This is a genomic window from Trinickia dabaoshanensis (genome assembly GCF_002879885.1).
In the GTDB taxonomy this organism is placed as follows: domain Bacteria; phylum Pseudomonadota; class Gammaproteobacteria; order Burkholderiales; family Burkholderiaceae; genus Trinickia; species Trinickia dabaoshanensis.
Genome location: NZ_PNYA01000020.1, coordinates 1 through 115,343, shown reverse-complemented (window position 1 = coordinate 115,343; position 115,343 = coordinate 1). Strand labels below are relative to the sequence as shown.

The following is a 115,343-nucleotide window of genomic DNA, read 5'->3' as shown; positions in this document are numbered from 1 at the left end:
ACGGTAGGCGCCGCAGCAATAGAGCGCAATATCCACGTTCGCCGTTTTCAATTCGTCGGTCGTGAAAAGCGGCGTCGAGCCGAACTCGGTCAAGTTCGCGAGGATCGGCACCTTCACGGCCGCCTTGAACTTGCGGTAGTCGTCGAGCGTGCGCATCGCCTCGGGGAAGATCATATCGGCGCCCGCTTCCACATAGGCCACGGCGCGCTCGATGGCCGCATCGATGCCTTCGGAGGCGGCTGCATCGGTGCGCGCCATGATGACGAATTGATCGTCGGTGCGCGCATCGACGGCCGCCTTCACGCGATCGACCATCTCTTCCTTCGGCACGCACTCCTTGCCGGGGCGATGGCCGCAACGCTTTTGTCCGACCTGATCCTCGATGTGCACGGCGGCGACGCCGGCCTTGATGAACGAGCGGATCGTGCGCGCGATGTTGAAGGCGCCGCCCCAGCCCGTGTCGATATCGACGAGCAGCGGCAGCGAGCAGGCGTCGGTGATGCGGCGCGCGTCGATGAGCACGTCTTCCATCGTGCTGATGCCCAGATCGGGGATGCCGAGCGAGTTGGCGGCCACGCCGCCGCCCGACAGATAGACGGCCTTGAAGCCGGTGGCCTGCGCCATCTTGGCGGCATAGGCGGTGATCGCGCCGACGACTTGCAGCGGCTGCTCGTTCGCGACGGCCGCGCGGAATGCCGCGCCGGCGCGCATGGGTTGCTGATGACCTGTTTCCACGTTAGCTCCCAGAAAGGTGCTCCCTTAAAGCAAGGTACGGACCAGGCGGCCAGAGCTGCCGTAACTCTTTGATTTCTATAGTTCCAGCTCGGGACGTGACATCCATTTCATTTCTAAAATGAAATCGTGTGTTTCATTATGGAAACGAACGTCGCATAATGCGACGATGCGCGCGAGCGAGGTCCCACGACGGAGTGTGCTCTGTGAGCCGCCTTCCTTTCGATCAATCATTCGATGTTTCGCCGCGTCCGCGGATTTGGGCTTTCGGCATCAGCCGGTTGCGCGACTTGCTGTTCGAGATCGCGGGCGAATACGACGAGCGCGCCGATCTGCGCGTCGTGTCGCGCGCCTATGACGATGCGGTGCGCGAAGTCGAGGCGGCCGGCGCGCGGCGGCCCGATGTCATCGTCGCGGGCGGCTCGAACGCCGCGTACCTGAAAACGCGGCTTTCCGTGCCTGTCGTGCAGATCGGGCCGACCGGTTTCGACGTAATGCATTCGCTCGCGCGTGCCCGGCGTCAAGGCGAGCGGCAGGTCGCGCTCGTGATGCCTGGGGAGACGCCGCCGGAAGTGCGCGATTTCGTCATGGCGTACGGCCTCGATATCGTCTTTGCATCGTATCGCTCGGCCGAGGACGCCGAGGCATGCGTCCATGCGTTGCGAGAGCAGGGGGTGGGGGCGATCGTCGGCCCCGGTCTCATCGCCGACTTGGCGGCCGCGGCCGGCATCGATGCGGTATTCCTTTACTCGCATGCATCGATACGGCGCGGCTTCGAGACGGCATTGGACCTGGCCGAAGCCACGCGCGTCGAAGTCAAGCGTCGCCGCCACATCGACAATCTGCTGCAGCATTTGCGTGACGGCGTCGTCGCGCTCGATGCGAGCGGACGCGTCGAGGCGATCAATCGCCGGCTCGCGCAAGCGCTCGATATCGATGCGGGCCATGCGGTGGGCCGCGCGCTGGCCGAGCTTGCGCCGGATCTGTCCCGGGCATTGCCCGACACCGACGGCGATGTGCTCGCATCGATTCGCGGCGTGAGCTACCTCGTGCATCGCGGGCCGCTGGTGGGCGACAGCGGCGAAGATGGCGTGGTGCTGACGTTTCAAGAGTCGCGTGCGGTGGAGCGGCTCGATCGCACGTTGCGTTCGAAGCAATTGACGCATCAATTCTCGGCGCGGTACCGGCTCGACGATTTGATCGGGGAAAGCGCGTCGATGCAACGCGTCAAGACGCTCGTGAAGCGCTACGCGAAATCCGACGCAACCGTGCTCGTACTCGGCGAGAGCGGGACCGGCAAGGAGATGGTGGCGCAAAGCATTCATCGGCTCAGCGCGCGGCGCGAGTTTCCGTTCGTTGCCATCAACTGCGGTGCGTTTCCCGAGGCGCTGCTCGAAAGCGAGTTGTTCGGCTACGAGGAGGGGGCGTTTACGGGCGCGCGCAAAGGCGGGAAGGCGGGGCTCATCGAGGCGGCGCATCGCGGCACGCTGTTTCTCGACGAAATCGGCGAAATGCCGCTGCCGCTGCAAAGCCGGTTATTGCGCGTCTTGCAAGAGCGCGAGGTGGTGCGGCTCGGTTCGACGGAGCCGACACGCGTCGATATCCGCGTGATCGCCGCGACGCACGGAGCGTTGACCGAACGAATCGCAGGGGGCTCGTTCCGAGCGGATCTCTATTACCGCTTGAACATCTTGAGCATGGCATTGCCGCCGCTGCGCGAGCGGGTGGACGACATGATGCCGCTCGCCGAAGCGCTGTTGCTGCAAGCCGCGCGGCGCGAGCCTCGCTTGGCGGCGCGCGTTCGCAACGACGAGGCCGTTGCTCGGGTGCTCGCCGGTGTGGAGGAGACGTTGTGCGGTTATGCGTGGCCCGGCAATGTCCGCGAATTGCAAAACGTCATCGAACGAATCGTCGTGGAGTTGGCCGATATGGACTCCGCGAGCGGCACGATCGCGCCGCTCGACGTCGAGACGATGCGCACGATTGCCCCGGAATTATTCGCGGGCCGGGGCGAGATGCAAGCCGATTCCAAGGCTGCGAAGACGCTGCGCGAACGCAGCCGTCATGTCGAAGCCGATCAGATTCGCGCAGCGCTCGCGGCTTGCAATGGCGATCGCGATCAAGCGTGCCGGGTGCTAGGAATCAGCAAAACGACGCTCTGGCGCAAGCTCAATGCGGTGCGCTGACCGGTCAAGCGGCCAAGGCAAATGTAGCGGGCGCGAACCGCTTACGCGTGGAGATCGCCTGTCTTCAGCGCAATGCGTTGACCCGCGTACTCGGCGCACATCGGCGCCACCGCACCGGCGATACGCTGCCGGCCCAACTCGAAAGCGAGCGTGAGCTGACGAGCGCTCGAATCGAGCGCGCCGAGTTCGCGTTGGGCGACATCGGCGGGCAATTTGAACGCTTTATACCCCCATCCGAATTCATAGGCGGCAAACCACAGTGCATCGCCATGAACCATGGGGCGGGTCAACTTGACGGCGGGGGTAGACATCGCTGCTCCTGGTGAAACCGAAACCAATACTACTAATTCTGACAGTGTGTTCGCGAATTGGGTGACTAAAATCGTTTTCAGCGATTGAGGCCGGCGCTCTATTGACAGACTGTTTGGCTGTGGAGACGGATCGGGGGCTCCTGCTGCGCTCTGCGCGCACCGCCCCGGTGCAGTGGGTTTTCATGGCATCATTGCGCGCGTTCATAGCCGGACGCCGACGCCGGCGCGGGCGCGCGCGGCGCCGTTACCGATATCCGAGTGGAGGTGCGCACGATGCTCTATCTTTGGCTCAAAGCGTTGCATGTCGGTGCGGTACTCGTCTTTCTGGCGGGGCTGGCTCCCATGGCCCTGACCGTCGCGATTCTGTCCAAGCCCGGGACGACCGTGCAAGCACAAGCGCTGGCGCATGCCGAACTGATCGATGCCACGCGACGTTGGGATCGGCGCGTGACCTCGCCCGCGCTCAGCTTCGTTTGGGTGCTCGGCCTCGCGCTAGGGTGGATGGGGGGATGGTTCAGCGCGCCCTGGCTCATGGTCAAGCTGTTCTTCGTCGTAGTCTTGTCGGCGTTGCATGGGATGATGTCGGCCAGGCTTCGACGAGTCGCAACCGGGCGTGCGGCGACGATACCGGGTTTCTCCCGGCACTTTCCCGCTGTGATCGTCGTCAGCGCGATCGCGATCGGCCTTTTGGTCATCCTCAAGCCCTTTGCCCCATAAAAATCCCGATTAATGGCTACCGCCGATCCAAGCGCCCGCGGCGACGCATGGCCGCTATGGTTTGCACTAGCTTGAATTCGGAATTCATGCCCCAATGTTTGCGCGACCGAACATGGAGGATCCGACGATGCAACGAAACCGCAAGAACGTTTTTCTGCTGTCCGCGCTAGCCGCGGTGGTAGCCCTGGCAACAGCGGGCACCGCGAACGCCGCCGGCTGTATCAAGGGTGCCGTCGTGGGCGGCGTGGCCGGCCACTATGCGGGGCATCACGCGGTGGCCGGTGCCGTCGGCGGATGTATCGTCGGGCATCACCTCGCGAAGAAGCACGCCCAAGAGAAGAAAGAGGCGGAACTCAGAGGGGCGCAAGCTCAGTAAGCAGAATGTGAAGACTTGAAGCAGGCGGCGCATCGGCCGTGCGCCGTGCACCGCTTGCCAACTGGGCCGCGGGCATCAACCCCGGCTGGGGATGTCGAGCCCGCGCATGACGGCCGGCCGGGCGAGAAATACGTCCAGCGCGCGCTTCACGTGCGGGAAATCGGCAAAGCCGACGAGTTCTCCCGCTTCGTAAAACCCAACCAGATTGCGAACCCACGGGAACGTGGCGATATCGGCGATCGAGTAGTGCTCGCCCATGATCCACTGCCGCTCGTGCAGCCGGTCGTTCAACACGCCGAGTAGCCGTCGCGCTTCGGCGACGTAGCGGTCGCGAGGACGTTTGTCTTCATAGTCCTTGCCCGCGAACTTATTGAAGAAACCCACCTGCCCGAACATCGGGCCGATGCCGCCCATCTGGAACATCAGCCACTGAATCGTTTCATAGCGGCCCGCTTCGTCGGCTGCGATGAACTTGCGGCTTTTGTCGGCGAGGTAAATCAGAATCGCGCCCGATTCGAACAAGCCGAACGGTTTGCCGCCGGGACCGTTCGGGTCGATGATCGCCGGAATCTTATTGTTCGGATTCAACGATCGAAATTCCGGCGACATTTGATCGTTCGTGTCGAAACGCACGAGATGCGGCTCATAGGCCAGCCCGGTCTCCTCGAGCATGATCGATACCTTGACGCCATTGGGCGTGGGCAGCGAATAAAGCTGGATACGCTCGGGGTGCTGCGCCGGCCATTTGCGTGTGATCGGAAAGGCGGAAAGGTCGTTCATGCGTTGTCCTCGGTCACTAAGGCGGCGTCGATGATATACCAGCTCGTTCGCAAGGGTCGGCTCCGCCGCCGGGGCGAGGCGTCGCACGGGCGCTTCATCCCCGTGCACCGGCTACCGTGAGTGCGGGGAGCACGATGGCGGCCGGCTTACTGCTGTCTAACGCATGGTTGTCTGCGTCCGCAGGCGCGATGGGCATCAGCATGAGGACCGCCATGACCAGCAGCGGCGGCCTGGCCCAAGGGCGCGGTGGGCGCGTTTCAGCTTGCGCGCGCCGCGCCAGCGGTCCTGCTCCGCCATGTGCCGCGGGGCGCTTCATCCCGAACACCGGCTACCATGGGCCGCTCATCGCGCCGCCGTACGAGGTGCCCGCGCTGCCCCGAGTCGAGCACGCCCCGCGCGCGCCGTTGCTGCCGTTGCTGCCGGTGCTTCAGGCTGTGCCGTCCGGTAACGGTTCTTGCTCATCGTGTCCTCTTCTCGAATGTCTTATGCGTGACCTGCCGCCCCCGAGTGCGCGGCGCGACCTTTGTTCGATGACCGACGCTTGCCGGTCGGTGTTTCGAGCGGATGCGCGGTCTTATCGACGTCCGAGCGGATTGTGGTGATGCGACGCCCGTCTCTGGTTTTGATGGAGCGGCGAATCCGTTTGATGGAGGGAATTAAGTTCGGCGGCCACCGAATCGGGGGCACGAGATCGGAGGCGGGCTGTCGCGCACTCGTGCTTGGGCTGGGCGCGGTCACGCCCGCACGCGATTAGACGATATAAAAGCAACGGTCAATCGGGATGACACTTATTTTGTCGTTGATTTTCCGTTAAGCTGGCAAAATGTCGCACTCGATTTGCGTAAATCCCACATGTTGCACAATCGATCCATTCTTAGCGATGCGCATATCCTGGTCGTCGACGATCAGCCGGACCAGCTTCGCCTTTTGATCGACATTTTGCGCAGCGCCGGATGCCGAATTAGCGTCGCTTTCGATGGATCTCAGGCGTACCAGCGCGCATTGGCGATTTCGCCGGATCTGATCTTGATGGACGTGCGCATGCCCCGCATGGATGGGTTCACGGCGTGCCGCCTGCTGGCTCAGACGCCCGAAACCAGCGCGATACCGATCCTTTTCTTGACCGCCGCGGGCAGTTTGGACGAGCGTCTGGAAGGACTCGACATCGGCGGCGTCGATTACATATCGAAGCCGTTCGAGCCGGCCGAGGTCTTGGCTCGAGTCCGTGTTCACCTGACCCGGGAGAGCCGGCATCGCAATGAGCCGCCGCCCGCGCCGGTGGCCGAGACCGCCGGGAACAACGTCATCGTGCGGGCGGCCATCCGGCATCTCTCCGAGCGGCTGAGCGCCCCGCCCACGGTGGAGCAATTGGCCCGTTTGGTCGGCACCAATGAAAAGCGGTTGTCCCGCGCATTTCGGGAAGACCTGGGGCTGACCGTTTTCGAATATGTGCGCGCCGAGCGCTTGAGCATCGCGCAGCGCTTGCTGACCACCACATCGTTGAGCGTCGCCAACATCGCCGAGGAAATCGGCTTTTCGAGCGCGGCCAATTTCGCGACCGCGTTTCGCGAGCGATTCGGCGTCACGCCTTCGGCTTATCGCGACGAGCGGCAGATACGCGAACCGGCGCGGACCCAGGAGCCGTGCCTTGACCCGACGTGATGGCGCCGCGCGCGCGATCGCTTGGCTGCGTCTGATTTGCCTGCTGCTGGTGGGCGCGTGGGCGACGTGCGCGTTCGCCGGCGATGCCGATTCGGTCGTGCCGCCGGAGGGCGCGCCGCCACAGGGCGCGACGCCGACGCTGACCCGGATGCAGGTATTCGAAGACATCTCGGGACGCATGGGACTCGATGACGTCGTCGCGTTGCCGGCCGGCAAGCCGGCAGGCTTCACCCCGGTAGGACCGGACGGAATCAAGCCAGGGTTTTCTCGCTCCGCGTGGTGGTTGCGGGCCTTCGTTCGCAACGAAGGCGCGGCGCCGATGCCGCTGGTTTTGACGCTGCGCGAGCCGCGGCTCCAAAGCGTGACTTTCTACGTGCAGCGGGGCGGACAGTGGCAACGTGAGCGCCCCGATTCCTCATTCGAACCGGTACCGCGCTACCCGTCGCTGCGATTCACGCTTGGCCCGGGCGAACAGGTGGGCGTGTTGATTCGAGAAGCGGGCGATACGGCGCTCTCGCTGGAGCCGAAACTTTATTCGCCCGCCGAAAACGAAGCATTGGACCGGCGCGAGACGCTTTGGGGCGGTGCCTTGATCGGCGGCATCGTGGCGCTTGCGTGGAGCGCGTTGCTGATCGCGTATTTCTCCCGCAGCACGGCATTTTTACTGCTCGCGGCTTTGTGTACGAGCACGGCGTTGTACGAGGCCGCCATTCGTGGATACACGAAAGTTTATCTGTGGCCGCATGCGGCGCAATGGAATGCCCGCAGCGTGCCGATATTCGGCTGCACCGCGGTACTGTTTTTTCTCGCGTTCATTCTGAATATCGCCCGCGGCGAGAAAACGAATGTCCCGGCGCGGCGGATCTTGCTTGTGTTCGCGGCGTTGGAAGTAGTCTGTAGCGCCGGTGCCGCGTTCGGGGATCTTCGCTTTTTCGACCAAGCCGCGCTGCTCGTCAATGGCTTGCTCGGCATCGCGCAGGTGGGCATCGCCTTCGTGCTCTCGCGGCGGCGCACGCCTACCGCGCGCTTGATGCTCGTGACCGTCGCGTTCGGCATTTTCGACTTCGGTTTGCATCTGGCGGAATCGCTCGGCTTGTTCGCGCACGACCTGGCGTGGCTCAATTCCGATATTCACCCGAACCCGATCGTCGCCGTCATCGGCCTGGCGACGCACCTCGTGGTGCTGGCGGCATGGGTCGACCACGTCGGACGGCAACGGCGGGCTGCCCGCGACGAGCTCGTGCAGTGGCAAACGAGCGAGCAAGAACGGTTGCGCTATGAGGTGGCACAGCGCACGCTCGCGTTGAACGAAGCGTTGCTCGATGCGCAGGAAAAGAATCGTCAAAAGATCGAAACGCTCGGCTACGTCAGCCACGATCTTCGCGCGCCGCTCGCTACGATCACGAGCTACGCCAAACTATTGCAATACGAAGCCGATTCTCGCCAAAGCGCGCTGATTCTTTCGATCGAGCGTAGCGTGAATTATCAACTGGGCCTGATCGACGAGTTGATCGGCTATGCGAAGACCGAGCTTCGGCCATTGGAAATCGCGCCGGTGCAAACCGATCTGCCCGCGTTGCTGAACGATATCGCCGACTATTCGATCGCCTTGTGCGCGCAGTTGAACAACCGGTTCTGTTGCCAGGCGCTGACCTCGGTGCCGCGCTGGCTCACGATCGACGGAAGGCGATTGCAGCAGGTCTTGCTCAATTTGCTGTCGAACGCATCGAAATTCACGCGCGACGGCATGGTCATGATGACGATACGGGCGCGCGCGCAGGGCGGACAATGGTTGATCGGCTTCGAAGTGGCCGATACGGGCATCGGCATGGAACTCGGCCATGACTCGCATCCGTTTTCGGCGTTTAGGCGGATCGAAGCGGCAAACGGCACCACGGGCCTTGGTTTGATCATTGCCCAGCGCATCGTCGATACGATGGGTGGCGAGTTGCGTGTCTCAAGCGCGTTGGGAGAGGGCACCTCGTTCTCATTCGAGATCGTCGCGCCCGTAGCGAGTGCCGAAACCGCGGGGGCGGACGAGAGGGTGCCTTACTCGTCCTTGATGGCGGAACAAGGGCCGAGACGACGGGCGAGCCGGCGCACCGCCGATGCGCCCCCCGCGGACGATCGTAAAACGCTGGCCGCGCTCGCAAGGGACGGACGCATGACCGATATCGAGCGGTGGATGGACAGCGTCGGTGAAGCTCGGCCGGCCTGCGCGGCGTTCTTGGCCGAGCTGCGCTCGTGCCTCGACGCGCTCGACTTCGCCGCGATCGAGGCCCTTGCCCGCGTGGACGACGAGGATCTCGCGATAAGCGCTTGATGGCAGCGCGCTCTAGTGCGTTGCCGCGGCCGATCGGATTTCAACCGTTTCCCGAATCGTGCGCTCGCCGGCTGTCGGCGGGCGCTTGCTCGCGCTCGTTCATGCCATAGTCGCGCACCACGGCTGCGATGCGCAGCCGGTAATCGGCGAACACCGAAGCGCGGCCTTTGGCCTGCGCATGGCGATGCGCTTCGATGTTGCGCCATTGCGCGACGGCTTGCTCGTCGGCCCAGAACGACAATGAAAGCAGCTTGTTCGGGTCGCTCAGGCTTTGAAAGCGCTCGATCGAAATGAAACCCGGAATCTCGGCGAGCAACGGCTTCAATTGCGCGGCGATATCGAGGTATTCATCACGGTGGCCCGGCTTGGGAATCACTTCAAAGATGACGGCGATCATGATGCGTGGCTCCCGATGAAATTGAATCGCGGTATGCGTCCGTTGGACGAAGGCTGATAGGACCAACGCAGCGCGGGATCGGCGAAGTCGAATCCGCCTGTTACGAGCGCGGCCAGCACGCCCGAGGCAATCGTCCGCGCGATGGCTTCGCCCGGGCAGGCATGCCGTCCGGCGCCGAAGCCCGGCAACGCATGCTCCGGGCGATCGAGCATGAAGCGCTCCGGCGCATGGAACGACGCTTCGTCCCGGCTGGCCGCGGCCAGCACGACCAGTACGGCATCGCCGGGTTGCAACGTTGCTCCGTCCATGCAAATAAGCTCCCGTGCAAAACGGCGCGTGTTGTGCACGGCCGGATCGAACCGTGCCACTTCCCGGACGAATGCATCGATATCCGCGGGCGATGCTTGCAGACGAGCGATGAGCTCGGGATGCGTCGCGAGCGTCACGATACCGTTACCGATGAGGCCCGCGGTGGCTTCGAACGTCTGCGAAAACAAGCCGAGCAGATTGGACACCAATGCATTCGGCAGTTCCTCGCTCGCTTCGAGCCCACCCGACACGATACGTTCGATCAGCGGCGATGTGCTCGCTTCGGCCCGCGTCAGCGCGTGCAGTTTCGCTTGTAGCGCCGTTGCGGCCGTGTGCGCATTATCGAGCGCTTCGGGCGGCGATAGGGGAGAAAGGCAGGCTACGAATTGTCGTACGGTCGCGGCCAACGCATCGTTCGGCGGCAGGCCGGCCAATTCGGCGACGATGCGCACGGGGATCGCGAACGCCAACGTATCGAGCAGTGCCGCGTCACACGTCTCGTAGCGCGCCATGACGGCGGCGGCTTCGCGGCTCGACGACTCGCGCACCTTGACGATATCCACGCCGCCGAGCCCCTTGACGAGCGCTTGCCGCGCCACCCGGTGCGTGTCTCCCTCGGTCATGCGAGCCAAGCGGGCATAGATTTCCCCCGCCGGGCCGCCGGCAATCGTGCGCGGCACGGGCTCGCCCACGGGGCGGACCGTCAAACGCGCGTCGTCGAGGATGGCCCGAACCGTATCGGCGCGGGCCGCGACCCAGAGCTTGAGCGTTTCATCGCGTATCAGCGGCGCGCCGTTGCGCAACTGCGCGTAGTAGGGATAGGGGTTGGGGTGCGTGACGGCTGCAATAGGATCGGCCGGAAAGGGATGCGTCATCGATGCCTCGGTAGCAAGTAGTGCAGGCAGTGTAGGCCGCATGGCCGACGCCATGCTTCAGCGCGTGGTGAAACATGGCGTGCAGATGCCGCACTCGGCTAGCCGGCGCGTTTGAGCCGCGCGCCGTTCGGCTTGAGGACATCGATTAGACGCGCGAGCGCCGGGTTGTCGTTGCTGGCCATATATGCGAACGAAAGCGGCAACCGAACCGGAAACGACGCGAGCGCGACGAACTTGACGCGCACCGGGGCGCGCGAGCGGTTCGCGGAATTGACGAGCGCCGCGCCGATGCCGGCCGAAACGAGCGAGAGGATCGCCGACTCCGTCGCTTCCTCTTGCGTTACGCGCAGTGTCAGTCCGCCTTCCCGGCAAGCGGCGATCAACGTGTCATAGTAAGCGGGATAGACGTGCCGGGGGAAGCAGACGATCGGCACGTCGCGCAGCGCCTCGAGGGAAACCGAGCGGCGCTTGGCCAGCGGCCAATCGTTCGGGACGGCCAGCACGACCTCGTGCTTGGCGAGCACGATCGTGCGGATGCCGGGCGGCGTGTCGCCGAACGCGTAGACGAAGCCCGCGTCGAGCGAGCCCGATACCAATCCTTCGTATTGCTGCGGCGTATTCAGAGACGATACTTGGATCGCCAAATGCGGATGATTGCGTTGGAGCGACCGTAAGGCATCGGGCACGGGCCCGTCCCAACTGGCATTGTCGTTGACGCCGAGCCTGAGCGTACCCGATTCGCCGCTCGTGAAGCGTTTGACCGCGGTGGTTGCCGCTTGGAAAGCCGTGATCGCTTTGCGCGCCTCGCGGAGATAGACTTCGCCGACCGGTGTCAGTTCGACGCCCCGCGCCGTGCGCTTGAGCAGCGTGGCGCCGAGAATCGACTCCAAGTCGTGGATCTGTCTCGTGATGGCCGGTTGTGTGATGTTGATCCGTTCGGATGCCAAACGGAAACTGCCCGACTCGGCTACCGCGATGAAGTAGCGCACATGGCGCAGTTCGATGCGGCTGTTGCCCGGTAGGGCTCCGGCTTCGGCTTCGGCTTCGAGCGAGCCGTCGATCGGTCCTTGCATGGCGGCATTCCCGGTGGGCGGTGACGTTGACGGCATTGTAAGCGGCGTCTACGCCCGGGAAGGGGCGATCAAGCGAAACGCCAAACGAAGCCGCCTTGCGCGTCGCGCGTGATCCGGCCGGTGGACGACCCCGCGAAATGCGACGTGAACACCTGGGCTTCGTGGTCGGCGGCGTACTCGAAGATGCGGCGTCGCGAGAGCGCCGCTTGGCTTCGATCGGCGCAGAACGACGAGCTCCAATCGGGGCGATCGACCTGTATCGGATGATGCACGACGTCGCCCCAAAACAGCGCACGCTGGCCCTCCGATTCGATCTCGATCGACATATGTCCGACGCAATGACCCGGTGTCGGCATGAAGCGAATGCCGGGCAAATACGTGGCGCCTTCATCGGCGATTTCGTCCGCTAGGCCCGCGCGTATCACGGGCAACACGCTGTCTTCGAACACCATCATGCGATTGGCCGCCGCCGGCGTGCCGTAGTAGGCGCGCTCCGCCGCCGCGAAGACATAGCGGGCGTTCGGGAACGTGGGGACCCACTCGCCGTCGACGAGGCGCGTGTTCCAACCCACGTGATCGACGTGCAAATGCGTGATGAGCACGAGGTCCACGTCCTCGGGCTGCACGCCGGCCGCGGCCAAGCGTTCGAGATACGGCGTGTCGAGTCGATGAAAGATGGCGCCGAACGGGCGGTCCTTGCCATTGCCGCAAGCGGTATCGACCAGGATGATGCGGCCGCCCAATCGAACGACCCAGGTATGCACGCTCAGTTGAGCCGAGGCCAACGGCGCGTCGGCGTGCTCCGGCACGAGCCAAGATGCGTTCGCCTGCCAGAAAGATCGGTCCAGGTCGGGGAGGAGGCGGGCGGCGTCGATGGCGAACGTCTGTTCGGTCACGCGCGTGATCGTCGCTGCGCCGACTCGGTAGGTCGTGGATTGGATCGACATGTCTTGCTCCCAGGATGTTTGGCGCGCCTATCGATTTCGATGAGGCAGCCTACGTGGTACTTTGCCCGACTTCGTATGATGCCGTCCAATGCCTTTTGTTACTCGGAGCGATGCTTTGTAGGCATCGACTCAACCGATGCCTTCGAGGCATCGATGGGGTCATCATTCGGCATTGGAAATATCGGGCGGCGTCTCCGATAGTCGAGTTCCGACAGGGCATCGTTTCCGGTGCCCGGATTCTCAGGAGACGCTTGATGGCCGCGAACCCACGCAGCTTAATCCAATGCACCGTCGATTTCGACGCGCCGGGCTTTCAGACGGGCACGTTGAAGGTACCGTACTCGCACGATAGATCGGCCTATGGACACATCCCGATTCCGATCGCCGTGCTCAATGGGGCTCCCGGGCCCACCGTGCTGCTCACGGGCGGCAATCACGGCGACGAGTTCGAAGGGCCTATCGCCTTGATGAAGCTGCTTCAAACGTTGCCGCGTCAAGCGATCCGTGGGCGCTTGATCGTGATTCCCGCGCTGAACTTCCCGGCGTTTTTGAAGGGCAGGCGCACGTCGCCGATCGACGGTTGCAACCTGAACCGGATCTTCCCGGGCAAGCGAAACGGTACGGTGTCGGAGATGATCGCGCACTACGTCGATACCGAACTTTTTCCGCTGGCCGATATCGTGATCGATCTGCATGCGGGAGGCGCGTCGTTCAATCATTTGCCCATGGTCCTTGCGTCGTTGCCGGCCGATGCGCGACGGCATGACGAATACGTTCGGCTGATCGAGGCCTTCGGGGCGCCGCATACGATGTTGATGGACTTGCTCGGCGAAGACCGCACGTACGGCGCGGCCGTCGAGCGGCACGGGAAGCTATTTATCTGCGGTGAGTTCGGTGGTTTTGGCACGTGCAGTATCGATGGATTGTCCATCGTCGAGCACGGCTTGGCCCGGCTGCTTCATGCCGCGGATCTGATCGATGCTCCCGACGTTCCCGTTAGCGGTGGCACCCGCCTGATGCGCGTCGAGGGTGCGCGGCACTACGTGTTCGCCCCCGAGCATGGCGTTTTCGAACCGATGTTCAAGCTGGGTGATCGCGTTAAAGCGGGGCAAGCGGCGGGGCGGATTTTCAATCCTCATGCGCCGTGGCAGGCGCCCCGCGTGCTGCGCTTCGAATCGGACGGCATGGTCGTTTGCATCCGCTCGTTCACGGGCGTGGAGCCGGGCGATTGCATCGCGCTTTCGGCCAGCGATGCCGAGTGGGCTTGAATCCTTTCGCATAACAAAATAATCACGGAGACAATACGATGGCTCGCGTTCCCTTGCTCGCGGACATATCGCTGAAGACGGAGGCGCCGTTAGCGGCGCCACGCAGCGCCTATGTCGTTCTTATCTTTTTCCTGTGTTTCGTCTTCTCCTACATCGATCGACAGATCGTCAGCATTCTCGTGCAGCCGCTAAAAGCCGCGTTGCACTTATCCGATGTGCAGATCGGATTGCTGCAAGGGTTGGCGTTTACCGTTTGCTATGCGACGGCCGGCGTGTTCGTTGCAAGGCGCGTCGATACATCGAACCGAGTGCGGTTGATTGCCGTTTGCGTGGCGATATGGGCGGTTTCCACCGCCATGTGCGCTACGGCGCATAGCTTCGCCGAACTGCTCGTCTGGCGTGCCGGTACCGCGATCGCCGAGGCCGGGCTGAGCCCCGCGGCGTTGTCGATCTTCAGCGATCTCTTCGTGCCGCGCAAAGTCTCGCGTGCAACGAGCGTGTTCATGCTGGGGCCGTACATCGGCGGCGGCGTCGCGCTCGTCGGCGGCGGTGCGTTGCTGGATTGGACCGCTCGGTCCGGTCCCATGCACGCGCTTGCGAGCTATGCATTGGCGCCATGGCAACTGGCTTTCATCGTCGTCGGCTTGCCGGGGCTCGTGCTCGCGGCCCTCGTGGCGGCGACGATTCGTGAGCCCGCGCGCCGGCGCGATGCCGGCGATATGAACGGCGCAGGTACGAGTGCCGGCCATGACGATACGCCGGACATGAGTGCCGTGCTGCGGGAAATCACGGTGACGCATCGATTTTGCATTCCGTATTTCCTCGGCTATACGGCGCTGATATTGCTTTTTTACGCCTACTCCGCATGGTTTCCGACGCTGTTGATTCGCCAATTCGGATTGGCGCCGGGCGAGGTGGGACGGATGGCCGGCCCGGCATATATGCTGGGCGGCATAACCGGGGTAGTCTGTGCCGGCTTCTTGGTGCGCCGCGCGACGGACGCCGGCGCACTCGAGAAAGCCCTTCGTATTGCGATGTTCGCCGCGTTCGCGTTGATCCCGGCGGCCGTGGCGGCGCCGTTGTCGAAGGCGCTGAGCGGCGCGCTGATCGCCTACGGATTGTGCGCCTTCACCGCGAGCATCGTCATGGCCCTGGCCCCCGTGCCCGTGCAGGTGGCGCTCCCCAATCGGATGCGGGGGCGGGCCATTGCGATTCTGGTATTTCTGACCAATACGGTCGCGGGCGGGCTCGGGCCGTTGGCGGTGGGTATCGTGGCGGACCGGCTCGCGCTGGGCGCGCACGGCCTTGCGATCGCGTTGGCGTCGGTTGGCGGGACGGCGGCGGTCGCAAGTGCGCTGTTATATCTGGCGGCGACGCGAACGGCATCGCTTAGCCGTTTAAAGAATTCCTAATATTCACGACTTAGCCATTGCGGCTAGCGGGAGTTGACGCGCAACTCGGTTAAAATCGCCCCCAATTGTAAAGAACAAATTAAATCTGGGAGCGTGGGTCATGCAACGCGGCACGATCGAACGAACAAGCAAATGGATTGCCGCCGCGGTCGCGGCCATGGGGTTCTTGGCCGCCACGACGCTACGCGTCGACGCCGCGCGCATTACACAAGTTTCGCCGCAGGGCACGGTAACGAAGGTCCGCCAGGTGCTCGTCAAGTTCGACGAGTCGATGGTGGCCTTCGGTGCGCCGAACCTTCCGGCGCCCGCGTCGATCAAGTGCAACGACCCGACGGCGAGCGCGGGCCAATCCCGGTGGATCGACGATAAAACCTGGGCCTGGGATTTCACGGCCGACCTTCCCCCGGGTGTGGCGTGCTCCGTCGATTTGAAAGACGGATTGAAATCGGCGGCCGGCGCCGCCGTGACCGGCCCCAAACACTACGCATTCCAAACCGGTGGCCCGTTCGTCCAAAGCATCGAGCCGAGCGGCGGGACGATCGAAGAGACCCAAACGTTCGTTTTGCGCCTGAACGGGCCCGCCACCGATGCCTCCGCCCTGAGCAACATTTGGTGTGAATCGAGCGGGCTCGGCAACCGCATCCCGGTGAAGGATGTCGATGCCGCGACGCGCACGGCGCTGCTCAAGCATTTCGGGCTGCAAAAGGAAGCGTCGCACGTGTTGACGCTGCAATGCCAGCAGGCATTGCCCTCGGGTAAGAAGGCCCAACTCGTCTATGGCAAGGGCGTCGCGAGTCCGAGCGGAATCGCAAACGACGTCGAACGCCGCTACGATTTTTCCGTGCGCAATCCGTTCGCGGCCGATTTCTCGTGCGAACGCGAAAACGCCAAGGCGCCGTGCACGCCGCTGCGTCCGCTGCGCCTTCAATTCAACGCGTCGATCACGCGCGCCGATGCCGAGAAAATCCGCATCAAAGGCCCCGATGGCGAGATCAAGCCGACGTTTTCCGACGACGACCAGGGGCCCGAGACCGACAAGGTAGAGTTCGCGGCACCGTTGCCCGAGCGTGCCGATTTGACGATCGTGCTGCCGTCGAACCTAAAAGACGTCAGCGGCCGCGCGCTGTCGAATGCCGACATGTTCCCATTGAAGACGACGACGGCGCCGTTGCCGCCGCTCGCAAAGTTTTCCTCGGGTACGTTCGGCATCATCGAGCGCTTCGCCGAACCCGGCATGCCGGCGCTCGTGCCCGTCACGCTTCGCAACGTCGAGGCGGACCTGCATATTCAAGGGCTGAACGCGGGCACGGCCCGGTTCACGACGCTCGACGTCAAGTCCGATGCGGACATCGTGCGTTGGATGCACCGCGTCGATCAATTCGACTCCTATTGGATGACGCGCGGCGAGATCGACAAGCAGATGCCGCAACTGCTGCGGCACAATCCGCATCCGGTTGTCGTGCATCAGGGCGGCGACGCGGACGCCGAAGACACCGCCGGCTCGAAAGATCCTAAGAACACGTTGATCGACGTGCGTTCGTTGTCGTTGCTCGCGGGCTTGCCCGGTGTGCAGACGTTGACGCTGCCGAAGGCCGATCCCGCGAAGCTGCGTCCCTTCGAAGTGGTCGGCGTGCCGATCGCGAAGCCGGGCTTTTACGTCATCGAACTGTCGTCGCCCGCGCTCGGCGCTTCGCTGCTCGGCAAGCAAGCCCCGATGTATGTGCGCACGGCGGTGCTTGTCACGAATCTCGGCGTCCATCTGAAGATGGGCCGCGAAAATAACCTCGTGTGGGTGACGACGCTGGACAAGGGGGAGCCGGTGGCGAACGCGGCGGTGCGGGTGACCGATTGCAATGGCACGCAAGTCGCATCCGGAAAGACCGATGCGCACGGCTTGCTGAACATCGACGGCCGCTTGACGCAGGCTGCCTTGTGCAAAGGCAGCTTCGACGGCTTCTTCGTCTCGGCGCGCATCGACGATCCGAAGACGGGGCCCGACATGGCGTTCGTGCGCTCCGACTGGAATCGCGGCATCGAATCGTGGCGCTTCAACGTGCCGACCGATACGAGCTTGGAGAAGACGGTTCGCGCGCACACGGTGTTCGATCGCACCTTGCTGCGCGCGGGCGAGACCGTCTCGATGAAGCACTTCATCCGCGCCGAAACGATGCGCGGGTTTGCGTTTCCGAAGAGTTACCCCACTCGTTTGACGATCCGCCACCTCGGCAGCGGCCAAACCTGGCATTTCCCGCTGAAGTGGGCCGCCGATCATACGGCCGATTCGACGTTCACGATCCCCGTCTCAGCCAAGCTAGGCGAATACGACGTGTCGCTCGACGACGGCAAGAACGGCGCCACCGCATCGGGCGAGGACACTTCCGACTCCGAGGACTCGCCCGGGACGAGCTATGACACGGGCAGCTTCCGCGTGGAGGAGTTTCGGTTGCCGGTGTTCAAAGGCACGATCGGCGTGCGCGACGAGAAGGCACACCCGCTCGTCGCGGCGCAGCAGGCGCCGCTCACGTTGCAATTGGACTACATGTCGGGCGGCGCGGCAGCGGGCTTGCCGGTTCAGGTTTCGGCGTTGATGACGACGATGTCGCCGTCGTTCGACGATGCCTTCGCCGACTTCAGCTTCGAGCCGTACGTCAAACCGAAGGACGATGCGTCGTCGTCGCCTTCGGACGACGAGGCTCAGACCGAGCAACAAACGAACGACGACTCGTCCAAGCTGATCGCCGACAAAGAGCCCGTGACGCTCGATCGGAACGGGGCCGGCTCGTTCGTGCTGAAGAATCTGCCGCATGTGGACGCGCCGAAGCATCTGCAACTCGAGGCGACCTTCGCCGATCCGAACGGCGAAGTGCAAACGATCAGCGGCGCCGCGACGCTGTGGCCGGCCGCGGTCGTAGCGGGCGTGAAATCGGGGCAGTGGGTATCGGTGGGTAACAAGGTGCCCGTCCAAGCGCTTGCCCTCGACTTGCAAGGCAAGCCGCGCGCGGGCGTGCCGCTCGAAGTGCGCGCGATCGCGCGCATCACGATTTCCACGCGCAAGCGGATGGTCGGCGGCTTTTACGCGTACGACAACCGCACCGAAACGAAAGACCTCGGCACGCTGTGCAGCGGCAAGAGCGACGACCATGGCCTGTTGCATTGCGACGCTAAGCTGAAAGAAGCGGGCAACGTCGATCTGATCGTGACGGCGAAAGACGGCGACGGCCACGCATCCACGGCGACGACGTCGGTGTGGGTCACGCGTGAGGACGAACTCTGGTTCGGCGGCGAAAACACCGACCGCATCGACGTGCTCCCCGAGAAAACCGCGTACCAGCCGGGCGACACCGCGCGTTTTCAAGTGCGCATGCCGTTCCGCTTCGCCACGGCGCTCGTGGCCGTGGAGCGCGAAGGGGTGATCGAAACGCACGTCGTCAAGCTCGACGGCAAGGACCCGACGGTATCGCTGAAGGTTCAGCCGGACTGGGGGCCGAACGTCTATGTGTCCGTCTTGGCATTGCGAGGCCGCATTCATGAAGTCCCGTGGTACTCGTTTTTCACATGGGGTTGGAAGGCGCCGCTCGAATGGGTGCGTGCTTTCTGGTACGAGGGCAGGCAATACGAGCCGCCGACCCCGCTCGTCGATCTTTCGAGACCGGCGTTCCGTTACGGTCTGGCCGAGATCAAGGTGGGCGCGGCCGATCACAAGCTCGGCGTGACCGTGGTGCCCGATGCGAAGACCTACACGGTGCGCGGTCATGCGCACGTGAAGCTGCGCGTGCAAATGCCGGGCGGCAAGCCGGCGCCTGCCGGCACGCAAATCGCCGTGGCCGCCGTCGACGAAGCCCTGCTCGAACTGATGCCGAACAATAGCTGGGATCTGCTCGATGCGATGCTGCAACGGCGGGCCTACGGTATCGAAACCGCCACGGCGCAAATGGAAATCGTGGGGCGGCGGCATTTCGGGCGCAAGGCGGTGCCGGCCGGCGGCGGGGGCGGGCATAGCCCGACGCGCGAGTTGTTCGACACGCTGCTGTTGTGGAATCCGCGTGTGACGCTCGATGCGAACGGCGAAGCGTCGATCGACGTGCCGTTGAACGATTCGCTGACGAGCTTCCGCATCGTCGCGATCGCCGCCGTCGGCGAGGGCATGTTCGGCACCGGCAGTACTTCGATTCGCAGCACGCAAGACCTGCAATTGATCTCGGGGTTGCCGCCGCTCGTGCGCGAGGGCGACCGCTTCCGAGCCCAATTCACGGTGCGCAACACGACGTCGCGCGCGATGAAGGTCGTCGTGACCCCCGATGTGGCCGGCCTCTCGTTGCAGCCGCAAACGGTCGATCTTCCGGCCGACTCGGCGCGCGAAGTGGCATGGACGGTGACGCCGCCCGACGGCCTGGCCGAATCGACGCCAGCGGCGCTCGGTTGGCAGGTGGCGGCGGCCGAACAAGGCGGCCCGCACGCGAGCGATGCCCTGAAGGTGACGCAGCGCGTGACGGAGGCGATACCGGTGACGGTTCAGCAGGCCACGCTCACGCAAGTGGACGGTACGTTCACACTGCCGGTCTCGGCGCCGGCGCAAGCCGCCGCCACGCAAGCGGGCGCGCTGCGCGGCGGCATCGCCGTCTCGTTGCAGCCGAAGCTGTCGGAAGGTTTGCCGGGCGTGCGCCGCTGGTTCGAGCGCTATCCGTACGGCTGCCTCGAACAGTTGACTTCGCGCGCGTTGGGCTTGGCCGATGCGGCTCAGTGGCAAGCGGTGCTGGCGCGGATGCCCGTCTACCTCGATCGCGACGGTTTGGCGAACTACTTCCCGCCGAGCGACGACAGCGGCAACACGGGCAGCACGGCGCTGAGCGCTTATCTGCTCGCGGTCACCGACGAGGCGGCGAAGGGCGATCCGCGCTTTGCGTTGCCCGACGATATCCGCGCGAAGCTCGAGAGCGGCCTGGTGAATTTCGTCGAGGGCAAGATCAAGCGCGACGTCTGGGCGCCGCGGCAGGATCACGATTTGCGTAAGCTCGCGGCGATCGAGGCGCTATCGCGTTACGGCGCAGCGCGCCCGAGCATGCTCGAGTCGATCGAAATCGCGCCGAATCAATGGCCGACCTCGGCCGTGCTCGACTATTACGCGGCGCTCTCGCGTATGAAAGACGTGCCGCAGCGCGACGCGAAGCTGGCGCAGGCCGAGCAGATCATCCGTGCTCGTTTGACGTATCAAGGCACGCGATTGACGTTCTCGACGGCCGATAGCGACGACCTGTGGTGGTTGATGACGGGCTCGGAGACGAATGCGGCCCGCACGGCGCTGACGTTCGTCGATGTGCCGGGATGGAAGGACGAGATGCCGCGTCTGGTGGCGGGGCTGTTGGCGTTGCAAAACGGCGGCGCCTGGTCGACGACGACGGCCAACCTGTGGGGCGAACTCGCGGTCCAAGCGTTCTCGCGCACGTTCGAAAGCACGCCCGTGACGGGGCAGACGAAGCTCGAGTTCGGCGCGACGTCGAAAACGGTAGCGTGGAATCAGCCCGCCGCGGCCAGCGCGAATCCGGCATCGGCCACCCCGGTGACGAAGACGGCGAACGTGCGCGGCGAATTGTTGCCGTGGCCGGCCCAGGCGAGCGCGGGCCCCGTTGCATTGACGTTGACGCAGCAGGGCACCGGCAAACCATGGGCGACGATCGAGAGTCTGGCCGCCGTGGCCGTGAAGGCGCCGTTCTCCGCCGGGTATCGGATCAGGAAGACGGTCACCGCCGTCGATCCGGCCGTGAAAGGCGTCTATACGCGCGGCGACATCGTGCGTGTGCATTTGGATATCGACGCGCAGTCCGACATGACATGGGTGGTCGTGAACGATCCGGTGCCGGCGGGCGCCACGATTCTCGGCTCCGGGCTGGGCCGCGATTCGCAAGCCGCGACATCGGGCGAGAAGTCGCAAGAAGACGGCCCATGGCCCGCGTTCGTCGAACGCGGGTTCGATGGCTATCGCGCGTACTACGACTATTTGCCGAAGGGCAAACTGTCGATCGAATACACGATCCGGTTGAACAATGCGGGTACGTTCGGTTTGCCGCCGACGCGCGTCGAGGCACTCTACGCACCCTCGACGTTCGGCGTGCTGCCGAACGCGAACATCGTCGTGCAAATGCCGGCGGTCAAGCAATAAGACATAGAGGTAGGCAAGGCGTGTCGATCCAATCGAAGCGAGGCGCGGCGCAGGTGCGCGCCGTGCTCTGTACGCTGCTCATCATGGCGGCGCCGTGTGCTCAGGCGCTGCCGAGCTTCGCGCAAGTGCGCGCGCAATGGCGCAGTTCCGATTGGCTGCTCCTCGCGCGCGATGGCGAGCCGCTCGAGCGAACGCGTATCGATAAGAAGGAACGCCGCGGCGATTGGGTGGCGCTCGCCGATGTTTCGCCCGCGCTGCGAGAGGCGATCGTCGTCTCGGAAGACAAGCGTTTCTACGAGCATAGCGGCGTCGATTGGCACGGCGCGGCGGCAGCGGCCTGGGCCAATCTATGGAATACTCGCACGCGCGGCGCCTCGACCGTCACGATGCAATTGACAGGACTCCTAAGCGATGTGCCCGAGCATTCCGGGCGTCGCTCGATCGTGCAGAAAGCGGGGCAGGCGGTCGGCGCGCTGTGGCTCGAACGATCGTGGCGTAAGGATCAGATCCTCGAAGCGTATTTGAATCTCGTGCCGTTTCGCGGTGAAACGATCGGCTTGTCCGCGCTCTCGTTGACGCTGTTCGGGAAGGCACCGTCGGGGCTCGACGAGCGCGAGGCGGCGATCGCCGCGGCGTTGATTCGTGCGCCGAACGCACCCTACGCGAAGGTCAGCGACCGCGCGTGCCGCATCTTGCGCGAGATGAAGGCGCCTGAGCGTTGCGAGAATTTGGAGAGCTACGTGCAGCTCGCGTTCGCGCGTCCGGCTCCCGCGATGCTGACGGTGTCGCCCAACGCCGAATCGTTGGCACCGCATTTCGCTCGTCGCATCGCGGGTGAAGTGCAGGTTGCCCCGGGCGCGCGCGTGGTAACGACCCTCGATGCGAAGCTGCAACGTTTCGCAATCGATACGCTCAGGCGTACTCTGGCCGAGCTCAATGCGCCGGCCCATGCGCGCAACGTTCACGACGGCGCGGTGGTCGTGCTCGACAATGCGACGGGCGACGTGCTGGCATGGGTCGGATCGTCGGGCGGACTATCGGTCGCTCGCGACGTGGACGCCGTGTTGGCGCGCCGCCAACCGGGCTCGACACTCAAGCCGTTTCTCTACGCGGAGGCGATCGACGAACACCGCTTGACGACGGCTTCGCTGTTGAACGATGCGCCGCTCGACCTCGATGCGGGCGGCGGCCTGTACATACCGCAGAATTACGACAAAGACTTCAAGGGGTGGGTCAGTGTGCGCACGGCGCTCGGCTCTTCGCTGAACGTTCCGGCGGTGCGCACGGTCGTCATGGTGACGCCGCACCGCTTCGCGAAAACGCTGACGGCGCTGGGCATGCCCCTCGCTCAGAACGGCGACTACTATGGGTACTCGCTCGCGCTCGGCAGCCCCGACATCACGTTGCTGTCGCTGACGAACGCGTATCGGGCGCTGGCCAACGCGGGCGTGGCGACGCCGACGCACGATCTGCCCGCGCCGCCGGCCACGCATGGCGGGCGCAACGCCGATACGCCGCGCCGTGTGTTCAGCGCCGACACGGCGTACATCATCACGACGGTGCTCTCCGATAACAACGCCAGGACGCGGACGTTCGGCTTCGACAATCCGCTCGCGACGCGGGTCTTTTCGGCGGTGAAGACCGGCACGAGCAAGGACATGCGCGACAACTGGACGATCGGGTACACGTCGCGTTATACGGTCGGCGTGTGGGTGGGCAACGCGGAAGGCGACGCGATGTGGGACGTTTCGGGGGTGACGGGCGCATCGCCGATCTGGGCGGCCATCGTCGAGTATTTGCATCGGCGTGTGCCGAGCACGCCGCCGGCGGCGCCGCCCGGTGTCGTGCAAACGCGTGTGTCGTTCGAGCACGACGTGGAGCCGGCCCGCACCGAATGGTTTCTCAAAGGCACCGAAATGTCGAGGGTCGATTTGGCGGCCGATGCGACCGGGGCGTCGGCGCGTTCGACGAGCTATGCCCCGGCGCGTGCCGACAACGTGCAAAGCGCCGCGCCCGGTATCGGCTCGCCCACGAACGGAACGGTGTTCGCGCTCGACCCCGATATTCCGGCGGCTCGGCAACGCATCGTGTTCGAGCGCCTGAACGGGGCATCGACGCGCAGCGCATGGCGCTTGGACGGCAAGATGCTCGGGCACGCCGAGCGGGTCCTATGGCTGCCCTGGCCTGGCCGCCACGTGCTCGAACTCGTCGATGCCCACGGCGCGAGTCTCGACCAAGTGCGCTTCGAAGTGCGCGGCGCGAGCGCGCGCACCCCCGCGCCGCCAACGGCCGGCCACGAGCGGCCGGCCAAAGCGCCGGTTCATGCCCACGGCCCCCTGACGAGTCAATGACCGGTTCGAAGCTTGTCGCCGGCGTTGCTGGCTAGGCCCAGGTAGCCCCAAATCGACACGAGCGTGAGCAACCCGGCACTGAGAAACGCCAGGCGAAAGTCGCTCAGCGTGAAGGCATGGTGCGCGCCTTCCCCATTGAGCGCGGACGCGGCGCGCAAGGCTAGCGCGCCGAACGCGATACCCAAGCCCGTGGCCATTTGCGCCGAAGCATTCCAAAGCGTGTTGGCCGCGCTCATTTGCGGCGAGGGCACGTCGGCGTAAGCGAGGGTGGCCATGTTGGAAAACTGCATCGAACGCGTGATGCCGTAGATCAACACGACGAACAGCGTCCACGCCAACGGCACGGCTGGCGTCAGCAGACCGCATGCGATCGTGAATATTCCGCAAATGGCGCAGTCGATGATGGCGACGCGTTTGAAGCCGTAGCGTTGGAGAATCGATGTCGTCATCGCCTTCATGCCGAGGTTGCCTACCGCGCTCGCGAGCAGCAGCAAACCGGAATGAAAGGCCGATAGACCGAAGCCGATTTGAAACAGTAAAGGCATCAGGTAGGGCACCGCGCCGATGCCGATGCGCGTGATCGAGCCCGTGACGACCGTGACGGAAAACGTCGGGATCTTTAGCGTGGCGATATCGATGAGCGGGTGGGCATGCCCGCGCGCGTGCCGGAACGCGACGACGCCGATCGCGATCCCGAGTGCCACGAGCGATAGGCCCACGAGCGGATTCGTGCCGGGCTGACTGGCCAGATCGGCGCCGTACAAGATGGACGTGAGCGTGAGGCCGCTCAGCGCGAGCCCGGCGAGATCGAGCGGGCGGCGTTGCTCGCCGCGCAGATTCGGTACCCACGCGCAGACCGCGCACAGCACGACTAGACAAACCGGTACGTTCAACAAAAAGATCCAGCGCCACGAGGCATAGGTGGTGATGAAGCCGCCGAGCGGCGGCCCCACGACCGGTGCGACGATACCGGGCCAGGTGATCGTCGATATGGCTTGCATGAGGCGGCTTTTATCTGCGCTGCGTACGACGATCAAGCGTCCCACCGGGACCATGAGCGCGCCGCCCATGCCTTGCAGCACCCGTGCGGCCGTGAATTCGACGACGTTGTTCGATAGACCGCACAGCACCGAAGCGACCGTAAACATGACGATCGCGGAGAAAAAGACGGTGCGCGACCCGAACCGGTCGGCCACCCAGCCGCTCGCGGGAATGAAGATCGCGAGCGCGATCATATAGGCGCTCATCCCCAGGCTCAGTGCGTTCGGACTGGTGGCGAAGACACGCGCCATTTGCGGCAGCGCCGTCGCGATGATCGTGGTGTCGAGGTATTCCATGAAGAACGTCGCCGCGACGACGTAGGGCAGTGGGCCGAGGGCATGTCCCCCGGTAGGGCCGCCGTGCTTCGGGGAGGTTTCGACGCCGTGCTGCAGGGCCGTTGTTCGAGGCGCATCGCGCCTTATTTCGGTCTCTACTTGTTGGGTCATCGTGACGGTTCGCGTTGCGCCATTTTCTAAAAAGCGGACGAGGGTCCATTTAATAGAATTGTTGCGTCTTATGCAACCTAATTGGTCAATATTGTTTTAAATGCAATATGCCGGTCTTCTGATCTCCAGCGGGTTATTATCGCGCGATCCGCCCGCGACGGCGGTAGTCATCAACCGGGCCGCGGCATGCGCTTCTTTGTCGATACGCGCAATGCGCGTAGGACATCGTGCGATCGAGAGGGGAAGAGACGTTGACTTGCATCAACGATGCGAGGCGAGGGAAGCGGCTTGGCGCTCCGGGGCCATCGGCCGATAGCCCCGGAGTGTGCGATGACGATCTAAGCGACGATCGAGAGCGGCGAATCGTCAGACCTGAGCCGGCCGCGAACTTATTGCGGCTCGTACCAGGAATAGGTTGCGAGCGTGCTGACCGCCGGCGTACCGATTTGCAGCGTGATGTCGCGGTGCGAAATCAACGGGATGGCACGCAGGTCGCCCATATAGCGGCGCGCTTCGCCGTTGTCGTTGATATACGCCACGACATCGCCCGAGAGGCCGGCCACGTTCGAATTCGTCAGCGGCTCGCCCCAGATGTCGAAGAACTGGCCGAGCGTGAACGTCTTCAAGCTGAACGCCTCGATATGGATGATGCCGGTATGGTCGTGCGTGTGCATCTCGTAGTAGCACGACTGCGGGATACCGATATTCTGCGGCAACTGCATCCACTGGCCGTTGTAGACGATGGCCAAATGCGCGTGCACGTGGAAGGTGTTGGACATCCCGCTCGCGCAGATCAAGCCGTCCACGTCCGCGCCCGTGCCGCCCGTCGACGTGTTGCCGTCGGGCCAATGCGCTGTCGTGCCTACGGTGCCGCCGTACGAGAGGGTGATCGGGGTCGGGTCGAACGCGGGCGGATCGGACCACGTGTAAGTGGGGATCTGCGTGAGCGGCGTGCCGATCATGATCGTCACCTCGCCCTTGGGCGGCAGCACGAGAGAGCCGAGGTCGCCCGTGTACTGCGTCAGCGCGCCGCCGTTGTTGACGTAGACGGTGACGGGCGAGCCTTGCAGGCCGGCCACGTTCGTCGCGCTGAGCGGTTCGCCCCAAACGGCGAAGAATTGGCCGAGCGTATACGTCGCATTGCTCGTCACGTCCATGCGGATCTTGCCGCTCTCGTCCACCGTGTTGAGCGGATACACACACCCCTTGGGCGCGGCGAGCGTGGGCTGTACCGTGCCGATGTTCGCCGGCAGCGCCAACAAGGTGCCGTTCTCGTAGATCGATAGATGGGTGTAGGTGTAGGTATTGCCCGCCGCCGCGCAATTGAGACCACTCACCGCTTGTCCGGTGCCGCCCGTCGATGTCGAGCCCGCTTGCCAGTTTTCGGTCCCGAGCGTGGCGCCGTCCGCAGCCGTGGTGGCCGCCGCAAGCGTGGGCGCCGGGCTGCCGCCGGCGCTGCTGCCCGAGCCCGCTGCCGGAGTCCCTCCGCCGCCGCCGCCACCGCCGCCGCAGCCCGCGATCGTCAACGCTACGCCGATCGCCAGAAAACGTGAACTGAGTTTGTGCAACATATCGCCCCTGATTTGTTAGTCGATGGTTCGATCGAACGAATACAACCGTAAAAAGCGGATTCCGCTTCGCCGTGCCCGAGTCGATTGCCCGCCGGGCGTGGGAAGTGGCGCTCGTTTTTGCCGATAACGTCGCGATGAGTGCCGCACGTTCCGCCATGCCGATCCATGGCGGAACGTGCCTGGTATCCAGCCGGTTCGCGCCCGAGCCGTGCGCGTGCCGACCGCATCGCTCGCAGCCCCGCCGCCCAGGCGCCGGGAGCATTGGTCTCGCCGCACGAATACGTGCCGGTGGATAAGGGAAAGGGATTTATTGGTATCTCTTGCGCGCTAAAGGCTATCCGCGAGGTTTTTATGCGGCAAGAGAAATAAATGCGTTGGAAAGCGAGGGCGCGCGTAGCAGCGCCCTGCGCGTTTGAAAAAAATAGAAAGAAATTGCGATGTCCGAAAATGCCGCGTACTGCGTGGCGATCGACGATGTCACACAGTACGCGCTGACCCACGGCAATCGATTCAGACCCGCGCCGGCTTACTGCGGCTCATACCACGAGTAGGTTGCGAGCGTGCTGACCGCCGGCGTGCCCACTTGCAGCGTGACGTCGCGAAGCGAGACGAGCGGCAGCGCGCGCAAGTCGCCCATATAGCGGCGCGCTTCGCCGTTATCGTTGACATATGCCACGACGTCGCCCGTGAGACCGGCTACGTTGGTACTCGTGAGCGGCTGGCCCCAGATGTCGAAGAAATCGCCGAGCGTGTAATTGTTCACGTCGGGCGCTTCGATATGGATGATCCCCGTATGGTCGTGCGTGTGCATTTCGTACGTGCACTGCGAGAGCAGGCCGATGTGTTCCGGCAATTGCAGCCACTGTCCGTTATAGACGATGGCCAGATGCGCGTGCACATGGTAATTGCTGGCCGTGCTAGGCGTACAGGCCAAGCCGTCGATGCTCGCGCCGGCGCCGCCCGTGGCGGTATCGCCGTCGGGCCAATACGGCGTCGTGCCGACCGTGCCGCCGTAGGAAAGCGTGATCGGATTCGGATCGAAGGGCGGCGGATCGGTCCACGTATAGGTCGGGATTTGCGTCAAAGGCGTGCCGACCATGATCGTGATTTCGCCATGGATCGGTAAGGTGAGCGTGCACAAGCAGCCGGTGTATTGCGTGAGCGTGCCGCCGTCGTTGACATAGACGGTGACGGGCGAGCCCTGCAGGCCCGCCACGTTCGTGCTGGTGAGCGGCTGGCCCCAAATGGCGAAGAATTGGCCCAACGTATACGGTGCGTTGCTCGGCTCGAGCATGCGAATCTTGCCGGACTCGTCCACCGTATTGAGCGGATACATACAGCCCTTCGGCGCGGCGAGCGTAGGTTGTACGACGCCGATGTTCGCGGGTACGGCCAACTGTTTTCCATTCATATAGATGGAAAGATGCGTGTACGTGTAATTCTTCCCGGCCGTGGCGCAAACGGTTCCATCGATGTTTTTCCCTTGCCCGCCGGTGGAGGTCGAGCCGGCGGCCCAGTACTCGCTGCCTAGCGTTGCGCCGTCCACGACCGAAGTCGCGGCGGCAAGTGTCGGTGCCGCGCTTGCGCTGCCGCCCGCATTGCTCGTTGCGCCCGCTGCCGGCGAACTGCCGCCGCCGCCGCCACCGCCGCAGCCGGCAAGCGCAAGCGCCGCGCCGATTGCTAGGAATCCAGACATTATTTTGCGCAAAGTATCACCCCATTTTTGGTAAATGATGATTTGATCGAACCGAGTCGATTCGATTGGTCTCGCCGCCCGAATACTTGCAGATGGACACTGCAATTGAGTTTCGCTAAGTCGCTTTCGCGGCCAGGGCGTAGGTTCGATTTTTTCGCGTTGAAAATAAAGTCTCGATTTGCAAAACAAACGTTAAGCGAGGTGGCGCATTGATTCTAAAAATTAGGAAGAAAATGCGTCGATGTGCACGCAAACGTGTGCGCCTATTTGGATTGCGCAGGCGTTAATAGGGAGGAGGGGTGAATTGGCGGACAAGGCCGGAAAATCGGCCGATAAATGGTCGTGAATTAAAACAACAGCACGTCGAGCGTATGCAACACGAGCCCGACAAAACCGCCGATCACCGTGCCGTTGATTCGCACGAATTGCAGATCGCGGCCTACCTCGAGTTCGATCTTCTGCGTAATCGTAGCGGCGTCCCAATGATGGACGGTGTCGGAAATGAGGCGGGCAATGGCGTGACGCTGTCCTTCGATGAGCGCGAGCATCGTTTCTCGCAGCCATGCGTTGAGCCGGTCGCGCATCGCCTGATCGTCGAGCAGCCCTTCGGCGATGCCTGCGATCGCTTCTTCGATTCGGGCGCGGATATAAGAGTCCGGCGCCGCGGCGTCGCTCTCGATCCAAGCTTTAATTTCTCGCCAGACGTTCGCTAAATAATCGCTGAGCGCCGGATGTTCGACCAGCCGCTCTTTGAGCGCCTCCCATTTGGCGAGGTAATCGGGCGACGAGCGAAGCTGACTCACGAAATTTCGAATGGCGTCGTCGAAGCCGCGGCGCCACGCGTGGTCCGGGTTCGCGCTGAGTTCCTGGAGCGTCTCGTCGACGACGGCGATCAAATTGTCCGACACCTTTTCGTCGATCGACAGCTTCTTCCAAATCCATGCGGTGCTTTCGCGCACGCGTTGTCGAATGAGGGGTTTGTGCTCCTCGAACAATTGAGCGAGCTGTTCGAGCAGTTCGGTGACGACGGCCTGATGACGGTCGCCTTCGAGCAGCGTATCGGCGATCGTTCCGACGACGAGCGGCGTATCGACGTTGCGCACGCGCTCGGCGACGTGCTCGTGCAGAAAGCGGCGAATGTCTTCGTCGTCGATCGCGGCGAGCAGGCTCGGGACGAAGTCGAGCGTCCATCGAGCGATCTGGCGGCCGCGTTCGGGCACGGCGAGCCAATGCGCGAACTGTATTGTGAAGTCGATGCGAGCGAGTTTGCCCGCGATGATCTCCGGCGCGAGGAAGTTCGTCTCGACGAACGTGGCCAGGTTCTCGCCGATACGATCCTTGTTACGCGGGATGATCGCCGTGTGCGGGAGCGGCAGGCCGAGCGGATGCCGAAAGAGTGCGGTGACGGCGAACCAATCGGCGATCCCGCCCACCATCGCGGCTTCGGCCAGCGCCCGGACGAAACCGAGCACCGGGTATTTCGCCTCGAAGGTGCGCGAAACCAAATAGGTGCAAGCCATCGCCGCCAGCAGCGACGTGGCGAGCCACTTCATGCGGCGGTAGGCGCCGAGCTTGGCCGGTGCGGGCTCCGCGAAGCGGCGCGGCGATCGAAGCATGAGGGCGTACCGCGCCTACGCGGTCACGGCGTCTCGCCGCTGCCGCGTTTGCTTGCCGGCCGGCTGCTCGGCCACGCGAGAAACGTCTTCCAGCGCCGGCATCGAATCGAATAGCTCCGCGACCCATTCGGCAAAGGCTCGGACCTTCGCCGAAAGATGCCGATTGTGCGGGTAGACGATCGAAATCGGCTTCGGCTTCGGATTCGATCCCGCCAAGACTTCCTTGAGCGAGCCGTCGAGCAGATGCGGCAGTGCCATGAACAGCGTCGGCTGAATCATGCCGAAGCCTTCCATCGCGCAGGTCATGTAGGCATCCGCATCGTTGACGGTAATGAGGCTGTTCATTTTGACCTCGACCGGCTCGGAATCGACCATGAACACCCACGGAATCGGGCGCGCGCCGTGTGCCGCGCGGAAATTCACCGCATAGTGCCCCGCGAGTTCATCGAGCGTTTTCGGTTCGCCGTGCTTGGCGAGATAGCCGGGCGAAGCGCACGTCACGCGCTTGAGCATTCCGATGCGGCGCGCCACCATCGACGAATCCGCGAGCGGACCGACTCGAATCATGCAATCCACGCCTTCCTCGATCGGATCGACCGGGCGATCCGATAAGCCGAGATCGAGCAGCACATCGGGATAGCGCTGATGGAACGTGGAGAGCGCCGGAATGACGATGCGCCGCCCGAGCGCGCTCGGCATATGAACGCGCAGCAAACCATTGGGCTTGCGGTTGCCCGCTTGAAAGCTGGCATCGGCCTCCGCTATTTCGCCGATGATCTTGATGCAATGCTCGTAGTACGCGGCGCCGTCGGGCGTCAGCGACAACCGGCGCGTCGTGCGATTCATGAGCCGCACGCCGAGAAACGCTTCGAGGTTTTGGATGATCGTCGTCACCGATGCGCGCGGCATGCCCAGCGTTTCGGCCGCGCGGGTAAAACTGTTCGCGTCGACGACCCGTGTAAAGACTTCCATTGCTTGAATGCGATCCATGCTCGCCCCCTCGGATGACCAACGGGAAAGCATAGTCTGCTTGGCACGGCGGATTCAAGCCCTTTCAAGAAAAGGGGGCGATCAAACGGCGGGATTGATGAGTGCGGTCAAGACGTGGTCGGCCCACGCGCCGTTGATTTTCAAGTAAGCGCGCGCGTATCCCTCGCGCTCGAAGCCCAGCGAATGCAGCAGACGCGCGCTACGCGCGTTTTCCGGCCGGTAGCTGGCCATGATTCGATGCAATCCGATGCGCTCGAAGACGTAATCGATCGATACCGTCAATGCTTCGCGCATCAGCCCCTTGCCCTGGCGCCGGTGATCGATCGAGTAGCCGAGATGGCACGCCAAGAACGGCCCGCGGACGATGTTCGTGAAATTGCATTCGCCGACGACCGTGTCGCCCTCGAGCAGCAGCCAATGCAGCGCGTTTCCCGCCGCCATGCTGTCGGCCATCGCGCGTGCCCGCGCGGTCAACGTGTCGAGCGTGAAAAAGTCGCCGCGGCGCGCGGGCTCCCAAGGCTGCAAGTGAAGGCGGTTGTCGAGCTGGTACTCGAGCAGTTGATAGGTGAACTCGACACTGACCGGCTCGAGCGTCAGGCGTTGAGTGACGAGACGGTGATCGAGCCGCGGCGAAAGCATCGACGTCATGGTGCAAGCCGGTGGTGGAGGGGCGGCCAGAGCCTATCTCGCCGCAAATTCGGCGTCAACGGCGGCTTATATCGACGGCGGCTTATCGGCGGCTCCCTATCGCGCGGCTTATCGTGCCCTCAATCGCGCCATCGTATTCAGTAGCGCATCGAGCGTCACGGGCTTGGTCAAATGCGCGTCGAATCCGGCGCGCAGCGCCGCTTGCACGTCGCTGTCGCGGCCGAACCCGCTCAGCGCGATGGCCTTGACGCCGGTGAGGCCGTTACGTTTGCGCACGGCTTCGATCAATTCCACGCCGCTCATGCCGGGCATCCCGAGATCCGACAGGATGAACGATGGACAGCGTTGATCGAGGATGCGTAGGGCCTCGTCTCCCGCGGTGGCAACGACCACGCTCGCGCCCTCGGTCTCCAGCAGCAGCTTGAATGCCTCGACCGTTTCGCGGTCGTCGTCCACGAGCACGACCTCGGTGTCGCGTAAAAGGGCGGGGGGCGCCGCGCCCGGTGCGATCGCCTCGGCTTGCTCGTGCGCGCGCGGCAATACGACGGTAAAGGTCGCGCCCCGGCCGAGCCCATCGGAATGCGCAGCCACGCGCCCGCCATGCAAAGCGACGAGCTCTTTCACGAGCGAGAGGCCGATACCCAAGCCGCCCGAGCGCGCGGCGCCCGCATTCTGTCCGCGCTGAAACATCTCGAAGATGTACGGTAAGACGGCGGGGTCGATTCCCATTCCGCTGTCGCTGACCGCGAGCTTCGCCATCGTACCGGTGTCGTGCAGCGTGACCTTGACGCGGCCTCCGCGCTCGGTGTACTTCAGCGCGTTGCTGATGAGGTTCCACAACACCTGTTCGATGCGGGTCAGATCGGCCGCGACGGTGACCGGGTGATTCGGCACTGAATACGCGAATGCAATACCGCCGGTTCGGGCCTCCTGGTGAACGGTGTCGCAGATGCGTCGAACGGTCTCGGATAGGTCCACGATGGCGCAGGCGAGCGAGAGCTTGCCCGTTCTCACGCGCGATATGTCGAGCAAATCGTCGATGATCTGCGCCTGACCCGTCACGGTGCGGGTGATCGTATGCGCCGCCCGCGCGAGATCCGGCTCGCTGCTCGCCATGCGCGACCGTGCGATCAACTCGGCATTGGCGCTGATCAAGTTCAGCGGATGCTTCAGTTCGTGCGAAACGACGGCCAGGAATTCATCCTGGCGCCGTTCCACTTCCTCGAGCGCGCTTTGACTGGCGCTATGAAGGCGTTCCTCCGCGATGCGTCGCGAGGTGATGTCGATGAACGAGAGCACCGCGCCGTCGATCAAATTCCCCGTTGTCATATAGGGCTGGAAGCGCGCGGAGAACCAGCGTCCGTCGCCGCTTCTCACTTCGCGTTCGATCAGGCGCAGCGAATCGAACGCTTGCGCGGCGTCGGCCTCGAGGCTGTCGTATTGCAGCCGGTGCCGAATCTCGAGCAATGAGCGGCCGATGTCCGGCTCGGCGATGTCGAAGATATCCTTTGCGCGCGGCGTGAAGCGCATGATGCGCAGGTTGCGGTCGACGAAGATGGTTCCGATATCGTTGGCGACGATGAGGTTTTGCAAATCGTCGTTGATCTTGTCGGTTCGACCCATTCGGGACTGCAATTGCATGTTGACGGTTTCCAACGCCGAATTGGCCGCTTGCAGATCGCCCCGGTTCGTTTCCAAACTTTCCGCGGCCACCCGAAGTTCGGCGTTCGTCGCCTGCAGTTCCTCGTTCGATGCGCGCAATTCCTCGTTGGACGTTTCGTAGTCTTGGACCGTCTCCTGTAATCGGGCCTTGACGCTTTGCAACTCTTGTTCGAGCTGCGCGATGATCGGCGCGCTTGCATCCTGTACGCGCGCTTCGTACTCGGTCGCGCTGTCGGGAACTTCGTCGAACAAGATCAAAATGAATTCGTCGTTCGCCTCTTCGTCGTGCACCGCGCGAGCGATCATGCGAACCGCGAATGGAGCCCCCTCGTGCGAGAAACGGATCGATGGCGTATCGATTCGATGCCGGCTTTGCAGCGCCATGTAGATCGCCCTTCGCAATGCGCTTCGGAGTTCGGGACGGATCGCCGCGAGTACGTTGTGCGAGGGTTCCCCGCCGGCGAATTGCAGAAAGCGGCCGGCCCGATCGGAGACATGGACGATCTCGGAATTGCGATTGACGAGCACGCTCGGCAACGCGTGCTCCTCGAGCAATCGTCCATGCAGGTCGCCGAACGAGAACGGGCGTTTGTAGGTCGATGCGTCGAGCGCACGCGCGAGCGCAGCGCCGTGCTCGGCATGCGTCGCGGTGTCCATTCGAGCCGTCCGTGGCAGCGAGATGTCGACGCAGAAGATTCGGGCTTGCTTGTCGATGCACGTAAAGAGCCGAGCGGCCGAGTCGGCCGTTTCGGACGGGCCTAGGAATAAATAGCCGCCTGCGCCGAGCGCGAAACGGAAGGCCTGCAAGGTCTCCGATTGGGCTGCGCGATCGAGGTAGACCAATAGATTCCGGCAGCAGATCAGATCGAGCCGCGAGAACGGCGGGTCGCGCAGCACGTTGTGGACGGCGAACAGCACGCGTTCGCGCAATTCTTTCTTGATGCGATACCCCGCATCGCTTTTGACGAAATACTTTTTGACCCGGGCAGCATCGACGTCCGCAAGTGCCGCTTGCGCATAGACGCCTTGCCGCGCCACCTCGATCGCGCGGTCGTCGATATCCGTGGCGAACACTTGGAACGGGACGCGGGACGCGGGACGCGGTTTTGACGGACGCCTCGTGCAGCAGCATCACGAGCGAGTAGGCCTCCTCTCCGGTCGCGCACCCGGCAGCCCACACACGTACGGGGTCGTCGGCGCTGCGCTGCGCGAATATCGCGGGGAGCACGTCGACGCGCAACGCTTCGAACGCGTCGCGGTCGCGGAAAAAATGCGTCGTGCCGACAAGCAGATCCTGCAATAGCGCCTGCGTCTCGTCTGGATGAAGGTGGAGAAAGTCGCGGTATTGCTGCAGGTCGCACAGCCCATTGATCGTCAGACGGCGTTCGATTCGTCTGAGCAACATCGCCCGCTTGTAGTGCCTGAAATCGTGTCCCGTACGTGCGCGCAATACGATCGTGATTTCCCGCAAGGCGCGCTGATTGCGCTCGGAAAGCGGATCGCCGTCCTGGGCCGCGTCCTCGCTCGGACTGTCGCATTGCGCAATGCGAATACGCCCCTCATGAGTCCATAAGTCGAGCAGCCGCTGGGGCATCTCGCTGGCGCCGAGTGTGAGATCGACCATGCCCGTCGCGATGGCGGCGCGCGGCATGCCGTCGTACTGCGCGTCGTCGGGGCTCTGAACCATCGTAATGCCGCCGAGCTCCTTGATTCGCTTGATGCCGACGGAGCCGTCCGATCCCGTTCCGGACAGCACGACGGCGACGGCACGTTCCTGCGCCGTTTCAGCCAGCGATCGGAACAGCAGGTCGATCGAGCCGGCGGCGGCGCGCGCACTCGCAATCGGAGCGGCGGCAAGCCGGCCATCCGAAATCGTCACCGCGCAAGCGGGCGGAACGACGTATACGTGATTGCGCTCGATGGTCGTGCCGGGTGCGATTTGCGCGACGGGCATCGACGTTGCCGTCTGCAAGATGGTGTCCAGATTGCTCGCGTGCTCGGACGGGAGATGCAACAGCACCACGTACGCTGCCCCGGTCGTGGCGGGCAGTGTTTCGAAGAATTGATGCAGAGCGGTGACGCCGCCTGCTGAGGCACCGAGACCTACGACAGGGAACTCGACGTGGGCGGGCGCCGATAGGCCATCGCTGAGCTTTGGCATCGTCTCGGGTCAAATGAGAATTTTGGGCCCCGGGTTACGACGATTGGTCTTTCTTATAAAGAAGCTGCTCCAATGCGCGCGCAGCTTCATCGGCATCGCGTGCCTGCGCCGCAAAGCGTTGCGCGGCTTTTTGCTCACCGATGCTCATATAATACTCGGCACGTTCGGTGCTGAGGGCTTTCTTCTCGTGTAGCGCTCGCACGGCTTGCCAGAGGGAGCGCTCGATGACATGATCGCCGGCCGCTCCGAGCGTTTCCGATCCGAACGCGTGGCCGGTATGGCACCGGTACCGCGTGGGCGGCGGGGCTTCGAGCCGCCAGAGCGCGCCGCCGCACTCGGGGCAGGATATGCCGGTAGGCACGCCTACCGCAGCCATGTGCGCGATCGAATCCGGTCTCAGCATCAGTTCGTTTTCGCTCAAGAGGGCTGGGGAGGGCGCGCTCGGCGTCTCGTTCGTCGCGCTCCCGGCGAGTGCGGCGATCGTCGACGCGAGTTTGTCGATCGGCAAGACGTACGTCGGGGCGGTGCCGCGCATGGCACTGCGCGGCATATCGGGTGCGTGCGCCTCGTCCGGGTCCTGGACCATCGTGATTCCTCCGCAGGCTTGAACCGCCGCAAGACCGGCCGTGCCATCGTCGAGATGTCCCGTCAGCACGGCGCCGATCACACGTGGGCCTCGGGCCACGGCCGCGCTGCGAAACAGCGGGTCGATCGCGGGGCGCGAGAAGTTTTGTTTAGGCCCCCGAATCGTTCGGACGATATCGTTCTCGATGACCAGGTGCAGATCGGGCGGCGCGACGTAAATGTTCCCTTGGACGATACGCTCGCCGTCGCGCGCATGATGGGCGGGCAATCGCCCGGCCTTTTGCAGCATTTCGGGCAGGATGCTCGGGTGCGGCCCGATATGGAGAACGATCAGGACGGCCGCCGGCAAGCGCTCGGGGAGGGCGGCCGCGATAGCAGTCAGCGCGTCGACACCTCCCGCGGAAGCGCCTAGGACGATCGTGTCACGGGTTTTCAATGTGCGGTTCCTTTGCCGTCGTATGCGCAAGAACCGGTCCCGAATCGACTCCGCCTACTCGGCGCCCGCTTTGTCTCGAATGCGCATCACCGTTTGTCTCGACGTTTGAAACTGGCGCGCCACTTCGCTCACCGCGATGCCCCGCGCGAGGCGATCGAGAATGCGCGAGCGCTGTTGCCGCGTCAGCGACGGCGGGCGGCCAAGCGGGCGGCCTTCGTCCTTCGCTTGGTTCAGGAATTCGCGCGTTCTCGCGCTCGCGCTTAGGCGTTCCAGTTCGACTACGGCTTCCAGTGTCTTGACGGCGATGGGTGCGGTGGTGCTCGCGAGATTGGCGGGGCCGGTTTCCTCGCAATGCACTTTCAGCCCGGCATCGCGGCATCGCGCGAGGGTCGAGAGCACATCGCGTGCACTGCTGCCGAGAAATGCGAGCTTGGTGACGACCAGGGTGTCGCGCGCTTGCATACGACGCAGCACGTTGGCAAGCGCGCCGCGCTCCATGGCCGGCCGCGAGTGCGGCGTGCGCTCCACTACGACGCGGCGTAGGTCGATCGTGTAGCCCGCGGCGTCGAGCCTAGCCAGATCGGGCTCCGGCAAACCCTGGCTCTCAGGCAGGTTGAAGTAAAAGTACATCTTCGACAATCGATTGCCTCCAGGACGGAAGACGCTCGCTTCGTGCTCGCATTATGCACAGCGTGTTTGAAACGTGTGTCCGTAAGTAGCCAAATACGGACACTCGGCGTGCCTACCCATTACATTTCTTCTGTCTTACGCTTTCTCCGTGGGATGTTGCCACGACTTGCGTTTCGACAGTCATAACAAGGGCAACCGAAATGAACGTTCAACGACCCTCGATTCGTGCCCCCGCCGGCCGGCTGAGAATCATTTCCCTGTGGCGAAGCCTCGCGAACAGCGGCGCGCGCGTCTATGGATGGACGGTGAAGGTCGATGCGGCGACCGGCAGCGAATGTATGACGATCGATGTGGCGGGCTGTGACGAGCAAAGCTTGGCCAATCTCGCCACCGTGCTGGGCGGCACGCCGACGGAGGCGACGGTCACGGCCTGCTCGCTGTTGACCTTGGACGGCGGGGTCGAGCAAGAGTGAAGCGCTTGGCGGGCGATCTTCGCCGCCGCAAGCGCATTACCAGCCGCGGAACCGATGCCACACGGCCAGCGCCCCGTCGGCGCGAACAGCATGGTATTCGGCGAACTGTGCGCCCGTGGCGCAAGCATGATTCGGAAGGATTCGAAGCTTCGTGCCGAGCGGGAAGCGGGCGACGACGTCGGCTGGGTTGCATGGGACGGCATCGCCGGCCGCGGCCATGATCCCGTGTTCCTGATTCGCCGAGACCAGTAAATATCCATCGATCGGGGTGCCGTCGACGGTGCACGGCAGACCGTACTGGAAGTCGCGAGACTGCTTCGACGTGCCGCGATCGCGACTGAGCGCCATCCACCCTGCATCGACGATGATCCAACCTTTGTCCGGCTGATGGCCGATGACGGTGGTGAGAACCGAGAGCGCAAGGTCGTCGAGCGCGCAGACGCCCACGTTGTGCATCACCAGATCGAAGAAGACGTACACACCGGCCCGAACCTCGGTCACGCCGTCCAAACGCGCCGCGGCCAGCGCTGTCGGGGTGGAGCCCACGCTGACGCCGGGGCAATCGATACCTGCCTCGCGCAGTCGCCGTGCCGCGAGCGCGCAGCCCGCTCGTTCTTGTTCGGCGAGCGCGCGCAGCGCTGCCTCGGTGTGTAACTCGTAGCTCGAGCCCGCATGCGCCATCACGCCGCCGATGGGTATCGCACCATCGCGCAGGGCGCGGCCGACCGCGAGCAAGGTGTCGCTATCGGGAGCGATGCCCGAGCGATGCCCGTCGGTATCCACCTCTAGCCACACTTCGAACCGGTCTTCCTCGGCCCGGCAAGCGGCGACGATCGCATCGGCCGCCGCGAGATTGTCGACGACGAGCTTCAGCCGGCAGCCGCGCCGTTTCAGCGCCATCGCGCGCGCGAGCTTCGCGGGCGCGATGCCGACGGCGTAGAGAATGTCGTCGATACCCGCCTCGAAACAGGCTTCCGCTTCCTTCAGGGTCGAAACGGTGACGCCGTGCGCGCCCGCGCGAAGCTGCGCGCCGATGACCTCCAAGCACTTGCTCGTCTTGACGTGCGGCCGGAAGCGAACGCCGTGCGCGTCTATCCTCGCCTGCATGGCGGCGATGTTGCGCTCCATCCGATCGATGTCGAGGACGGCCGCCGGTGTATCGAGCGTGTCGAGGGCGGAGGCCGTCATTGCTGCGCTCCCGAGCGGGCTTGTTCCGACGTGGCGCCGAATCGGGCTGCCCAAGCGGGAAGGGCGGCGAGCGTCGGCGATTCGATTTCGGGCGCCGGCGCGCCCGGCACCGGTGCGAGACCCACTCGGTTGTGCCAGTAGGTGCGCAGGCCGCACCGCGCGGTGCCGAACAAGTCGTAACCCGATCCCGCGACGAAACCGGCATCGGCTGCGTCGACACCGAGTTCGGCCAACGCCAATCTATAAGGACGCGAATCGGGCTTATACGCGCCGGCACGCTCGGCGGTGACGACGACGTCCCAGTCGACCGGAAGCAGCGCGGCCGCGAGGCGCCCGAGCCGCTCGGATGAGTTGGTCACGACGGCGAGTTTGCAATGCGGGCGCAACGCGCCGAGGCTCGCTTGCGCGCCGCTCCACGGCGCGAGCTCGAGCCAGGCCGCTTCTAGGGCGGCGGGTGCCGAGGCGGGCAGCCCGGCTTCCACGGCGGCCTGTTCGACGAGCGTCTCGTACGCGACGTAATCGCCGCATCCATAGGTCAGGCGCAAATAGGCGGCGCGCCACGCCCGCCCCATTGCTTCCGAGCCGGCCGCTCGATTCCATACAGACCATGAATCGAGTAACGCCGTCAGTAGGTCGAACAGAACGGCCTTGGGATAGGAAGACGGCAACGCAAGATCGGCCATCGCAGTGAGCCTCCCGGGGCTGGCTTTATGATGGCTCGATTCTAGGCGCGGCATGCCGATGCGTGGTTAAGCGCAACTTACGATGAGGTTTAACGAAATTTAATAGGCCCGCCCGCAGCCCGAGCAGGTGAATCGATGCGAACGCAACGGCGCACCGGCGCTCGCGAGCCGGCATATACTGGCGCCTCGCACACGACGCTTCGAGCGCGCTTCGCCCGTATCCCCTATGTCTGATCGCGTCCACTACCGACATATCGCCGATATGCCCGGCCTCGTGCTAGGTGCCGCGCAGTTTTCGACGTTCAGTTTCGATCGCCATTTCCACCTCGATTACCACATCGGTTTGGTGACCGAGGGTGTCCAGCGGCAGCGCTTCGGCGGGAAGACGGTACTCGTCGGGCCCGGCTGCGTTTCGCTGATGCCGCCGGGCGAGATACACGACGGCGTAAGCGACGAAGCCGGCGGCTATACCCTCAAAACGTTTCGGTTATCGCCCGAGTTGCTCGGCAGCGTCGCCGAGGATGTCGGCGATGGGCCGCGCGTGCCCGAATTGCCGGGTGCCTTGTTGGAAGACGCCGAGCTTGCGGCGCAACTCGCGCGCTTGTTCGACGTGATGCGGATGAGCGGGCAGGGCGGGTCGCTCGCGGTGCAATCGGAGTGGCTGCGCTTGCTCGATATGCTGCTGACTCGCGCGCGTGCGATCGTGCCGCAGCAGGCGAGCGGAGCGCTCTCGCCCCTGCAATGGCAGCGCGTTCGCGATTATTGCTTCGCGCACCTGAGCGAAAAGATCACGCTCGATGCGCTCGCCGGGATTTGCGAACTCGGCCGCTTCCAATTCCTTCGGCAATTCAAGCAAACGGTCGGGATGACGCCGCACGCCTGGCTGCTGCGGCTGCGCCTGGAGCATGCGTGCGTGCTGCTTTCGCGCAGTTCGCAAACGATCGCCGAAGTGGCGCAAGGCGTCGGCTTTTACGACCAAAGCCATTTCAATCGCGCCTTCCGGCAAGCCTTCGGCGTGGCGCCGTCCGGCTATTGAGCGCAACGCTTCCCGCGTGTTTCCGCCGCCGGCAGGCCTCGAACGCCCTCGTCAATTTTTTACAATGCCGTCCGCCCTTGCCCCGCTACGATACGCGAGCGATTGGGGCGAGAAGCCCCGTTTAATTGGGGAGTCGAGGAAAGCGATGGCGAATCGGGAGCAGACATCGCCGGCGGCCGCCAGGGCCGAGCCGGAATTGGGATTTTCAAGCGACAACATCGCGGGGGCGTCGCCGGAGGTCATCGACGCGTTGATCGCCTGCAACGCCGGGCAAGCGCGGCCGTATGGCGCCGATGAACTCACTGCCCGCGTGGAGCGCAGGTTCAGCGAGTTGTTCGAACGAGAGGTCAGCGTGTTGCTCGTGCCGACGGGCACGGCCGCGAACGCGCTCGCGCTGGCCGCGCTCACGCCGCCATGGGGCAGCGTGCTGTGCCATCGCGACAGTCACGTCAATAACGACGAATGCGGCGCGCCCGAGTTTTTCACGGGTGGGGCGAAGCTCGTCACCGTAGAGGGCGCAGCGGCCAAGATCGACGCCTCGGCGCTGCGCATCGCGGCGCGCGCGAAAGTAGGCGACGTGCATTCGACGCAACCGGCTTGCGTGACGATCACGCAGGCGACGGAAGTGGGCAGTCTCTATTCGGTGGACGAAATCGCGGCGATCGGCGAGGTGTGCCGCGCCTCGAAGCTGAAGGTGCATATGGACGGTTCGCGCTTCGCGAACGCACTCGTGGCGCTCGGCTGCACGCCCGCGGAGATGACGTGGAAAGCCGGTGTCGACGTGCTGTCGTTCGGCGCCACGAAAAACGGCGTGCCCGCGGCCGAGGCGATCGTTTCGTTCGATCCCGCCGTCACGCGCGAATTGGCGTTTCGACGCAAGCGGGCCGGCCACCTATTCTCGAAGATGCGTTTTCTCTCGGCGCAAATCGATGCGTATCTCGCGGGCGATCTATGGTTGCGCAACGCCCGCCAGGCGAACGCCATGGCGCTGCGGCTCGTGCAAGGCTTGCGAGGCCACGCCGGTATCGAAGTGATGGGCGAGCCGCGGGCGAACATCGTGTTTTGCCGGTTGCAGCAGACGCTGATCGAAACGCTGCTCGCGCAAGGATTCGGCTTCTACCACGATCGTTGGGGACCCGGTGTCGTGCGGCTCGTGACTTCGTTCGCCACGACGGCGCTCGACGTCGATCATCTGCTCGAAGCCGTGCGGCTGGCGCTCGGCGCAGCGGACCAAGGAGGGCATGCGGCATGACCGAGCGGCGTTATATGACCGAGGATAGCCTCGCGATGGAGACGATTGTCTTGCGCTCTTCTCCACGCGACGATGGGCTTTTCGACGTCCTCTTGGAGGCCACGCTGTTTCACCCGCAGGGCGGGGGCCAGCTCTCGGATCGAGGCACGATCGCCGGGGTGCGGGCGGTGCGCGTCTCGTCGGTCGAGAACGAGGTCGTGCATGTCTGCGAGCAGGCGGTACCGCTCGGCGCCGCCCATATCGAGGTATGCGCTCGGTCGCGCGCGCTGCACGCCCGGCTGCATTCCGCCGGCCACCTGATCGGCTATTGCGGCGAGGCGCTGGGCTGGCGTCCCGTCAAAGGCCATCACTGGCCCGGCGAGGCAAAGGTGGTATTCGAGGGCGAAAGCGCGATGCGCGTGTTCGATGCGCAAGAGATCGAAGCGCTCGCCAATGCGCACGTCGAGGCGGGGTTGCCGCGCCGGACCGTGCTCGAAGGCGAGACGCGCAAAATCGGCTTCGGCGAGTTACCGCTGCATGGATGCGGCGGCACACACGTCGTTTCGTCGTCCGACATCGGGCACATTCGCATTTCGAAGGTGAAGGAAAAGAAAGGCCAGGTTTCCGTTCACTACGAACTCGTGGGCGAGTGATCGAGCAGGCGATCGCCGGTCGAGTTCCGTACGGCTTCGAACGAAGCGCCATCGATCGACGACGCCCGCAACTGACGTATATTCGGGGTCGTTGCCCTGCGGGGCAGGGCTCGGATAGGGCGCGTCCTTACCCGGTCACCGAACGAAACGGGTCACTCCTCAATGAACCACGTTGTCGATAGCGCCGCACCCGCCTGGTTTCCCGATGCCGATCTCATCGAGTCGTCGCGCATCATGCATTTCATGCGCTGGCTGCGGGCCGAGCGCAGCCTGGCCTTCGACGACTACGACGCGCTGTGGCGATGGTCGGTCGACGATGTGGACGCGTTTTGGTGCGCGTTTTGGGACTGGTCCGGCATTCGTTCCGACGCGCCGCGCGGGCGGGCGCTCGTGGACGCGGCGATGCCGGGGGCGGCTTGGTTTCCCGGCGTGCGTTTGAATTACGTGGAGCAGGTGTTCCGGCACGCGACGAGCGCGTGGCCCGCCATCGTCTATCGCAACGAAGCGGGCGAGCAGGGCGAGATGAGTTGGGCCGAGTTGCAGCGGCAAGTGGCGGCACTCGCGGCGTCGCTGCGGCGGATGGGCGTCGCGCGCGGCGATCGCGTCGCGGCGTTCATGGCGAACACGCCGCAGACGGTCGTTGCCTTTCTCGCCGTCGCGAGTATCGGTGCGATCTGGTCGGTCTGCTCGCCCGACATGGGGCAATTGGCCGTGCTCGATCGTTTTCGGCAGATCGAACCGAAAGTGATGATCGCAGGAGACGGTTATCGATATGGCGGCAACGGCTACGACCGCATCGAGTTGATCCGAGCGTTGCTGCGGCAATTGCCGACGGTCGAACACCTCGTGCTGGTGCCGAATCTCGATCGCGAAAGGACGGTTTCGGCATTGGGACGTCCCGCCGATGCCAACGTTGCGGCCGGGGGCGCGCGGTGGGTCGATTGGGTCGATGCGATCGCAGGCAATGCCGATGTCCCGCTCGACGTGGAGTCGCTGCCGTTCGATCATCCGCTATGGATCGTCTATTCGTCGGGGACGACGGGCTTGCCCAAGCCGATCGTCCATTCGCACGGCGGCGTCGTGCTCGAGCACGTGAAGACGGCCGCGCTCCATCTCGACCTGCACCCGGGCGATCGCTTCAACTGGTATGCGAGCACGGGTTGGATCATGTGGAACTGCCAAGTCGCGGGGCTGCTCGTCGGGGCCACGCTCTGTCTATACGACGGCAACCCGAGCTACCCGGATTTCAGCGCGCTCTGGCGCTTCGTCGGCGAAGAGAAGGTGACGTTTTTCGGCGCCGGCGCCGCGTATTTTCAGGGATGCTTGAAAAGCGGTGTCGAGCCGCGCGAGGCCGCCGATCTTTCGGCCTTGCGCGTAATCGGATCGACGGGCTCTCCGCTGCCGCCCGAAGCGTATCGCTGGATCCTCGATCACGTGGGCCCCGTCTGGATCGACGTCATCTCCGGCGGCACCGATTTCGCGGGCTGTTTTCTGGCTGGGGTGCCGACGCTGCCGGTCTATCTGGGCGAGATGCAATGCCGTTGCCTCGGGGCGCGCGTGGAGGCATTGAACGAAGCGGGCCAGCCGCTGATCGACGAAGTGGGCGAATTGGTGTGCACGGCGCCCATGCCGTCGATGCCGCTGTATTTCTGGAACGACGAGGACAATCGGCGATATCGCGAGAGCTACTTCGATATGTACCCCGGCATCTGGCGGCACGGCGACTGGATACGCATTACGCCGCGCGGCGGCGCCGTGATCTACGGCCGTTCCGATGCGACGATCAATCGGCACGGTATACGGATGGGCACGAGCGAGCTTTACCGCGCCGTCGAGGACCTGCCCGAGGTGCTCGATAGCTTGGTGGTCGATCTCGAGTACTTGGGGCGCGACTCGTATATGCCGCTCTTCGTGGTGCTGCGGCCCGACACGCCATTGAGCGCCGAGCTCGTCGACGAGATCCGTGCACGCATTCGCCAGGCGCTATCGGCGCGCCATGTGCCGAACGATATTTTTCAGGTGGGGGCGATACCGCGCACGCTGTCGGGCAAAAAGATGGAGCTTCCCATCAAGAAGTTGCTGCTCGGCCAACCGCTCGAGAAAGTGGCGAATCCCGATACGATGGCCAACCCCGAAAGCCTTGCTTGGTTTGCCCGATTCGCACGGGAGCGTGGCGTCGAGCAGGGTTGACCGCTGCGTGGCGGCTGGCTCGCTGGCTCGGTTAGGGCACCGCCCACCAAGCCGGTAACAACCGCCGAACCTCGGCGCGCCGATAGCGGTCGTCGATCAAATGCAGCACGCCGACGTCCGTTTCGGTGCGGATCACGCGTCCCGCCGCTTGCACGATCTTTTGCAGTCCGGGATACAAGTAAGCGTAGTCGTACCCGCTGCCGAATTTGGCGTCCATCTTGCGGCGCATTTCCTCATTGACGTCGTTGACCTGCGGCAAACCGAGCGTGGCGACGAACGCGCCGATCAGTTGCTTGCCGACGAGATCGACGCCTTCGGAAAATGCACCGCCGAGCACCGCTAGCCCGATGCCGCGATCGGCCGCGCGAAAACGCGCCAAAAATGCGTCGCGCTCCGCCTCGCCCATGCCCGGCGCTTGCGTCCAGACCGGCACGTGCGGATGCCGCGCTTGCATCAAGTCGGCCACGCGCCGTAAATAGTCGAAGCTACTTAGGAAACCCAAGTAATTACCCGGGAGTTCGGCGTATTGGCTCGCCATCAGATCGACGATCGGTATCAGCGATCGTTCGCGATCCTTGAAGCGCGTGGAGACATGGGCCGCCACGCGGATGGTGAGCTGCTGCGCGCGGAACGGTCCCTGCACGTCGAGGGCGGCGGTGTCGTCGGGCAAGCCGAGCATGTCGCGATAGAAGCGCTCGGGCGCGAACGTGCCCGAGAACATGACGGTGGCATGCGCGGCGGCATGCCTCGCCGCCAGAAAGTGAGCGGGCACGACGTTGCGCACGCACAGCGTGGATAGACGCCGGTCCTGATCGCCCGCGCGAGGCGCATGTAGCTGGATATCGAACACGGAGTGCTCGCCGAATTGTTCGCACAACGAAACGAAATGCATCGCGTCGAAAAATACGCGCAGCAAGGCGTCGTCGAGCGAAAGCGGCGCGTCGGCGAGATGATCGGTCACGGCGCCGATCAAATTTTGCGCGGCGCCGACGAGGCGTGCCGGCACTTCGCCATATGCCTGGTACCGGTTCGTCTGCGCGCGGTTCAGCACGTTCCACTCGCGCTGCAACCGTTGCAAGGCTTTCTTCAGCACGGCGGGCGCGATCTTACCCGCGGCCTTGAACGCGGGTTGCTCGATCTCGGCCGAATACATCTTGCGGCCCCGTTCGAGCATGTTGTGGGCCTCGTCGACGAGCACGGCGACGCGCCATTGGTTGATCCGCGTGAGCGCGTAAAGCAAGGCGCTGCTGTCGTAGTAGTAGTTGTAGTCGCCGACGACGATATCGCACCAGCGCGTCAGTTCTTGCGCCAAGTAATAAGGGCAAACGTCGTGCGCGAGCGCGGCCTGCTTCACGGTGTCGCGATCGAGGCGACGGCTCGAAAGCGCGTGTTCGCGAGCGGCCGGTAGGCGGTCGTAAAAGCCGCGCGCCAGCGGGCACGACTCGCCGTGGCATGACTTGTCCGGGTGTTCGCATGCCTTGTCGCGGGCTACGAGTTCCAGCGTGCGCAGCGGCAAGTCGTGCCCGCCCGCATGGAGGGTGTCGATGGCGTCGAGCGCCAGGGCGCGTCCCGGTGTCTTCGCCGTCAGAAAGAACACGCGGTCGACGTGTCCCTGTGCGCACGCTTTGAGCGCGGGAAACAGCGTGGCCAGGGTTTTGCCGATGCCGGTCGGAGCTTGGGCCATGAGGGCGCGCCCGTCTCTAGCCGCGCGGAACACCGCCACGGCGAGTTCGCGCTGCCCGCTTCGAAACGCGCCGTGCGGAAACTGCAAGTGCCCGAGCGCGGCGTCGCGCGCGGCGCGATGCGCGCTTTCGCGTGTCGCCCAAGAAAGAAAGCGCTCGCATTGCGCCTCGAACAAGCTGCGCAATGCGGCAGCGTCGTGGGTTTGCGTGAGCACGGTCTCCTTGCGCGAGCCGATGTCGAAATACACCAGCGCGACGGTCAACCGCTCGAGGCCGCGCGTTTGACACAGCAAATGGCCATAGACGAGCGCCTGCGCCCAATGCAGCGCGCGATGGTTTTCCGGCATCGACTCGAGTTGCCCGCGATAGGTCTTGATTTCTTCCAGGCGATTGAGCGCCGGGTCGTAACCGTCGGCGCGGCCGCGAACGGTCAGCTCGCCGTAGGTGCCCGCAAGCGTCACTTCCGCTTCGTACCGGGCATCGCGCCGGGCGGTGACCACGGCATGGCCTTCGATGCCCTCGAGCGACGTGGGAGACGGAGTAAAGCGCAGATCGAGATCGCCGCGCTTCGCGGTGAATTCGCACAACGTGCGCACGGCGACGACGTAGCTCATGCCGCGACCTGCTCGGCATGCTCGCCGGGCGCTTGCTCCCAGCGAACGTCGATTACGCGGACCGGTATGCCATGGCTCACGCAATAGCGCAGCCAGCGTGTTTGGTTGTCTTGCAGTTTGTCGCCGGGGCCCTTGATCTCGATGAGTTCGTAACGTCTGTCCGCCGGCCAAAACCGCACGAGATCGGGCAGGCCCGAGCGGTTTTCGCGGATATCGGCGAGCAGGCGCGAAAACCACAGCGTCATGTGCGCGGCCGGCAAGCAATCGAGCGCGAGTGACAGGAGTTCCGGCGTCAGCATCGCCCAAAACACGAAAGGCGATTGCAGGCCGTTCTTATCCGCGTAGTTGCGCAGTATCGTCGAGCGGTAGGCGCCGCTCTCCAACTGCGCCAGGCAACCGGCGAATATCTCGGCGCGCTTCGCTTGAAAATCGGGCGCGTGCAAGTCGGCCGGGCCGCGCTGAAACGGGTGAAAGAACGCGCCGGGCACGGGAGCGAATATGGCTTCCCAACACAACAGGCCGAAGAGTGAGTTGATGAGACCGTTTTCGACGTAAAAGACAGGGGCCGTATCGGTCCCGAGATGGTCGCGCGCGACGTACTCCACGGCGAATGGCGCCTCGGGGTGGGGCAAGACGAGTGTTTCGCGTTCGATCGCATGATCTTTGCGCGCTGCCTTCCCCGGCTGTCCTACCGCTTTGCTCAGCCTCGGCATCATCCGCTCGACGCGCTGCGTTTCCGCTTCGCTTTCGGGTTCGCGCAGCGCATGCAACGCCAACGCGTGGGCGCGTTCGGTTTGGCCGTCGCGCTCCAGCACTCGGATGGTCCGGTGTCTCGCACCGGGCCACGTGCTCCGGGTATACGCGTCATGCGCCGCTTGCCAAAGACCCAGACGCTCCGCATGGTTGCCGGCGCGGAAAAAAAACTTCGCGCGGCGCGTTTCGAGCCACGGGTTATCGATGCCGATCGCCGAAGCGTCAGCCAAGAGGGCGGCGATGCCCTGCGCATCGGCAAGCGTTTCGAGCGTCGCGCGGCACGTATGCAACGACAGATAGGCATCGATATCGGCCCGCGTGCGAAAGGCGCGCGCCGAGTGCGGGAACGGCACGGACTCGTATTGATAGACGCCGAGATCGGCGAGCACGAACTCCGACCAATCTTGATGAAGGTTGCCGAAAAACATCAGGCGCAAGCGCTCGCAAAGCGGATCGATACCCGTGCGTATCACCTGATCGGCCACACCGGCGGCCCACTCGCCGTAACGCCGGGGCGCCGGGTATCGAGGGCGAATCGCCTCGAGCCATGCTGCCTTGCGCGCGTATTTCGGGCCGCCCTCGGGCGCTAAGATGCGCGACAACTCGGGGAGCGTCGCCACGGCGAACAATTCGTCGATCGTCACGGCGCAATCCGCATCGATCCACCCGAGTGCCGCCAGCGGAGCCGCCGCCGCGAGCGGGCAGCCGATTTCCTCATAGACGAGCCGGCTGGCGCGGAAAAGCGGACCGCGGCGCATCAGCATTCGGACGAGCAGCGCGCGGGCCGGTTGCGGTAGACGGGGAAAAGCGTCGAGAAATTCGCGCTCTTGCGTGTCGAGCAAGCCGTCATAGCGCTCGCCGACCCACGCCAACGCGCGCTCGAAGTTCAGCAGGTAGTACGGCGAGGGGGCGGGGGACGACACGACGGCTCTAAAAAAGGGCTGTATAAACGTACAGGGATGATAGCAAATTCGGCCGGGGCGTTCTCGGCAACGCCGTACCGGCGCGATAGCGCCGCTACGAGGGCGTTCGCCGCGGCGATAATAGCGTCCGCGCTCCGCCGAGGGTATGGCGGCACCTCTTCGATCCAAGTCACCGGGGTTTTATGGACGCATCCGCACGTATCGTTCGCTTCTTGAGTAATCGCCCGCGCATCTTTATCGGCGTCGCGATCGGCCTGATCGCCTTCTTTCTGGAGCCGTGGCATTTCCGGCCGATTCAGCGCGCGCTCTTCGCATGGGACGTCGGCATGTGGTCGTACCTCGTCCTGATCTGGATTCGTATGGTGCGGGCGAGCCCCGAAGACGTGCAGCGGGTGGCGGAGCGTGAGGACGAGGGCGCGACCACGGTGCTCGCGATCATCACGGCCGCGGCGATCGCGAGTTTGGTCGCGATCGTCGTCGAATTATCCGCGGCCAAGGGGCTAGGTCCGAAGCTGGCGAGCCTGAACTATGCACTGACCGCCGTCACGATGATCGGAGGCTGGCTGCTGATTCCGACCGTGTTTACGCTGGAATATGCGCGCTATTACCATCAGGCGGGCGAGGGCGAAGCGTCGCTCAAGTTTCCCGATCCGCAGGAGCCGCTGGACTATTGGGATTTTATGTATTTCGCATTTACGATCGCGGTGGCATCACAGACGTCCGACGTGTCTGTCTGCTCGCGGCGCGCAAGACGGACTGCGTTGGCGCAGTCGATTTTGTCTTTTTTCTTCAATGCCGCGGTACTTGGCTTGTGCGTTAATATCGCGGCGGGATTGTTGGGGTCCTGAGCCGGCGCAATTCCCATTGCAGGCGGCTCGCAGCCGTTATTGCGCGGGTGTGGCGGTTGGCCGCCGAGCGTTGTCCGCCGGGGCGGCGCGGGTGGGTGGTTAGGTGTTTTCGGTCATTTTGTCCGCCATCGTTGTCACACATGCAGCAACGAGGCATATTCTCGACGAATAACCCTATCGGCGCGCAACGCCTTCCCATTCGCCAAACTATGCGCATTCCATATTTACTAATTGCCGCAGCAATGAGTTGGCCGGCTCCATGAAACCGCGTGCGCTCGTTATCGAGCCGGATCTGTCCGGCTATCGTTGGCGATATGTCCAATGGACCATCGAAGCCCTGGTGGAAGCGGGCTACGAGTGCATGTTATGGACGCAGCCGCGCCATCGCGACCATCCGCTCGTTTTAGCGTATCAAGTGTCCCGTGCCGCGGTGAGCGTCGTGGTCGATCGGAGGCGAGACCGTCGCCTGGCCCGCGACTCGGCATGGCTCAATGCCGCGAATATCGGCTTCGGCTTTTATGCCGCTTTCGCATCCGTGTACCGCCACGTCGTTCGGACGGGTGGGGTCGATCTCGTGGTCGTGCCCGACGGCGACGACATCTTGAACGCGGTCGGCATCCTCGGCTCGCCGTTCGGCTCGACGCGTTGGATGTGCATCGCCATGCGTCAGTCGTTTCACTTGCGCGATATGGGCGTGCAAGCGCCACGCCGCCCGCTGACGCAACCGATCTATAAACGGCTCTTTTATCGCGCGTTGCGTGGCGGAAATTTATCGGCCGTGCTGACCATCGACCCCACGTTGCCCGTCTGGCATACGAAGTTCGCGACAAGCGGCCCATGTCCTCCCGTGCACTTTCTGGAAGGCCCGCATCCCGACGCCGATCATGTCGAACAGCACGAGGCGAGAGAGCGCTTGGGAATAGGCAACGAACGTTGCATTCTCGTGTACGGGACTATTTCGGACTCGAAAGGCATCAAGGAACTTTTATACGCGTGCATGCGGCGGGACGAGCATCCGCTCGTGCTCATCGCCGGCGAGCAGACGAAAGACGTGCGCGCCTTCATCGATTCCATCGGCGGCGCTCTGTTTAGCCGCGTCATCGTCTTCGACCAATTCATTTCGCCGGAGCGGGAGGCGGATTTGTTTTGCGCATGCGACGCCGTCTGGGTTGGCTACAAGCGGCATTACGGCATGAGCGGTGCGCTCGCGCAGGCACATCGATACGGCAAGACGGTGATCGCCACGGATTCGGGCTTGATCGGATGGGTGACGAAACGCGACGGGCTCGGTCCTTTACTGCGTAATCTATCGGCTCGATCGGTCAATGCCGCGCTCGACGAGGCGTTCACGCACGGCGCCGCGCGCCGCGCGGTTTCCCATTGGAACGGCGCGGACGCGGTCGCGGGCGATACGGTCAATCATTTCAAGAAAATCGTGCAGACCACACTGACGAGCGGTTGACCTGGCGTTGGTCCGCAGTTCGACGCGCGCCGAATGGCGGCGCGCCGGTCAGCAGGCGTTAGACGGTTGCCCTTGCATTGCGAAGACGGTATTCAGTCGGAGACACGGTCAGCCGCTTGCGGAACATCTTGGCTAAATTGTCGCCGTTGCGCATGCCGCTATGGCGCGCGATCACGTCGACCGGCAACTTGGTCTCGACAAGCAGACGCCGCGTCAATTCAAGGCGTGCCTGCAATAGGAATTCCGACGGCGTGGTGCCCATTTCGCGTTTGAAATGTCGCAGGTAATTGCGTTGACTCATGGCCGCGACGCTTGCCGCGTCAACGATCGTGATGTCTTGTTCGCAATTGGCGAGCAGCCATCGAGCCGATTCGCGCACTTGCTCGCTCGTGCTCCGGTGGCTGGTGCGGCTCAGCTTCGGCAGCAATACGCGGCTCGTGCCCGGCATCAAACGCTCGGCGATCTTCATGGCGACGTCGAGGCCCAGGTCGCGCTTGACTTGAAACAGGGCGAGGCACAGCAACCGGTGCTGGTCGTCGCTGGCGCTCGGCACGTACCCGGACGTCCCGCGCGGCTCGAGCACGGCGTTCCAACTGTCGGCGCCGCCGAATTTGCGCTGACGATGAGCGTCGATCGAAGCCAACGCGGCCTGACTGACGATCGGTTCGATCCGGTCCGTTCTTTGGTAAATCACGCGTAACCAACGGACGAAAGGATTATCGCGTGCGGCCAAGGCGGCGCCTGCGTCGCCGACGATAATCACATTATGCAAATCGCCCAAATGACGCGCTTCCAACCGATCGGTCGAGACACGCGCGGACGACGAACAGACGACGTCGCCGCCGTCGATGGAAAGCAAGCGGACACTATAGAGATTCGACTTTTCGCCCCCGGTCCCGCCCAACTCGTTTGCAACGTCGAAGACTTCCGCGACCATACCGGCCGTCATGAAAGAGAAGCCTTTGAACAGTAGTAGCCCAATTTGCTTGCAGCGTGGGTTGGTGTCATCCCCGTTTACGCCCGTCGGCCCGACGTGTTGGCGTATGCCGCAATTTTTTTCAATTTTTTCCATCATCATGGCTGGCTCCTTGGTTTCCTTATGCGCGTGATTTCCTTCGATAACTAACTCTTAAGGCTAATTTGCGAGTTTTGATTAATTTTTTTTGTTTATTTTCGTGCACGGGCTTTCATCGATGCTAAATGGTTTTTAAGGATCGTTCCGTCCGGGGCCTCGTTCTACGCGGTTCGGTTCGGTCGTACCGTTCCGTGCGCACGCAACTACCGGCGACGCGCGGCTAGTACCGGGCGAATCGAATACTTCTTTGATGGCGCGTTTTTCGATGCTGCCGACGAGGATCTGTCCACGACGTCGATAATAAAAGGGAGTGGTTTAAATTTCCACATAAAAACTATTGCGTCGAAATGTAACCCGATCCGAGTTTATTGGCGGTTCCCTATCAACTGTGTCGGGTTTTTATGGCGGTAATTTCGCAAGACCAGGTTGTATCCCGGATTTCCCGGGACTTTGAACTAAGTGCTTGCGAACAACCGCGGAAACTGCTACCGCCCCGAGTTATCCGTTGATGCGCTTTGCCAGTCGAGGAAATACGTCGGCAGGTCGGAAACGATGGGTGCGTTGTCGGTTTCTACGGAGCTACTTGCGCGAAAATATGCCCTGCCCGTTTTTACTGCGCAACATCGCCCTTGAAATTGGCGGATAAACGCTACCCGGGCGCGAAAGTCGAACTATTCGACCATGATTAAACTGCCATTTCCGACGTGACGATGGATGGCCGCGTTGTCGTGGCGAAAAAATAGAATTCGATTCGCGTGACTCGGTAGGCACGTTCAAATACGAAGCCGGGCGCGTCCCATGAGAACGCGGCCCGGCTCGGTAGGCAATCGGCGGATCCGCGCCGCCGGTTGCGTTTGCGCTAATTGAACGATTTAGCGCATCGGCGGCGTTTCGCCCGCACGCAAATCGAATACGAGCACGTGGGCGTCGCGCCCCTGCGTCAATGTCAACGCTTGCTCGTTGCGCAGTTTGGCTCCGTCGCCTGCCTTAAGCGCAATCCCGTTGAGCGTGACTTCGCCTTCGGCGACGTGCACATACGCGTACCGTTCGCTCGGCAGGGTCAGCGATGCGGTTTCGTCGCCGGTCAGTTGCGCGGCATAGACGCGAGCGTCTTGCCGCACGGCGAGCGCGCCGTCGCCGCCTTCCGGCGAGAGCATCAAGCGCAACTTGCCGCGCTTCTCCTCGGCGTCGACATGCATTTGCTGGTACCGGGGCGGCGCGCCGAGCGATGCGGCGGACGGCAGGATCCAGATTTGCAGGAAGTGCACGGGGTCCTTCGGCGACGGGTTGTACTCGCTATGAGCGACGCCGCTTCCGGCACTCATCAACTGAACGTCGCCCGGCACGATCGTCGAACCGTTGCCCATCGAATCGCGATGCTCGAGCGCACCTTCGAGCACATAGGAAAAAATCTCCATGTCGCGGTGGGGATGGCGGCCGAAGCCGCGTCCGGCGGCGACGCGGTCGTCGTTGATCACGAGCAGGTCGGAAAAACCGGCTTGCTCGGGGTCGAAGTACTGCGCGAACGAGAAGGTATGGCGCGAGCTGAGCCAGCCGTGTTCGGCCACTCCGCGATCGGCTGCCCGTCTGATTTCGATCATTATCGTTCTCCGAAACGTTAGGACACCAAACGAATGCATCACAGCAGGTGTCGATGGCTAGGCAGTCTATGCCAACGTCCCGGCCGCCAGAAGACGCACGGCGCCGACTCACCGTCTCAGGAATGGGACAATCGCGGGGCACCCTTGGCGGCAATGGCGCCCGCGGGCATTCGTCAGGATGGGACGCGGATGGCCTCGACCGGCAGACGCACGACGATCGTGAAGCCGGCGCCCTCGTCGCTCCGCACGGAAAGCGTGCCCCCGAACTGCGCGGCACGTTCCGCCATGCCCGATAGTCCGAGCGACGCCGGCCGGCGGCTGTCGCCGGCGGGTGCTTTGCCGACACCGTCGTCGACGATCCGTAGCGTGCACGCGTCCCCGTCGCGGTAAAAATCTATCGTGACGGTACGCGCGCGGGCGTGACGCGCAACGTTGGTCAGGGCTTCCTGGACGATACGAAACAGCGCGGTGGCGGCTGCCTCGGAAACCGTGATGTCGTCGGCCCGGAATCGGCACGCCAGCCGGACGTTGGCGCGGTTCGCGAATTCGGCGGCGAGCCATTCGATGGCAGCCGGAAAGCCGAGTGTCTCGAGTGCGAGCGGCCGCAGTTGCCGGGTCATTCGCTGAACGGAGTTCACCGCCATTTCGATCTGCCCATGCAAATCGCGAATGGCCGTGCCCAGAGGGCGGCGGTGCTGTCCCGCGCCGGCAAGGCGCTCGACGCGCCGCGCCGTCAATTCCAACGTGTTCAACTGTTGGCCAAGGTCGTCGTGCAATTCCTGTGCGATGCGCTTGCGTTCATGTTCGCGGACGGCTTGGGCGGCAAGCGCCGCAGCGGGTGCGGCATGATCGTCGGAGCCTCGGCGTACGCGAACCGGCTCGGCCTGCGTCGCGAACCGGAAGCGGTCGCATAGCGTCAAGCTGGTGCGCAAGGCGGCGAGCAGGTCGTCGGCGGCTTGCCGCTCGGCGGAACCGGGCGCGAAGCGCTCTACACGTTGCGCTTGTTCCTCGACCAGACGGGCCGCGACCCCGATTGCGCGGTCGATGGCCGGCTCGACCGGAAGCAAGGGCGAATGAGCGGGCGGGGAAGAGAGCCGCTTGTCGTGGAAAGCGTTCACACGATGTCGTGATCGTCGATCAACTGATTGCGCACCGCGTAGCGCACGAGCGCTGCGTCACTGGCAAAGTGCATGGCCTGGCAGATGCGCGCCTTGTAGTTGCCCACGGTTTTCGCGCTGAGACTCAGCGCGCGGCCGATCTCGGTCGCGTTTTGCCCGCGCGCGAGCCGCATGAAGATATCGAATTCGCGGTCGCTGAGTTGCTGGTGCGGTGCCGTTTCGGGCGGCGCGACGAGGTTTTGCGCGATGTAGTCGGCCATCCACGCGCCGACGTAGGTGCCGCCCGCCGAGACCTTGCCGATGGCGCACGAGAGTTCCTGCGCCGCCGCGTGCTTGGTCAGATAGCCTTGCGCGCCGGCCATGAAGGCGCGCAACGCGTAATGACGCTCCTCGTGCATCGTCAAGACGAGTACTTTCAAGTGCGGGGCTTCGTCGCGGATTTTCCTGATCAATTCGATTCCGCTGCGCCCGGGCATCGAAAGATCGAGCAATAAGACGTCCGCGCGCGTACGGCGAACCAAGTCAAGCGTGGACGCGGCATCCGATGCCTCGCCTACAACGCTCACGTTCGGCAGGCCGTCGAGGACTTCTCGCAGGCCTTCGCGAAACACGGGATGATCGTCCGCCAGCAGGATTCTCGCGGTGTGCAATTGGCGGCCGTCGAGGGTGCCGTCGGCCGTCACGCGCCTGCGATCGGAAATAGCGGTACTCATTGAATGTGCGAGAGATGCGGGTGCGATGATCGAGCGTGCCGCCATCATAATCCCCCGCATTGGTCTTATTGATTCAGGTTTTCCCTGCGGTATGCCCGCTCGGTTATTCATTGCATCGTACAGTGAGATTCGTCCCGGCAACAAGTTGCTTTCGCATCCAAATACGCATAGCCGCGCACGGCTAGCGCGATCGTTTCGGTTTAACGTCGGCGAGCACACTCGGAGCATGCTCGCTCAAATAGCGCCATAACCGCTCGGCGACAGGGCCGTGAGGCCGATCGCCGCGGCGGGCGGCCACGATTTTCTCGCGCGCACCCGGTAAGTGCCGGCCGGCCAGCGAGCGCAAACGATCTTTGCGTAAATCGTCTTCGATCATATGGCGCGGTAAATGTCCCCACCCCAAGCCATACAATATGATTTCTCGCTTCATCGATTGATCGCTCACCGTGCATTGCGCCGCGCCCTCTACAACGAAATAGTCGCGTGCGGGCGTGTGCCGCGCGGTATCGCGCATGACGCATTGCGTGAGTTCGCGCAAGTGCTCCGGTTTGACTGATTTCGGCAATTTATCGGGCAGCAATGACGGCGCAATGACCGGCACGAGTTCGACCTCGCCGATGGCGATCCACTCGATGCGAGGATCGGCCTTGTCGATCCGATGCAAGATGAGATCGGCATCGCCGTCGAGCAGGCGTTCCTGCGGTCCGGCCACGGCTTCCACGTGCAAGTGCAAACGCGTGCCGGGACAGGTGCCGAAGAATCCCGAAAGTAAGGCGAGCGTGCGCTCGCGCGGGCAAAGGTCGCCGATGACGACGTGCAATTCGGACTCTTCCCCCATGGCGAGTTGCGCCGCGTAGGTGCGCAGCCCGGCGAATTCGTTCAGCAGCGCTTGCGCTTTGCTATGGAAGGTGCGCCCTTCGGCCGTCATACGCACGCGATAGCCGCTGCGATCGAGTAACGCGAGTCCCAATTGCCGCTCGAGGCGCGCGACGGCCGCGAACACCGCGGGGTGCGAGCGATGCAATGCCGCCGCCGCTGCCTGAAAGCCGCCGGCGCGCACCACCGCATCGAAGCAGTGTAGATCGTGGAGAGTGAATTCGTTCATGGAATAGGCGCGGAGAACCGGGCGTGCCGGTGACGTTACAAAGAATATCCGAACTTTGTAATGTCTTTCCCTGGGCCGTCAAATTACGATGCTTGCGTCGAACCGAATTCCCTCAACCCCTATCGAGGAACAGATTCCATGGAAGCGCTCTCGCATTTCACCGCGGGCGACGGTGCCCGCATTGCCTATCGATTCGATGGGCGCAAAGACGCACCCGTGCTCGTGCTGTCCAATTCGATCGCCACTTCGCTCGCGATGTGGGACTCGGTGATGCCCGATCTCGTCGAGCATTTCCGGGTGTTGCGTTACGACACGCGAGGTCACGGCGCATCGGATGCACCGGCGGGAGCCTATTCGATCGACCGGCTCGGCCGCGATGTCGTCGAATTGCTCGACGCGCTCGAACTCGAGCGCGTGCATTTTCTGGGCTTGTCGCTGGGCGGCATGATTGGACAGTGGCTCGGCATCCGCGCGCCGGAACGTATCGAGCGGCTCGTGTTGAGCAATACGTCGGCGTATCTTGGGCCGGCGCACTATTTCGACGAACGAATCGCACAGCTCGCGCATATCGACGATATGCGCGAGACGGCCGAGGGTTTTATCCGGAATTGGTTCTCGCAAGCGACGATCGACGCACGCGTGCCCGCGGTGGATGCGTTTCGGCGGATGGTCCTCGACACGCCGCCGCAAGGACTGGCCGGTGCCTTTGCCGCGGTGCGCGACCTCGATTTTCGACGGACGGTGGCGCTGATCGATCGACCGTCACTCGTTATCGCGGGCAAGGACGATACGGTGACCTTGCCCGCACATGGAGAAGCGATCGCGGCTGCGATCGCGGGGGCACGCTATCTGTCGCTGCCTTGCGTGCATTTACCGAATGTCGAGTCGCGGCAAGCATTCGTCGATGCGGTAGCCGCGTTCTTACTCGAGAGGCGCGTGAATTAACGGCCGAAGTACAACGCGTCGACCGCGCCGGGGGACACGGGCGCGCCCGAAGCCGACGAACCGACGCGTACGCCGCCGATCGCTTGATCCTTGCCGTTTTGGGCATCGACGCGCGCTTGAGCGAGTTGTGCGTCGGCCGGGTAGTACGGATCGTTGCCGAGGCTGCGCGGGCCGCCCGCCTGTTCGAATTGCACGAGTTGAGCCTTGACGTCGGCGCGCGTCAACGGGGCGTTCGATTGTGCGAAAACTGCGACGGGAGCGGTCATCGCGGCGGCGATGAGCACGGATTGAATGAGCGATTTCATGACAACTACCTCCAAAAGTTTGTTTTGCTGCCTGTTTGCATCGGGTTCGTTTCGTGAACCGATGACTGCAGTCTAGCGATTGGAGGAGCTAGGGTTAACGCCTAATTTTCAAAATCATTTTTGCACTTTCGTTCGCAATCAGTGCTTACTCATGGCCGGCGCGATCGGATTGGTACATGTTTTTTCGACCGCTTGCGGCTGCAAGATCGTGACCGCGCGGCCCGCCTCGCGCCATGCATCGATACCGCCCTTGAGCGGCAGCACGTCCAGAAAGCCGGCTTCGTTCAATTTCTTGGCCATCCAGGCCGCCGATACTTCGTTCGGGCAAGAGCAGTAGACGACGATCTTTTGATTGGGCAGATAGGCCGAAATGACTTCATCGAGTTTGCGGTCGTCGGCGAAACGCGTGCCGGGGATGACGTAGGGGTCTAGTAGGCGCTTCTCGTCCGATCGAATGTCGAGGATGACCGGCGCGGGTTCGCGCAGCATGAGTTCATAGAGTTCGTCCACGTTGATACGAGCGTCGGACAACTTATTCATCAGCGCGTGCCGCCGTATCCAGCGGTAGGCCGCGTACGCGGCGAGCAGCGCTGCGATCACGAAAATGCTCGCATGTCCCAATTGGCCCATGGCGGCGAAGAACCAATCGATCTGATGCGAGACGAGGGCGCCCATGCCCAAGCCGAGAGAGGCCCAAATCAGGGCGCCGATTCCATCGTGCGCGACGAACGCGCGATACGGCGTGCCGAGCGCGCCTGCCATCGGCACGGAAAGCAGCGACAGCCCCGGCACGAGTTTCGACACGGTCAGCACGCGCACGCCCCAGCGCCCGAAAAAGCGCTCGGTCTTCTTCACGCAGGTATCGCGCGACAGCGACAAGCGGCACAGGGTTTTAAGCGTGGCGCCGCCATAGCGCCGCCCGGCGAAGAACCAGACGCTGTCGCCGATAACCGAGGCAATGACGGCCAGCGCGAGGACGGGTACGAACTGGACGCCGATCGACGTGGGGTGCAACGTCGCCATCGCGCCGAATAGGACGAGCGTGGGCATGGCGGGCACGGGCATGCCGAGTGCCGCCGCAAGCGCATTGACGAAGACGAGTGCCGGGCCGTAACGCGCGACCAGGTCGTGAAGCATCGAGGTACCTCGTTGGAACGTGCCGCGCGAAATGGGCGGCATGCGCGGATTATGCCGCGTTCGATGCTTTACTGCTTCAGGCGCGCAATAGAAAAAGCGCCTAGCCGATTAAAAGGCTAGGGGCTAGAGGTTAGGGGGCTAGGCGAAGCCGCCGATGACCGGCGACGGAGGTATCGATCCGAACCGGCATGCGCGCGTCGCGTGGCGACGGCGGGCCGCAACCGGTTCGGTGCAGCGAATGTTCTTTAACGCGGCCGGCGTGCTCACTGCGGCGCCGTCGGCTCGTTTCATCGTGCTATCTATCTTGCGGGATTCAACGGCAGCTTCAACGGCCGAAATAGATCGCGTCGGTCGTGCCCGCGTTAATGGGCGCACCCGAGGCGAACGTGCCGGCGCGTACGCCGCCCACGGCTTGGTCGTTCGCGTTTTGCGCGAGCGTGCGCACTTGCGCGGCTTGCGTGTCGTTCGGATAGTACGGGTCGTGGCCGAGGGCGCTCTTGCCGGCGACTTGTTCGAATTGAACGAGTTCGGCTTTCACTTGAGCGCGCGTGACCGGCGCATTGGACTGTGCGAACACGGCGACCGGGGCAGTCAAAGCGGCGGCGATCACGACGGATTGAATCAGCGATTTCATGACGATTACCTCCAAAAGTTATGTGTCTTGCTGTTGCAGCCGGTTCGTTGTGTGAACCGATGCACGCAGTCTAGCGATCGGAGGTGCTAGGGTTAACGCCCATTTTGATAAATCATCGTTACGGTTTTGCTCATAATCGGCACGACGCGGGTTCGATATGGCGGTTTTTTGCGGAGCGGGTATGCAATTTTTCTTACGAAAAGCTTTCGTTTTTATCGGCTTATCGTGTGCGCAGGCAGTGGCGTTCGCGCAAGTGCCGAATACGGTTCAACTGGAGGATTTGACCTGGACGGAGGTGCGTGCCGAACTCGCCGCCGGCAAGACGACGATCATCGTCCCCATCGGCGGTACGGAGCAAAGCGGCCCGTACGTCGCGCTGGGCAAGCACAACGCACGTGTGCAGATTCTGGCGGCACGCATCGCCCGCGGGCTCGGCAACGCACTCGTCGCGCCCGTCGTTGCCTATGTGCCGGAGGGCGGCTATTCGCCGCAGAGCGCGCATATGCGTTTTCCGGGCACCATTACGGTTTCGGACGACGTCTTCGAAAAAATGCTGGAATCCGCTGCCAATAGCTTCGAAGTGCATGGCTTTAGAAACGTGGTGTTTCTCGGCGACCACGGCGGGTATCAGGACGATATCAAGCACGTCGTCGCGCGGTTGAACAAGGCGTGGGCCGACGGCAAAGCGCGAGCGTTCGTGCCGCCCGAGTATTACGGCGAAAGCTCGACCGGTTATGCCCGGATGTTGCGCGAGAAAGGCTATCGCGACGATGAGATCGGCACCCATGCGGGGCTCGCCGATACCTCGTTGCTGTTGGCCGTGGCGCCGCGAATGGTGCGGTTGGATGCGCTGCGAACGGCGCCGAAGCCCACGGCCGCGGACGGCGTCTACGGCGGCGATCCGCGGCGCTCGAGTGCCGAACTCGGGCAAATGGGCGTGGAGGCGATCGTCGCGCATACGGTCGAAGCCATTCGCAAGGACACGGCGGGCCGTTGAGGCGCAACTCCGCCACGCACATCGGGAGGGGCTATGGGTTCAAGAAGACAGAGCAAGGCCGGGTTCGCCGCATGGCTGGGCGCCGCGCTCGCGAGCGGCTGTTTGGCGTTGGCGCCGGTCGCGACGAGTGCCGCCGCCTCGGCGGTGCAAACCGTACCCGGTATGCCGAGCGTTGCGGATCCATCGAATCTGTACGGCGAGGCGGGCGTGAATCGTTTGAGCCCGGCCGTGAGCGGCGCGCTCTCGCGTGTGTACGTACCGAACTTGCGCTCGAACGATGTCTACGTCATCGATCCGGCGACGCTGAAAGTGGTCGACAAATTTCCGGTCGGACGCAGCCCGCAGCACATCGTGCCGTCATGGGATTTGAAAACGCTCTGGGTGACGAACAACGCCGAAGGGCGCACCGATGGCAGCCTGACGCCGATCGATCCGATGACGGGCAAGCCCGGGCCGGCGATCGCCGTGGACGATCCCTACAACATGTATTTCACGCCTGACGGCCGCGAAGCCATCGTCGTGGCCGAGGCGCATGCGCGGCTCGATTTTCGCGATCCGCATACCATGCGGTTGATTTCGAGCCTCGACGTGCCCGAATGCAAGGGCATCAATCACGCCGATTTCTCGATCGACGGCAAATACGCGATCTTCACATGCGAGTTCGGCGGCAAGCTCGCGAAGATCGATATGGTCGATCGCAAGGTGCTCGGTTACTTGGTTCTTCAAGCGAAGGGAATGCCGCAAGATATCCGCGTTGCGCCCGACGGCAAAGTGTTCTACGTGGCGGACATGATGGCCGACGGTGTCTACGTGATCGACGGCGACACCTTTACGAAGGTCGGCTTCATCAAAACAGGTGTAGGCACGCACGGACTCTATCCGAGCCGCGACGGCAGCAAGCTTTATATCGCCAATCGCGGATCGAACCTCGTACATGGTCCGCGCCACGGCAAGGGCAGCGTCTCCGTGCTCGATTTCGCGACGCGCAAGGTCGTCGCGAATTGGCCGATTCCGGGAGGCGGCAGCCCCGACATGGGTAACGTGAGTGCCGACGGCAAAACGTTGTGGTTATCGGGGCGCTTCGACGACGTGGTGTATGCCATCGATACGAGCACCGGCGCCGTGAAGTCGATCGCGGTCGGCATGGAGCCGCATGGGCTAACCGTCTGGCCGCAGCCCGGGCGTTACTCGCTTGGGCATACGGGCAACATGCGTTAGTTGCGCGGCGGCCGCGCGCCGCCGTTGCCTCGTTTATGCGCTGCGCTTGGCCGGGCGCAGCGCATAGGCGCCGTCGCCGAGCAAGAACAGCGCGACGAGCGCGACCGCCCAGAACGCCGGATACTCCCAGCCGCCGCCTTTGTTCGTGAAGAGCCAGCCGTTGGCGCCATGCACGAGCACGACTGTCCCCAGCATTTCGACTGCCAGCGGCAGGGCCACCCATGAGGCGTAGACGCCGAGTATCAGCGCGATACCGCCGATGAGTTCGAGGGCGATCGTGAGGTAGGCGGCCACGGCCGGCAGACCGAGCGATGCGAAGTAGCCGACGAAACCGGGCACGCTGAAGACGAACAGCTTCAGGCCGACGTGTGCGAGAAACAGAATGCCGAGGCTGACACGCAGCAGCAAGGCGGCGAGCGGGGCGGTTTTTTCGTTGATCATGATGGTCATCGTTGACGATTAGGAACGATTGCGGCGATCGAGAGGTCATTGCCCAACCCCTCGCGCCGCAGCTCGAGTGTGGCGCCACGATACGACGGCCGGGGGGCGGCATCAACTCGGCTATGATTCATCCATCATTTACTGCTGGTTGACGATCGGATGGATACGCTTACGAGCATGCGCGTTTTTCGCCTCGCGGTGGAAGCCAAGAGTTTCGCGGCGGCCGCGCGCCGGTTGGACATGTCCCCGGCGATGGCGAGCAAACATGTCATGCACCTGGAGCGCCGGCTGGGCACTTTGCTGCTCAATCGAACGAGCCGCCATTTGAGCTTGACCGAACCGGGGGCGACGTATTTCGAACACGTTCGTCAACTGCTCGACGAACTCGACGACGTCGAATCGGCTGTCGGCCAATCGACGGCGGCGCCGCACGGCACGCTTAAACTCAGCGCGCCGGTGTGGATGGCGAATCCCGATTTCGTAGCCGTCCTGAACGATTACCGGACGCGATATCTCGAGGTTCGTCTAGACGTCGATTTATCGGGCCGTTTCGTCAATCTCGTCGAGGAAGGTTTCGATCTTGCGTTGCGGGTGACGAACCCGCTGTCGCTCGGCCCGGCGCTGATCGCGCGGCCCATTGCGCCGGTGACGTTTCAATTGGTGGCCTCGCCGCGCTACTTGCGCAAAGTCGGCGTGCCCGCCGATGCGCAAGCGCTATCGGCGCATACGATGCTCGGCTATTCGATGTTTCCGGCAAACAATGCACTCGAAGTGGAGGGACCGCGCGGCGTCGAGGTGCTCAAATTCGAGTCTGCCTTGCAGACCAACAACGAATCGCTGCTGCGCTTGGCGGCGCTCGAGGCAATGGGGCTCGCATTCTTGCCCAATGCGCTCATCGCCCGAGATATCGAGGCGGGCCAGCTCGAGGCCGTCCTCACGGATTACCGCTTTTTCGGCACGAAGTTGTACGGCGTTTATCGCCATCGGAAATACCTCTCGCCGAAAGTGCGCACGTTTCTCGATTTCCTTTGCGACGATGCGCGGCTGCGCTGACGTGCGAGTAGGTTAGGATCTCGCCTTCGGCTCAATCCAATAACTATTTCTCTCATGTCGAATTGGTTGCTTCAATTGGCCGTCGTGATCCTCGTGACATCGGCTTGCGGCGTGCTCGCGCGGCGAATCGGGCAGGGCAAGGTCGTCGGCGAACTCATTGCGGGTTTGTTGCTCGGGCCCTCCGTGCTCGGCGCCATCGGCGGAGCCGGCTATCGACTTCTATTCAATCCCGCGTCCGCGACGCTGCTGTCGAAGCTCGGCGAACTCGGCCTCGTCTTTTTGATGTTTCAAACCGGGGCCCATATCGTCGGCGATATGCCGAAGACGCGCACCGCCGCGTGGCCGCCTTTCGTCATCGCGGCGTTCGGTATGGCAGTGCCGTTCGGCATGGGATGCGCGCTCGCGAGCTTCGGCGACGGTGCGTTCGTGCCGCCGCACGTTCCGCGTATCGCCTACGTGCTCTTTTGCGGTATTGCGCTATCGGTGTCGGCATTACCGGTGATGGCACGTATCGTTACGGAAGCAGGCATTGCGCAGCATCATGCCGCCCGCTTGTCGATTCTCGCGGCCACCGTGACGGATGCGGTGGGGTGGCTTTTGCTCGCCGGCGTCGGAGCGCTGGCGAAGTCGGGGTTTTCGACGCAATCGGCGCTTTACGGCCTGCTGCAACTGGCGGGATTTTTTGCGGTATCGGTCACGATCGTGCGGTTGGCAATGCAAGGGCTGCTCGAAGTGGCAAAGCGTTCGGGCGGCCATTCCGCCATGCTCGTGTGCGCGCTGTGCTACGTGTTGCTTTCGGCCTGGGCAGCGACGGCATTCGGGCTGCATAGTGCCTTCGGCGCGCTGATCGCGGCCGTGAATATGTCGCGCCGGCGCGATCTGCTTCAGTTCTGGCAACGCCGTTTCAGCGGCCTAGCCGATGTCGTGCTCACGCCGCTGTTCTTTGTCAGCGCAGGTATGCAGGCGTCGGTGTCGGCCCTGCATTCACCGATGCTACTGGCGTGGCTTGCGCTGTTTTTCGCCGCGGGCGTGGCTGGCAAATACGCGGGATGTTATATCGGCGCGCGGCTCTGCAAAATCGCGCCCGAGGATTCGTATCTGATCGGCGTGCTGATGAATAGCCGCGGTACGGTCGAACTCATGGTGCTCAGCATCGGGCTGCAATTGCAGTTGATTTCCGCATCCCTCTACACCGTACTGCTGATCGCGACGCTGGCGACGACGGCGGCAAGCGCGCAACTCGCGCATCGCTGGGCGCGCAAGCGCGATCCGGTGCGACACGCCGTACCGGCGGCGGCAGGGTAGCGCCATCCCGCTCCGGGCATTCTTGCGCTTCGCCTGTCAGTTCTGGCAGTAGGTTTTGCCTTGTTTCAATGTTGCAATGACGCGGGCACCACGGCCCTTGCCCGGCGGCTCGGCTCTCATGAGCGCCGATACGTGTCGTTTCGGCCGCTACGAAGCAGCGGAGGCGCGATGAGCACGGCATATCGTTGGGATAGGCGGCTGGTGGAGATAACGGGCGGGGCTTTGCTGGCGAGCGCCGTGACGATCGCGACGATCTCGAACGCGCGGGCGCAGGCCACGGTGCAGTTCTATGGAATCGTCGACGATGCGCTGACCTTCACGACGAACCAGGGTGGTGCGCACGCATGGGCCCAAACGAGCGGCGTGGGCCAATCCGATCGCTGGGGACTGAGCGGCGTCGAGCCTCTCGGAAACGGCCTGCGGGCCGTCTTCCGCCTCGAAAACGGTTTTACGCTAACCGATGGCCGGCTCTCGCAGGGCGGGCTGGAATTCGGGCGCCTAGCGTTCGTCGGCCTCGTCAGCGACCGGTTCGGATCGCTGACGCTCGGCCGGCAGTACGACTTCATGTCGACGAACCTCACCCAATTCGCCGCCGGTACGTTGACGCCCTCGGTATTCGCTTTTCATCTCGGCGATCTGGACCGGCTAGGCGCCGAGCGTCTCGACAATTCCGTTCGTTATGTGACACCCGAATGGGGCGGCTTCCAATTCGGCGCGCTCTATTCGTTCGGCGGACAGCCGGGCAACTTCGTTGCCAACAGCGCGGTGGCGTTCGGCGCAAAGTACGCGCGCGGTCCGTTCCGCGCGGGCGCCGCCTATATCGGTATTCATAACTACACGGCGGCATTCGGTATCGGCACGTCGGTGGCCGGCGTACCCCTCGTCGGCACGCGCGCGCAAGGGCTGCTGCCGCAGTTTCAGGTGTTCGACAAACTGACCGTCGAGGGTGTCGGCGCCGGTTATCAATGGGGGCCCGCGTTTTTGCACGGTTTGTTTACGCTGGTCGGTTTCCGCCAAAACGGTGCAAGCGCCTGGCTGCGAACCGCCGAAGGCGGAGCGAAGTATTCGATGACCGACGCGCTCTCATTGGCCGGTAGCTATGCGTACTCGAAGCTTGGCCCCGCGCATTGGAATCAATTCGTGGCTGGTATCGATTACGCTCTGTCCAAACGAACCGATGTCTACGGGAACGCTGTCGTTTTACGCTCGAATCAAGGCGTGCGCGCGCAATTATTTTCACTCCCCGCCTCGAGTTCCAATTCGCAAACGGTCGTTTCAATCGGTCTTCGTCATCTTTTTTAACGCGCAAAGCGTCCGATCGTTTCGGTAATTTCGATCGATAAATTCGGTAATGGCTCAATTGCTTGTCAGCATTAACTGACACGGCCCTTAGAGGGTTTGCGTCGATAGGGTTTGTTTGACTTGAATCAACCTTCTCGACCGTTATCCTTCGTACAAATGAGTCTACAAAAACGACTTTCTTTGCGGCTTCCAACGCCTATTCGGTAGCCGCTTCACTTTGACGCCCGCATGAAGTCGGGCGCGCGTGCCGGAGCCAATGAGTCGGATTACCGACCGGACCGGCAATCGATTGACTAACGTTTGCAGCATTCGGCGCGGCCGGCGGGCGGCCTCGCTGGAGGCATGCGCGCATTCGCTTCGCACCTGCCGCGTTCCGGCTACGGTGCGCGGCGCTGGGGAAACGAAGTGCGCGAGGTGTTGAAACTGATGCGACGGGTGAGTCGCGACGGGTACGCCATGGGTTTTGCCGTGGGCGTACTCGTACTCGCGCTGTCGATTACGCTAACCGTTTACTCGATCTGCGTGCAATTCGTCGAGCGCGAGGCGAAGCTGCGTTTCGATAACGACTCGAGTAGCGTCGAGCAGCAAATCGCGGTGCGCGTGCGGCTTTATACCGACGTGCTCGTGACGATGCGTGCGTTGTTCGGAGAGGACGCCCATATTACCCGTGCGGAATTTGGCGATTTCGTCGCGGGTCTAGATTTGCCCGGCCGTTATCCGGGATTTCAAACGCTCAATTACGCCGCCTATGTGCGCGCGGCCGGTGTTCGCGCTTTCGAGGCGGAGCAGCGGCACGACGCGATTCTGCAAGCGGCCGGGATCGACTTTGCGATTCATCCGCCGGGCTTGCGCGACAACTACGACGTTCTGACCTACCTCGAACCGCTCGCCGCCAACCGCGAGGCGGTGGGCCTGGACCTGGACGCGGTCGCGAATCGGCGCGCGGCCATGGAAACGCTGCGCGACACTGGTGAGCCGATCAGTAGCGGACGGTTGATTCTGGACGATCGCGGCGCGCGATTCGTCGGTCTCGCGATGCGCATGCCTGTTTATCGCAAAGGGATGCCGATCAAGACGGTCGAGCAACGCCGCCTCGCTTACGTCGGTTCGGTCGGCGCCGGCATTCGCGTCAACGACATGATGAACGGGCTGCTCGGTGCCGAAACACTGCGCGTCATCAAATTCAAGATTTACGACGCCGGCAAGGTCAACGCATCGCCTGCGCCTCTCTCGAGCGCATCGTTGCTTTACGACAGCGTGAACGGCGTCGCCATGGATGTCCCAGCCCGCAAGGGCGCACTGGCACGCGGTGCCGCGCGCGCCGCCACCGCGATCGCGCCGCAGGCGCCGCGCGGCGTCCGCGCGGCCAAGCTCGCGATGCTGAGCCGACAGGTGGAGCAGCCGTTCGCGGGACGCCGGTGGGTGATCGCATTTTCGGCCAATGTGGCCGAGTTGAGCGGCACGCAACGCGTTCTGCCCGATGTCGTATTCGTGGCCGGCGTCGTGATCAGCCTGTTGCTGGCGGGGCTGGCTTACGCGCTGTCGAGCTCGCGCTCGCGGGCGGTCAGACTTGCCGACAAGATGACCTACGACCTGCGCGAAAGCGAGGCGGCGCGCGCCGAGGCGCAAAGGATCGCGCATCTGGGCGATTGGCGCGTGCTGGTGGACGACGCGCGCGTGCATTTATCGAGGGAGATGGCTCGCTTGATCGGCTCGCGGGTCCCTACGCTCGAGCTGCGCGCCTTACTGCGCGCGATCGATCCGCGCGATCGGGGCGCGCTGTTCGAACAGGCGAGAGGGGCGATGAAGACGCGCGATGCGTTCGAGCTCGAGTGCCGCTATCGTTCGCGGCGCGGACGATACGGATGGCTGCGCGTGATCGGACATGCGTACGGCCCGGCGGATGCGCCGATGCTGCGCGGTACCGCGCTCGAAATCACAAAACAAAAATCGATCGAGCTGACACGCGATTTGGAACATGCGTTCACGTTGTATCTCGCGACGGCGGGCAACGAGTTCGACGTTTGCCGGCATCTGATCGAATCGATCGTGCACGGCATGGACTGGGATGGGGGGGCGTTCCGTCCGACGGCGGCCGGCACGAAGCAATTGCTCTGCGCAACGTCGACGGCGATCGATAGTGCCTTCGAAGCCTGGCTTCTCGTGCATGGGCCCCATGTGATCGCCGAAGACGATGCGCCCGCCGCGCCTCGGTGGAGCGTGGTGGGCGGCGGCGCGCCGCGCGTGCGCTCCGAAGGTTGGCTCGCCGATGCCGGCATCGTCACGACGTTTTCGTTCCCGCTGCGTTTGGGTTCGGTCGTGGTGGGAGTGGCGGAGTTTTATGCCCGCGAAAGGCGCCATGTCCACCCGCAAGCCCTCGTCATGGCGCGCTCGATCGTGAGCCAGGTGAGCCACTTCCTGCAACGCCGGCAGGCCGAGGACAACCTGCATTTTCTCGCGACGCACGATGCGCTCACCGGTTTGCCCAATCGCTTGATGTTCCGCGAGCATCTGGACGAGTTGCTGGCGCGCGCTCGAGCCGATGCCACGGCGCTGCACGTTCTGTTCATCGATTTGGACCGGTTCAAGGATGTCAACGATTCGCTCGGGCACAACGTGGGCGATTTGCTGCTGCGCGCGGTGGTGGCGCGCTTGCACGATGCGTTGACGCAGGTCGAGATGATTGCCCGTCTTGGCGGCGACGAGTTCGTCGTCCTCATCAAGCATCCAAGCGATGGCGGGGGCATCGTCATCGAAACGATCGATGCGATCCAAGCGGCGCTTGCGCATCCGATCCAGATCGGCGGCTCGCAACTGCAGGTGAGCGCGAGCATCGGCGTGAGTTCGTTCCCCGGCGACGGCGAAGATGCGCAGACGCTGCTCAAGCATGCCGATATGGCGATGTACGGCGCGAAGCAGCGCGGCAAGAACACGTATCAGATGTACGTGCGTCAAATGAGCATGTCGTTGCATCGGCGCGTGGAGATGGAGACGCAGCTTCGCCATGCCGTGGAGAACGGCGAGTTCACGCTCGTTTATCAGCCGCGCATCGACCTGCGCACGAATCATTGCACGGGCGTCGAGGCGCTTCTGCGCTGGCACAACCCGGCGCTCGGTGCGGTGCCGCCCTCCGAATTCATTCCGGTGGCGGAGGAGACCGGGGCCATCGTGCCCATTGGGGCTTGGGTTCTGCGGGAAGCTTGCCGGCAAGCGGCCGAGTGGTGCGCATTGGGATTGGCGCCCATCCATGTCGCCGTCAATTTGTCCGCGCGGCAGTTCGCCGACCCGCATTTGCACGAAAGCATTCTCGATGCGCTCGCCGATGCCCGGCTCTCGGGCGAGTACCTGGAACTCGAACTGACCGAGAGCATGGTCATGCGGCATCCGGAACAAGCCGTGCGCTGGCTGTCGGCGATCAAGCGCACGGGCGTGCGCCTCTCGATCGACGATTTCGGCACCGGGTATTCGTCGCTCGCGTATCTGAACCGCTTCCCGATCGATACGGTCAAGATCGACCGGTCGTTCATCCGCAACGTCCCGGATAGCCATAGCGACACGCAAATCACGAGTGCCGTCATCGCACTGGGGCACAGCCTCGGGCTGACCGTCATCGCGGAAGGCGCCGAAACGCAAACGCAAATCGATTTTCTCCGTAAGGAAGGCTGCGACGAAGTGCAGGGGTACTTCTTCAGCCGCCCGATCCCCGCTGCCGATGTCGAGGGTTTTCTCGGCAAAGCAGCGGACCCCGGTCTCGCGTCTTCGACGAGACCGTCAGCCAATGGCGCTGGAGTCAGCCGACCAGAGCGCTTTCATCAGTCTTGAAGGAATAGCATCATGCAGACCATCAAACGGGGCATCGCCGACATGTATCAAGCCATCGATGAGTTGGATTTCAGCCGGATCAAGGCCAAGCTCATGCATCGGCGCGACGGTGTGATCGCGCTGCGTCAGATCGAGCGCGCGGAGGCGGGGTATCGACGGTTTTTGAAGCTCGCGGCGAAGTTCCCGAATGCACCTATCGTGCCCAGCCAGGAAGTGGATGAGTTCTGGCATATGCATATCCTCGACACGCAGCGCTACAGCGCCGATTGCGAGCGGATTTTCGGCTATATGATCCATCACGATCCGTACAGCGGGATAGACGGGGCATTGGAAGAGGCGCAGCATCGGGCGCTCGCCGCGGCGAGCGACGAGTTGGCGGCGCGCGAATTCGGCACGCCGGGGCAAGCGCAAGCCGGCTACTGCGTGAAGCCGGAAGCGAAGGGCGACGCGCAAGCCGCTTACTGCGTGAAGCCGGAAGCGAAGGGCGACGCGCAAGCCGCTTACTGCGTGAAGCCGGAGGCGAAGGGTGATGCGCAAGCCGCTTACTGCGTGAAGCCGGAGGCGAAGGGCGACGCGCAAGCCGCTTACTGCGTGAAGCCGGAGGCGAAGGGCGGCGCGCAAGCCGCTTACTGCGTGAAGCCGGAGGCGAAGGGCGACGCGCAAGCCGCTTACTGCGTGAAGCCGGAGGCGAAGGGCGATGCGCAAGCCGCTTACTGCGTGAAGCCCGAAGCGAAAGCCTATTGCGTCAAGCCTGCCGCACAAAACGATGCCGGAGGATACTGCGTTCGCCCCGTGGCAACGGGAGCGGCGTATTGCGTTCGGCCCGTCGCCGCGCCGGCGGCGCGGCGTAGCGCCTGATCGGTATCGGCGATCGGCGGGGCGCCTCGAACCGAGCCGCCCCGCGCGGGTTGCGATGCCCGCGTTTTCCCACATCCGAGCATCACCGGCCCACCTTAGAGGTGAGGCGCGGCGGCCCTCCTATTGCGCGTTCGCGCTACGTTGACCCAAATCAAGTCGATCCGAGCCTGCTCCGCGAAGATGAGGTCAGGCGCGACACGGTGGCGTGAAGCCGCCTCGGCCTGCGGTAGATGACTCGGTGTGGGAGACGGTAAATGGGAATCGGCATGCACATCGTGTATCTGGGGTTTCCCGGGGAAGCACGAATCGAGGCCGAGGCTGGCGTTCAACTGTTGCGGCTCATGCGTTTCGCGTCGCGGGTAGGCGCTTGCCATTTGGCGATCGAACTCCTGCACGGCCCGGGCGGCAAGTACTACGACGCGCGGCTCGACATCATCACGCCCGACAAAGAACTGATCGCCCTTCCGCACTGCTCGGAGACGCAACCCGAAGCCGCGGTGCGCGCCGCCTTCGATTATGCGGAGCGCGAGCTCACGCATCGAGGCGCCGATTTTTCCCGGCTGAACAAGTGAGATAGGACCGCGCGTCGGAACGAATCGCCGGTCTACTTAAGCGCCGTCGAATTTTTCGCGTGCCAGGCGCGCGATCGTCTCCATCGCCAGATCGAATTCGGTCGTTTTGTCGAAGAAATAATCGGCGCCGGCGATGACGCTCGCCTCGCGAAACACGGGTGACGCGTAGTTCGTCAGCACGATCGTCACGATCGGATCCGTACGATCTCGCAACGCGTGGAGCAGGTCCATCCCGTTGCTGTCGATCAAGCGCAGATCGAGGATGACGGCTTCGGCGTCGGTGTCCTCGATGCCTTTTAGCGCGGTTTCGACGTCCTCGGCCTCCCCTACGATGCGCGCGGCGCCATTGGGCCCGATATGCATGGCCAAACGATCGCGCACGAGGGTCGACTCGTCGACGACGAATACTTTTAGCGGTGACCGGTTGTTCGATTCCATGCGAACAGTATCGTCAGCGCTTTATGAAATAAAAATCGGTTCGGTAGGAATTGGTTGTAGGTGACGGCGAACTCGCTTGTAGGGCGGCGCCTACAAGCGAGGCCGCCGCCCCGCGCGACGGCCTTTCGATGCACTCCGGGCCTGTTGCGACGTTACCTTTCGTTACAAGTCTTCGCTGTCCTCGAACAGCTTGTGCTGAATCGCGTAGCGCACCAAGGCCGCTTCGTGCGGCATCTGCATTTTTTCGAGAATGCGCGTTTTATAGGTGCTGACCGTTTTCGCGCTGACGCACAATTCGTTGGCGATCTCGCTGATCGTCTGGCCCGATGCGATGCGGCGGAAAACGTCGAATTCACGGTCGGACAGCCGCTGGTGCGGCAGCATGTCGGTCGGTTCGTTCAGGCTTTGCGCGAGCCGCTCGGCCATCGATAGGCTCACGTAGACGCCGCCCGCCGAAATCTTGGTCAACGCCGAAACGAGTTCTTTACTGGCGCTTTCTTTCGTGAGATATCCCGATGCCCCCGCCTTGAACGCGCGCACGGCGTATTGCTGTTCCGCGTGCATCGTCAGCACCAGTACGCGCAGCGCGGGCAGCTCTTCCTTGATCTGCTTGACGAGTTCGATGCCGTTGCGTCCCGGCATCGACAGGTCGAGCACGAGAACGTCCGCCGGCGTGTTGCGTACGAGGGAAATCGTGGTCGGTCCGTCGTAGGCTTCTCCCACGACTTCGAACCCGCTCGTGCCTTCGAGAATGTGACGCAAGCCGTCACGCACCAGCGTGTGGTCGTCTGCTAATAGTACTTTGGTCATGGCAGCGCCTCTTCCTGTTGTATTGCGGCGAGCGGGATTCGCACCTTCAACGTGAAGCCTTTTTTCACGGCGGTATCGATGGAAACCGAACCGCCCAGGATGTGCACGCGCTCGCGAATACCCAGCAGGCCAAACGATTTGTCCCCGGGTCGCTCGTTGCGGACCGCGCCCGATGCGCCGCGGCCGTTATCGGCGACGGATACGACGCAATGGTCGTCTTCGACGACGAGCGTAATGCGAACTTGTGTCGCCTCCGCGTGTCTTGCCACGTTCGTGAGCGCTTCCTGAATGATTCGAAAGACGGTCGTCGCGCCGTTGCGCGAGAACTGCACGCCGCCCGGCTCGACCCGTCGCTCGATTTCGATCCCGTAGCGGGTCGTGAAATCGGTCAGCAGCCAGTCGATGGCGGGCATGAGGCCGAGATCGTCGAGCATGACCGGACGCAAGTCGGCGGCGATGCGGCGCACCGAGCCGACCGTGGAATCGATGAGGCGGCGCATCCCGTGCAATTGGGCGAGCACGGGCGGCGGGGCGCTCGGCATTTCTCCGAGCGACTGCTCGACCGCGGACAGATCCATCTTCAAGGCCGTGAGTTGCTGGCCGAGGTCGTCGTGCAACTCGCGCGCGATACGGGTTTTCTCGTCCTCGCGCACGCTCTGCAAGTTCGCCGAGAGGGCGCGCAACTCTTGGCGCGAGGCCTTCAGGGCATCTTCGGCGCGCATGCGTTCGGTCACATCGCGCAGCATCACGGTGTAGAGCTTGCCTTGCGCGTCGTGAATCTGCGCAATCGACGCTTCGATCGGAAACTCCTCGCCGTCGGCGCGCAGGCCGACGAGAACGGGTTGCTGCCTTCCCATCCTGCGCTCGGTCACACCCGTCTCGCCGAATCGCTCGACGTATTTACGATGCGCCTCGCGGAAGCGCTCCGGAATGAAACGGTCGATCGGAGCGCCGATCGCTTCCATCGCCGAACAGCGAAACACTTGCTCGGCGGCGGGATTGAACATGACGATGCGCTGTTGTTCGTCGGTGGTGACGATCGCTTCGCCCGAGGAGCGAATGATGGCCATCAACCTGGCTTCGTCCTGCGAGGCGCGCGATCGCGCCATGCCTGCTTCCGCAAGCGTCATGCCCCGTTTGCGCACGAAGACGAACACCGCGGCGCCAGCCGCGAGCGCGGCGCCGAAGCCCGCGGCGGCAATGGCGCTGCCGCTGAATTCGGCCGACGCCACGAGGGCGGGATCGCTCGTGGCAAACGTGACCGAGAGCGCTTCGCCGCCGAAGTGCAGCGTATCGGTGCGCTGGAATCGGGGCCGGCCGGCGTATTGGGCGCCGACGGGGATGCCTGGCGGATAAAGCAGCATCGACGGCTCTCCGCCCGCGACATGCAGCCCCATGCGCGGCTCATGCGCGGCGACGCTTGCGAACAAGTACTCCGTGTCCAGGCGTGCGACGGTGAAGCCCATGAGCGAAGCGCGCCGAGCCGCGACGAGCGCCGGCGGCGGCGCGCTGCGGTACACCGGTAAGAGCAGGTCCACCCGTGCGCGTGTCTGGCTTTCGGTCGATTCCGTTTCGAGCGTGCTTTCGTGCGGTAGCGGCCGGATCGACATGGCGACCTGGCCGCTGTTGGCCGCGCGGATCAGCGCGGCGCGCGTCTCGTCGCTCACGCCGATATCGTTGCCTTCCAATCCGTCGCCGCGCGGCGGCCACATCAGCGTCGTATGCGCGAGCGCGCCGCTTGCCGCTGCAGCCGGCGAGGGTGCGATCGCGGTGGCCTCGGCATAGCCGAGGGAGCGCACGCATGGCGGCGCGTCGTCGAGATCGAGGCGCGAGACGTAGCGATCCCAAGCGTCGGGCGAGGGCGCGCCGTCCCCCGACGATTGCGCTTGCGCGACGACGAAGCCGCTCGCGCCGCGCAGCAATTGCGTGCAAAGCAGCAATTCGCGCCGGATATCGGAATCGACGTGCGAGGCGCGCGCATTGAACGTCGACTCCGCGACGTGGAGCAAGTGGTCGCGCACGATCCATGCGGCCACGAGCGACGAGGCGAATACGATGAACGCCGTGACTGCGGCCGCGAGCAGAGGGCCGCGCAGTGGCGCGCCAGGCTTGCCGTGCTTGCCGGCCGGCTTGGCGGAGGGGGACGGAGTTCCGGCTACGGGCATGCGCATCCTGCGGGTCATCGCGTTCCCGCACCGTGCGGGCGACGGGCGGGGCCAAAAAACGAATCTGCGAGCGCACGGCGCGCCAACCCGCAGACTTCTGACAAATTGTCCTCGATTCGTGCTCGGATGCCAATGGCGCGGGTATTCACGTACTTCGGTGCCCTGTAGCGAGCGGCGGGCCCGATTGCTTTGCGTGTTTTAACAGAATAGATCAGAGAAAAAAAAGACGCCCGCACGATGGCGGGCGCAAACGATCGCGCAGGGAGCCCGAGCCGCGGGCAAGCGATTGACCGGCTCGCGGTGGGCTTGGCCTGCGCGTTCCCGGAATGGGACGAAGCGTGGCGAATGTGCAAAAGCGGCTAATGCGACATGAAGACCGGTACCGTCATCGTTTCAAAGAGCGTGTGCGTCACGCCGCCCAACACGCGCTCGCGTGCGCGGGCATGCCCATAGGCGCCCATCACGAGCAGATCGGCATGACGATCGCTGAGCTGATTGAGCAAGGTCGCACCCGTCCCCATGCCGCTCTGGCGGGGAACGCTAGCAAAGCTCGCGCGAACGCCGTGCCGCTCCAAATAGGCGGCGACGTCGATTTCCTCGGCCGTCGAATCCTCGGGCCGTTTGCTGACCGATACGACGGTCACGAACCGTGCCCGTTTCAGTATCGGCACCGCGTCGGCGAGGGCGCGCGCGGCTTCGCGTCCGCCGTCCCAAGCGACGAGCACGCTTTCGCCGAACGTGGCCACACGTCCCGCGTGCGGCATCACGATCGCGGGGCGCCCTGCGCTCATGATCACGTCCTCGACGAAATAGCGCGCGATATGCGTGGCGGAATCTTCGGGGTCTTCTTGCCCGAAGACGAGCAGATCCGCATGCCGCGCGTGCAGCACGGCCGTTTCGACCGACGGCCCGCTCGGCGCGCGCCATTCGAACGGGCAGCCGGCGCGTTGGGCCTGCGCCGTGAATCTAGCTTGCGCGTCGTTCATGCGCTGCGCGTGGCGCGCTTCGTTCGCGCCGAGGTCGAGGCTTTCCTGGCCCGTTACGAGCGGACGCAGTACCTCCTGGCAAACGACGTAAAGGCCGATCAGATGCGCGCCGTATTTCAGCGCGAGGTCGCAGGCGAATGCGGTGCGCGCTTCGCTGCGGGCGCTGTCGTCGACATGGACGAGCAAGGTTTTGTAGCTCATGGCGGTTTCCTATTCCTTTTCGATGCGTGTGGCCTAGCGTGTGGCGGTCCGGTCAGTGCGACATCAGCACCGGTATCGTCATCGACCTCAATACGGTGCGCGACGCACCGCCCAGCACCAGTTCGCGCCAGCGCGCATGGCCGTAGCAGCCCATGACGAGCAAATCCGCGCTCAGGTCGGCCGCGTGCGAGAGCAGCGCCTCCCCGACCGCGCCGGCCGACGTTGCCGCCATCTCGTCCACCGCGACCGCGGCGCCGTGCCGGGCGATCACCGCGGCGATGTCGGCGCCGGGCAGCCGGCTGCCGGGCGGCTCGCCGCCTGGCGCGCCGAGCGTGACGATCGTGGTTTGCTTCGCGGTCCTAACGATCGGCAGGGCATCCGCGACGGCGCGTGCGGCTTCCCGGCTTTGATCCCAGGCGAGCACCACATGCGTGCCGAACGATGCGAACGTGCCGACATAGGGCACGACGAGCACGGGCCGGCCGGAATCGAGAATGAGGTGCTCGAGAAATTGATTGGCCACGAGCGACTCGGGGTCGTTCGGATCGAATTGGCCTGCGATGACCAAATCGGCGAAGCGGGCGGCCGCGGGTACGACTTCGTTGGCGTACGCCGTCGTGACGCGCCAGTCGCCTTGCACGCCCGTGCGGGCCGCCTCGGCCTTGAACGCGCGTTCGAGCAGTTCGCGTTGCTCCTGGCTCACGCGCTCGTGTTCGGCAAGAAACTCGGCGGAGCCGGCCATGACGTAAAACGAGCCGATTTCCGGCCGGGTGAGCGTGAGGATCGCGCTCAAGCGGGCGTCGAACCGCTGCGCGAGGCGAAACGCGAACTCCAGTCGCCGCTGCGCGGCTTGGCTCGTATCGAGGTGGACGAGAAGACTTTTGTAGCTCATTGCGCTCGCTCCGAAGAATGGCCGCGACGCTCGGCGCGTTCACGCGCGGCGTCATGACGAGTGACTTCGAGTGTAGGCATGGCGATCGATGGCGGCTTGACGCAAGTCAATCGATCGAGCGGGGCGCTCGCGCTCGCCTTGCATCCATCGCGCCGAAACTTGACCCAAGTCAGAGGCGAATGCGCCCGGCGCGGCAGTATCGATCTCATGCGATCGCACGAGTATCGAGGCGATCTTTTTTCGAAACGCAAGGAGCGCGTGATGAAAACGGATAGGCAATTGAAGCAGGAAGTCGAAGAGGAACTCGATTACGATCCCGCGGTGAATGCGGCCGACATCGGCGTCGAGGTCAAGGAGCGCGTGGTGACGCTGCTCGGGCATCCGTCGAGCTATGCCGAGAAAATCGCCGCCGAAAAAGCGGCTCAGCGCGTGGCCGGCGTCAAGGCCGTGGTAGTGGAAATGGTGGTGCGGTTGCCCAGCGGCGATCAGCGCACCGACGAAGATACGGCGAGCGCGGTACGCGCGATGTTGCGCTGGACCGTGGGTCTGTCTGAAGAGGCCGTCAAAGTGCAAGTGGAGAAGGGCTGGGTGACGCTGAGCGGCGAAGTGGCGAGCCCGCACTTGAGCCACCTGGCGACGCGCACGGTGAGTCATATGCGCGGCGTCACGGGCGTATCGAACTTGATTTCGGTGGCCGGCGGCAAAGCCGCGCAGGATATCGCCGAAAAAATCGAACGTGCGTTGCAGCGCCATGCGGAGCGCGAGGCGAAGCACATCCGAATCGACGTACGCGACGGGACGGTGACGCTCAAGGGGAAGGTGGGCTCGTATGCCGAACGTTCGGCGGCGCGCGGCGCCGCTTGGTCTGCCCCGGGCGTGCACGCGGTGATCGACGATTTGGATATCGGCTGAGGGCGCCGCGGCAGTTCAACGACCCCCGGGTCTGCGACACTTTATCGAGGAGCCGATGCCATGGCGCTTTCCGGATCAATCGAAGGGCCGGGCTGGCATGTGTCCGCGCATACCGCGTCCGCGCCCGACGGCTATGCCTGCACCGTACGCGTCGCGCATAGCGGCGCGTGCGGCGAATTCGAACACGAGTTCAAACATGCCGTCCGGCATCGGGTCGAACGCGAGGCGCTGCTGGCCGCCCTGCGCGAAGGCATGATGTGGATCGACCATAAGATGGCGCAAGGCTTCGATTTTTGAAGCCCGCGTGGCACGGGCGCGTGCCCCTAGGCGGCGGATGCGCGGTGCTCGTCGAGGGGTGGGAGCGGCGCTTCGTCGAGTTCGACCGTTTCGAGGTAGGTCGGCACCTCGCAGCGCCAATGCAGTTGCTCGGCGATGCGCCGGCGCAGCGCATCGGCTGCCGCGGGTTCGCCGTGCGTAATGAAGGTGCGCTTCGGCGCGCCCGGCATCTTGCCGAGCCATTCGAGCAATTCGGCGTAATCCGCGTGGGCCGAGAGCGACGAAATGGATTCGACCGCCGCGCGTACGGGCACGTATTCGCCATGCAGCTTGATCGTCGGCGAATGCTCGGCGAGCGCGGCGCCCCGCGTGCCCGCCGCTTGGTAGCCCACGAGCGCGATGGCGTTGCGCGAGTCGGGGGCGAACGCTTTCAGGTGGTGCAGGACGCGGCCGCCGGTAGCCATGCCGCTGCCGGCGATGATGACCATCGGCCCGCGCCGGCCGGATATCTCCTTGGATTGATCCACCGTGCGGACCATGACGGCTGCCCGGCCGATCGCATCCGCCTCGGAGATCGTCAAGCGATGCTCGCTGAGACGGCGACGATACAGTTCGGTCACGCTGACCGCCATCGGACTGTCGAGGAACACCGGGACGTTGGCCATCCGTCCGGTGGACTTCAGGATCGAGATGTAACGCAAAATCGACTGCGCCCGCCCGACGGCAAAGCTCGGGATGACGACGACGCCGCCGTGCTTGAACGTGCGGATGAACAGCGCCTCGAGTTCGTCGAGCGGATCGGCCGTGTCGTGCAACCGGTCGCCGTAGGTCGATTCCACGACCAGATAATCGGCCGACGCGAGCGGCGCGGGCGGCCGCATGATCGGATCGTTCGGCCGGCCGATGTCGCCGGTGAACACGATGACCTTGCCGCACATGTGGAAGACGACGCTCGCGGCGCCGAGGATATGTCCTGCGGGGAGCAAGCGGAAACCCGCGTGATCGCCGAGCAGCATGGGCGTGTCGAACGGATGCGGGACGATCAGCTCGAGCGCGCGCTCGGCATCCTCGAGCGTATAGAGCGGCAGGGCGGGACGGTGTTTCGAAAAGCCGTGCCGGTTAGCGTACTCGGCTTCTTCCTCTTGCAGCTTTGCGGCATCGCGCAACATGATGCCGCACAGGTCGCGCGTGCCCGGTGTCGCGTAGATCGGTCCTTTGTAGCCCATGCGCACGAGCACGGGCAGATAGCCGCTGTGGTCGATGTGGGCGTGGGTGAGGATGACGGCGTCGAGCGAGGCCGGGTCCAGCGGGGGCGGCGCCCAGTTGCGCAACCGCAAGTTCTTCGTGCCTTGAAACAGGCCGCAATCGATCAAGATCCGCTGGCCTGCGCCTTCGAGCAAGTATCTGGAGCCGGTCACTGTCTCGGTTGCGCCGAGAAAGGTCAGTCGCATAGGGGGGCGGCTCCTTCCGATAAAAGCGATTAGATAGGCACGTCGGCAACGAGCGTTTCACGCAGCGCGTCGACGAACCGCATGAACGAGGTCAGCGAGCCGGCGACGCTCTGGTACTTCTCCCGCCCGATCTGGCCGTCGAGCGTCACGAGCAAGCCCGCATTGCGCGCGAGTTCGAGCACGTCGTCGACGGCGTCCGTGGTTTGTTTCGTAGCTTGGCTCGACATGGCGGTTCTCCGTATGGCGTTTCGTCGCGAGCCGGGCGGTATTCGGTTGGGGCCCGGCTGAACGGATGCGGTATCCGATGTCTGCAGTATTGGTCGAGCGCCGGGCCTTGCAAATAAGTTCCTGCCGAACTTCGCGTAGGCGGGCGGGTGTCGTTGTCGGCATTTGCCTACAAAGGGGCGGCATGTCGGGTATCTCGAGCTTGGGCGCGCGGCCGATGGTTGCCATCTTCACCCGCCGCCGGCGCGCTGAGCTTGATCGGAATCAATGCGCCCGCGCGCCGCTGAGCGATGCTATGGAGGTGGCCAAGCGCTTGCCGACGTTCGATCGTTTCGATAGCGGCGATTGGCCGACCCAATCCCCCACTGTGACGGAGCATGTCGATGAAGTCCGACGATGAACTGCGGCAAGACATAGTCGAAGAGTTGCAATGGGACCCCGCCGTCGACGAGCGCGGCATCGAGGTCGCCGTCCACGATCGCTTGGCGACGCTGACCGGCACGGTGCCGAGCTATGCGCACAAGATCGCCGTGGAAAAAGCGGTGCAGCGCGTGGATGGCGTGCGGGCATTCGCCGTTCGGCTCGATATCTCGCCCCCGGCCGAGCAAACGCGTGCCGACGAGGCGATCGCCGCCTCGGCCACGGCCGTGCTCGACGCCACCGACGGCTTGCCGCCCGGGGCGATCAGCGTCAAAGCCGATCGCGGCTGTCTCACGCTGAGCGGCACGCTCGAGTGGGGCTATCAACGCCGCGCGGCGGAAATCGCGGTGGGGCGTCTGCGCGGCGTCTTGGGGATCGTCAACCGGATCGAGGTTCGCTCCGATGCGGATGCGGCCGACGTCGAGGCGAAGATCGCGGGCGCACTCAAGCGCCGGGCCCGCGCGGACGCGCAACGCATGAACATCGAGGTGCGCGACGGCGTCGTGACGCTCTCCGGCGCCGTCCATTCGCTCGCCGAGAAGCGGGCCGCCGAAGGCGTCGCATGGGCAACGCGCGGCGTGCGCGAAGTGGTCGACCGGTTGACGGTCGAGTAAGGCAGTGCTGCACAACGGAGCGTATAGATTATGTCGAAGCGATATCGAATGGCGGCGGCGGGCCTGGGCGCGGCAGCGGCGCTGCTCTGCGCCACGGGCGTGATGGCGCAAACGGACGCGACGCCGACGGAGCCGTCGGTCTTGATGCAGCACGGCATCGCGTATGTGAGCGGCGGCATCGGCGAAGACGAGGTCGCGGCCATGAACAAGATGGCCGCGCAATACAGTTTGCGCGTGATGGTGGCCGGAGCGGGCGGCGAATATCTGTCGGACGTCGACGTGGCGATCGCCTCCGCGGCCGGAAAGCCCGTGTTTTCGGCGCGCACGGACGGGCCGATCTTGCTCGTGCGCTTGTCGGCCGGGCATTACCGCGTGAGCGCGACGAGCGGCCAGGCGAGCGTGACGCATACGGTCGTCGTGCCTGCGCATGGAACGGCCCGGCTCGATCTACACCTGAAAGCGCAATGAATTGCAGCAACCCTGGAGCCGTCACGCGCTGCGTCCCGGAGCGCGACGTGCAACGTATCTAAGTCGACGACAAGGAGAAACACCATGTATCGCAATATCATGCTCGCCGTGGACGGCAGCTCATCGTCCAAACGCGCGATCGAGGAAGCGCTGCGACTCGCGGCGCTCGCGCACGCGAAGATTCATGCGGTCTATGTCGTCGACAAATCGGCGCTATTCAACTACGGCGGATACTACGACCCGCAAGCGTTGCTCGACGCCTTACGCGGCGACGGCCGCTCGGCGCTCGGCCAGGTGCACGCCGCGCTCGTGGCGGGCGGCGTCCAAGGCGAAGAGGAAATGGTCGAGACGGAAAGCATGGCCGACGACGTCGCCACCTGCCTGCAACGCCACGCGGAGCATATCGGTGCCGATCTCGTCGTCATGGGCACGCACGGCCGGCGCGGCGTGCCTAGGCTCGTGCTCGGCAGCGTGTCCGAGCGATTCCTGCGGTTTTCGACGTGCCCGGTGATGCTCGTGCGCGCCGAGCCCGAGGCGGAGCAGCCGGCATAGCCGGCTTCGATCACCGCTTCGATTCACGCCTTCAATTCAACGACGTGGCTGCGCTTCGAAATGCGGTTTGCAGTCCGTAATCGAAGCCCAGCACGATCAGCGAGCAGAGCAAGCCCATCGCCAGATTCGTGAGCCGGTGCTCGAGATCGGGATGCCGGCCGAGCCACGCGACGGCGAGAAACGCCGCCTCGGCCACGACTTGCACGACGAATATCGCGATCATCAGCAGATACTCGTAACCCATCGAGTGGTAATTGGAAAAATCGACGCCGTGCATGGCGATCCAATAGCCGACGCGATAAACCTCATACACGACGAACAGCAGGGGAAACACGTAGCTGGCGACGTAGGTGGGCTTCGTCGCGTGCCGCAATTCCGGATGGAAATGATGAACCTGTTGCATCGTGACCTCCTTCGGTGACGATTTCACTCTAGATTAGCGCTCTTTTCGCGCATTTGATATGTGTCAATCCACGCGTTGCGGTGCCGCGTACAGTGAAAATTTGGCTTTGCCCTAATCGCCGCCATGGACCGCAAGAACGATTTGGTCAGCACATTGCTTACGGTCAGCTTGCTCGTGCTGATCGCTTTTCAATTGCTCACCCTGCGCGCGCCGGCCCAGCCGGTGGACTACAGCGACTTCCGCCGTTTGGTCGCCGCGCGTCAAGTCGACGACCTCGAGATCACGCCGACGCAGATCACCGGTACCGTGCGCATGCCCGGCGCGAGCGCCTTGCTGCCGGCCTCGGCCGCGAAGGCGCTGCAAGCGCAAGGATCGCCTTGGCGCTTTACGACCACGCGGGTAGCCGACGATCGTCTGACCGATGAGTTGGCCCAGGCGGGTATCCGCTATCGAGGCGCGAGCGATAGCACGTGGATGGGAACGCTGCTTTCTTGGATCGTGCCCGTGATGGCGTTCTTCTTCGTCTGGAGTTTGCTGATGCGGCGCGGGGGAGGCGGGGCGATGCAGGACTTCATGGGTGTCGGCAAGAGTAAGCCGCGCGTCTACGTGCAAAAGGAGACGGGCGTGACGTTCGACGACATTGCCGGCATCGACGAGGCGAAAGCCGAATTGCGGCAGATCGTCGAATTCTTGCGCAACTCGGAGCGTTACCGCCGGCTCGGCGGCAAGATTCCGAAAGGCGTGCTGATCGTCGGCGCGCCGGGGACCGGCAAGACGTTGCTGGCCAAGGCCGTGGCCGGCGAGGCGTCGGTGCCGTTCTTCTCGATCAGCGGCTCGGCGTTCGTCGAAATGTTCGTAGGCGTCGGCGCCGCGCGGGTGCGCGATCTATTCGAGCAAGCGCAGCAAAAGGCGCCTTGCATCGTGTTCATCGACGAGCTCGATGCGCTCGGCAAGGTGCGCGGCGCGGGCGTCAGTTCGGGCAACGACGAGCGCGAACAAACGCTCAATCAACTGCTCGTCGAAATGGACGGCTTTCAGCCGAACTCGGGCGTCATCATCATGGCGGCGACCAACCGCCCGGAAATCCTCGATCCCGCGCTGCTTCGGCCCGGGCGTTTCGATCGCCATATCGCGATCGACCGCCCCGACCTTGTCGGGCGGCGGCAAATCTTGTCGGTCCATGTGAAGCACGTCAAGCTCGCGCCCGACGTCGATTTGGCCGAGCTTGCTTCGCGCACGCCCGGGTTCGTCGGCGCCGATTTGGCGAACGTCGTCAATGAAGCCGCGTTGCATGCGGCCGAACTCGAGAAGCCGGCCGTGGAGATGTCCGACTTCGACGAGGCGATCGACCGCGCGATGGCCGGCATGGAGCGCAAGAGCCGGGTCATGAACGCACAAGAGAAGGTCATCATCGCGCACCACGAAGCCGGCCATGCCTTGGTCGCCCAAAGCCGGGCGCATTGCGATCCCGTGAAGAAGGTGTCGATCATTCCGCGCGGCGTGGCCGCGCTCGGCTACACGCAGCAAGTGCCGACCGAAGACCGCTATGTGCTGCGCAAGAGCGAGCTGCTCGACCGGCTCGACGCACTGCTCGGCGGCCGGGTGGCCGAAGAAATCATGTTCGGCGACGTATCGACGGGCGCCGAGAACGATCTCGATCGCGCGACCGCCATGGCGCGCCATATGGTGGAGCGTTACGGCATGAGCGAACGGTTGGGGCTGACCACGCTCGGTTCGACGACGTATCCCGTCCCGGGCGACGGCACGCGCTACAGCGAGAGCACGGCCCGGCTCGTGGACGAGGAGGTCAGGCGGCTGTTGCGCGAGGCGCACGAGCGCGTCGAACGTACGCTGCGCGAGCGGCGCGCGCCGCTCGAGAGGATCGCCCGGCGGCTGCTCGAATGCGAGGTCCTGGACCACGAGACGCTCTTGCAGTTGATCGAGGGCGAACTGCCGGGCGCGTGCGCGACGAGTTCAGCCGCGGTGCCGCCGAGCGACCGGCCTGCGCCGCCGGTCGGGCGAGCCGATCCCGAGCCCGGCGCGGCGCACGAAAAAGCGCCCGATACCGCGCCGCATACCGCGGCGCATTGAGGCTATTGGGGACGAAGGCAAATCGATAGCAGACGGAAAGCTATGCGAAATGCACCGTGCCCGGTGCCTCCCACTTCAAGATAACGGCGGCGGGGCGAAGCGCTCTGCCAACTCGATCAGCGCGCCACGCAATTGGGCGAACTCGCTTGCTTTGTCCAAGAAGAGCCGGGCACCGAGCTCCAAGCACAACTTGCGCATTTGCGCGTACGCCGAATTGCTCAGGACGATGACTTCGATACCGGGCCGATGCTGCCGCACCCATTTCAATATCGTCAGGCCGCTCGTGCCGGCTTTCAATTGCAAATCGATAATGACCACCGCGGGATCGCTCGCCTGGATGGCGGCGAGCGCCAACGACGGCTCATCGGCTTCGGCCACGATATGGGCGCCGGGAACGGTCCGAACGAGGTCGCATAAGCGTTCGCGGATCGGCGCGTAGTCCTCTACAAGTAATACCTTCATGATCACAACCAACTCTTCCGGTTCACGCTTGCAGTGTCCGGGAAACGGTAACCCGTGAAAATCAGCCATGGATTTGATTCTTGTGCGTTTTTGTAAGGGCTTGTCGGACATGCCTTACACGGCGTTCGGAGCAAACGTTTGCATCGCCGGATGGCGGCAATCGGTCGCGAGCGCTAGACTGACGTATCGTTCGTGCATTCCTCAAATCAGGGGCGGTCCGTGACTAGTGAGCCGATACCATCGAATGGGCATGGCGACGTTCCTTCCCTCGCCCGCATCTCGCCCGAGGACCGCTACCGCGTGATGGTCAATGCCATCAAGGACTACGCGATCTTTCTGCTCGATGCGAAGGGCCGGATCGCGACGTGGAACGCGGGCGCCGAGCGGATCAAGGGCTACCGCGCCGAGGAAATCATCGGGCGTCATTTCTCGGTGTTTTACCCGGAGGAAGTCGCGGCGCGAGGCTATCCGGCCGAGGAGCTGCGCCGCGCGGCGGAGCTAGGGCGGTGGGAGGACGAGGGCTGGCGCGTGCGCAAGGACGGCTCGCGCTTTTGGGCCAACGTCGTCATTACCGCGCTGCGCGATAAGGACGGCGAACTGCTCGGGTTCGCCAAGATCACGCGCGATTTGACCGAGCGCAGGCGCACGGAGGAGCAACTGCGGCAAAGCGAGGAGCGCATGCGGCGGCTCATGGATGCGGTCGAGGATGCGATCTTCATGCTCAATCCGCAGGGCCAGGTGACGAGTTGGAACGGCGGCGCGACACGTGTGCTCGGCTTTCATGCCGCGGAAATCATCGGCCGGCATTTCTCCCGCTTTTATCCGATCGAAGGGATCTCGGCGCGGGAGCCCGAGCGCGAATTGGCGGATGCCGCCGCGTACGGACGTATCGAACGGGAGGGGTGGCGCCTGCGTAAAGACGGGTCGCGCTTTTGCGCGAACGTCGTCGTGACGGCCGTATACGGCCTGTCGGGCGAATTGGTGGGATTCGCCAAAGTCGTGCGCGACATCACCGAGCGCAATCAGTTGCGTCAACTCGAATACGCGAGCGAATTGGCCGCGCGTATCGAAGCAACCCGCGAAGAAGAAAAGAAACGCATTGCGCGCGAATTGCACGACGATCTCGGGCAGCAACTCACCGCATTGAAGATGGACTTGACCGCGTTTAGTTCGGCCCAAGCGCCGCACGGTGAGGACGAGCAAAACGCGTTGCGTATTCGTGCCCAGGCGATGCGCGAAGCGGTCGATCACGCCATTGCGTCGGTGCGGCGGCTCGCGGCCGGTCTGCGGCCCGCGGTGCTCGACGACCTCGGCTTGTTGCCCGCGCTCGAATGGCTCGTGGATGACTTCCGTCAGCGCTCGCGCCTGAGCATCGACATCGTAAGCAATGCCGAGGACGTCGTCTTCAACGATGCCGCGTCCACGGCGATCTTCCGCATCGTGCAAGAGGCTCTGACGAACGTCGTGCGGCACGCGCACGGTGCAACGACGGTCGAGATCGAGTTGATTTGCACCTCCACCATGTGCGATGTGGCGATCTCGGACAACGGCTCGGGCATCGATACCACCGATCCTCACGTAGGGCGTCCGAGCCCCTCGGGATTGGCCGGCATCCGCGATCGCGTACGAAGGCTGGGCGGCACGGTCGTGATCGGAAGCGTGGCCGGCGGCGGCTTCGCGATACGGTTATCGGTGCCCCGGGAAGCGGTCGAGGTGCCCGGCACGCGCTGATGCCCGGGCCGGCCGGCGGTGTGCTCGATACTCAATACCGCGTGCTCGATTGCGTCACTTCGGGTTCTCCGCAGTGGGCAAGGATGACGTCGTGTACTTGCGAGCGCAACAGCGCCATGGCACTGAAGTCGCTCCCCGCCGGCGCGATCGCGGGCAAGATGGCGACCCGCACCTCACCCGCGCGCACGAACCAATCGCCGTCGCGTAGTGTCGCGCGTGCGCCGTTCAGTGCGACGGGCACGATCGAACGCCCGGCCACGCACGCCGCGCGAAAGGCGCCGAAACGGAACGGCCGCAGTCCGGCTGCGCGCACGAACGTACCCTCGGGAAAGAACAGCAGCGTTTCGTCGGCGGCCGCCCGCTCGACGAGCCGCGCTTCGTCGTCGAGGCTCGTCCGGTAATCGGTGCGTTCGACGAACCGCACGCCGAGCGCGCGCAGCAAGCGTCCGACGAACGGCCGCGATGCCAATTCTCGCTTGGCGACGAAATGCACGGGGCGCGGTAACGTCGCGATCAATATCACGGCATCGACATAGCTCGCGTGATTCGCCGCGATGATGACGCTCGTATTCGGTAGCGTGCCGGGATCGAGCTCGACGCGGATGCCCGCCGCGCGAAGCACGATGCGCGAGGCATGAGCGGCGACGCGCCAATTGCGCTCGAAATCCGCGCGCCAAGCAATGCGCAACCAAACGATGGGCGCCAGCGCCGCGACCACCGCCCAGCACCAGAGCCCGCGCGCGAGGGTTGAGCCGTGGCCCAAGGAACGGCGAGCAAACGGAACGATGCTGCCCGCGAGCGTCGTGGCCGCTTGCCGCCAAGCCTGCCGTTCCCCGGCCAGCGCTCGGCCGGTTTTCTCGCCTTGCGCATGGCGCTCGAGCAGGACGGCGTGCCGGATCTTGCCGCTCGGCGTCTTCGGAATCGTATGAGGCAGGGCGAGTACGATGCGCTCCGGCGGGGCGCCGAAACAGCGAATCGCGGTTGCGTTGACTTCGGCGATGAGGCGCGAACGGGCCGCTTGCTCCGCTTCGCTCGTTTCGACGAACACGATCAAACGTTGCGTGCCGCTGACCGGGTCGGTTTCTCCGCAGGCGGCGACTCCACCCGGCGTGACGCCGGATAGTCGCCCCACGGCATCTTCGAGTTCGTAAGGGAAGAAGTGCCGGCCGCCGCGGATGATGAGGTCTTTCTTGCGGCCGGTAACGTATAGCTCGCCGTCGGCCAAATAGCCGAGGTCGCCGCTATCGAGCCAATCGCCGTCGAAGAGTTCCGTCGTGCGTTCGGGATTGCGGTAATAGCCTTGCGTGGCGGCCGGCCCGCGAAATTCGATTCGGCCGACGCGGCGATCGGGCTGTAAGCCGCCGTTTTCATCGACGATGCGGATTTGCGCATTCGACAACGCAAAGCCGCAGCCCACGATCTCGAGCGATTCGTCGCCGTTCAGCGCGCGCACGGCTTCACCCGATTGCGCGAACGCGGTGCGCAGGATACGGTCGGTTACGATGCCGCGCGACGCGGGCGGAAACGTCAGCGCCAACGTGTTTTCGGCCAAACCGTAGACGGGCGCGAGCGCGCGGGCATCGAATCGCGCAGCGCGCATGCGCTCGGCGAACGCGCGCAACGTCGGCGCGCTGACGGGCTCCGCGCCGCAGAACGAGAACCGCAACGACGATAGATCGAGCGCTGCCGATTCGGCTTCGCTCAGATGCGCCGCGCATCGCGCGTAAGCGAAGTTCGGCGCGGCCGTCAGCGTGCCTCGGTAGCGCGTCACGAGTTGCAGCCACAGCGCGGGGCGCGCGAGGAACGCGAGCGGCGAAGTGACGACGAGTGTGATGCCGAAGTACAGCGGCGCGAGCCATGCGCCGATGAGTCCCATGTCGTGATACAGCGGCAGCCAACTGACGAGAACGTCGTCGGCGCGCACGTCGATCCGCTCGCCCATTGCCCGGATATTCGCGAGCAGATTGCCGTGCGTAAGGATGACCCCCTTCGGCGCCCCCGTGCTGCCCGATGTGTATTGCAGCATGGCGATGTCGCCGGCATGCCGTGCGACGATCGTATCGAGTTCGCGCGCTTCGATACGCTCCGGCGTGAGCACGTGACGGATCGTCGAGACGCGCGCCTTCAGCAAACGGCCGACGGTTTCCGCGCGATCGAACGTCACGAGTACTTTCGCCTGCGCGTTTTCGAGCAGCGCGGCGTGCCGCTCGATGTGCTCTTCGAGTTGCGTTGCCTGCGCCGGCGGATAGATGGGTACCGCGATCGCGCCGCACAGCAAGATCGCGGTGAATGTCACGAAATACTCGAGGCTCGTCGGCAGCATCAATGCCACGGTGTCGCCCGGATCGACGCCCAGCGCGCGCAAACCGCCCGCCTTTCGCATGGCGCTTGCTCTCAGGGCACCGTAATCGAGCGGAGACTGCGTCTGCCCGTCGGGCTCGACGAGGATGACGTGGGTCCGCTCCGGGTGAAGATCGGCATGCCAATGCAGCGCCTCGGTCAACGTTTGGGCATGTGCCGGGCTATCGAGTCCATCCGATGTCGATCGTTCCCGCGTTTGCGCCGCCGCTATCTTGACGGCCTCACCGCCTTGCGGCGAGGAGCCCGGCAGTGTTGCGGCCGGCGATGACCCTTGTGCGATCAGTGCGTCGAGCAAATCGCGCAAGCTCGTCGCGCGTGCAAACGTATCGACGGAAAGACGCACGCCGAATGCCGCTTCGAGACGTATGAACAATTCGGAGCGCGCGAGACTATCGAAGCCGAGATCGCGCTCGAGTTGCGCGTCCAACGCCGGCTCCGGGCTGGCTCGTCCATCGCCGCGCATCTCGCCGGTCAGCGATCGCACGAGCGCGAGCAGGCGAGGCGCGGTGGCCGCGCGCCGGGCTTCGCGAATATCCGAGCCGAGCCGCTCGTCTTTCATGGCCGACCTGTCAGCGATGCGAGCGCGAAGCGCGCTCGCCTTCGAGTATTCGACCGGAGCGAGGACAAGGTGCGTTGACCTGCGTCAAGCAAGCGCATGGTGACTCGGCGCAATCTTCCGTTACGGGCCGATGCGGCGAACAGCCGGCACCCGCTTAAGGAGAGCGTCGATGAAAGTCGAGGAATTCCGCAGTCCCCATACCGTTCACGTACCGATGACCTGCACGGTCAAGGAAGCGGCTAAACAAATGCGCGAGCAGCATGTCGGTGCGCTGATCGTGACCGAGGACGGGCCGCCCAGGGGCCGAGTCGTGGGCATCGTCACCGACCGCGATATCGTCGTGAAGGCGGTGGTGTTCGACGGCGACCCGGAAAACCTGCTCGTCGCCGACATCATGCATACGCACGTGCTATCGGTCGAAGCGAGCGCCGATATCGGCGACGCGCTGCAAACGATGGCGAGTCACGGCGTGCGGCGCCTTGCCGTGACGGGGCAAGCGGGCACGCTCGTCGGAATCTTATCGCTCGACGACGTGCTCGATGCCATGGCACGCGACTGGGCGTTGCTCGCGGCCGTCGTGCGCTCGGAACGTCAGCGCGAGCGCACCGGCAGCGTGCAATCGCCGTTGCCGACGGCATGAGAGGCTCGCGCGCCGGCGTGCGCTTGCGCCGGCGCCGTCGGCCTCGCTGTCAAAACTCGTAGTTCACGGCTAGGTCGAACACGCCCGATGCGCGCGTTTGCGTAATGGGACTGTGCGCGGCCGAGCCGACGAGTTGCTGGAATGCGCCGTCGGCGCTGACGATCCAATGCTTGCTTATCGTCAACGATGCCGACACGCCGAACCCGATCGAGCGAATGCCGGGCGACGCGTCGTATTGCCGATAGCCGGAGCGTGCCGACTGGCCCGCGTTCACGCCGAACCAGCTATTCATATAGCGCGAATCGGCGATGGTCATCGTCGGCCCCGCGAACCAAGCGAACTTCTCCGAGCTGCCGGGCATCGGCATATAGGCGCCGAGATCGCCTATCCAGCCGTTGTCGCCGCCGAAATTGCGGCGCAAGTCGGCTCGGAGCACGAGCGGAAACGATTTCGATATCGCGTATTCGCCGAGCAGCCGGAGACTAGGCGCGGGGTTGATGTTGCCCATGCCCTGCAAGTGGCCGAGATCGTCCGCCTCGCGCCGGCCCAAATCGTAAGCGGCCCCGATCCCCACGCGCCAGTTCGGCCCCGTGAGTACGTTCATGCCGAGCCCTTCCCCGGTCGATAGAAAGAAGCGGTCGCGATAGCGGATATCGACGCTGGGCCCGGCCATCCAGTGGTAACGATCCGAGCCGTCGTAACGCGGTTGAAAACTCGCGGACGGGCCGACGCGAATGCGCCACGTGGGCAGCTTCGGTTCGAACATCTGCTCGAGCAAGATGCCCGAGGAGTACTGCCATTCGGCGAGCGGCGAAGGCGTTTGCGCGTGCGCCGGCGCAGGGCCGAGAACCGCGAAAAGCGCGCCTGCGGCGGCAAGGCGCGAAGCATGCGAAGTCGACATAGGTTTTTTTTCCTCGTTCGATATTGCTATCGATGCCGGTACGCGTACCGAGACCGTTAGAGGAGGTCTAGCAAATCGTGCCAGACCTGGGAGCAAATTGCATGCCCTTTTTTTGTCGCGGAATGCTCGTGCGGGAGCGCATTTTGCATCGTTTCGCGTTTGCGTCGAGACCAACCGGGGAGAGGGAACGTGACCGAGCGCGACAATGCCCAGCCGAGCGACGATGTCGTGCTCTGGCGCACGATTCGCCCGGCGATGGCCGACCATCGCCGCGTGCTCGTCGTGGACGACTACCGCGACGCGGCCGAAGCGTTGCAACTTTTGCTCGACGCCGACGGCTTCGAATGCCGTGCGACGAGCGACCCGCATGAAGCGTGCGCGATCGCGCGCGATTGGCAACCGTTCGCGGTGCTTCTGGATATCGCCATGCCGGGCCTCGACGGGCTCGAGGTTGCGCGCCGGCTACGCGCCGATTCCGCCACGATGCACATGCTGCTCATTGCCTGCACGGGCTATGCGTCGTCGCAGGACCGCGCCAGCGCGCGGGCGGCCGGCTTCGACGCGCACTGCGCGAAGCCGTTGACGCCGCAACTGATCCTGCGCGTGCTCGAATTCGCGAGCGAAGGCTCGCATCGCGTCGCCGACGATCTCGGCGATGCCTACGGCGGCGCGCCATGCGCCGGGCTCTGAACCGATGACGCCCCGAATGCCTACGCGTTTGCGGGTGCGCTGACGGACCGGCATCGGGACCTTGTCAGCGCAATTAGGGCGTGCTCCAATCGCGGCGATCGTCGAACAAGGAGAGGAGACCGTGAGGCATTCGTTGCGTGCATGTGCTGTCGTTGCTGCCTGCGCAGTTCAAGCGGGTTCGGCCTGGGCCGGAGCGCCGCGCGCGAATCACGGCAACGACCCGTTCTTTCAAGTGTCTACCGCGATTCCGGGTTGCCCGGTACCGCTCGGTCCGTTGCAAACAGACGAGGAGTGGCTGGCCGATTCGCATTACAGAATCGAACGCGGCAACAGTTGTTGGTGGGAGGGGCGGTGCCGATTGTCGAATAGCTATCTCTACGACAAGGGCATCGAAGAGGCGGTCAACCGCCGTCTCTCCAACATCGAGCGGGCAACCCACTGGCGCGAGCACACCACGCTCTGGCTGATGCTGCAGCGCCGGTTCATCTATGTGCAGGGCTGTGTGGCGCCCGATTTCGATAAGCAGGCTTTCTTGGCGGAGCTTCGGAAAACGGCCGATGTGGAGCGCGTCATCGACGATACCACCGCCGATCCCGCGAGCGACGCGCTGCCTTATCGCACGCTTGCGGCGCCCGATAAGCCGGCCTATCCGCACGACGACGATTGAAATCGATCGAAGTCAATCGAAGTCGATCGACGGCGCATGCGCGCTAGCCTTTGCGCGAGGCGCTAGCGCGCACTCGCTTGTAACGTTTCATGAGCGGCGTCGCCGACATCCCATGCACGAAGACCGATGCCGCCACCACGGCGAGCGCATAGGGCGCGAGCGGAGCGAGGTCGCGCTTGGGGCCATGCTCGATGGCGTACGCCAAATAGTAGACCGTGCCGATACCGCGGATACCGAACCAACTCATCATGCGCCGTTGAACCGCTCGCGCGCGTGAACCGAGCAGCGAAAGCTCGACCGCGATCGGGCGCACGACGACGAACAGCGCGAGCACGAGCGCCACGCTGCGCCAGGTGACGAGCGGCGCGGGCAACGTACTGATCAGATTGCCGACGATGATCATCATCGCCATTTCGGCAATGCGTTCGAGTTCGATCGTAAAGCCGAGGACCGATTCGGCCATGTATGCGTGCGCCTTGGCGGGGTGGGCCGCTGTCGCGGCGACGTCGGAGGAGTCGATGGAGCCGATCGCGTCTTGCGGGGAGCGTTCTCCCGTCGCTCGATGCTCGACGCGGCGCATCGCCACGCCGGCCGCGAACACGGCGAGAAAGCCGAAGGTGTGCAGTAACTGCGCGATGCCGTAGGACAGTTCGATGAGGCCCAGCGCGAAGAAGCCTTCGAGCCCGAGCGCTTGACCGTGGCGCGTACGCAGCCACGCGACGGCATGCGTCGTGGCGAAGCCGAGCAGTGCGCCGATACCGATGGCCCCCGCGAGTCCCCACACCGTGCCGATCGCCAGGCGCAGCGTCGGCAAGGCCGGGGCATCGGTGTTTCCGTTCGCGCACAACGCAAGCGCGATCAACATGAACGGCAATGCCACGCCGTCGTTCAGTCCACCCTCGCCGGATAAAGAAAAGCGAACGGTATCGAGATCGTTGGCGTCGCGCACTTGAACGTCGTGAGCGAGTACGGGATCGGTCGGGGAGAGCATCGCGGCCAGCACCCACGCCGGGCCCCACGCGAGCGCAAGCCCCCAACTGCAGACGAGCGCGAGAAGCGGAACGGTCACGATCATCGCGACGAGGCCGAGGCGCACGGGCAGCGTCCAAAGCGAGGCAAAGATCGGAGCGCGCAAGCGCAAGCCGATCGCGAACAACGAGGCGAGCAACGCAACTTCGCTCAAGAGCCGAACGCGTGCGGCGTCGCTCACGATATCGAGCGAGAGGATGCCGGCTCCGGGCGGGCCGAGCGCATAACCGGCCGCGAGATAGAGCATCGCGCCGGTCAGCGGCAGTCGCTTGAATAGCGAACTGGCGATGCCCATGCCGACGAGCATGCCGCCGACGATAAGAAACCAGACTGTCTCTGTCATCGCGTCCTAACGCGCGGCGGCGTCAGCGAGCGGACCACCGGCTATTCGCCGCGTCGAGGCATGAGTCGAGGAAGAGGGCATTGATCGTCCGTGTCGGTATCGGCCGTGACGAGGGCGTCGCGGCTGCGTTCGAACAACGCAATGCGCATGCCAATGCAATGCGCCGTGAATTGCGCTGGCATGAATGATGCGTCCGTTGCGACGCGTCACGAGCGCAGCGCGCTATCGGCTCGCTCGTGCGAGAAGTCGTGTTTCGTAAATACAAATCGATGGAGAAAACCCATGGCGAACCAACCGTTTTTGTCGGACGTCCAGGCCATTCGTAAGCGCGCGCGCGAGCATATCGAGCAAGGGGCCGTGACCGCCGGCTATCAGGCCGATCGCGCAACGGTTTTGAAGTTGCTCAACGATGCGCTCGCTACCGAGATCGTCTGTACCTTGCGCTACCGTCGCCACTATTTCATGGCGAAGGGCATTCACTCCAAGGGCATCGCGGATGAATTCCTCCAGCATTCGAACGAAGAGCAGTCACACGCGGATCAACTGGCCGAGCGGATCGTTCAGCTCGGCGGCGAGCCCAATTTCTCGCCCGAGGGGCTGCTCGCGCGCAGTCACGCCGAATACGTGGAGGGTGCCTCGCTGGTCGATATGATCAAGGAAGACTTGGTTGCCGAGCGTGTGGCGATCGACAGCTATCGTGAGATCGTGGCGTACCTCGGCGAAAAGGATCCCACCTCTCGCCGTTTGTTGGAAAGCATTCTGGAAGTGGAAGAAGAGCACGCCGACGATATGGCCGATTTGCTCGACGGCTTGCCTAACGAGCTCAAGCGGTAATCGATCGCCGCTATCGTCGCAGCCCTCGGTTGGGCACCGCAATTGCTGCGGTGCATGTAGCCCTTCACATCATATAGAGGAGCTGCGCCGATGAACACGAAGACTAAAACGCTGGAAGGTTGCAAGGTCGCCATGCTGGCGATGGACGGCTTCGAGGAGGCGGAACTCGTCGAGCCGAAGCGCGCGCTTTCGGAAGCCGGTGCCTTGGTGCACGTGATTTCGAAAAAGCCCGGGCAGATTCAGGGCTTTCGTCACACCGAGCGCGCCGGCACGGTGACCGTCGATGCGACCTTCGACCAGGTACGTCCCGAGCAATACGATGCCGTCGTGCTGCCGGGCGGAGTCGTCAATAGCGATGCGATTCGCACGGTGCCCGAAGCACAGGCGTTCGTGCGGGCGCTCGACGAGGTCCACAAACCGGTCGCCGTGATTTGCCACGGCGGCTGGCTGCCGATCTCGGCCGGTATCGTCAAGGGCCACACGATGACGAGTTGGCCCAGCTTGCAAGACGACCTGCGCAATGCGGGTGCGACATGGGTCGACGAGGAGGTCGTCGAAGACGGCAATTTCATCACGAGCCGCAAGCCCGACGATATCCCCGCCTTCAATCGAAAGCTCATCGCTCAGCTCGAACATCGAGGTGCCGCGCAATGACTGCGCGAGAACGGCCGCCTTCGCCGGGGACACGGCGGAGCGGCATCCGGAGGCTGTCAGGCGGGAAACCGTCATGCGGGAGGCTGTCATGCGCGTGAGTTTTCCGGACGACGAGCCTGTATTCGACGGCGCGCAGATGGTCGTGCGATTCGTTGCCTCCGTCGATGATGTCCCGTTGTCTTGCGCGATCACCGCCGAAGCGCTGGAAGACCATTTCGGCGCGGGCTCGACGTTGGAGGCGGAGTTGTTGCGCGCATACGGCGACGGCCGCGAACGCATTCGGGCCGTATGCACGCGAGCGATCGAGGACAGCTGCGGCGCAGCGGTCGTGTTGCGCAGCGGTCTCTTCCGGATCGCATCCGCCGGGAGCGGAAAGCTCTTGGGCGATTGAAAAAGGAGGACGTGTCATGTCGTTGATCGTCGCAGGCCGTTTCACGACGTTCGCCGATGGCGAAGCCGCCGCGAACCGGTTGTTCGCCGCCGGATTCGTGCAAGAGGACGTCACACTGTTTTTCGTCAACCCGCGCGGGCAGCACGCGCGCTTTCCGATCGGCGGCGACCAGTACGCGGACCCGCAGGCGGCGCGCGCATCCAAAGGGGCGGGCAAGGGCGGAGCGATCGGCGCGGTGATCGGCGCGGTGGTGGGCGTGGCGCTGTTCAGTGCGTTTTCGTCGCCGTTTCTCATCCTAGTCGTCGCCGCCGGGGTGGGCGCCTACATCGGTTCGCTGGCGGGCGCCATGTCGCATACACGCGGCGGCGGGAAGGTGCCCGAGCGCGAAGTACCTCACGAGTCGCGCGACTCCGGCGTGCTCGTCGCGGTCCACGTCTCGCCCGATAACCAGCTCGAGGCCGCGCGCGTGTTGCGCGAAGCGGGCAGCTTGGAGGTCGAGCGCGCGCATGGACGCTGGCAGCACGGCCGTTGGGCCGACTTCGATCCGACGAAGGACGTGGAGCCGATTCAGGGCATGTCGAGCGCGGAGGGGCCGGCACCTCGGGCCGAGGTTCGTCCCAACCGGTGAATCGTACGCACATCCCGCCTTTTTTTGCATTTTCTCGAGCGTGACAGCCGCGTTCGTCGCCGCGTTCGCCGCGCGCGCCGAACGCGGTTTTCGTTTGGGGCGGCCTTCGGCTGCCCCTACGCTAGTCCCAATGGGCATACTCATTGCAGTATCGAAGCGAGCGTTGCATCGAACGAATCACGACGCTCAGTGCCTGCCGCGGTGAACCAGCGCGGCGGCGACGCCTAAGCCGGCGCGCCGGCATTCATCAGGAGGACATTCATGCTTCGATACGCAGTTATTTTTTTCATCATCGCGCTCATCGCGGCTGTCTTCGGCTTCACCGGCATTGCGGCCGGCGCCGCGGAGATCGCGAAGATCCTGTTCTTCATTTTCCTCGTCATCTTCTTGGCGACGCTGTTGATCGGCGTGTTCAGGTGACGCCCCAAGGAGAATAATGATCGTTGCCGTGCAGGGATTACGAGCGGTTTGCAAGGAATGCCGAGCAGCGCTCGCGATCCCCGCGCCGGCGGGCGCCGCCTGGTTCGCAGGCGCGCCGCCGGCGCGGTTGCCGGCGAAAGGAGAGTCGCCATGTCACGCGTTATTTGGAAAGGGGCGATCAGCTTCGGTCTCGTGAACGTGCCGGTGCAACTGCATGCGGCCACGCGGCCCGAGCGAACGAGCTTCAATCTGCTCGATAAGGACACCGCGGACCCGATCGGCTACAAGCAAATCAACAAACGCACGGGCAAGGAAGTGCGCCGCGAGAACATCGTGCGCGGCTACGAGTACGAAAAAAACAACTACGTCGTTCTGAGCGACGACGAGATTCGGTCAGCGAGCCCCGAATCGACGCAGACGGTCGATATCCTCGCGTTCGTCGAGGCGTATTCGGTGTCGTTTCTCTACCTCGATACGCCGTATTACCTGGTGCCCGAGCGGCAGGGTACGAAGGCCTACGCGCTGTTGCGCGAAGCGCTCGCTAAAACCGGCAAGATCGGCATCGCCAACGTCGTGCTGCACAACAAGCAGCACTTGGCGGCATTGATTCCAGCCGGTGCCGTGCTCGCGCTCAATACGTTGCGTTGGGGCGGAGAGGTGCTCGATATCGGCGATCTGTCGTTGCCGCCGGCCGATGCGAAGGCGGCCGGCGTCAGCCCGCGCGAACTCGAGATGGCCACCAAGCTCATCGACGACATGACCGAGAAGTGGGAGCCCGAGCACTATCACGACACGTTCCGCGACGACATTCTGGCGCTCGTGGATCGCAAGGTGCGCGAGGGCAAGACGCACGAAATCAGCGAGGGCGCGCGCGCGCCGGCGCGTACGCGCACGACGGCCGACGTGGTGGATCTATCCGAATTGCTCAAGCGCAGTCTCGGCCGCGGCAAGGGCAAGCATGCGGCCTGAGGCGTGCTTGACGAGGCGCATGCATGAGATAACGCGGAAGGATCGGCATGGCTGACAAGCTCGAGACCTATCGAAAAAAGCGGCGCTTCGAAGAAACGCCGGAGCCTTCGGGCGGCGCGCGTACCCGTAAGGCGGCCAGCGCGCGCGCGGAACCGGCGCTCTCGTATCTGATTCAAGAACATCACGCCAGGCGCTTGCATTACGACTTCCGGCTTGAACTCGACGGGACGCTGAAGTCTTGGGCGGTACCCAAGGGCCCGTGTCTCGATCCGTCGGTGAAGCGCCTCGCCGTGCACGTGGAGGATCATCCGCTCGAGTACGGCACGTTCGAAGGCGAAATTCCACCCGGCAATTACGGCGCGGGCACCGTGATCGTCTGGGACCGCGGCACGTGGGAGCCGGCCGGCGGCGTGGCGCAGGCGCGCAAGGCGTACGCGGGGGGACGGCTCAAGTTCACGCTGCACGGCAAAAAGCTGCACGGCGGATGGGCGCTCGTGCGCAGCGGCATGCGCGGCAGCGGCGACAAAGAGCAGTGGCTGCTGATCAAAGAGCGCGACGACGAGGCGCGGCCGCAAGCCGATTACGACGTCATCGCCGAGCAGCCCGGCAGCGCCCTGGCCAACGGGACCGCGCAGGCCGCGCAATCGAGGAAAGCCGGTAGGCGAACCGCAGGCGGCAAAGCGGTCGCTCGTGCCATGCCCATTCCCGCGAAGGCGGCGAAGGCGGCCCATGCGGGCGAATCGCACGCGAGCCGGCCGGATATCGTCGCGACGCGCACGACGCAGTCGTTGCGCGAGCTGGCGGCGTCGCCTGCGATCGAGGGCGCCGTGAAGGCGCGCCTACCGCAGTCGTTGAAACCGCAATTGGCTACGTTGGTCGACGACGTCCCGCACGGCGACGATTGGTCCTACGAAATCAAATTCGACGGTTATCGCACGCTCGCACGAATCGATCACGGCGAATCGAAGCGTCCCGTTCGGATCTACACGCGCAGCGGCCTCGATTGGACGGATAAGTTCAAGCGTCAGGCGCAGGCTTTCGGCGCCTTGGATATCGATACGGCCTGGATAGACGGTGAAGCGGTCGTGCTGGACGAGCACGGTGTGCCCAGCTTCCAAGCGCTTCAAAATGCGTTCGACGCGAATCGGCCGCAAGACATCGTGATCTTCGCTTTCGATTTGCCCTATCTGAACGGATACGACTTGCGCGACGTGCCGCTCGTGCAGCGTCGCGCACTGCTTCGCGCGCTGCTGGAGAAGGTGGACGACGACACCTTGCGGTTTTCGGAGGACTTCGCACTCGACGCGCATTCGCTGCTCAATAGCGCCTGCGAAATGGCGCTCGAGGGAATCGTGGGCAAGCGGATGGACAGCCGCTATACGTCGAGCCGCAGCGGGGCGTGGATCAAGCTGCGATGCCGGCGCAGGCAGGAGTTCGTGATCGGCGGCTACTCGGAACCGAGCGGCAGCCGAACCGGATTCGGCGCGCTGCTGCTCGGCGTGTACGACGCGCAGGGCAAGTTGCACTACGCGGGCCGCGTGGGTACCGGCTTCGATACCGCGACGCTGCGCTCGATCAAGCAAGAACTCGATGCGCGGGAGACGGCGCGCTCACCGTTCGCGGAGCCGCCGAGCGAGCGTAGCCGGACGAAGGTTCATTGGGTGAGGCCCGAACTCGTGGCCGAGTGCAATTTCGCGGAATGGACGAGCGAGCGTATCGTGCGGCAAGCGTCGTTTATCAGCTTGCGGCGCGACAAACCGGCGCGTGAGATCGGGCGGGAGAAGCCGGTCGAGGCCGACGCCGCCAGCGGCGATACGGCAGGCGCGGCGAAAGGGACGAAGGCAACGAAAGCGGCGAAGCCGGCCAAAACGGACGATCCGACGATGAAGACTCAGCGAGATGGAGCGCCTTTGAAAGAGGGCGACATAGTGGCGGGCGTGCGCATTTCGCATCCGGCGCGCACGATCGACAAAACCATCGGCTTTGCGAAGCGCGATTTGATTCGCTATTTCGAGGCGGTCGCACCGTGGCTGCTGCCGCACGTCAAGGACAGGCCCGTTGCGCTGGTACGCGCGCCCGAAGGCATCGACGGCGAACTATTTTTTCAGAAGCACGCCAATCGCCTGTCGATACCGTTCGTCACGTCGCATGAGGGCCTCGATCCGGGCCATCCGTCGTTGATTACGCTCGACAGCGCCCAGGCGCTGATCGGCGCGGCGCAAATGGGCACGGTCGAACTCCACACCTGGAATGCCGTGGCGTCGAACATCGAAAAGCCGGATCGCGTGATTTTCGATCTCGATCCGGACCCGGCGCTCGGTTGGGATCGCATGATCGAGGCGGCGCAGCTCACGCGCGATTTGTTGACCGAACTCGGCCTGCAATCGTGGTGCAAGACGAGCGGCGGTAAGGGACTGCATGTGGTGGTGCCGCTCGCCCGCCATGCGGGGTGGGACGACGTCAAGGCATTCGCCCAGGCGGCCGCCCAGCACATGGCCGCCACGCTGCCCGATCGATTCAGCGCGAAGATGGGCGCACAAAACCGCCGTGGCCGAATATTCGTCGATTACCTGCGCAACAACCGTGGTTCGAGTACCGTCGCGGCATTCTCGCCGCGCGCGAGACCGTCGATGGGGGTATCGGTGCCGATCACATGGGACGAATTACCCGAGACGACGGGCGGCGCGCAATGGACCGTCGAGAACGTTCACGAGCGGCTCGACGCGTTGCGGGCCGACCCGTGGGCCGATTATGCGGCCGCCAAGCAGCGCATTACGCGCGACATGCGAGAGCGCCTCGGGCTTACGGGGACGTGACCCCGCCGTGCACCGCGGGCGTGCTTCTTGCGCGAGTTCGGATCTCAAGGACTGACTCTAGCGGAGGCACACATGGCGCAAACGGTGGGTGATTTCATCGTCGAAAGGTTGCATGAATGGGGCGTGCGTCGCCTGTTCGGCTACCCCGGCGACGGCATCAACGGAGTGCTCGGCGCATTGCGCCGCGCGCAAGGCAAGATCGAATTCGTGCAGGCGCGCCACGAGGAGATGGCCGCGTTCATGGCGAGCGCTCACGCGAAATTCACGGGCGAACTGGGGGTGTGCATGGCCACCTCGGGCCCCGGCGCCGCGCATCTCGTCACGGGACTCTACGACGCGCGGCTCGACCACATGCCCGTGCTCGCCATCTGCGGGCAGCAGGCGCGCGCCGCGCTCGGCTCGCATTATCAGCAGGAAGTCGACCTGGCTTCGATGCTCAAGGATGTCGCCGGATCGTACGTGCAGCAGGCGAGCGTGCCGTCCCAGGTACGCCACATGGTCGATCGGGCCGTGCGCATCGCGCTCTCGCAGCGCCGAGTGACCGCGATCATTTTGCCGAACGACTTGCAGGAGCTTGAATACACGCCGCCCCCGCGCAAGCACGGCACCGCGCATTCGGGCGTCGGGTACTCTCGCCCGCGGGTGATGCCCGAACCCGCCGATCTCGCGCGCGCCGCCGAAGTACTCAATGCGGGCCGCCACGTGGCGATCTTGGTCGGGGCCGGTGCGCTGCACGCCACCGATGAGGTCATCGCGGTGGCCGAACGCTTGAAGGCCGGGGTGGCGAAAGCGCTGCTCGGCAAGGCGGCCGTTCCGGACGAATACCCTTGGGTCACGGGCTCCATCGGCCTGCTCGGGACGAAGCCTAGCTGGGAGTTGATGACCCACTGCGACACCTTGCTCATGATCGGATCGGGCTTTCCGTATTCGGAATTCTTGCCGAAGGAAGGCGACGCGCGCGGCGTGCAGATCGACCTCGGCGCCGACATGCTGAGCCTGCGCTATCCGATGGAAGTCAACCTCGTGGGCGACAGCGCGGAAACGCTGCGCGCGTTGCTGCCGCTGCTCGATCAAAAGACCGACGATGCATGGCGCAAGCGAGTCGAGCGATGGACCTCGGAATGGTGGGACACGCTCGATAAGCGCGCAAAGGAGCCCGTCAAACGCGGCGTCAATCCGCAGAGGATCTTTACCGAGCTCTCGCCGAAGCTCTCGTCGGACGTGATCCTCACGAGCGACTCCGGCTCTTGCGCGAATTGGTATGCGCGCGACCTCAAGATCCGGCGCGGCATGATGTGTTCGCTATCGGGCGGCTTGGCGTCGATGGGGGCAGCCGTGCCGTATGCGATCGCCGCGAAATTCGCCCATCCCGACCGCCCCGTGATCGCGATGGTGGGCGACGGCGCGATGCAGATGAACAACATGGCGGAGCTGATCACCGTCGCGAAGTATTGGCAGCAATGGAAGGACGGCCGATGGATCTGCATGGTGATGAACAACGAAGATCTAAACCAAGTGACGTGGGAGCAACGCGTCATGGAAGGCGATCCGAAATTCGAAGGCTCGCAGAATCTGCCCAACGTGCCGTTCCATCGGTTTGCCGAGTTGATCGGGCTCAAGGGCATCTACGTCGATACGCCCGAGGCGATCGGTCCGGCTTGGGACGAGGCGCTATCGGCGGGGCGCCCGGTGGTGCTCGAGGTGAAGACCGATCCGGAGGTGCCGCCGTTGCCGCCGCATATCACCCTCGTGCAAGCGCGTAAGTTCATGCGCACGTTGATGGAAGGCGATCCCGAGGAGGGCAGCGTCATCGTCAATACGGCCAAGCAGGTCATGGCTTCGGTGTTGCCGGGCAAGAAGGACTCCTAACGACCGAACGATCGGTGCCTAAAGCCGGCGATCGCCGCGGGGAATCGTCAGAAGGCAAGCCCAAGCGTGGCTTGAACGCTATAGTCCTGAGCGTGTCCGGCGAATTGGCCGCCATAGCTCAAACCCAGCGTGGCGGCTTTGGACAGCGCCACATCGAGCCCCGCGTCGATGCTGGCCGAATCGCGCGCGATGGGCACGCCGGCCACGGTGAACGGGCTGCCGCCCGCGAACGCCAATGTGTCGAGCGGCGTCGTGTTGCCGAAACCGTGGCGCCAGCCCAGCTCCCCGTGCACGGTCGTCGTCCAACCGTATAACCGATACGCCTTGGCTCCCCTGAGGCCGATCGTGCCGAACGCGATATTGGTATGGCTGCTCGCACGGGTCAGGCTGGCGTCGCCCCCTTCTTCGGTGAAGCCGTTCGTGTGCAGGCCGATCGAGGCTAGGTCGACGAAAGGCTCGAACGAGATCGTGTTCGACTCGAAGCGGTAACCGAGTTCGCCGAATCCCTGCAGCGTCGATGCGCCGTAATGCGCGTTCATCTCATGAGTAAAGCCGGGGAAGGCGACCGTGCGATGCGTATCGACATCGTGCCACGTATAAGCGATGCCGAATCGCAACCCGAGCGCGCCCCATTGCGCGCCGCCGTATGCCGCCAGGTGACCGTCCACGCTCGCGCCCGACGAGTCGCGAGCGCCCGATTCGAAGCGCGAATTGCCGGCGCCGGCCATGACGCCGAACCGCCATGCGTTCATCGCCGGTACGTCGGCGCCGATGAGAAGGCCGCCTAGCGAACGCTCGAACGTGGTCGCATTGCCGTCGCCGTTCCACTGATTCCATGCGCCGAACCCTTGCGCCCAAAAGCCGGCGCTCCCGCTATCGGCGCGCACGGTCGGTCCCCCGTTCGCGGTGTCGTCGAGGGTCGCGGCGGCTGAATCGGAGCGATGCGCGAGGGCTGAACGCACCCGCGCGATAGCCGCGGCGCGCGGCACGCGGCTATCGTCGATCATCATGCTTTTTTGCGAGGCGTAGACCTCGCCGGAAAGCGCGTCGAGCGCCGCGCGCGCGCTGGCGGCATCGGGCTCGGATGCGAGGGTGTCGTAAAGAACGTTGCCTTGGCCGAGGCTCTGTACGCCATTGCCCGCGGCACACTGGTTTCGCGTTTGGGCGGCGCTGCAAAACGCCGCGCCGTTGCGCGTACTGCGGAGATAGACGTGGCTGGGATCGTACGCTAGCGAGAGATCCACGAATGGCATGTTCTGCGTCAGCGCGTCGAATGTGCCCGTGACGCCGCCTTGGGCGGAAACGATCGTCCATTGGCTGCCCGGCGCGAATACGCCGGCGGCTTTGAGTGCTTGCACCGTGCCGCCGCCGATCGTCGCGCGGCCGCTGGCGGCGATGAGGTCGCCGCTTTGGTTGGGCAGGATATCGGCAAGGTAGATCGAGCCGGGATCGAACCTGATATCGCCGCTGATGTGAAGCGTGCCCGGTGAATGGCCGGGCGCGATCGTCGCCCCCGACGCGATCGTCGTCGTGCCGACGGTACCCGTGCCGGCCAACGTGCCCCCGGCTAGTACGGTAACCGTACCGCCGAGCGCACCGTCCACCGAGAGGGTGCCGCGCGAGATCGCGGTCGTGCCGGCAAACGCCGAGGACTGGCCGGTGAGGTCGGTGCTGCCCGAGCCGATTTGCTCGATCGTGCCGGTGCCGCCGATCTTGCCGTCGAACACGACGGTATCGGACCGGTTCAATGCCAGCGTGCCGTTATCGATGACATCGCCCGCGATGGAGCCCGACGTGTCCCCGTCGCCGAGTTGCAGCGTTCCGGCCGAGATCGTCGTGCCACCTCGATAAGTGTTGTTGCCGGTTAGTACGACGGTGCCGCTGCCCGCTTGCGTCACCGTGCCGGCGCCGCCTATGTCGCCGCTCAGGGTCCATGTGCCGGCATGATTCAGCACGAGGTGACCGTCGTCGTCGATCTTGCCTTGGATCGAACCGGTCGTGCCGCCGGTGCCTAGTTGCAGCGTGCCCGCCGAGATCTCGGTGCCGCCGCTGTAGAGATTGTCTGCGCCGAGCGTGAGGGTGCCGCTGCCACGCTTTACGAGATCTCCGGCGCCGCCGATCTTACCGGCGAGTTCGAGATCCGCTTCGTCGTCGAACTGCGCGCCCCCCGGGCCGAGCGTCATCGTCCGCGCGGACGCGAAGGCGGCGGTGTTTCTCAACGTGCCGCCGTCGATGGCGACCGCCCCCGACGCCGCGCCGAGATTGGCGTCCGACGAAATCGACAGCGTGCCGCCATTGACGAACGTGCCGCCCGTGTAGCTGTTGTTGCCCGAGAGAACGAGCGTGCCGTCGTCGATTTTCTTCAGACCTCCAGGTCCCGTGAGGGCCGCGGCGATCGTGGCGGTGATGCTGCTGGCGAGCGCACCGCCGCCCGCGCCTGTGCGAATGAGCGTCTTCGCATTGCCGAGTTCGATTGCCGCGCCATCGATTCGATATCCATCGGCCGCGAACTGAATGCCGTCGATGGACAGTGCGCCCGCGCTGTTGTCGACCGTTACGGTGCCGGGCTGACCGGCGAAGATCGCGAACTGCCCGTTCTTCCACGCGGCGTTGACGGTGCCGTCGGCGCTCGTCCAGTTTTCGTTGGCGGCGTTCCACGTGCCGGTGCCGCCATCCACGGCGCCGTTGTTGTGTTTGGCCGTGTCGCCACCGTCCCAGAAATTGAGGGGCACGCCGCCCGTGCTGACCAAATTGACCTGATGAGCGATCGAGCTCTGTAGCGACAGGGCGTTCGCGCCGACCCCATCGGGAACCGTGCCGATCGCAACGCCGTTGTTCGCCAGGCTGCCGGTGTAATCGAACAAACGATAGATACCGATGTCGAACCCGCCGAGGTCGGTTACGTTCACTGTTCCGCCCAGCGTCAGATTGCCCGCGACGTTGAACAGGCCGGCCGACCGATCGGGCGTGCCGAGCGCAACGTCGATGCTCGCGCCGTTCGAAAGCGTGAGATTGCCGCCGAACGTGAGGACGTCCCCTTGCCTCCCGGAGAGGACGCCCGTACCGATCGAGACGTCGCCGGCGAGCGTGCCGGTGCCGGTCAATGTGCCGCCGTCGACGGCGAGCGCGCCGCCAAGCGTGCCGCCGACTACGAGGGTTCCGGCGTTGATCGTCGTCGCTCCGGCAAAGCCGGCACTGTTGCCGGAAAGCACGACGGTGCCCGGGCCGTTTTGCATGACGTTTCCTCGTCCGCTCAGCGCGCCCGCATAGGAGAACGAATTGCCGTCGTCGAATTCGAGCGTGGCGTTGTCGACGATCGCGCTGGTCAGCGAGCTGTCGAAGCCGTCGCCTATCGCCAACGTGCCATTCGATAGTGTCGTGGGCCCCGTATAGGTGCCGGCGCCCGTTAGCGTCAATGTGCCCGGTCCGGTCTTCGTCAGTCCTCCCGCGCCGGAGATCGTGCCCGACAGCGTCAGTGGGGCGTCGGTCTTCAATGTCCCGCCGCCGGCGTCGAGCTCGACCGTCCGGGCGGTGCCGACGGCTGCCGTATTTTCGAGCGTGCCGCCGTTGAAGACGAGTCCACCCGTGCCGAGATTGGCATCGGCCGACACGGACAAAACGCCGCCATCGAGGAGCGTGCTCCCTTGGTACGTCGTGATACCCGACAGCACCTGCGTGCCGCCGGCAACCTCCACGCGCCCGCTGCCCGTGATGTTTCCCGCGAAGTTGCCCGGCTCGACGGGGTTGCCGCCGCCTTGGCCGTTGGCGATGACGAGCGTCTTGTCGCCGAGTATGACCGTACCGGTCGATGCACCCGAGAGGCTTTGCACGGTCGTGCTGCCGGCGAGAATGCCGGAGGCGTCGAGCGTGGCATCGACGCCGACGTTGGCGGCTTCCGAGAGATCGGCGTTCGCGCCGAGTGCGAGCGTGCTCTGTTCGACGGCCCAAGGGTGGGTGTCGCCCACCTTGCCGGTAACCGTCCAGGTGCCGAGGCCGGTTTTTTCGTAGACGGCGAAGCCTTGGTATTGCTCCGCGCCGGTCGTCTCGTCGAGCGACGCAACGATCTTGGAGAGGTCGAAGGTGCCGTTCGCGGGGCCGCCGAGCGCGAGTACGTTGCCCCCGCCGGCCGCGGCGACTTTGCCGCTGACGATATAGCCCGCCTGCAATTCCAATGTGTTGCCGTTGCCGTCGATCCGGATCGCCCTGCCGCCGGGCCCGGTGCGCGATGGGTCGGCCAGCGCCCAGCCGCCTTCGATATCGCCGCCGTTCGCGTTCACGAGCGTGTTGCCGCTACCGTAGACATGGACCCCCGTTGCAAGCGCCGCGCTGCCGGCTGAACCGCCCGGGTTGATATAGCCTCGATTCCACAGCGTGTTGTTGCTGCCGTAAATGTCGATGCCGTCGCCGCCGCGGCCATCGGGGATGGCACCCGTTCCGGCTGCGCCGTAGCCGCCATTGATCCCGCTAGCGCCAACGTTGCCGCCGCCGAGATTCGCGATGGCGGCACCGTCGCTGCCGACGATCAGGCCGGCGCCGCCGCTGCCGCCCGAGGCGCCGCCGTAACCTCCGCTGATGAGATGGTTCGTGCCGCCGGAGTCGAAGGTGAACGAATTGCCGCGGAAAAATACGCCGGCGCCGCCGCCACCGCCCGCGCTGGCCGGTGTGCCCGCGCCGCCTAGGCCGCCATGTATGTCGTCGTTCGCATCGCCTTTCGCGATCAGCGTGCCGCCGAGGAAGACGAGCCCGGCGCCGCCGCCGCCGGCGCCCGCCGAACCGCTCGCGCCGCCGGCACCGCCGGTGATCGCCGCGGCCGCCCCGGTGCCGAGCACGAGATTGCCGGACGTCACGACCGCGCCCGCGCCGCCGCCGCCCCCGCCGATCCCCGCAGCGCCGGCGTTACCGGCTTGGCCTGTCACCGTGCCGCCGATCGAGGCATTCACGGCTTGGGTTTTGCCGCCGCAGCCGGGAAGATAGCTTTGGGTTTCGCATGATGTTGCGCCCGCGCCGTCGCCGCCTCGCAAGAGCGTCCCCGCGAGGCCTAGGGCCGAAGCTACGCCTCCGCCCGCGCCGCCGCCGTCGATCCCGCCGCCCGCACCGCCCGTCCCGGACACGGCCGATCCCCCCGCGCCACCGCTTAGATCGATGACTTGAGCAAGGCATGGTGCGATCCCGAGTACGGTTCCCGCTGTCGCCCCTGCGATCGATAGCACGGCGACCGAGGTGCGCCGGCGAAGGGTGCGTATCGCGTCGCGCAATAGTGGGTCGCGCAGTCGCGGTTTAATCAATAGTCGAGAATTTCCATGTAAATCCACTTTCGCTTTTCCGTGTCGATGAGGCGAGTGCTTCGATTTAGCATGGGCGTCGAGAGAGTCGCAACTTCGAGGCTAAAAGAATTATTGAAAGTCCCGTAAATTGGGAAGAAATGAAAAACCGTTCGACTATCGGTTTGACATTGCATTTCCATATCGGGAATATTCAATCCGGAACGCACAGCGGGAATGAGTACGGCAGTAGCAAACCTCTTGACGCCGACGCGCGAGCGCATCGCGTGCAGCGCGCATCTCCCAACCTTGGAGACGAATCGCCATGTCGCACGGTGACCACGGAACGATCCTCGTCGGTAGCGATAACGGAACCATCACCATTAGCCCGGCCACGGGCACGAATCTGCATTGGCACCAAGGGCGGTACATCGTGGCGACGATCAAGATGTCCGCCGGCAATTCGATTCCCGACGGCGCCACGATCAATTTTTCCGCGGGCAATTCAGGCAATAGCGCGAATTTCGTCGCGCTTCCCGATGTACCGGCCGATTGGAAGCAAATCCCCATCATGGTCGATGCGCACGACAATACGCAAGGCACGGCGACGCTGCCGATTCGCTACGATCCCACTCAAGATATCAATGCATTGCTGACGGTCACGGTGCACGCCAGCGCGGGCACCGGTTGGGGCCCGTCTCCGACACCGAACGAAGCAACGGCCGTTTCCTACACGGTGTTGAAATCCGATCCGAAGGTGACCTGCCTCGGGCCGACCAAGACGTTGCTGCCGATTCCCACCGCCGCCGACGGCGACCAGCTTACGCCGGCCAAGGACGCCTTTACGACGAAGTTCACCTGCCAAATCGTGGACGACTCGACGAGCCCGCCCACGCCGCTGCCCGAGTACATCGTCGAGTGGCACGAGGCGGCCAGCGGCGCGCAAGGCCTGTTCGATGGCTTGATGAACGTGTACGTGGCGGGCACGGCCGCCGAGAACCTGCTGGCCGCCGACAACCCGTTCATGTTCTACAGCGAAACGCAGCAGGGCTTTTACCTTCGCACGGAGACGAACGCGCAGGGCATCGCCGAACTGTATTTGGTCGCCACGCATAGCAACGGCTCGATGGCGCTGGGCCTTCGGGCGCAATACGATTTCGCCGAGACCCAAGAACAAGGGCGGCCGTTTCTCGTCGTGGACGTGACCGCGACCGGTCCGGGGCTCGAGGAGTCGTTCCCGGTCGTGCAAGGTCTAGTGACATCGTCCACCACGGGCAAGACCACGTTGGACTACGGGCAGCTTTCCAGCGCATTCGTCGATGTCACGGTCGGCAAGTACCCGAACCAAGTACCGGGCGATCAGATCTATCTCGTCGTGAACGGGGCCATCGCCGCGGGTCCTTTCAAAAATCCAATGGAGAATACGCCGTCGTGGACCTGGGCCACGCAATTCGCGGAAAGCCTCGGCTACAGCGATTCGGGCGCGCATGCCGACGAATTGAATAGCGTGCTCTTCGTCGTCAGCAACATCGAAACGGGCAATGTCGGCCCCAGTCTCGTCACGCAGTTCTACGGCGTGGGCGACAACCAGCAGGGCATCATCCCGTTGGGGGGACCGCTCGGCACGCCTCGTCTTTCGCCGGCGCGCAGCGCCATCAACCGCAACTCGCTGCATAGCCCGATCACGATCACCTTCAAGCTCGACCAGACCTACGACAACGGTTGGCGCGCTCAAGCCGGCGACAAAGTCACGGCGTATGCGACCTTGACCGGTTTCAAAACGAAGTCGACGACCCGAAGAGATCCCGTGCAAGTGGCGACCGCGCAGGTCACGATCGTCGCGGGCGACTTGAACAAGCCGACGTTGTCGATGCAGTTCGCCAACGACGACTTTCATGACTGGGATTCGATGGACGGCCAGCCGTGGACCGAAGGCCAATGCTATATCGTCTACACGATCGAGCGCAGCGGGATTCCCGATCAAACCTCGAAGGTGCTCGCGGTCACGTTGAATACGGCCAACCGAAGCTAACGCACGTTGCTTCCAAGGAGACCGGACCAATGGGAGGCGCCGAGCATGAGTCGAAGGGCAAGCCGACAGTCCCCGTGAAATTGTGGATCACCTCGCCCGCGGCCTACTACGACGACAGCCTGTCCATCATGCCCTGCAATTGGGTCAAGGTGCACGGCCCGCGAGGGCACACGATGAGCTGCAGCGTGGGAATGGGCGGCGAGATCGTCGCGCCGAGCGATCCCCAAAATGTTCCCGGCACGCTATACAGCGGCGACGGCATCCCGCTGGGCAACGGGCCTTACGAGCCCATCCTCGACGAACATGGGTTCGCATGGTTCCTCGTTCGCGCTCGCAGCCCCGCGCTGCCCAAACGCGTGGCGAATTTGCTCATGGTGCCGACGACGGTGTGGGATCGAGACGACCCCGACAACTCCGACACGAAGACTCCAAGCTTCCAAGACTATACGGACGCCGGCGCGCACGATCGCCCGAACGAACACTTCATCGGTTATTCCTCTACGACGGGAGCGCCCGCCGACGGCGTCACGCCGTGCTGCATCTACGTGATGACGGACCAGAGCGGCAAAGCGGGTACGCTGCGGGTCACGATCGTTACCGGATCGGCGACGGTCTTCGGCGTCCAGCCGACGAACCCGAGGCAGTACGACGTGCCGCTCGAAAACGATGGCTGTGCCGCCGTGACGATCGTCGACACGATCGCGGAGCCGGTGCAATGCACGGTCCGCTTGTTGAACGTGCCCGGGACCGATCAGCTTGCGCCGATTACGATGCGCTTCGTTGCAGTGCCCGATGAACCCGACGAAACGAGCTGGGTATGAGCGAGCCCGGCATCCGGCGCCTGTGTGAAAGCGGCGAGATCAAATTGGCTCGGCCGAGCCTGCCGCAGGCGGCCGAAGAGCAGGGGCAACGCGTCATTCACGTGGATGACTTCGGGCCCGGCGAGAAGATCACCGTCAGAGTACTCAATGACCAAGGATCGAATTGGCATCCCACGCCCGGCGATAGCTTGCGCGCCTATCTGAACGATACGCCTTCGGAAAACGTATTGAGCCTCGACGATAGGAACGTGTTCGATGCATTCTGGGACGGGAAATTCGACCCCGCCACGATTCCCGACGGCAGCTATACGGCTACTTATCGGAAGACGAGCCAAGTCGGCGACATCGTGGCCGCACTGCCGGCGACGGTCGTCATCGCAGGATCGAGCGCGAGCGAATACCGCAGCCCGCTTTTCCCCGATGCGCAAAACGGCGTATTGCCGTATGCGAAGATCGCCGCGAAAAACGGCGCGCCGATACGCACGCAATACGCGTTGTGCAAAGACGATCAAGTGACGTTCCACTGGCAGGGCTTCGACGAATCGGGCAACGCGGTGGCCGGTGCCGCTTATCGAACCGATCCGCCGCACACGGTGCAAGTGGCGGATCTCGTCAACGGTTACGTTGCCGATACGATTCCAATGGCCGGTATCCGGCCGCTCGGCGATCTGGGAAGCGGCGTCGCGTACTACGAGGTACGGCGGCAAGGTGTCACGCACGCTTCGCTGCGCACGGAAGTCGTGATCTCTTGGTCCGACCTTACCGCGCTGCAATTGACGTGTACGCAAGGAGCGGCGAACGCATCGAGCCAGCTTCCCAATCTGATCCCCTGCAACTACGGCGTCGTCTTCGGGGAACCCGGGCTCGCCGTGACGATTTCGGCTTCCCTGGGCGGCGTGATATTGGAAGCCGAAGGCAGTGACCCGACGACCTATCGCACGCGGCTCGATTGGCGCGGTGTCGCTGCGTTCAGCGTGTCTTCGAACGACCAAACCTTGATCTCGCTCGCGGCATACGCAGGCGGCCAGCCGGGCGATGCACCCACCGTCGACGCGACGTTCAGCCCGTATTTGGACGGGAGCGCGGCGGGCATCTGTGCCTACGCTTATACGACGCGCGTGCCGAGCGACGGTAACACCGCTTGTTCGATCTATTTTCAAGTTTCGCCCGAATTCGTGGATCGTGAAGTCGAAGTCGCCATTCTCGACGACCACGCCCAAGCGACGATCGTGGGCGCCGACACCAATTCCCCTCGTACGTACACGACGATGTTGTATGCCGACGGCAGCGGCTGCGTCGGGATCGTCGATACCTGCGAAGAGGAGATCAACGTAGCGTTGCGCGTGGTAGGCGAAAGCACGTCGCTTCGCTTTCCGCACCCCGTGCGGTTCAGCGTGTTTCCACCCACGCCGGGGGATCGATGAAACCAACGGACGAGAAGACAGAAACGAAAGAAACGAAAGAAACGCAACCGGTACCGCCCGTGAGCGACAGCGATGGGCCGGGTTACAGCCTGGAGTTGACGATCGTTCGCGACGGAGCTCGCGCGGACGGCAAGGCCGCCAACGAGGCCGAAGTCAAGCTTACGCTCGGCAATTTTCTCGAGAGCGATCGTCCCGTCACGTTCAAGGTCGTGAAAGGATCGGCGGTCTTCAGCAACGGTTTGCAGCAGATAGACGGCCCGAAGACGAGCATAAAGGGCCGATCGAGCGTGACGTTCACCGATACGACCGCCGAGCAGGGCGTGATGGTCGCGTGGATGAGCGAGCCGCCCAAGACGCGGAGCAATGAGACGTCGTATACCTTCGTCGCCGTTCCCGGGGACACCTACGGCTTCAGTCTTGATCGGCTCGTGAACCACGCGCAGGCCGACGGATCGGCGAGGAACGCGGCGAACGTCGCGGTTTATCGCAACGGCGGCGCGGCCCCCGACAAAACCCGGGTCACGTTTCAACTGCCGGCGGGTTCGGCGCATTTCGTCACGGACGACGCGAACGTCGTCGCCAGCGGTACGCTGCCTGACGGCGGCGCATGGATCACCGTGGCCGCCGCATTCATTCCCGAGGGAGGCGCGACGATTGCCTGCGCGCAGTTCACGGATGCGAACGTCGACGGCGAGGCGGTGACCGTGAGCGCTTGTTTGACCGACCATGCGCAAGTGCCTGTGCAACAGCAGGACTACACGTTCTCCCCACGGTCCGCCTATGTCGTCACGATCACGCAATCGCCCTCGTACCTGGGGCAATACGATTCGGGCGAAGTGACGGGGACGGTCGTGGATCGCGAGACCGGAGACGGGATTTCGGCGCTTTGCAGCATCGGCTACACGGGGCCCGCCGGCGGCGCGAGTACGGTCGAGGCGGTGGACGGCGCCTTCTCGTTTGAAATTGGCAGCCTAGCGGTGATCGGGCGCTCGGCCCGCTTCGCCTACGTCAGCGTGAGCTATGGCGGCGCCGGCGATCGGGCGCGCGTGCTGATCTACCCCACGTGAGAGCGGGATGCTCGCGAACGGTTGCGCTCGCCGTCGCGGCATCGGCCTTGCTTGACCCTACGTTCAAGCGCCCCCTCTCGCGGGCCCCTCGTTATCGCGTCGTCGTGTTTCCACCATGGGTCGGTACCGCCCTTATGAGCGCTCTCTTGTTGTCTCGCCTGCAGTTTGCCTGGGTCATCGCACTGCATATCTTGCTGCCGGCTTTCACGGTGGGTCTTTCCTGTTACATCGCCACGCTCGAAGTGTTGTGGTGGTCGACCGGTCGCGACGTCTATCGCCGGCTTTCCGCGTTTTGGATCCGCATCTTTGCGGTCTCGTTCGGCATGGGTGTCGTATCGGGCATCGTCATGCCGTTTCAATTCGGCACGAATTGGAGCCGATTCGTGACGGCTACCTCGAGCGCGATCGGTTCGCTGATGGCCTATGAGGTGTTGACCGCGTTTTTTCTGGAGTCGGCGTTTCTCGGTGTGCTGCTGTTCGGGCGCAAGCTCGTACCGCAGTGGGCTCATGTGTTGTCGGCAATGTTCGTCGCTCTCGGCACGCTCATGTCTTCGTTCTGGATACTGGCGGCAAATAGCTGGATGCAAACGCCTACGGGCTACCGGATCGTGGACGGCAAATTCGTGCCGGACAGCATGCTTGCGATTGTTTTCAATCCCTCGTTTCCTTATCGCTTGGCTCATACGGTCACGGCCTTTGTCGTCACGACGGCGTTCGTCGTTCTGGGCGTGGGTGCGCATTACTTGCTCAAGGGACGTGCGCGCGAGGAGTCGCGCGTCATGGTCAAGATGGCGCTATGGTTTCTCGTCGTGATGGTGCCCGCGCAAATCGCGATCGGCGACGCGCACGGGCGCAACACGCTCGAGTATCAGCCGGCCAAGCTCGCGGCGATGGAAGGTCTGTGGAATACGGGCCGGCGCGTGCCCGCGAATCTCTTTGCGATTCCCGACGATGCCGAGGAACGCAATCACTTCGAAATCTCGATCCCCGTGCTGGGCAGCATCTATCTGACGCACGATCCCAACGGCCTCGTGCACGGGCTCAAGGATTGGCCGCGCGCCGACCGGCCGAACGTGCCGATCGTCTTCTTTGCGTTTCACCTCATGGTGGGGGTAGCGATGTTGATGCTGGCGGTCGTGATCTGCGGACTGGTGTTGTGGCCGAAGCGAAAGCTCTATGACAGCCGGAGATGGCTCGCCGTGTGCCGCGTGGCCAGTCCGCTCGGATTTGTCGCGGTGCTCGCGGGCTGGACGACGACCGAGGCCGGGCGTCAACCGTGGACGGTCTATGGATTGATGCGCACGGCCGATTCGGTGAGCCCTTCGCTGACGAGCGCCGACGTGTCGCTTTCGCTCGCGCTGTACGTGGTCAGCTATCTGTTTATCTTCGGCTCGGGCGGCGTGCTGATCGCGCGGTTGCTGCGCTTGGGTCCCGACGGCGCGCAACCGGCGACCGCCACGCTCGATCGCCGCGCGGCGCGGCCGCTCTCGGCCGTGCAGCATCACGACGATGCGCCGCAACCGACCGGCGTGCCGGGCACGATGGGAGTTAACGATGACGCACCTTGACTTGGTGCCGCTATGGGCGGCGATCCTCGGCTTTGCCGTGCTGATGTACATCCTCTTGGACGGCTTCGATCTGGGCGTGGGCATTTTGTTTTTGCTGCGTAAGAACGAAGCCGATCGCGATGTCATGATGGCGTCGGTCGCGCCGGTATGGGATTTCAACGAGACATGGCTCGTGTTGGGCGGCGTCGGACTCTTGGCGGTGTTCCCCGGGGCATTCGCCATCATCGTGCCGGCGGTGTACTTTCCGGTGCTGCTGATGCTGCTGGGCTTGATCTTTCGCGGCGTGGCCTTCGAGTTCCGAGGCGTGCCGGGCGCCAATCGGCGGATTTGGAATATTGCCTTTGCCTGCGGGTCGGTGCTCGCGAGCTTCGCGCAGGGCGTGATACTCGGCATGTTCGTGCAAGGATTCGACGAGGCCGGGGGACAGTTCGTCGGGACGAGTTTGGATTGGGTGCGGCCGTTTCCGATCTTTGCGGGATTCGGGCTGATCGCGGGCTATGCGTTGCAAGGGGCGACCTGGCTCATCATGAAGACACAAGGCAGCCTTCAGGGATGGGCCCGGCGTGTGGCGCAGCGCGTGATGCTGCTCGTATTCGTGTTCATCGGCGTGGTCAGCATCGTGACGCCGCTGTTTAGTCCGCGCATCGCGGAGCGTTGGTTCACCTGGCCCAATCTCGCGTTCTTCGCGCCGGTGCCGCTCGTGACGTTGCTGCTCGCGGGCTTGCTCGTGCGCGGTGCCGGGCGGGGGCGCGAGGTGTTGCCGTTCGTGTGCTCGGTGGGGCTGTTCTTTCTCTCGTTCTCGGGGCTCGTCATCAGCTTATGGCCGATGATTGCGCCGCCATCGGTCACGCTATGGCAAGCCGCGGCGGCGCCGGTATCGCACGAGTTCCTCATGATCGGCACCGCATTCGTCTTGCCGATTTTGCTGATCTACGTGGTGTGGTCGTATTGGGTGTTTCGCGGCAAGGCGAGTGGGCACCGGGGGGGTATGGGCATGAGTGAGGGGA

Annotated in this window: 90 protein-coding genes and 2 pseudogenes (1 of these 92 running past the window's edge); 49 read left to right on the top strand and 43 right to left on the bottom strand. The window is 63.9% G+C overall.

What is annotated here, in order from left to right; all coding sequences use genetic code 11:
• On the bottom strand, positions 1-711 hold the 5' portion of the coding sequence (prpB, locus tag C0Z18_RS21095; protein ID WP_102647372.1) for a methylisocitrate lyase. Its footprint begins 162 nt before the window's first position; only the first 711 of its 873 coding nucleotides appear in the window; its start codon is at positions 709-711; the stop codon falls past the left edge of the window.
• Positions 712-893: 182 nt separating this feature from the next.
• Here prpB and prpR point away from each other — a divergent pair, with 182 nt between their 5' ends.
• On the top strand, positions 894-2,918 hold the full coding sequence (prpR, locus tag C0Z18_RS21090) for a propionate catabolism operon regulatory protein PrpR (protein WP_102647371.1): 2,025 nt from the start codon (positions 894-896) through the stop codon (positions 2,916-2,918).
• Between the two features lie 41 nt (positions 2,919-2,959).
• Here the strand turns inward: prpR and C0Z18_RS21085 are convergent, their stop codons facing one another.
• On the bottom strand, positions 2,960-3,229 hold the full coding sequence (locus tag C0Z18_RS21085; protein ID WP_146014062.1) for a hypothetical protein: 270 nt from the start codon (positions 3,227-3,229) through the stop codon (positions 2,960-2,962).
• A 273-nt stretch (positions 3,230-3,502) separates the two neighbouring features.
• On the opposite strand from C0Z18_RS21085, the gene C0Z18_RS21080 reads away from it, so the two are divergent.
• Both C0Z18_RS21080 and C0Z18_RS21075 read left to right on the top strand, forming a co-directional pair.
• On the top strand, positions 3,503-3,946 hold the full coding sequence (locus C0Z18_RS21080; RefSeq protein WP_146014061.1) for a CopD family protein: 444 nt from the start codon (positions 3,503-3,505) through the stop codon (positions 3,944-3,946).
• A gap of 127 nt (positions 3,947-4,073) precedes the next feature.
• Positions 4,074-4,322, top strand: coding sequence for a hypothetical protein (locus C0Z18_RS21075; RefSeq protein WP_102647405.1), 249 nt, complete (start codon positions 4,074-4,076; stop codon positions 4,320-4,322).
• Between the two features lie 75 nt (positions 4,323-4,397).
• Here the strand turns inward: C0Z18_RS21075 and C0Z18_RS21070 are convergent, their stop codons facing one another.
• On the bottom strand, positions 4,398-5,102 hold the full coding sequence (locus C0Z18_RS21070; protein WP_102647368.1) for a glutathione S-transferase N-terminal domain-containing protein: 705 nt from the start codon (positions 5,100-5,102) through the stop codon (positions 4,398-4,400).
• 852 nt (positions 5,103-5,954) lie between these two features.
• Here C0Z18_RS21070 and C0Z18_RS21065 point away from each other — a divergent pair.
• On the top strand, positions 5,955-6,764 hold the full coding sequence (locus C0Z18_RS21065) for a response regulator transcription factor (protein ID WP_102647367.1): 810 nt from the start codon (positions 5,955-5,957) through the stop codon (positions 6,762-6,764).
• A complete protein-coding gene (locus C0Z18_RS21060) occupies positions 6,751-9,087 on the top strand; it encodes a sensor histidine kinase (protein ID WP_233217414.1) in 2,337 nt (778 codons plus the stop codon). Before C0Z18_RS21065 ends, C0Z18_RS21060 begins: the two co-directional genes overlap by 14 nt.
• A gap of 40 nt (positions 9,088-9,127) precedes the next feature.
• Here the strand turns inward: C0Z18_RS21060 and C0Z18_RS21055 are convergent, their stop codons facing one another.
• The 4 genes from C0Z18_RS21055 to C0Z18_RS21040 all read right to left on the bottom strand — a co-directional run bounded on the left by C0Z18_RS21055 (position 9,128) and on the right by C0Z18_RS21040 (position 12,688).
• Positions 9,128-9,484 carry an antibiotic biosynthesis monooxygenase family protein gene (locus C0Z18_RS21055; protein WP_102647366.1) on the bottom strand — a complete coding sequence of 119 codons (357 nt, stop codon included), beginning with the start codon at positions 9,482-9,484 and terminating at the stop codon, positions 9,128-9,130.
• The gene (locus C0Z18_RS21050; protein ID WP_158244269.1) at positions 9,481-10,668 is read right to left on the bottom strand and encodes a cytochrome P450; all 1,188 of its coding nucleotides are present in this window, start codon (positions 10,666-10,668) and stop codon (positions 9,481-9,483) included. The genes C0Z18_RS21055 and C0Z18_RS21050 overlap by 4 nt, the downstream gene beginning before the upstream one ends.
• A gap of 98 nt (positions 10,669-10,766) precedes the next feature.
• Positions 10,767-11,741 carry a LysR family transcriptional regulator gene (locus tag C0Z18_RS21045; RefSeq protein WP_332888218.1) on the bottom strand — a complete coding sequence of 325 codons (975 nt, stop codon included), beginning with the start codon at positions 11,739-11,741 and terminating at the stop codon, positions 10,767-10,769.
• 68 nt (positions 11,742-11,809) lie between these two features.
• Complete coding sequence (locus C0Z18_RS21040; RefSeq protein ID WP_102647364.1) at positions 11,810-12,688, bottom strand: MBL fold metallo-hydrolase; 879 nt, start codon at positions 12,686-12,688, stop codon at positions 11,810-11,812.
• A gap of 254 nt (positions 12,689-12,942) precedes the next feature.
• Here C0Z18_RS21040 and C0Z18_RS21035 point away from each other — a divergent pair, with 254 nt between their 5' ends.
• From C0Z18_RS21035 to pbpC, 4 genes are all read left to right on the top strand, one after another.
• The gene (locus C0Z18_RS21035) at positions 12,943-13,956 is read left to right on the top strand and encodes a succinylglutamate desuccinylase/aspartoacylase family protein (protein WP_102647363.1); all 1,014 of its coding nucleotides are present in this window, start codon (positions 12,943-12,945) and stop codon (positions 13,954-13,956) included.
• A gap of 38 nt (positions 13,957-13,994) precedes the next feature.
• Positions 13,995-15,368: an MFS transporter gene (locus C0Z18_RS21030; protein ID WP_102647362.1), complete on the top strand. Its 1,374-nt coding sequence runs from the start codon at positions 13,995-13,997 to the stop codon at positions 15,366-15,368.
• A 100-nt stretch (positions 15,369-15,468) separates the two neighbouring features.
• Positions 15,469-21,525 carry an alpha-2-macroglobulin family protein gene (locus C0Z18_RS21025; protein WP_102647361.1) on the top strand — a complete coding sequence of 2,019 codons (6,057 nt, stop codon included), beginning with the start codon at positions 15,469-15,471 and terminating at the stop codon, positions 21,523-21,525.
• Positions 21,526-21,608: 83 nt separating this feature from the next.
• Complete coding sequence (gene pbpC / locus C0Z18_RS21020; RefSeq protein ID WP_102647402.1) at positions 21,609-23,876, top strand: penicillin-binding protein 1C; 2,268 nt, start codon at positions 21,609-21,611, stop codon at positions 23,874-23,876.
• Here the strand turns inward: pbpC and C0Z18_RS21015 are convergent.
• From C0Z18_RS21015 to C0Z18_RS20975, 10 genes and pseudogenes are all read right to left on the bottom strand, one after another.
• Positions 23,870-25,363, bottom strand: a complete 1,494-nt coding sequence (locus C0Z18_RS21015) for an MFS transporter (protein WP_233217413.1) — start codon at positions 25,361-25,363, stop codon at positions 23,870-23,872. The genes pbpC and C0Z18_RS21015 overlap by 7 nt on opposite strands.
• A gap of 389 nt (positions 25,364-25,752) precedes the next feature.
• Positions 25,753-26,934 carry a hypothetical protein gene (locus C0Z18_RS21010; RefSeq protein WP_199189509.1) on the bottom strand — a complete coding sequence of 394 codons (1,182 nt, stop codon included), beginning with the start codon at positions 26,932-26,934 and terminating at the stop codon, positions 25,753-25,755.
• 526 nt (positions 26,935-27,460) lie between these two features.
• Positions 27,461-28,630, bottom strand: coding sequence for a hypothetical protein (locus C0Z18_RS21005; RefSeq protein WP_199189508.1), 1,170 nt, complete (start codon positions 28,628-28,630; stop codon positions 27,461-27,463).
• Positions 28,631-28,977: 347 nt separating this feature from the next.
• Positions 28,978-30,246 (bottom strand): DUF445 domain-containing protein, encoded by a 1,269-nt coding sequence (locus C0Z18_RS21000; RefSeq protein WP_102647359.1) that lies wholly within the window; start codon positions 30,244-30,246, stop codon positions 28,978-28,980.
• A gap of 15 nt (positions 30,247-30,261) precedes the next feature.
• Positions 30,262-31,236: a LysR family transcriptional regulator gene (locus C0Z18_RS20995; protein WP_102647358.1), complete on the bottom strand. Its 975-nt coding sequence runs from the start codon at positions 31,234-31,236 to the stop codon at positions 30,262-30,264.
• Positions 31,237-31,317: 81 nt separating this feature from the next.
• A complete protein-coding gene (locus C0Z18_RS20990) occupies positions 31,318-31,884 on the bottom strand; it encodes a GNAT family N-acetyltransferase (protein WP_102647357.1) in 567 nt (188 codons plus the stop codon).
• A gap of 108 nt (positions 31,885-31,992) precedes the next feature.
• Positions 31,993-34,620, bottom strand: coding sequence for a CheR family methyltransferase (locus C0Z18_RS20985; RefSeq protein WP_332888217.1), 2,628 nt, complete (start codon positions 34,618-34,620; stop codon positions 31,993-31,995).
• A 94-nt stretch (positions 34,621-34,714) separates the two neighbouring features.
• A pseudogene (locus tag C0Z18_RS33845) lies at positions 34,715-35,707 on the bottom strand (chemotaxis protein CheB); the annotation flags it as partial.
• Between the two features lie 34 nt (positions 35,708-35,741).
• Complete coding sequence (locus tag C0Z18_RS20980) at positions 35,742-36,728, bottom strand: chemotaxis protein CheB (protein WP_158244268.1); 987 nt, start codon at positions 36,726-36,728, stop codon at positions 35,742-35,744.
• A gap of 54 nt (positions 36,729-36,782) precedes the next feature.
• Entirely contained in the window at positions 36,783-37,358 is a 576-nt protein-coding gene (locus C0Z18_RS20975) for a recombinase family protein (RefSeq protein ID WP_102647355.1), read from the bottom strand.
• A gap of 200 nt (positions 37,359-37,558) precedes the next feature.
• On the opposite strand from C0Z18_RS20975, the gene C0Z18_RS20970 reads away from it, so the two are divergent.
• A complete protein-coding gene (locus C0Z18_RS20970; protein ID WP_102647354.1) occupies positions 37,559-37,831 on the top strand; it encodes a hypothetical protein in 273 nt (90 codons plus the stop codon).
• A 36-nt stretch (positions 37,832-37,867) separates the two neighbouring features.
• Here the strand turns inward: C0Z18_RS20970 and C0Z18_RS20965 are convergent, their stop codons facing one another.
• Positions 37,868-39,019 carry an alanine racemase gene (locus C0Z18_RS20965; protein ID WP_102647353.1) on the bottom strand — a complete coding sequence of 384 codons (1,152 nt, stop codon included), beginning with the start codon at positions 39,017-39,019 and terminating at the stop codon, positions 37,868-37,870.
• Entirely contained in the window at positions 39,016-39,702 is a 687-nt protein-coding gene (locus C0Z18_RS20960; RefSeq protein ID WP_102647352.1) for an HAD-IA family hydrolase, read from the bottom strand. Before C0Z18_RS20960 ends, C0Z18_RS20965 begins: the two co-directional genes overlap by 4 nt.
• Before the next feature lie 226 nt (positions 39,703-39,928).
• Here C0Z18_RS20960 and C0Z18_RS20955 point away from each other — a divergent pair, with 226 nt between their 5' ends.
• The 4 genes from C0Z18_RS20955 to C0Z18_RS20940 all read left to right on the top strand — a co-directional run bounded on the left by C0Z18_RS20955 (position 39,929) and on the right by C0Z18_RS20940 (position 44,812).
• Complete coding sequence (locus tag C0Z18_RS20955) at positions 39,929-40,738, top strand: AraC family transcriptional regulator (protein WP_102647351.1); 810 nt, start codon at positions 39,929-39,931, stop codon at positions 40,736-40,738.
• A gap of 145 nt (positions 40,739-40,883) precedes the next feature.
• Positions 40,884-41,990, top strand: a complete 1,107-nt coding sequence (locus C0Z18_RS20950) for a threonine aldolase family protein (RefSeq protein ID WP_102647350.1) — start codon at positions 40,884-40,886, stop codon at positions 41,988-41,990.
• A complete protein-coding gene (locus C0Z18_RS20945; RefSeq protein ID WP_102647349.1) occupies positions 41,987-42,622 on the top strand; it encodes an alanyl-tRNA editing protein in 636 nt (211 codons plus the stop codon). Before C0Z18_RS20950 ends, C0Z18_RS20945 begins: the two co-directional genes overlap by 4 nt.
• Before the next feature lie 162 nt (positions 42,623-42,784).
• Positions 42,785-44,812: an acetoacetate--CoA ligase gene (locus tag C0Z18_RS20940; protein WP_102647348.1), complete on the top strand. Its 2,028-nt coding sequence runs from the start codon at positions 42,785-42,787 to the stop codon at positions 44,810-44,812.
• 31 nt (positions 44,813-44,843) lie between these two features.
• On the opposite strand, the gene C0Z18_RS20935 is transcribed toward C0Z18_RS20940, so the two are convergent.
• Both C0Z18_RS20935 and C0Z18_RS20930 read right to left on the bottom strand, forming a co-directional pair.
• Positions 44,844-47,108, bottom strand: a complete 2,265-nt coding sequence (locus C0Z18_RS20935; protein ID WP_102647347.1) for an ATP-dependent DNA helicase — start codon at positions 47,106-47,108, stop codon at positions 44,844-44,846.
• Positions 47,105-48,784, bottom strand: a complete 1,680-nt coding sequence (locus C0Z18_RS20930) for a VRR-NUC domain-containing protein (protein WP_102647346.1) — start codon at positions 48,782-48,784, stop codon at positions 47,105-47,107. Before C0Z18_RS20930 ends, C0Z18_RS20935 begins: the two co-directional genes overlap by 4 nt.
• Positions 48,785-48,966: 182 nt before the next feature.
• On the opposite strand from C0Z18_RS20930, the gene C0Z18_RS20925 reads away from it, so the two are divergent.
• Positions 48,967-49,632 carry a DUF1345 domain-containing protein gene (locus C0Z18_RS20925; protein WP_102647345.1) on the top strand — a complete coding sequence of 222 codons (666 nt, stop codon included), beginning with the start codon at positions 48,967-48,969 and terminating at the stop codon, positions 49,630-49,632.
• A gap of 259 nt (positions 49,633-49,891) precedes the next feature.
• Positions 49,892-51,094: a glycosyltransferase family protein gene (locus C0Z18_RS20920; RefSeq protein ID WP_102647344.1), complete on the top strand. Its 1,203-nt coding sequence runs from the start codon at positions 49,892-49,894 to the stop codon at positions 51,092-51,094.
• A gap of 58 nt (positions 51,095-51,152) precedes the next feature.
• Here the strand turns inward: C0Z18_RS20920 and C0Z18_RS20915 are convergent, their stop codons facing one another.
• From C0Z18_RS20915 to C0Z18_RS20895, 5 genes are all read right to left on the bottom strand, one after another.
• The gene (locus C0Z18_RS20915; protein ID WP_158244267.1) at positions 51,153-52,043 is read right to left on the bottom strand and encodes a helix-turn-helix domain-containing protein; all 891 of its coding nucleotides are present in this window, start codon (positions 52,041-52,043) and stop codon (positions 51,153-51,155) included.
• A 998-nt stretch (positions 52,044-53,041) separates the two neighbouring features.
• The gene (locus C0Z18_RS20910) at positions 53,042-53,770 is read right to left on the bottom strand and encodes a pirin family protein (RefSeq protein ID WP_102647342.1); all 729 of its coding nucleotides are present in this window, start codon (positions 53,768-53,770) and stop codon (positions 53,042-53,044) included.
• 173 nt (positions 53,771-53,943) lie between these two features.
• Positions 53,944-54,888 carry a sensor histidine kinase gene (locus C0Z18_RS20905; protein ID WP_102647341.1) on the bottom strand — a complete coding sequence of 315 codons (945 nt, stop codon included), beginning with the start codon at positions 54,886-54,888 and terminating at the stop codon, positions 53,944-53,946.
• A complete protein-coding gene (locus C0Z18_RS20900; RefSeq protein WP_102647399.1) occupies positions 54,885-55,601 on the bottom strand; it encodes a response regulator in 717 nt (238 codons plus the stop codon). The genes C0Z18_RS20905 and C0Z18_RS20900 overlap by 4 nt, the downstream gene beginning before the upstream one ends.
• Before the next feature lie 181 nt (positions 55,602-55,782).
• Entirely contained in the window at positions 55,783-56,706 is a 924-nt protein-coding gene (locus C0Z18_RS20895) for a LysR family transcriptional regulator (RefSeq protein ID WP_102647340.1), read from the bottom strand.
• Between the two features lie 138 nt (positions 56,707-56,844).
• On the opposite strand from C0Z18_RS20895, the gene pcaD reads away from it, so the two are divergent.
• Positions 56,845-57,651 (top strand): 3-oxoadipate enol-lactonase, encoded by an 807-nt coding sequence (pcaD, locus tag C0Z18_RS20890; protein WP_102647339.1) that lies wholly within the window; start codon positions 56,845-56,847, stop codon positions 57,649-57,651.
• Here the strand turns inward: pcaD and C0Z18_RS20885 are convergent.
• The 3 genes from C0Z18_RS20885 to C0Z18_RS20875 form a co-directional block, all read right to left on the bottom strand.
• A complete protein-coding gene (locus C0Z18_RS20885) occupies positions 57,648-57,956 on the bottom strand; it encodes a DUF4148 domain-containing protein (protein WP_102647338.1) in 309 nt (102 codons plus the stop codon). The two genes, pcaD and C0Z18_RS20885, sit on opposite strands and share 4 nt — an antisense overlap.
• Before the next feature lie 138 nt (positions 57,957-58,094).
• Positions 58,095-59,093: a DedA family protein/thiosulfate sulfurtransferase GlpE gene (locus C0Z18_RS20880; RefSeq protein ID WP_102647398.1), complete on the bottom strand. Its 999-nt coding sequence runs from the start codon at positions 59,091-59,093 to the stop codon at positions 58,095-58,097.
• Between the two features lie 325 nt (positions 59,094-59,418).
• A complete protein-coding gene (locus C0Z18_RS20875) occupies positions 59,419-59,727 on the bottom strand; it encodes a DUF4148 domain-containing protein (RefSeq protein ID WP_102647337.1) in 309 nt (102 codons plus the stop codon).
• 181 nt (positions 59,728-59,908) lie between these two features.
• Between C0Z18_RS20875 and C0Z18_RS20870 the strand changes: the two genes are divergently transcribed.
• Together C0Z18_RS20870 and C0Z18_RS20865 are read left to right on the top strand one after the other, a co-directional pair.
• A complete protein-coding gene (locus C0Z18_RS20870) occupies positions 59,909-60,724 on the top strand; it encodes a creatininase family protein (protein WP_102647397.1) in 816 nt (271 codons plus the stop codon).
• A 33-nt stretch (positions 60,725-60,757) separates the two neighbouring features.
• On the top strand, positions 60,758-61,942 hold the full coding sequence (locus tag C0Z18_RS20865) for a YncE family protein (protein ID WP_102647336.1): 1,185 nt from the start codon (positions 60,758-60,760) through the stop codon (positions 61,940-61,942).
• 33 nt (positions 61,943-61,975) lie between these two features.
• Here the strand turns inward: C0Z18_RS20865 and C0Z18_RS20860 are convergent, their stop codons facing one another.
• Complete coding sequence (locus C0Z18_RS20860; RefSeq protein ID WP_102647396.1) at positions 61,976-62,383, bottom strand: DoxX family protein; 408 nt, start codon at positions 62,381-62,383, stop codon at positions 61,976-61,978.
• Positions 62,384-62,560: 177 nt separating this feature from the next.
• On the opposite strand from C0Z18_RS20860, the gene C0Z18_RS20855 reads away from it, so the two are divergent.
• From C0Z18_RS20855 to C0Z18_RS20830, 6 genes are all read left to right on the top strand, one after another.
• Complete coding sequence (locus tag C0Z18_RS20855) at positions 62,561-63,436, top strand: LysR family transcriptional regulator (protein WP_233217412.1); 876 nt, start codon at positions 62,561-62,563, stop codon at positions 63,434-63,436.
• A 54-nt stretch (positions 63,437-63,490) separates the two neighbouring features.
• Positions 63,491-64,741: a cation:proton antiporter gene (locus C0Z18_RS20850; protein WP_102647334.1), complete on the top strand. Its 1,251-nt coding sequence runs from the start codon at positions 63,491-63,493 to the stop codon at positions 64,739-64,741.
• 168 nt (positions 64,742-64,909) lie between these two features.
• Positions 64,910-66,043, top strand: a complete 1,134-nt coding sequence (locus tag C0Z18_RS20845; RefSeq protein WP_102647333.1) for a porin — start codon at positions 64,910-64,912, stop codon at positions 66,041-66,043.
• A gap of 342 nt (positions 66,044-66,385) precedes the next feature.
• Positions 66,386-69,865 (top strand): bifunctional diguanylate cyclase/phosphodiesterase, encoded by a 3,480-nt coding sequence (locus C0Z18_RS20840; protein ID WP_102647395.1) that lies wholly within the window; start codon positions 66,386-66,388, stop codon positions 69,863-69,865.
• 12 nt (positions 69,866-69,877) lie between these two features.
• Positions 69,878-70,723: a glycine-rich domain-containing protein gene (locus C0Z18_RS20835; protein WP_233217411.1), complete on the top strand. Its 846-nt coding sequence runs from the start codon at positions 69,878-69,880 to the stop codon at positions 70,721-70,723.
• Positions 70,724-70,977: 254 nt separating this feature from the next.
• The gene (locus tag C0Z18_RS20830; RefSeq protein ID WP_102647332.1) at positions 70,978-71,295 is read left to right on the top strand and encodes a hypothetical protein; all 318 of its coding nucleotides are present in this window, start codon (positions 70,978-70,980) and stop codon (positions 71,293-71,295) included.
• Between the two features lie 36 nt (positions 71,296-71,331).
• Here the strand turns inward: C0Z18_RS20830 and C0Z18_RS20825 are convergent, their stop codons facing one another.
• The 5 genes from C0Z18_RS20825 to C0Z18_RS20805 form a co-directional block, all read right to left on the bottom strand.
• Positions 71,332-71,733 carry a response regulator transcription factor gene (locus C0Z18_RS20825; protein WP_102647331.1) on the bottom strand — a complete coding sequence of 134 codons (402 nt, stop codon included), beginning with the start codon at positions 71,731-71,733 and terminating at the stop codon, positions 71,332-71,334.
• A 162-nt stretch (positions 71,734-71,895) separates the two neighbouring features.
• On the bottom strand, positions 71,896-72,543 hold the full coding sequence (locus C0Z18_RS20820; protein WP_102647330.1) for a response regulator: 648 nt from the start codon (positions 72,541-72,543) through the stop codon (positions 71,896-71,898).
• A complete protein-coding gene (locus C0Z18_RS20815) occupies positions 72,540-74,708 on the bottom strand; it encodes a PAS domain S-box protein (RefSeq protein ID WP_102647393.1) in 2,169 nt (722 codons plus the stop codon). The genes C0Z18_RS20820 and C0Z18_RS20815 overlap by 4 nt, the downstream gene beginning before the upstream one ends.
• A gap of 359 nt (positions 74,709-75,067) precedes the next feature.
• Positions 75,068-75,895 (bottom strand): universal stress protein, encoded by an 828-nt coding sequence (locus C0Z18_RS20810; protein WP_102647329.1) that lies wholly within the window; start codon positions 75,893-75,895, stop codon positions 75,068-75,070.
• Positions 75,896-75,947: 52 nt separating this feature from the next.
• Positions 75,948-76,787, bottom strand: coding sequence for a universal stress protein (locus C0Z18_RS20805; protein ID WP_102647328.1), 840 nt, complete (start codon positions 76,785-76,787; stop codon positions 75,948-75,950).
• Positions 76,788-77,048: 261 nt separating this feature from the next.
• Between C0Z18_RS20805 and C0Z18_RS20800 the strand changes: the two genes are divergently transcribed.
• Positions 77,049-77,699 (top strand): BON domain-containing protein, encoded by a 651-nt coding sequence (locus C0Z18_RS20800; RefSeq protein WP_102647392.1) that lies wholly within the window; start codon positions 77,049-77,051, stop codon positions 77,697-77,699.
• 60 nt (positions 77,700-77,759) lie between these two features.
• Positions 77,760-77,996, top strand: a complete 237-nt coding sequence (locus C0Z18_RS20795) for a UDP-glucose 4-epimerase (RefSeq protein ID WP_102647327.1) — start codon at positions 77,760-77,762, stop codon at positions 77,994-77,996.
• 26 nt (positions 77,997-78,022) lie between these two features.
• Here C0Z18_RS20795 and C0Z18_RS20790 read toward each other — a convergent pair whose 3' ends face one another.
• Positions 78,023-79,426 (bottom strand): MBL fold metallo-hydrolase RNA specificity domain-containing protein, encoded by a 1,404-nt coding sequence (locus tag C0Z18_RS20790; RefSeq protein ID WP_102647326.1) that lies wholly within the window; start codon positions 79,424-79,426, stop codon positions 78,023-78,025.
• Between the two features lie 29 nt (positions 79,427-79,455).
• Positions 79,456-79,653 carry a hypothetical protein gene (locus tag C0Z18_RS20785; protein WP_102647325.1) on the bottom strand — a complete coding sequence of 66 codons (198 nt, stop codon included), beginning with the start codon at positions 79,651-79,653 and terminating at the stop codon, positions 79,456-79,458.
• A gap of 381 nt (positions 79,654-80,034) precedes the next feature.
• Here C0Z18_RS20785 and C0Z18_RS20775 point away from each other — a divergent pair, with 381 nt between their 5' ends.
• The 3 genes from C0Z18_RS20775 to C0Z18_RS20765 all read left to right on the top strand — a co-directional run bounded on the left by C0Z18_RS20775 (position 80,035) and on the right by C0Z18_RS20765 (position 81,705).
• Positions 80,035-80,685: a BON domain-containing protein gene (locus C0Z18_RS20775; protein ID WP_102647391.1), complete on the top strand. Its 651-nt coding sequence runs from the start codon at positions 80,035-80,037 to the stop codon at positions 80,683-80,685.
• 30 nt (positions 80,686-80,715) lie between these two features.
• Positions 80,716-81,153: a carboxypeptidase regulatory-like domain-containing protein gene (locus C0Z18_RS20770; protein ID WP_146014060.1), complete on the top strand. Its 438-nt coding sequence runs from the start codon at positions 80,716-80,718 to the stop codon at positions 81,151-81,153.
• 84 nt (positions 81,154-81,237) lie between these two features.
• Complete coding sequence (locus tag C0Z18_RS20765) at positions 81,238-81,705, top strand: universal stress protein (RefSeq protein WP_102647322.1); 468 nt, start codon at positions 81,238-81,240, stop codon at positions 81,703-81,705.
• Positions 81,706-81,736: 31 nt separating this feature from the next.
• Here the strand turns inward: C0Z18_RS20765 and C0Z18_RS20760 are convergent, their stop codons facing one another.
• Positions 81,737-82,108, bottom strand: coding sequence for a hypothetical protein (locus tag C0Z18_RS20760; RefSeq protein ID WP_102647321.1), 372 nt, complete (start codon positions 82,106-82,108; stop codon positions 81,737-81,739).
• A gap of 123 nt (positions 82,109-82,231) precedes the next feature.
• On the opposite strand from C0Z18_RS20760, the gene ftsH reads away from it, so the two are divergent.
• Positions 82,232-84,199 (top strand): ATP-dependent zinc metalloprotease FtsH, encoded by a 1,968-nt coding sequence (gene ftsH, locus C0Z18_RS20755; protein WP_102647320.1) that lies wholly within the window; start codon positions 82,232-82,234, stop codon positions 84,197-84,199.
• A 75-nt stretch (positions 84,200-84,274) separates the two neighbouring features.
• Here ftsH and C0Z18_RS20750 read toward each other — a convergent pair whose 3' ends face one another.
• Positions 84,275-84,772, bottom strand: a complete 498-nt coding sequence (locus C0Z18_RS20750; protein WP_102647319.1) for a response regulator — start codon at positions 84,770-84,772, stop codon at positions 84,275-84,277.
• Between the two features lie 123 nt (positions 84,773-84,895).
• Between C0Z18_RS20750 and C0Z18_RS20745 the strand changes: the two genes are divergently transcribed.
• Positions 84,896-86,392, top strand: a complete 1,497-nt coding sequence (locus tag C0Z18_RS20745; RefSeq protein ID WP_408647082.1) for a PAS domain-containing sensor histidine kinase — start codon at positions 84,896-84,898, stop codon at positions 86,390-86,392.
• Between the two features lie 31 nt (positions 86,393-86,423).
• On the opposite strand, the gene C0Z18_RS20740 is transcribed toward C0Z18_RS20745, so the two are convergent.
• Positions 86,424-89,312, bottom strand: coding sequence for an AMP-binding protein (locus C0Z18_RS20740; RefSeq protein ID WP_102647317.1), 2,889 nt, complete (start codon positions 89,310-89,312; stop codon positions 86,424-86,426).
• Positions 89,313-89,481: 169 nt separating this feature from the next.
• Here C0Z18_RS20740 and C0Z18_RS20735 point away from each other — a divergent pair, with 169 nt between their 5' ends.
• Complete coding sequence (locus C0Z18_RS20735; protein WP_102647316.1) at positions 89,482-89,952, top strand: CBS domain-containing protein; 471 nt, start codon at positions 89,482-89,484, stop codon at positions 89,950-89,952.
• Between the two features lie 49 nt (positions 89,953-90,001).
• On the opposite strand, the gene C0Z18_RS20730 is transcribed toward C0Z18_RS20735, so the two are convergent.
• Positions 90,002-90,853, bottom strand: coding sequence for a MipA/OmpV family protein (locus C0Z18_RS20730; protein WP_102647315.1), 852 nt, complete (start codon positions 90,851-90,853; stop codon positions 90,002-90,004).
• Positions 90,854-91,042: 189 nt separating this feature from the next.
• On the opposite strand from C0Z18_RS20730, the gene C0Z18_RS20725 reads away from it, so the two are divergent.
• Positions 91,043-91,543 carry a response regulator gene (locus C0Z18_RS20725; RefSeq protein WP_233217409.1) on the top strand — a complete coding sequence of 167 codons (501 nt, stop codon included), beginning with the start codon at positions 91,043-91,045 and terminating at the stop codon, positions 91,541-91,543.
• 121 nt (positions 91,544-91,664) lie between these two features.
• Positions 91,665-92,210, top strand: coding sequence for a hypothetical protein (locus tag C0Z18_RS20720; protein ID WP_102647314.1), 546 nt, complete (start codon positions 91,665-91,667; stop codon positions 92,208-92,210).
• A gap of 43 nt (positions 92,211-92,253) precedes the next feature.
• On the opposite strand, the gene C0Z18_RS20715 is transcribed toward C0Z18_RS20720, so the two are convergent.
• Positions 92,254-93,582: a cation:proton antiporter gene (locus C0Z18_RS20715; RefSeq protein WP_102647313.1), complete on the bottom strand. Its 1,329-nt coding sequence runs from the start codon at positions 93,580-93,582 to the stop codon at positions 92,254-92,256.
• Between the two features lie 282 nt (positions 93,583-93,864).
• On the opposite strand from C0Z18_RS20715, the gene C0Z18_RS20710 reads away from it, so the two are divergent.
• The 8 genes and pseudogenes from C0Z18_RS20710 (at position 93,865) to C0Z18_RS20675 (ending at position 102,163) form a co-directional block, all read left to right on the top strand.
• Entirely contained in the window at positions 93,865-94,416 is a 552-nt protein-coding gene (locus C0Z18_RS20710) for a ferritin-like domain-containing protein (RefSeq protein ID WP_102647312.1), read from the top strand.
• Between the two features lie 90 nt (positions 94,417-94,506).
• The gene (locus C0Z18_RS20705; RefSeq protein WP_102647311.1) at positions 94,507-95,070 is read left to right on the top strand and encodes a type 1 glutamine amidotransferase domain-containing protein; all 564 of its coding nucleotides are present in this window, start codon (positions 94,507-94,509) and stop codon (positions 95,068-95,070) included.
• An 88-nt stretch (positions 95,071-95,158) separates the two neighbouring features.
• A complete protein-coding gene (locus tag C0Z18_RS20700) occupies positions 95,159-95,461 on the top strand; it encodes a DUF1488 family protein (protein ID WP_233217408.1) in 303 nt (100 codons plus the stop codon).
• Positions 95,462-95,477: 16 nt separating this feature from the next.
• Complete coding sequence (locus C0Z18_RS20695; protein WP_102647310.1) at positions 95,478-96,089, top strand: hypothetical protein; 612 nt, start codon at positions 95,478-95,480, stop codon at positions 96,087-96,089.
• Positions 96,090-96,350: 261 nt separating this feature from the next.
• Positions 96,351-96,509 carry a DUF1328 domain-containing protein gene (locus tag C0Z18_RS20690; RefSeq protein ID WP_102647309.1) on the top strand — a complete coding sequence of 53 codons (159 nt, stop codon included), beginning with the start codon at positions 96,351-96,353 and terminating at the stop codon, positions 96,507-96,509.
• Between the two features lie 150 nt (positions 96,510-96,659).
• A pseudogene (ku, locus tag C0Z18_RS20685) lies at positions 96,660-97,475 on the top strand (non-homologous end joining protein Ku); the annotation flags it as partial.
• A 50-nt stretch (positions 97,476-97,525) separates the two neighbouring features.
• Positions 97,526-100,294 (top strand): DNA ligase D, encoded by a 2,769-nt coding sequence (ligD, locus tag C0Z18_RS20680; protein WP_102647308.1) that lies wholly within the window; start codon positions 97,526-97,528, stop codon positions 100,292-100,294.
• Positions 100,295-100,366: 72 nt separating this feature from the next.
• The gene (locus C0Z18_RS20675) at positions 100,367-102,163 is read left to right on the top strand and encodes a thiamine pyrophosphate-requiring protein (protein WP_102647307.1); all 1,797 of its coding nucleotides are present in this window, start codon (positions 100,367-100,369) and stop codon (positions 102,161-102,163) included.
• 47 nt (positions 102,164-102,210) lie between these two features.
• On the opposite strand, the gene C0Z18_RS20670 is transcribed toward C0Z18_RS20675, so the two are convergent.
• A complete protein-coding gene (locus C0Z18_RS20670; RefSeq protein ID WP_146014059.1) occupies positions 102,211-107,448 on the bottom strand; it encodes an autotransporter domain-containing protein in 5,238 nt (1,745 codons plus the stop codon).
• A gap of 301 nt (positions 107,449-107,749) precedes the next feature.
• Here C0Z18_RS20670 and C0Z18_RS20660 point away from each other — a divergent pair, with 301 nt between their 5' ends.
• From C0Z18_RS20660 to cydB, 6 genes are all read left to right on the top strand, one after another.
• Positions 107,750-109,456 (top strand): hypothetical protein, encoded by a 1,707-nt coding sequence (locus C0Z18_RS20660; RefSeq protein ID WP_102647304.1) that lies wholly within the window; start codon positions 107,750-107,752, stop codon positions 109,454-109,456.
• Positions 109,457-109,485: 29 nt separating this feature from the next.
• Positions 109,486-110,277 (top strand): hypothetical protein, encoded by a 792-nt coding sequence (locus C0Z18_RS20655; protein WP_102647303.1) that lies wholly within the window; start codon positions 109,486-109,488, stop codon positions 110,275-110,277.
• Positions 110,274-111,701 (top strand): hypothetical protein, encoded by a 1,428-nt coding sequence (locus C0Z18_RS20650; RefSeq protein ID WP_102647302.1) that lies wholly within the window; start codon positions 110,274-110,276, stop codon positions 111,699-111,701. The genes C0Z18_RS20655 and C0Z18_RS20650 overlap by 4 nt, the downstream gene beginning before the upstream one ends.
• The gene (locus tag C0Z18_RS20645; RefSeq protein ID WP_102647301.1) at positions 111,698-112,768 is read left to right on the top strand and encodes a hypothetical protein; all 1,071 of its coding nucleotides are present in this window, start codon (positions 111,698-111,700) and stop codon (positions 112,766-112,768) included. Before C0Z18_RS20650 ends, C0Z18_RS20645 begins: the two co-directional genes overlap by 4 nt.
• A 134-nt stretch (positions 112,769-112,902) precedes the next feature.
• Positions 112,903-114,336 carry a cytochrome ubiquinol oxidase subunit I gene (locus C0Z18_RS20640; RefSeq protein WP_102647300.1) on the top strand — a complete coding sequence of 478 codons (1,434 nt, stop codon included), beginning with the start codon at positions 112,903-112,905 and terminating at the stop codon, positions 114,334-114,336.
• The coding region (cydB, locus tag C0Z18_RS20635; RefSeq protein ID WP_102647387.1) for a cytochrome d ubiquinol oxidase subunit II at positions 114,323-115,343 on the top strand (1,021 nt) is incomplete at its 3' end. The genes C0Z18_RS20640 and cydB, both read left to right, overlap by 14 nt.

Bases quoted from the DNA above. Each gene is read 5' to 3' on its own strand.
- prpR (WP_102647371.1), top strand. From the start codon at position 894: ATGCGACGATGCGCGCGAGCGAGGTCCCACGACGGAGTGTGCTCTGTG.
- C0Z18_RS21085 (WP_146014062.1), bottom strand. From the start codon at position 3,229: ATGTCTACCCCCGCCGTCAAGTTGACCCGCCCCATGGTTCATGGCGAT.
- C0Z18_RS21080 (WP_146014061.1), top strand. From the start codon at position 3,503: ATGCTCTATCTTTGGCTCAAAGCGTTGCATGTCGGTGCGGTACTCGTC.
- C0Z18_RS21075 (WP_102647405.1), top strand. From the start codon at position 4,074: ATGCAACGAAACCGCAAGAACGTTTTTCTGCTGTCCGCGCTAGCCGCG.
- C0Z18_RS21070 (WP_102647368.1), bottom strand. From the start codon at position 5,102: ATGAACGACCTTTCCGCCTTTCCGATCACACGCAAATGGCCGGCGCAG.
- C0Z18_RS21065 (WP_102647367.1), top strand. From the start codon at position 5,955: ATGTTGCACAATCGATCCATTCTTAGCGATGCGCATATCCTGGTCGTC.
- C0Z18_RS21055 (WP_102647366.1), bottom strand. From the start codon at position 9,484: ATGATCGCCGTCATCTTTGAAGTGATTCCCAAGCCGGGCCACCGTGAT.
- C0Z18_RS21050 (WP_158244269.1), bottom strand. From the start codon at position 10,668: ATGACGCATCCCTTTCCGGCCGATCCTATTGCAGCCGTCACGCACCCC.
- C0Z18_RS21045 (WP_332888218.1), bottom strand. From the start codon at position 11,741: ATGCAAGGACCGATCGACGGCTCGCTCGAAGCCGAAGCCGAAGCCGGA.
- C0Z18_RS21040 (WP_102647364.1), bottom strand. From the start codon at position 12,688: ATGTCGATCCAATCCACGACCTACCGAGTCGGCGCAGCGACGATCACG.
- C0Z18_RS21035 (WP_102647363.1), top strand. From the start codon at position 12,943: ATGGCCGCGAACCCACGCAGCTTAATCCAATGCACCGTCGATTTCGAC.
- C0Z18_RS21030 (WP_102647362.1), top strand. From the start codon at position 13,995: ATGGCTCGCGTTCCCTTGCTCGCGGACATATCGCTGAAGACGGAGGCG.
- C0Z18_RS21025 (WP_102647361.1), top strand. From the start codon at position 15,469: ATGCAACGCGGCACGATCGAACGAACAAGCAAATGGATTGCCGCCGCG.
- pbpC (WP_102647402.1), top strand. From the start codon at position 21,609: ATGGCGGCGCCGTGTGCTCAGGCGCTGCCGAGCTTCGCGCAAGTGCGC.
- C0Z18_RS21015 (WP_233217413.1), bottom strand. From the start codon at position 25,363: ATGACCCAACAAGTAGAGACCGAAATAAGGCGCGATGCGCCTCGAACA.
- C0Z18_RS21010 (WP_199189509.1), bottom strand. From the start codon at position 26,934: ATGTTGCACAAACTCAGTTCACGTTTTCTGGCGATCGGCGTAGCGTTG.
- C0Z18_RS21005 (WP_199189508.1), bottom strand. From the start codon at position 28,630: ATGTCTGGATTCCTAGCAATCGGCGCGGCGCTTGCGCTTGCCGGCTGC.
- C0Z18_RS21000 (WP_102647359.1), bottom strand. From the start codon at position 30,246: ATGCTTCGATCGCCGCGCCGCTTCGCGGAGCCCGCACCGGCCAAGCTC.
- C0Z18_RS20995 (WP_102647358.1), bottom strand. From the start codon at position 31,236: ATGGATCGCATTCAAGCAATGGAAGTCTTTACACGGGTCGTCGACGCG.
- C0Z18_RS20990 (WP_102647357.1), bottom strand. From the start codon at position 31,884: ATGACGTCGATGCTTTCGCCGCGGCTCGATCACCGTCTCGTCACTCAA.
- C0Z18_RS20975 (WP_102647355.1), bottom strand. From the start codon at position 37,358: ATGTACTTTTACTTCAACCTGCCTGAGAGCCAGGGTTTGCCGGAGCCC.
- C0Z18_RS20970 (WP_102647354.1), top strand. From the start codon at position 37,559: ATGAACGTTCAACGACCCTCGATTCGTGCCCCCGCCGGCCGGCTGAGA.
- C0Z18_RS20965 (WP_102647353.1), bottom strand. From the start codon at position 39,019: ATGACGGCCTCCGCCCTCGACACGCTCGATACACCGGCGGCCGTCCTC.
- C0Z18_RS20960 (WP_102647352.1), bottom strand. From the start codon at position 39,702: ATGGCCGATCTTGCGTTGCCGTCTTCCTATCCCAAGGCCGTTCTGTTC.
- C0Z18_RS20955 (WP_102647351.1), top strand. From the start codon at position 39,929: ATGTCTGATCGCGTCCACTACCGACATATCGCCGATATGCCCGGCCTC.
- C0Z18_RS20950 (WP_102647350.1), top strand. From the start codon at position 40,884: ATGGCGAATCGGGAGCAGACATCGCCGGCGGCCGCCAGGGCCGAGCCG.
- C0Z18_RS20945 (WP_102647349.1), top strand. From the start codon at position 41,987: ATGACCGAGCGGCGTTATATGACCGAGGATAGCCTCGCGATGGAGACG.
- C0Z18_RS20940 (WP_102647348.1), top strand. From the start codon at position 42,785: ATGAACCACGTTGTCGATAGCGCCGCACCCGCCTGGTTTCCCGATGCC.
- C0Z18_RS20935 (WP_102647347.1), bottom strand. From the start codon at position 47,108: ATGAGCTACGTCGTCGCCGTGCGCACGTTGTGCGAATTCACCGCGAAG.
- C0Z18_RS20925 (WP_102647345.1), top strand. From the start codon at position 48,967: ATGGACGCATCCGCACGTATCGTTCGCTTCTTGAGTAATCGCCCGCGC.
- C0Z18_RS20920 (WP_102647344.1), top strand. From the start codon at position 49,892: ATGAAACCGCGTGCGCTCGTTATCGAGCCGGATCTGTCCGGCTATCGT.
- C0Z18_RS20915 (WP_158244267.1), bottom strand. From the start codon at position 52,043: ATGACGGCCGGTATGGTCGCGGAAGTCTTCGACGTTGCAAACGAGTTG.
- C0Z18_RS20910 (WP_102647342.1), bottom strand. From the start codon at position 53,770: ATGATCGAAATCAGACGGGCAGCCGATCGCGGAGTGGCCGAACACGGC.
- C0Z18_RS20900 (WP_102647399.1), bottom strand. From the start codon at position 55,601: ATGAGTACCGCTATTTCCGATCGCAGGCGCGTGACGGCCGACGGCACC.
- C0Z18_RS20895 (WP_102647340.1), bottom strand. From the start codon at position 56,706: ATGAACGAATTCACTCTCCACGATCTACACTGCTTCGATGCGGTGGTG.
- pcaD (WP_102647339.1), top strand. From the start codon at position 56,845: ATGGAAGCGCTCTCGCATTTCACCGCGGGCGACGGTGCCCGCATTGCC.
- C0Z18_RS20885 (WP_102647338.1), bottom strand. From the start codon at position 57,956: ATGAAATCGCTCATTCAATCCGTGCTCATCGCCGCCGCGATGACCGCT.
- C0Z18_RS20880 (WP_102647398.1), bottom strand. From the start codon at position 59,093: ATGCTTCACGACCTGGTCGCGCGTTACGGCCCGGCACTCGTCTTCGTC.
- C0Z18_RS20875 (WP_102647337.1), bottom strand. From the start codon at position 59,727: ATGAAATCGCTGATTCAATCCGTCGTGATCGCCGCCGCTTTGACTGCC.
- C0Z18_RS20870 (WP_102647397.1), top strand. From the start codon at position 59,909: ATGCAATTTTTCTTACGAAAAGCTTTCGTTTTTATCGGCTTATCGTGT.
- C0Z18_RS20865 (WP_102647336.1), top strand. From the start codon at position 60,758: ATGGGTTCAAGAAGACAGAGCAAGGCCGGGTTCGCCGCATGGCTGGGC.
- C0Z18_RS20860 (WP_102647396.1), bottom strand. From the start codon at position 62,383: ATGATCAACGAAAAAACCGCCCCGCTCGCCGCCTTGCTGCTGCGTGTC.
- C0Z18_RS20855 (WP_233217412.1), top strand. From the start codon at position 62,561: ATGCGCGTTTTTCGCCTCGCGGTGGAAGCCAAGAGTTTCGCGGCGGCC.
- C0Z18_RS20850 (WP_102647334.1), top strand. From the start codon at position 63,491: ATGTCGAATTGGTTGCTTCAATTGGCCGTCGTGATCCTCGTGACATCG.
- C0Z18_RS20845 (WP_102647333.1), top strand. From the start codon at position 64,910: ATGAGCACGGCATATCGTTGGGATAGGCGGCTGGTGGAGATAACGGGC.
- C0Z18_RS20840 (WP_102647395.1), top strand. From the start codon at position 66,386: ATGCGCGCATTCGCTTCGCACCTGCCGCGTTCCGGCTACGGTGCGCGG.
- C0Z18_RS20835 (WP_233217411.1), top strand. From the start codon at position 69,878: ATGCAGACCATCAAACGGGGCATCGCCGACATGTATCAAGCCATCGAT.
- C0Z18_RS20830 (WP_102647332.1), top strand. From the start codon at position 70,978: ATGGGAATCGGCATGCACATCGTGTATCTGGGGTTTCCCGGGGAAGCA.
- C0Z18_RS20825 (WP_102647331.1), bottom strand. From the start codon at position 71,733: ATGGAATCGAACAACCGGTCACCGCTAAAAGTATTCGTCGTCGACGAG.
- C0Z18_RS20820 (WP_102647330.1), bottom strand. From the start codon at position 72,543: ATGACCAAAGTACTATTAGCAGACGACCACACGCTGGTGCGTGACGGC.
- C0Z18_RS20815 (WP_102647393.1), bottom strand. From the start codon at position 74,708: ATGCCCGTAGCCGGAACTCCGTCCCCCTCCGCCAAGCCGGCCGGCAAG.
- C0Z18_RS20810 (WP_102647329.1), bottom strand. From the start codon at position 75,895: ATGAGCTACAAAACCTTGCTCGTCCATGTCGACGACAGCGCCCGCAGC.
- C0Z18_RS20805 (WP_102647328.1), bottom strand. From the start codon at position 76,787: ATGAGCTACAAAAGTCTTCTCGTCCACCTCGATACGAGCCAAGCCGCG.
- C0Z18_RS20800 (WP_102647392.1), top strand. From the start codon at position 77,049: ATGAAAACGGATAGGCAATTGAAGCAGGAAGTCGAAGAGGAACTCGAT.
- C0Z18_RS20795 (WP_102647327.1), top strand. From the start codon at position 77,760: ATGGCGCTTTCCGGATCAATCGAAGGGCCGGGCTGGCATGTGTCCGCG.
- C0Z18_RS20790 (WP_102647326.1), bottom strand. From the start codon at position 79,426: ATGCGACTGACCTTTCTCGGCGCAACCGAGACAGTGACCGGCTCCAGA.
- C0Z18_RS20785 (WP_102647325.1), bottom strand. From the start codon at position 79,653: ATGTCGAGCCAAGCTACGAAACAAACCACGGACGCCGTCGACGACGTG.
- C0Z18_RS20775 (WP_102647391.1), top strand. From the start codon at position 80,035: ATGAAGTCCGACGATGAACTGCGGCAAGACATAGTCGAAGAGTTGCAA.
- C0Z18_RS20770 (WP_146014060.1), top strand. From the start codon at position 80,716: ATGTCGAAGCGATATCGAATGGCGGCGGCGGGCCTGGGCGCGGCAGCG.
- C0Z18_RS20765 (WP_102647322.1), top strand. From the start codon at position 81,238: ATGTATCGCAATATCATGCTCGCCGTGGACGGCAGCTCATCGTCCAAA.
- C0Z18_RS20760 (WP_102647321.1), bottom strand. From the start codon at position 82,108: ATGCAACAGGTTCATCATTTCCATCCGGAATTGCGGCACGCGACGAAG.
- ftsH (WP_102647320.1), top strand. From the start codon at position 82,232: ATGGACCGCAAGAACGATTTGGTCAGCACATTGCTTACGGTCAGCTTG.
- C0Z18_RS20750 (WP_102647319.1), bottom strand. From the start codon at position 84,772: ATGTCCGACAAGCCCTTACAAAAACGCACAAGAATCAAATCCATGGCT.
- C0Z18_RS20740 (WP_102647317.1), bottom strand. From the start codon at position 89,312: ATGAAAGACGAGCGGCTCGGCTCGGATATTCGCGAAGCCCGGCGCGCG.
- C0Z18_RS20735 (WP_102647316.1), top strand. From the start codon at position 89,482: ATGAAAGTCGAGGAATTCCGCAGTCCCCATACCGTTCACGTACCGATG.
- C0Z18_RS20730 (WP_102647315.1), bottom strand. From the start codon at position 90,853: ATGTCGACTTCGCATGCTTCGCGCCTTGCCGCCGCAGGCGCGCTTTTC.
- C0Z18_RS20715 (WP_102647313.1), bottom strand. From the start codon at position 93,582: ATGACAGAGACAGTCTGGTTTCTTATCGTCGGCGGCATGCTCGTCGGC.
- C0Z18_RS20710 (WP_102647312.1), top strand. From the start codon at position 93,865: ATGGCGAACCAACCGTTTTTGTCGGACGTCCAGGCCATTCGTAAGCGC.
- C0Z18_RS20705 (WP_102647311.1), top strand. From the start codon at position 94,507: ATGAACACGAAGACTAAAACGCTGGAAGGTTGCAAGGTCGCCATGCTG.
- C0Z18_RS20700 (WP_233217408.1), top strand. From the start codon at position 95,159: ATGCGCGTGAGTTTTCCGGACGACGAGCCTGTATTCGACGGCGCGCAG.
- C0Z18_RS20695 (WP_102647310.1), top strand. From the start codon at position 95,478: ATGTCGTTGATCGTCGCAGGCCGTTTCACGACGTTCGCCGATGGCGAA.
- C0Z18_RS20690 (WP_102647309.1), top strand. From the start codon at position 96,351: ATGCTTCGATACGCAGTTATTTTTTTCATCATCGCGCTCATCGCGGCT.
- ligD (WP_102647308.1), top strand. From the start codon at position 97,526: ATGGCTGACAAGCTCGAGACCTATCGAAAAAAGCGGCGCTTCGAAGAA.
- C0Z18_RS20675 (WP_102647307.1), top strand. From the start codon at position 100,367: ATGGCGCAAACGGTGGGTGATTTCATCGTCGAAAGGTTGCATGAATGG.
- C0Z18_RS20660 (WP_102647304.1), top strand. From the start codon at position 107,750: ATGTCGCACGGTGACCACGGAACGATCCTCGTCGGTAGCGATAACGGA.
- C0Z18_RS20655 (WP_102647303.1), top strand. From the start codon at position 109,486: ATGGGAGGCGCCGAGCATGAGTCGAAGGGCAAGCCGACAGTCCCCGTG.
- C0Z18_RS20650 (WP_102647302.1), top strand. From the start codon at position 110,274: ATGAGCGAGCCCGGCATCCGGCGCCTGTGTGAAAGCGGCGAGATCAAA.
- C0Z18_RS20645 (WP_102647301.1), top strand. From the start codon at position 111,698: ATGAAACCAACGGACGAGAAGACAGAAACGAAAGAAACGAAAGAAACG.
- C0Z18_RS20640 (WP_102647300.1), top strand. From the start codon at position 112,903: ATGAGCGCTCTCTTGTTGTCTCGCCTGCAGTTTGCCTGGGTCATCGCA.